A 113,654-nucleotide genomic window follows, 5' to 3' on the forward strand; every position below is an offset into this window, starting at 1 on the left:
CCGGCGCCAGTCGAGGAAGGGGGAGTACCCCACGACGCCGGTCCGGCCGTCGACGTCCCCGGCGAGGGTGACGCCGAGGCCGTGCACCGCGCCGTACGCCGGCCCGCGCCCTCCGCCCGGCCGTTCCGGTCCGGCGTCCGCGCAGAGCCGGGAGACGAGCCGGGCGAGGTCGGGCACCGCGGTGTCCACGTCGCGCGAGCGGAGTTCGGCGCGGCCGGTGGCCAGCGGGCGCGCGGTCAGGTCGGTGAGGACGCCGATCAGCTCGTCCCCGGTGATCTTCACGCCGACGAAGCGGGCGCGGTCCGCGCGGATCGCGAGGGGGACCGCGGGGCGGCCCGAGCCGCGCGCCCCGGCGGCGGCCGGGCCGCCGAGTTCGGTGAGCCAGCCGTCGGCGAGGAGCGGGGTGGCGACCTTCGTGACGGCTCCCGGGGACAGGCCGGTCCTGCGGCCGATCTCGGCGCGGGGGAGCGGGCCGTGGACGAGCAGGGTGCGGAAGACCAGGGCCGCGGCGGGCGGCCGAGCGGCGAGGGTCATGGGGCGGAGGATACATTTCCTGGGGCAACAAAAGGAAGTTTCCCGCAGGGCTCAAGCCGTGACTCGGGGCGCTCCGGGAGGCCCCGGCCCCGGTGGCGGGGCCGGCGGATCGCCGCGGGGGTTCGGAGGAAAACCCGGGTGCAGGGCCGCCCCGGCTGGTCGTGCAGTTCCCCGGGCCCCCGGAGGGGGTCTGTCGCGGTGTGCGGCGACCCGGGCGCCGGTTGCGGCTGGGCGTCGCAGCTCTACCGCACCCCTGGCGGGTGTCCGGGTGCGCCGGGGGCGGGGATATGTTGACGGTGGAAGGAAAGGCTCGTTAGATTCGCCGCCGGCCCATGGAAAGGACACCCTCGCATGCCCACCACCTCGGCACGGATCGTCGCTCTGCGCGCTGCCGGTACGAGTCTCGTCGTGGAGATGACGGAGCCGGTGCCCCGCGTGCTGCACTGGGGAGCCGACCTCGGCGACCTGTCCGACGCGGACCTGGCCGCGCTGAGCCTGACCGGCGAGGCCGCCGTGCTGAACAGTTCGATCGACTGCGGGCGGCGCTTCACCGTGTGGCCGACCGAGGCCGAGGGGTGGTCCGGCACCCCGGCACACCACGGCCACCTGGTCGGCGGGGCGAGCGCGCCGCGGCTGGCCACGTCCGCCGTGGAACACCGCCAGGACCCGCGCGGCGGCGGCGAGTTGAGGATCGAGTTGGCGGACGCCGGCGCGGGCCTGGACGTCGCCGTCACCTACCGGATGGAGCCCTCGGGGGTGCTGGGCGTCCACGCCGACCTGACCCGCCGCGCCGGTGAGGGCGCCGACCCGGCGCCGTACGACCTCGCGCAGGCGGTGACGCTGCTGCCGGTGCCGCGCCGGGCCGGCGAGGTGCTGGACTTCACCGGCAAGTGGAGCCGCGAGCGCTCCCCGCAGCGCCGCCCGCTGGCGCACGGCACCTACGCGCGGGAGGTCAGGCGGGGCAAGCCCGGGCTCGACTCGCCGTACCTGCTCGCGGTCGGCACGCCGGGCTTCGGGTTCCGGTCCGGGGAGGTGTGGGCGGTGCACGTGGCGTGGAGCGGCGACCAGCGCTTCCTGGTGGAGCAACTGCCCGAGGGCGCCGGGGTGCACGCCGCGGCGCTCGGCGGGGGCGAGCTGCTGCGGGCGGGCGAGGTGCGGCTCGCACCGGGCGAGGGCTACCGCACGCCGGTGAGCTGGTACGCCTGGTCCGCCGACGGGCTGGACGGCCTGGCCGACCGCTTCCACACCCTGCTGCGGGCGCGCCCCCAGCACCCGGCCGGGCCCCGCCCGCTGGTCCTCAACAGCTGGGAGGCGGTCTACTTCGACCACGATCTCGACCGGCTGCTGCGGCTGGTGGACAAGGCCGCGGACGTCGGCGTCGAGCGGTTCGTGCTCGACGACGGGTGGTTCCTCGGGCGCCGTTCGGACAACGCCGGGCTCGGCGACTGGCAGGTGGACCCGGAGGTGTGGCCGCGCGGGCTGTCTCCGCTGGCGGACCATGTCCGGGCGCGGGGCATGCAGTTCGGGCTCTGGTTCGAGCCGGAGATGGTCAACCCCGACTCCGAGCTGGCCCGTTCGCACCCGGACTGGGTGCTGGGCCCCGCGGCGGGGCGCGGTCCGTCCTCCCGCAACCAGTACGTCCTGGACGTCACCAACCCCGACGCGTGGGCGTACCTGCTCGACAGCATCGACGCGCTGGTCACCGAGTACGGCATCGCGTACCTGAAGTGGGACCACAACCGGGACCTGCACGAGGCCGTGCACGGCCCCGCCGACCGCCCGGTGGCGCACGCCCAGGTGGTCGCGCTCTACCGGCTGCTGGACACGCTGAAGGAGCGGCATCCGGGGCTGGAGATCGAGAGCTGCTCCAGCGGCGGCGGGCGGGTGGACCTGGGCATCCTCGCGCGCACCGACCGGGTGTGGGCCTCGGACTGCAACGACCCGGTGGAGCGCCAGTCGATCCAGCGCTGGACCGGGCAGTTGCTGCCGCCCGAGCTGGTCGGCGCGCACTTCGGTCCGTCGCCCGCGCACACCACCCACCGGGAGACCTCCGTGTCCTTCCGGCTGGCCACCGCGCTGTTCGGGCACGCGGGCATCGAGCAGGACCTGACCACCTGCACGGACGAGGAGTTGGCGCGGATCACCGCGTGGACGGCGATGTACCGGGAGCTGCGCCCGCTGCTGCACGGCGGGCGCACGGTCCGGGCGGACCTGACCGGACCGGACGACCCGCAGCGGGAGGCGCGGTTGCTGCACGGCGTGGTGGCGCTCGACGGTTCGGCGGCGCTGTACTGCTGGGCGCGCACCGCGACGTCCACCGAGGCGCAGTTCGGCCGGGTCCAACTGCCCGGCCTTGCCGCGAAGGAGCGGTACGACGTCCGTGTGCGGACCGAACTCGGCCTGCCGTCGATGCACCAGACCGGGGGGCCGGCGTGGTTGACCGCGGCGCTGGAGGGCTGGGTCCGGCTGCCGGGTGCGGTGCTCACGAGGGCCGGGCTGCCGATGCCGAGCCTCAACCCGGGTCAGGCACTGCTGATCGAGGTGCGCCGGGCGGCGTGAGCAGCCGCGGCGGGCCGGCCCGCGCCGCGTCGTGGCGGCCCGCCACGCGGACCGGGTCCACGGACGGCACGGCAGTTGGACGACCCCCGTACGGTCGTGCAACTGCCGTGCTCGCGCGGGGCGTCGGCGTCCGGGGTGTTGCGGCCCCCTGAGCTGCAACATCCCGGAAGCGGCTTTGACCCTACCCCGGAGCCGAGCCGTTCACGCATGTGTCGACACCGCGCACGTCACGACAGTACCGTGACGTGCGGAGCGCCGCTGCAATTGCATCGGGAATTGCAGCGGCACATGCGCACGGGGCCGTATCGGCAACTGCCGTGGCTCCTGGTGCGTGAGCGTAACCGAACGCCGCCCGACCGACGTAGGAGTGATGCCAGGTGCAGCAGTTCGAGAACGGTGTGCAGGCCAGTTCGATTTCCGGGGTCCGCTGGGTCAAGAGCGGGCGGAGCAATTCCAGCGGCAATTGCGTCGAGGTGGCCGCGCTGCCCGACGGCAGCGTGGCGGTGCGCAACTCGCGCCACCCGGACGGACCCGCGCTCGTCTACACCCGCGCGGAGATCACGGCGTTCGTCGAGGGCGCCAGGGACGGCGACTTCGACGCCTACACCGGCTGACCGCGCGCGGCCGAACACCCCGTCAGGGAAAGGCACTTCCCGCTGCCGACGGCCTGGGACGCGAGGCGGCGCACGCGCCGTAGCGCATTCCGGGCCGTCGGCGCACACGTACAGCCGTTCGCGGTGATGCGGTGCAATACTGGTCCCGGCCCGTACCTGTGTTGGGAGCCCGCATGCCTGCCGCGCCGCAGCTCGTATCGCCCATACAGCTTCTCGAACGCCGCCCCTCCATGGGGGCCAAGGCGATGGCCCGCGTGCTCGGGAACTACCTGCGGGCGCTGCGGGAGAACAGGTCGATCAGCCCGGTCGACGCGGGCCGGCACATCCGTGCGCACGCCTCGAAGATCAGCCGCATGGAGACCGCGCACGTCAACCTCAAGTGCCGTGACGTCGATGAGCTGTTGGCGCTCTACGGGGTCGATCCGGACGAGCGCGACCAGATCGTCGCCATGGTGGAGCGCTCGGCCCGGCCGGACTGGTGGCAGCCGTACGGCGAGGTGGTGCCGGACTGGCTGCAGCAGCTCATCGGCCTGGAGCGCGACGCGCACGTGATCCGCACCTACGAGACGCAGTTCGTGCCCGGCCTGCTCCAGACGCCCGCCTACGCGCAGTCCGTCGTGCGCATCGGCCACCGGCTGGCGTCCGAGAGCGAGGTGGAGCAGCGGGTCGAGCTGCGGCTGGAGCGCCAGCGGCGGATGAACGAGCCGGGCGCACCCGTGCTCTGGGCCCTCATCGACGAGGGGGTGCTGCACCGCCCGGTCGGCGGCGCCCAGGTGATGCGCGACCAACTCGCCTACCTGCTCGAAGTGCTGCGGCAGCCGGGAGTCCGGCTCCAGATCGCCTCCTACGAGGCGAGCGCCGCCGCCACCCCGGGCGCGGCCGTGACCTACCTGCGGTTCGCGCAGGGCTTCCTGCCGGACATGGTCTACCTGGAGCACATGACCAGCGCGATGTACCTCGACCGGCTGGAGGACCTGGACCGCTACCGCGCGGCGCTCGACACATGGTCTACCTGGAGCACATGACCAGCGCGATGTACCTCGACCGGCTGGAGGACCTGGACCGCTACCGCGCGGCGCTCGACGAGTTGAGCGCGGTCGCGGCCACGCCGGCGGAGAGCAGGGTCCTGCTGGAGGACGCGCTGCGCCGCTACGAGTGACGCGCGGGGACGGTACGCACGGTGGGCGCCGCGACCGCGGCGCCCACCGGCGGAACGGACGAGGTCAGCCCACGCGGCCGACGCCGCCGTACTCGATCCACTCGTAACTGGGCTGGACCAGGGCGAGTTCGCTGTCGGCGCGCCAGGTGGACACCTCGACGAGGCCGGGCTCCAGGAGTTCGGTGCCGTCCAGGTAGGTCAGCAGATCGCTCTGCTCGCGCACCTCGCCCCAGTTGCCGCCGGTGGACTGGTCCATGAACTCGCTCACGCCGCGCCGCACGTCGGGGTCCTCGCTGACCAACTGGCAGACCACCAGGCAGCTTCCGGCCGGCAGCCGGTCGCGGACCCGGTGCACCATGCCCGCGGGGTCCTCGGTGCCCTTCACACAGTGCAGCACCGACACGAACAGCGCGGCCACCGGCTGGTCCATGTCGATCAGCCGGTGCACCTCCGGGCTCTCCCAGATGCTCTCGGTGTCCCGGAAGTCGGCCTGGATGACGGCGGTGTTCTCGTTCTGCTCCAGCAGGACCCGGCCGTGCGCGAGCACGATCGGGTCGTTGTCCACGTAGACGACGCGGGCGTCGGGGTGGATGCGCTGGGCGATCTCGTGCACGTTGTCCTGGGTGGGGAGGCCGGAGCCGTGGTCGACGAACTGCTTTATGCCGTACTCCTCGGCGAGCACCCGCACCACCCGGCGCAGGAACTGGCGGTTGTTCAGCGCCAGGACCTTCATGCTGGGCACCTGCTCCAGCAGTTGCTCGGTGGCACTGCGGTCGGCGGGGTAGTTGTCCTTGCCGTCCAGAAGGTAGTCGTACATGCGGGCGACGCTGGGCACCGTCACATCGATGGAAGTGCTCGACGACGCATCTCCGGCTGGCATATGACCCCTCACCACATTGCTCTGCTCACGCAACTCCGGTTCACCGAAGGACCTTCGGAACCATCCGCCATCCTAGGTAGTGGCGATCCGCCGGTCGAGTGGAGTGCCGAGGTCGTTACGCGGCGCAGCCCTTCGCATCGCCCGCGGACGTGCTGGCCGGCACCGACAGCGTCAGCGCGAGCCCGTCGCCGGTCGTACGGGCCCCGGTGAGGGCGACCCCCGTGGGGAGTTCAGGCGCCTTCACGGTGCGCGGCGCGAGTTTCGCGGCGAGCCCGGAACTTCCCTGACCGCGCGTCACCTGCGCCACCGGGATGGTCCGGCCGAGCACGTCGACGTCGGTGGGGGTGACGGTGACCGAGTCCTTGCCGGTGCGGATGGAGGTGTGCACGGTCACCGGGAGCGGGATGCCCGCGAGGGTTCCGGTCAGCACCAGGCCGCCGTGGCCGTCGGACTCCGGACGCAGACCGGCGCCCTTGCGGTCGAGGCGCTTGCCGAGTTCGTCGAAGGAGACGGTGGCCGTGGCGGTGCCGCCGCTCATGGTGCCCTTGGTGGTCACCTCGTGCAGGTCGGCGGCGACGGTCAGGGCCATGCCGTCGCGCTCCACGTCCTCGGCGCGGATGTGCACGGTGCCGACCTGCCCGGTCAGCAGCCGCAGTCCGGCCATGCTCCCGGACAGGTCCGCCGACACCGAACCGGTCGGTGCGAGCCGGCAGCTCGCCGCGCGGGCGATGCGCTCGCGCGCGGTGTGGGCGAGGACCAGGTTCGCGGTGGCGGCGAGCACGGCCAGCCCGACGACGACGGAGCCGGCCACCACCACGGCGCGGCGGCCGGGGACCAACCGCCGCGGCGTCCGCGCGGGCGCTCCGGTTTCCGGGGGTGCCGCGGGCGCGCCGGGGCCGGCGGGGGTGCCAGGTGCTCCGGGGTGACCGGGCATGGCAGGTGCCTCGGATTCCTCGGGTGCCCCGGGCGCGGCGGTGCCCCTGGCCCCCTCGGGTGCGGTGGGCTCCTCGGGTGCCCCGGGCGCGGCGGGCGCCCCGGGCCCCTCGGGCGCGGCGGGGGCCCCGGGCTCCTTGGGCGCGGCGGGTGCGTCGGATATGCGGGTGTCCGTACGCCGGTCCTGGGGCTTGTCGCTGGGCGTCATGCGTCGGTGGTTCCGATCCGGGGGAGTCGGGCGAGTTGGGCCAGTGCCTCGGGCAGCAGTCCGGCCGCGGTGGGCTCGGCGGTGCCGGCGGCGCGCCGGCCGCGCTGGGTGCGCAGCACCGCGCGCGCGGCGGACAGGGCGGCGCCCGCGAGCACGGCCGCGCACAGGTCGCGGTCGGGGGTCTCCGGCGGCAGCCGCCGCTCGACGAGCGCGGCGAGCCGGGCCTCGCAGCGGACGAACTCCTTCACCAGCCGGGCCATCACCAGGGACTCGGTGCCTTCGAGGGAGTGGGTGAGCGCGGTCAGGCTGGTGGCGCCGAAGGCGCCCGCGGCCGCCAGCAGCGCCGCGCACACCGCGTCGAACGGCGGTTCCGTGTCCGGGCGTGCCGTCAGCTCCGCCTCGACCCGGGCGAACAGCTCCGCCCCGTCGGGCAGCAGCAGTGCCTCCTTGCTGTCGAAGTACCGGAAGAAGGTGCGCTCGGAGACGTTCGCGCCCGCGGCGATGTCGGCGATCGTGGTGCCCGCGAACCCGTGGGCGGCGAAGAGCCGGGCGGCGCTCTCGCGCAGCTCGTGCCGGGTCTGCTCCTTCTTGCGCTCCCGCAGTCCGGGGCCGGATACGGCGTCGGGGGGTGTGGCTGGCATGGGGACCAGCCTAGCCAACGTGTCTGTCATGTCAATTGGCAGTTCTGCCACTTCCTGCTCTAGGCTCGGGCTCACCGCGCAGTCGTGTCGGTCCTGACACTTTTTCCGGAGGCGCCGTGTCTTCCCGCTCCCCGTCCGAACCCCCGCAATCCGAACCCCCGGCGCCCCCGGGCCCCGGCCACAACGGCACGGACAGCGCCCAGGGCCCGAACGGCCAGGCAGGTCCGAGCGGCCAGGCAAGCCCGAGCGGCCAGGCAGGCCCGAACGGCCGGCCGGGCTCGAACGGCCAGCTCGGCGGCCTCGGCCGCATCGGCGCCTTCTGCGCATGCCACCCGGTCCGGGTCGTCGCCGTCTGGCTGGTCCTGCTCGTTCTCGCGCTCGGCGGCCGGCACGTCGTCGGCCCCACGTTCAGCGACAAGGTCAGCCTGCCCGGCAGCTCGTCGGACCGCGGCGCCGACCTGCTCAGGACCTCCGACCCGGCGGCGGGCGCGACCACCGGCAAGGTGGTGCTGCACGTCGGCTCCGGCACCGTCGCCTCGCACCGGCAGGCCGTGGACGAGAGCGTCGACCGCCTCGCGGCGATGCCGCACGCCACCTCGGTCTCCGGGCAGACCACCAGCTCCGACGGCCGGACCGCCTACCGCACCGTCTCCTTCGACGTGCAGCTCAAGACCCTCGGCCACGGCTACACCGACACCCTGGACGAGGCGGTGGCGCCCGCCCGTGCCGACGGCGTGCGGGTCGCGTTCGGCGGGGACTTCGACCAGGTCACCCGCGCGCCCGCGAACGACTCCGCCAGCGAGGCGGTCGGCGTCGTCGCGGCGCTGCTGATCCTGCTGCTCGCGTTCGGCAGCGTGCTGGCCGCGCTGCTGCCGCTGCTGACCGCCGTGGTCGGTGTCGGCGTCGGTGTCGGCGTGGTCAGCGTCGTGGCGGGCGCCGTCACCTTCGCCACCGCCGCGCCCACCCTGGCCGTGATGATCGGGCTCGGTGTCGGCATCGACTACGCCCTCTTCCTGACCACGCGGTTCCGCCAGGACCTGATCGACGGCCGCGACCCGCGCCAGGCCGTCGCCCGGACCACCGACTCCAGCGGCCACGCGGTGCTGGTCGCCGCCCTCACCGTGGCGGTGGCCCTGCTCAGCCTGTACGCCTGCGGCCTCACCTTCATCGGCAAGCTCGGGCTCGCCGCGACCCTCGCGGTGGTGGTCACCGCCTGCGCCTCGCTGACGCTGGTGCCCGCCGCGCTCGCGCTGGTCGGCCGCGGCATCGACCGGGTCGCGGTGCGCCGCCGCCCCGTCGCGGAGACCACCGGCGCGTCCGACGGCTGGCACCGCTACGCCCGCACCGTCGCCCGCCACCCCGTACGGTTCCTCGCCGCAGGCGTCACGGTGCTCGTGGTCTGCGCGGTGCCGATGTTCTCGATGCGGCTGGGGCACGTGGACGACGGCGCCGACCCGAAGGGCTCCACGAGCCGGACCGCCTACGACTGGATCGCCGACGCCCACGGCCCGGGCTTCGGCCCCGGCGCCAACGGCCCGTTCACCGTCGTCGTCGACCTCGCCGGCGCCACCGCCTCTCCGGACACCGTCGCCGACGACCTGACCCGCGCCCTCCGGGACACACCCGACGTGGCGGCGGCGGGGGAGGTGCGGCCCAGCTCCGACGGGAAGATCCTGGTCACCAGCGTCCAACCGGCGAGCGCGCCCCAGTCCGCCGCCACCGGTGCGCTGTTCGACGCGCTCGGCCGCCACACCCTGCCCGACGCGCTGCGCGGCACCGGCGCCCGCGCCCACCTCACCGGAACCCCCGCCGCCCAACTCGACTTCCGCGACAAGGTGGCAGAGCGGCTGCCGGTCATCATCGGCATCGTGCTGGTCTGCGCCTTCGTGCTGCTGATGGCGGTCTTCCGCAGCCTGGTCATCCCGCTGAAGGCGGTCGTGCTCAACCTGCTGACCACCGGGGCCTCGTACGGTGTCCTGGTCGCCGTCTTCCAATGGGGCTGGGGCGGGGGCCTGTTCGGCCTGCCCGAGGCGGTGCCCATCGAGTCCTACGTGCCGATGATGATGTTCGCCATCGTCTTCGGACTGTCCATGGACTACGAGATCTTCCTGCTGTCCCGGATCTCCGAGGCGTGGCGCCGCACCGGCGACAACACCGCCTCCGTCGGCACCGGACTCGCCGCCACCGGGCGGGTCGTCTCCGGCGCCGCCCTGATCATGACGGCGGTCTTCCTCTCCTTCACCGCCTCGCCCACCGTCGTGGTCAAGATGCTCGCGCTCGGCCTGGCGGTGAGCGTCGTGCTGGACGCCACGCTGGTACGGCTGGTGCTGGTGCCCTCCACGATGTTCCTGATCGGCCGCGCCAATTGGTGGCTGCCGCGCCGGCTGGACAGGGTGCTGCCGCACCTGCGGGCGTGACGCCCCGGCCCCGCCCGCCCGCTGTTCAGCGCGACGCCGGGACGCCCGACGCGGCGGGACCGCGGCCGTCCTCGCCGGCCCACGCCTCGCCCGCCGTTCCGCGACCCGCCGTGAACAGCCCGGTGGCCCGCACCCCGTCGCCGTTGACGACCACTGCCGGCCGCTCCCCGCCTTCCGGGCCGCACGCTCCGGCGTGCCAGACGCCGACGTGGTCGAGCAGCACCCCGTCGCTGTTGACGACGAGCGCGGAGCCCGTCCCGCGGCCGCCGCCGACCCGCAGGCAGACGTCCTGGACCGAGGCCGGATCGCGCGGGTCGGCGCGGCCACCCCGCCGCGCCCCGATCTCCAGCAGCACCGGGGAGTCGGCCGGGTGCCCGTCGATCAGCAGCCCCGCGATCCGCACCCCGCGCGCGTCCGCGACCGTCATCGCGACCACGCCCGGGCGCGGGCGGAGCATCGCGTGGCCGAGCCCGAGCACCACGGTGCCGGACCACTTGACCCGGACGGTGTCCGCGAGGTCGTAGACGCCCGGAGTCAGCAGGAGGTGCCGTCCCTGCGAGAGCGCCTTGTTGATCGCGCGCGCCGAGTCCTCCGGCCGGGCCACGAAGAAGCGGTCGATCGGCACCGACGAGTCCGGCGTGCCGCCGACGCTCCCGCCCGCGCCCGCGCCCGCTGCGGTGTGCCGCAGCCCCGGCAGGAACACGCGGTAGTGGCCGCCCTCGCCGACGTAGAGGAACGGCCTCCCGCGGCTGGGCGGGCCGTCCGCCCGCGCGGGGAGCGGCGGTTGCGGGAGGACCCGCGCGGGCCGTTCCGCCGTCTCCCCGGCACCGGCGGCGGGGCCGACCCGTACCGGCTCCACCGTGATCATCGGGCCCGCCGGCGCGTCGGCGATCCGCCCGCCGCCGCGGAGCCCGCTCCCGCCCGGGGCGAGCAGCAGTCGGCCGCGCACGTGCATCCGGTGCACCGGCGCGGTGGGTGACGCGTCCCGCCAACCGCCGTCCACGGGCGCGGTGGTGGGGCCGCCCGCCGTGCGCGGGGCGTCCGCCGGCGCGCCGCCGGCCGCGTGCCGGCTCGGCCGTCCCGTGATCCGCACGGCCCCGTCGACGGTGACGTCGCCGGGGTGCGCGCCGAGGCCCGCGACGGAGGTACGGGGGCCGAGCCGGAGGTCCACGGCGTAGTGGCCGGGCTTGAAGAGGAAGGTGCGCAGGCCGGCGGGGTCGGACCCCTCGGCCGGCGGCGCGGCCGCGGCGGCGTCCAGTGCCTCCTGGACCCGGCCGATCGGCGTGTCCGGACCGAACACGCGGACGTTCGGGCCGAAGTCCGGCTCGGCGGACGGCCGGTAGGCGTACGCGGGTCGCCGGCCGCCGCGGTCGCGCGCGGAGGAGGCGGCCGGTGCGGTGCCGGGCGGGGCGGGCGCGACAGCACCCGCCGCGGATACGGCGGGCGCGGCGGGTGGGGGTGCGGCGACCGGCGCGGCGGCGGCGAACGTGCGGCGGCGCAGCGCCTCCGCGACCAGCGTGGCGGTTCCACCCCCGAGCCCTTGGACGGCTCCGGGCGCGTCACTCCCTGCGGCGCTGCGTGAAGGCATACGACCTACCCCTGTCCTACGGCCGGCGGCTGCGGTGCGCCCGGGCGGTGCGCGCGAGGCGTTCGGGGGCGCGGTGCGCGAGCGGCGAACGCTGCTGAGAGCGCTCTCTTGGACCGTACCCTGCGGGCATGTGGCGTGCCGTGTCAAGGCGTGAAGAGAGCGCTCTCCGTGATCTGTCGGAACCGAGGGTCACTGAGGCGGGTGGGGCGGAGGAGGTCACGGGGTGGTGACGGCTCGGGCGAAGCGGGGGTGCGGGGGTGCCGCGCGGGTGGCGGTTCCGGTGGTCCGCGAGGGGGCGGGCCGGGGGCGCGCGGCGATCGGGGCTGCGGACGGGCGCGCGGGGTGGCCGGCGGCCGGTGGTCGCGGTGGCGCGGGGTGGCCGGGGCCGGGGGCGGAGGCGGTTGGCGTCAGGGGGCCTGGTCGGGGCTGGGGTGGTGGGGAGCGTAGTGCGGGGCCCGCGCGTCCCAGGTCATCTGCTTCAGCTCCATCCGCGCGGCGGGGGCGGTGCCGGGGAGGGTGGCCCAGTACGGGTGCGCGCTGATCCGGACGGACAGCCGGACCAGGCGGCGGCGCAGCACGGTGGTGCGCGCGCCCGCGCCCGCGCTCGCCGCCAGTTCGCGGTAGGTCGTGTACCAGTCGTGCTGCGCCTGGACGAGGTCGTCGGGGAAGAAGTGGGGCATGGCTGGATTCTGGCACATGTTCGAACGGGTGTGCGATAAGGGGGCGGGTGTCGGGGTGGGGCCTTCGGGTGGGCGTCGCTTTGGGGCGGTGCCTCGCCCGGGGGCGCGTGGGCGGCGGAGGCCGGGCGGGGTCGGCGGACGCGGTGCGCGGTGGCCGCGGGGTGCCCGCGGGTGGCTGCGCGGATCGGGGAGGACGGGACCGCGCGGGCCGGTGGTGGTAGCACGGGGCGTGGCGGTCGGGCGGGGCGGAGCCCGCGGCCGCCGGTCACCGGTGGACGGGAAGGGTGCGATGGACGTGGCGCTGCGGGCGGTGCAGGACGGCGACCTGCCCGTCTTCTTCGTACAGACGGCGGACCCCGAGGCGGTGTGGATGGCGGCGTTCACCTCGGAGGACCCGGCGGTCGTCGGGCGCACCGTGGTCGGTGCCGGGGGTGACGTCCTGGGCCACGTCGCGGTGTTCGGGCCGCCGGAGGAGCGCGAGGTCACGTACTGGATCGGCCGGGAGCACTGGGGCCAGGGGGTGGCCACCGCCGCGTTGCGCGCGCTGCTCACCGAGGTTCCCGAGCGGCCGCTGCACGCGCGCGCGGCCATCGACAACGCCGGGTCGATCCGGGTACTGGAGAAGTGCGGGTTCGCCGTCGCCGGCACCGAGCGGGGGTACGCGCACGCGCGGGGCGAGGTGCTCGGGGAGGTCGTCCTCGTCCTGCCCGCGCCCGCCCTGTACGGCTGACCCGCGGCGCCGCCACCGCGAACGCGGGCCGGGCCCGGACGGCCGCGCGCCCACGGGTACGGAGCGGCCGTCACACCACTCCCACCGCACCACTCTCCCCGCGCCGCGCTCACCGAGCGGCGTGATGTCGTGGCGCGCGGGCCGGCGCTCCGGCCGGCGCTCCGGCCCTGGCGTTCAGCCGATCTTCCGGACGGCCGTGTCGTCGGCGTCGACCCGGCGCCCGTCCGCCGCGTGGACCTCGAGCGGGCGCAGGGGGCGCCCCTCGTGGCGGTCGAGGAGTGTGGAGTGGGGCTCGCCGGGCGCGAACAGGTTCTGCTCGCCCCACTGCCGCAGCGCCACGATGACGGGGAAGAGCGCCCGGCCCTTCGGCGTCAGGACGTACTCCCGGTAGGCGCTGCCGTCCGACGCCGGCGCGGTGTCGAGCACGCCGGTGGCGACCAGCGCGCGCAGGCGGGCGCTGAGGATGTTCTTCGCCACGCCCAGGCTGCGCTGGAACTCCCCGAAGCGGCGGCTCCCGTCGAAGGCGTCGCGCACGATCAGCAGCGACCACCAGTCGCCGATGGCGTCGACCGAGCGCGCCACGGGGCAGTCGCTGTCGTCGAAGCGGGTCCGCTCCACCATCGCGCACTCCTCTCCCGTGCTCCCGTATTCGGTTGCAACATGCTACCAGAACGGTCTACCGTCCATCGGGTAGCAAGATGCAACCGGATGTGAGGGGTCGGCGTGGAAACGGACGAGGGCGTGACGACGGCCGAGGGCGCGGGGCCCGCCGCGGGGGAGGCCGGGCGCGGGCTGTCCCGGGGGCTCGCCCTGCTCTTCGCGGTGGCCTGCGGGACGGCGGTGGCCGACGTGTACTACGCGCAGCCCCTCCTGGTGACGCTCGGCCGCGACTTCTCGCTCGGGACCGCCACGGTCGGCGCGGTGGTGACCCTGACCCAGGTCGGGTACGGGCTCGGACTGTTCCTGCTCGTGCCGTTGGGCGACCTGCTCGACCGACGGCGCCTGGTCGTGGCCCAACTCCTGCTGCTGGCCGTCGCGTCGGCGGTGGTGGCGACCGCGGCCGACGCGGCGGTGCTGTTCGCCGGGCTCGCCGCCGTGGGGCTGCTGGCGGTGGTGACGCAGACGCTGGTGGCGTTCGCCGCCTCCCTCGCCGCGCCCGGGGAACGCGGGCGCGTCGTCGGGCTGGTGACCAGCGGCGTGGTCACCGGCATCCTCTGTGCCCGTACGGTGTCGGGGCTGCTGGCCGATGCGGCCGGGTGGCGCTCGGTCTACCTCTGCTCGGCGGTCCTCACCGGCGCGCTCGCGCTGGCCCTGCACCGCCTGCTGCCGACCGGCCGCGGTGCCGCTCCGGCGGGCGGGGGCTACGGCCGGCTGCTGCGGTCGACCGCCGTCCTGTTCGCGCGGGAGCGCCTGCTGCGGGTACGGGCCCTGCTCGCCCTGCTGATCTTCGCCGCCTTCAGCGTCCTGTGGAGCAGCGTGGCACTGCCGCTCAGCGCGCCCCCCTACGCGCTGTCCCACACCGGGATCGGGGCGTTCGGGCTGGCCGGGGCCGCGGGCGCCCTCGCCGCCACCGCGGCCGGCCGGCTCAACGACCGCGGCCACTCCGGCCGCACCACGGGCGCCGGGCTGGTCCTGCTCAGCGCCTCCTGGCTGCCCCTGGCCCTCACCCGGCAGTCGCTGTGGGCGCTGGCGGCCGGCGTGGTCCTGCTCGACCTCGCGGTGCAGACGGTCCACGTCACCAACCAGACGCTGATCCACGCGCTGCACCCGGCCGCCGGCAGCCGGCTGATCGGCGGCTACATGGTCTTCTACTCGATCGGCAGCGCCTCCGGAGCCCTCGCGGCGACCTCCCTCTACGCGGCGGCGGGATGGCGGGCGGTGTGCGCCCTGGGCGCGGCGGTCAGCCTGCTCGCGCTCCTGCTGTGGGCCGCCACGCGCGGCAGCGACCCGATCCCGTCCGCCCCGGCCCCGTCCGCTCCGGTCGGTGAGTGAACGGCGCGCCGGAAGCGGTACGGTGCCCAGGTGGTGGTACGCGGGCGACGGCATGACGAGCAGGGTGGGTACGGCGTGACGGGTGCGGGTCCTGCCGGGTGGCCGCGGTGAGCGGGCCCGACCTGGCGCGGTTCTGGTCGCTGCTGCGGGACGTTCCGGTGTCCGACGACGCGGAGTTCCTCTACGGCGCGGACGCGGCGGGCCGGTTGCGGACGGAGAACCTGCGCCGCTACCTGGAGTTGATCGCCCGGAACCGCCCCCGCGTGATGCTGGTCGGCGAGGCGCCCGGCCACCGGGGCCACACGATCAGCGGCATCTCGTTCACGAGTGTCCGCCAACTCACGGCCCGGCCGGGGCTGATCACCGGTGACCCGGAGGGCGACGGCTTCCGGGTGCCGCCGGAGCCCGCGTTCGGGTGGGAGGCGTCCTCGGGGGTGGTGTGGGGCGCGATGGCCTCGTGGCGCGGACCGCTGCCGCTGTTCTGGCCGATCTTTCCGCACCACCCGCACGAGCCGGGGCGCCCCGCCTCCAACCGCACCCCGCGCGCGGCCGAGGTGGCCGCAGGCGCTCCTGTCGCGCTCGCCCTCGGCGAGGCGTTCGAGATCGGCACCTTCGTCGCGGTGGGCCGCAAGGCGGAGGCGGCCCTGGCGCGCCACGGCGTGCCCGCTGTCCCCGTCCGCCACCCCGCTCAGGGCGGCGCCCGTGTCTTCACCCGCCAACTGGCCGAGCTGAACGCGGAGTCGACCACCGCGCCGTAGAGGTCCCGCGGCCCGCACACCGCCCGTACCCCGACCGGCGTCGGCAGGGCGCCGGTCGGGGACAGGTGTGGTCACGCTCTGGCGCGTTGGGTGACCGTGATCGCCAGCAGGACGGCCAGTGCGGTGAACGGCGTGACGGGGGAGGGGTGTTCGCCCATGAGGAGGACGGACCACAGCAACGTGGCCAGCGGCTGGGCGAGTTGGAGTTGGCTGGCGCGGGCGACGCCGATGGCGGCCATGCCGCGGTACCAGACGACGAAGCCGCAGAACTGGGAGACGACGGCGACGTAGAGCATGCCCGCGACCGCGCGGCCGGTCAGGTGGACCGGTTCGGACGGCAGCGCGAGGGCGGTGACGACCGCGGTGGCGGGCAGTGCGGCGACCACGCCCCAGGCGATGACCTGCCACCCGGGCATGTGCCGTGCGAGCCGGCCGCCTTCCGCGTACCCGGCGGAGCAGACGAGCAGCGCGCCGAACAGGTAGAGGTCGGCGACCGTCGGCCGGCCGTGGCTCTGCTCCAGGGTGAAGCCGATGACGGCGGCGGCCCCGGCGACCGCGCCGTACCAGAACGGCCGCGACGGGCGCTCGCCGTTGCGCGCGACCGAGGCGATCGCGGTGGCCAGCGGCAACAGGCCGATGACGACGGCGGAATGGGCGGTCGAGGAGGTCCGCAGCGCGAGCGTGGTCAGCAGCGGGAAGCCGATCACGCAGCCGCCGGCCACGACGAGCAGCCCCGGCCAGTGGCGGCGTCCGGGGACCGGCACCCGGCCGGCGACCAGGCAGGTGCCGGCGACCAGCGCGGCGAGCACGCCGCGCAGTCCGGTGGACGTCCAGGGGCCGAAGCCGTCGAGCGCCCAGACCGTCGCGGGGAAGCTGAAGGAGAAGCTGAGCACGCCGGTCGCGGCGAGAACGGTCCCGTGGTTCGCTGTTATCCACCGGACCGGAGTAGCGCTATCTTGTGCTGACATGAACGAGGGTAGCAGTGTGGACCAGTTGCTCGGCCTCCTGCGGGCCGAGGTGGCGCGCTGCCCGGAGGGCGGCAGGCTCCCCTCCAGCCGGGCCCTCATGGAGCGCTACCGGGTCAGTCCGGTGACCGTCTCCCGTGCCATCGCCGTGCTCGTCACCGAGGGCGAGGTGACCTCCCGCCCCGGCGCCGGCGTCTTCCGCGCCCGGCCGCGGGCGCCGCGCCGGGCCCACGGCGACCTGTCCTGGCAGGAGGTCGCGCTCTGCGCCGACCCGCCGTCCGCTCCTGTTCCCACCCCCGCCGCGGTCCCGGCCTCGGCGGCCGGAACCCCGTTCCCCCCGCGAGCCGCGGTCCCGGCGTCCGCCCCGCGCGCCGCCGACGCCTCGGGTGTCCTCGCCACCCTCGCCGTGCCCCCGCCCGGCGTGATCGACCTGGTGGGCGGCTACCTGCACTCCTCCCTGCAACCCGAGCGCGCGCTCGCCGGGGCGCTGGCCCGGGCCGGCCGCCGTCCGGGCACCTGGGACCGGCCCCCGGTCGAGGGGCTCGCGGACCTCCGGGCGTGGTTCGCCCGCGACATCGCCGGACCGGACTCCGCCCTCGGCGGCGCCGACGTCCTGATCGCCGCCGGCGGCCAGAGCGCCCTCGACACCGCGCTGCGCTCCCTCGCCGCGCCGGGCGCGGCCGTCCTCGTCGAGTCACCCGCCTACCCGGGCACGCTCGCCGTCGCCCGCGCCGCGGGGCTGCGCCCGGTTCCGGTCCCGGTGGACGGGGACGGGGTGCGCACCGACCTGCTCGCCCAGGCGTTCCGGGCCACCGGCGCGCGGGTGTTCGTCTGCCAGCCGCTCTTCCACAACCCCACCGGGGCCACGCTGTCCGCCGAGCGCCGGCCGGAGGTGCTGCGGATCGCGCGCACGGCGGGGGCGTTCGTGGTGGAGGACGACTTCGCGCGGCGGCTGGCGCACGCCGACGCGCCGCCGCTGCCCGCACCGTTGGCCGCCTGCGACCCGGACGGCGTGGTGGTGCACGTGCGTTCGCTGACCAAGGCCACCTCGCCCTCCCTGCGGGTCGCCGCTCTCGCCGCCCGCGGCCCGGTGGCCGAACGGCTGCGCGCCACCCAGGTGGTGGACAGCTTCTTCGTGCCGCGCCCCCTCCAGGAGACCGCCCTGGAACTGGTCGGCTCGCCCGCCTGGCGGCGCCATCTGCGGACGCTGGGCGGCGCCCTGCACGAGCGCAGGCTCGCGGTGGCCGAGGCGCTGCGCCGCGAACTGCCCGAGCTGCGGGTGCGGGTTCCGCACGGCGGCTACCACCTGTGGCTGCGGCTGCCCGACGGCTGCGACGAGACCGCGTTGGCCGCCGCGGCGCTGCACGCGGGGGTGGCCGTCACGCCGGGGCGCCCCTACTTCGCGGCCGAGGCGCCGGCGCCCCATCTGCGACTGAGCTACATCAGCGCGGTGAGCGCGGACCAACTACGCGAAGGGGTGAGCCGGTTGGGACGCGCGTACGCCGACGCCCGCCCGGCGCGCACCGGCGGCGCGGGCACCGGCTGAGGCGGGGGCGCGGGCACCCGCGGACACGGCGGGGGCGGGAACCGGCCGCGAACACGGCCGCGCCCGGGCGGCGGAGCCGACGCGGGTCGGCTCGCCGTCCGGGCGCGTACGCCTCGACGACGCGGTCAGGGCGTGTTGTTGGCGAGCGCGAGCAGCCGGGCGCTGCTTCCGCTGAACCGGTCGCGGTCCACCGCGCCGGAGACGCCGCTCACCGCGCCGGCGTCGGTGTACTGCCAGAACGTCCAGAACGGGAAGCCGCTCGGGATCGTGGGGCTGGCGGCGGTGGTCCAGTGCGCCACCCACAGCGGGCTCTTGGCGGACATGCCGCTCCAGCCGCCGGTGCAGGTGTTCCACCAGCTCGCGCTGGTGTAGATGACCACGTCACGGCTGGTCTTGGCCTTGTAGGTGTTGTAGAAGTCGAGGATCCAGGACTGCATCGCCGCCGCGGTCTTGCCGTAGCAGCCGCCCTCCAGGTCCAGCATGCCCGGGAGCGTCAGGTTGTCCGCCGACCAGGCGCCGCCGTGCGCGGCGAAGTAGGTGGCCTGCGCCGCGCCGCTGGACAGGTCCGGGTGCGCGAAGTGGTAGGCGCCCCGGATCACCTTGGCGTTGTAGGCGTTGAGGTAGTTGGCGCTGAAGTTGGGGTCCGTGTAGGTGGTCCCCTCGGTCGCCTTGATGTAGGCGAACTGGATGCCCGCGGCCTTCACCGACGACCAGTTGATCGACCCCTGGTAGTGCGAGACGTCGATCCCCGCCGGGTAGGTCACGTTCGGGGACGCCAGGCCCTTGGCGTCGAACTGGAGGTGCTTCGCGTCGGGTGTGAAGTCCTTGCTGTCCTGGACGTAGCCGACGCCCATGTAGCCGTGGCCGAGCGGGATGGTGCTGCCGGACGGCGCGGACGCGGGCGCGGGGGCGGCGTTGGCCGCCCCGGTCGTCGACATGGTCGCGGCCAACGCCAGTCCGGCGGTGAGGACGGCGGCCGTCGTCAGCCTCCGCCGTACGGCCCGGGCGTTGCGGTTTCGCGAGAACAAGGCTTCCTCCATGCACGTTTGAGGTGGGGGCGCGTGCGGGTGCGGGGTGTGCTCGTGCTCGTCCGATGAGCGGGTCTACTCGCGTAGCCCTTGCCTCACAAGTGGGGGTGGTGTGGTGAAGAGCGGGGGGAGTTGGTGCGGGTGAGGTGCTCGTGGTGAACGCGCCATGAGTGACGCATGAACGACCCCGCCGAGTAAAGGGGTTCGGGAAATCCTCTGTGGTCCAGTCCACTGGGCCGCGCCTGGAACTGCGGCGATGAGGTGCCCCCGCCGGTAACTTTCAGTGGCCTGAAAGTCACCTCGCACGCCTGTCTGTCGCACGATCGGGTGATGGCAACGTGCCCGTAACCGGCGGTACTTGAGCCGGAGCGGTCCGGACCGGGCAGGCGCGTGCCGGATGCGGAAAGGTTTCCGCCGGCGGCCGGCGGCGCCGTTCAGGACGGCATGCGCAGGGCGTCGGCGGCGGCGGGGGAGAGCCGCTCCTTCGACAGTCCGGACAGCGGGACCCAGCGGGCGGCGCCGGTGGAGCCGCCCTGCTCGGTCACGGTCGGCGTGCCCGCGGCGACCCGGGCGAGGTAGAACAGCCCCACCAGGTGCCAACTGACGCCGAGGCGCTGGGCGACGTACGACCGGGCACCGAGCAGCCGGGCGTCGAGCAGGTCGAGGCCGGTCTCCTCGCGCAGTTCGCGGGCCAGGGCGTCGGCCGGCTGCTCGCCGGGGTCGATGCCGCCGCCGGGCAGGTGCCACAGTCCGGGCTCGAACACCGGGGAGGCGGCGGAGAGCCGGGTGAGCAGCAGGCTCCCGCCGGCGCGCGCGACGGCGTACGCCGACACGCGGGTGCGTACGGTGTCCTCCGGCATGGTCGTCCCCTCCGCCTCGTGATCGCCCTGGGGCAGCCCACCCATTCGATCATGAACCCGGCCGTGCCGGGTCGGCGGGCCCGCAGGCGGGCGCGGGGGGTCGCGGGAGGGCGGGCAGGAAGCGGGCCAGGGGCGGCTCGGTGGCCAGGACGGCACCCGCGGTGATCGTGAAGGTCAGCGCGACGCAGATCGCGACCAGCCACGACAGCAGCGTGAAGACGGAGCCGAGCGGACCGTAGGTCGCGAGGCTGCGGTCGAGCGCCGGCGGCATGTAGAGGCGGGCCGTCACCGACAGCGCCGTCATCGCGGCGGCGGTGAGCGCCGCGCCCGGCAGGAGCGGCAGCCACGGCAGGCGCGCGCCGAGCAGCAGGTGCTGGGACCACCACCACACCGCGAGGTCCGCGGCGAAGATCAGCGGCACCCCCAGCCACGGCCCGGCGCCCAGGCCGTCGCGCAGCGGCCCCTGGAGGACGAGTACCGCCACCCACGCCACGATCCAGGCGAGCCAGCGCCACGCCACCAGCCGGGCCGCCGCCCGCGGCAGCAGCCAGGCCCGCTCGCAGACCCGGGCCATCGCCCGGCTGCTCGCGGTGGCGGTCAGCAGCGTCACCACCGCTCCGATCGCGCCGGTGGTCTGCCGCTCGGTGTCGGTGTCGCCGCCCTGCGGGTCGTAGAGCTCCTCGAGCTGGTGCTTGGCCTTGCCGTCGAGCCCGAAGAGGTCCTGCGCGGAGTCCAGGAGGTGCGTGCGGACGCTCTGCGGGGCGAAGGCGGCCACCACGAACATGAACGGCACCGCGGTCAGGAAGAGCTGTGCCGCCAGACGGGTGGCCGCGTCGAGCAGGTTCACCGACAGCAGGCGCGCGGTCAGCTCGGTCAGGACCGGGAACCGCCGTTCGGCGGCCCGACGCGCGGCCAGGACCCGCGCCCGCCCCGCCGCCCAGGGCCCGCGCCGTGCCCGGGTGCCGCGCCCGCCCCGCCGCGGGCGGTCGGCCCCGCGGTCCGGCTCGCCGGGAGGCGGGGCCGCCGTGGCCATGGCTACCTCCGGCACGTGGGGGACGCGGTGAGGGCAGTATCCGACGGACACGGCCCGTGCGCCGGTCGGCGCGGGACGGAGGGGCGCCGGGCGCCGCGGGCTCCGGGCCGGCCCGACGGGCGGCTGCGGGGACCCGGGGACGGCGTGTCCGTTCACTAAGGTATCTTTAGTGCCGCCGGGGCGACCGGGCCGGTGGACGGCGGGACTCCGCGCCGACCGCACGGGTCCGCGGCGCCGCCGGGAACCGAGGACCAACACGTGGAACACGCAGGAGGAGACGCGATGACGAAGCTCGGGATCATTGTGGCGAGCACCAGGCCGGGGCGGCTGGGCCTGCCGATCGCCCAGTGGTTCGAAGGGGAGGCGCGTGCGCACGGCGGCTTCGACGAGGTCGACCTGATCGACCTCGCCGAGGTGGCGCTGCCCTTCATGGACGAGCCGGAGCACCCGCGGCTGGCCCGGTACACCCACCAGCACACCCGCGACTGGAGCGCCCGGATCGCCGGCGCGGACGCGCTGGTGTTCGTGATGCCGGAGTACAACTACGGCTACAACGCCGAACTGAAGAACGCCATCGACTACCTGCACAACGAGTGGCTCTACAAGCCGGTCGGCTTCGTCAGCTACGGCGGGGTGTCGGCGGGCACCCGCGCGGTGCAGATGGTCAAGCAGGTCGTCACGACCCTGAAGATGACCCCGGTCTTCGACGGCGTGAGCATCCCGTTCGTCCGGCAGTTCATCGACGAGGAGTCGAAGGTGCGCCCGAACGAGACGATGGTCGCGTCCGCCAAGGCGATGCTGGACGAACTGGTCCGGGTCGAGGCGGCGCTGCGCCCGCTGCGCCCCGTTCTGGCAGAATCGCGGCAGGACGCGTAGCACCGCACCGACGCCGCCGCGCGCGGGCGTCCGCCCGCCGCGGCGCGCACTACGGAGACGGGGGTTCCTGATGCCGGCCCAGGACGCAGCCGCGATCGAGATCCACCGTGTGTGCGCACGGTTCCACGCCGCGATCGAGCTGATCGGGGGGCGGTGGACCGGCGCGATCCTGCGCGCGGTGTTCACCGGCCAGCACCGCTTCGCGCACATCCGGGCGGCCGTTCCGGGGCTGAGCGACACCATGCTCGCCCAGCGGCTGCGCACTCTGGAGGAGAGCGGCCTGCTCGAACGCCGCGCGGGCGCGGGCGGCCAGAGCGCGGCGGAGTACCACCTCACCGACAAGGGGCGGGAGCTGGACCCGGTGCTGGAGGCGGTCATCGCCTGGTCACACCGCTGGATCCCGCTCCCGCCCGATCCGGCCGCGCCCCTCGCACCGTCCGATCCGCCCGCGCCGTCCGATGCGCGCCCGTCGTCCGTGCCGCCTGGACCGCCCGTACCGCCCGTACCGCCCGCGTTCTGAGGACCACGCGGTGGCCTCGGCCCCCCGTCGTCCGCTCGCCCACCCCCACGCGGCGCTTTGCTACGGTTGAGGTGTTCGCCCCGACGAGCGCACCGTACCGGGACCCTGCAAAGACGGTGCACCCCCGTAGTCAGCAACCCGCGGAGGTGCCGTCATGGCATGGGTCCTGATCGTTGTCGCCGGCCTGCTCGAAGTGGTCTGGTCGGTCGGCATGAAGTACACCGACGGCTTCACCCGGCTCTGGCCCAGTCTGATGACGGGTGCCGGCATCGCGGCCAGCATGCTGCTGCTCTCGCTCGCGGCCAGGTCGCTGCCGATCGGCACCGCGTACGGCGTGTGGGTCGGGATCGGCGCGGCGGGCGCCGCGGTGGTGGGCATGCTGGTGCTCGGCGAACCCGTCTCGGCCGCCCGGATCTTCTTCGTCTGCCTGCTCGTCGCCGCCGTGGTGGGCCTGAAGGCGACGGCGGGCCACTGACCGGCGACGAAGGGCCCGGACGCGAAGTGCTCGCGTCCGGGCCCTCGCCGCGCGACGGGCGCCGCGGGCCTACGGCGTCACGACGGCGTAACCGCCGCCGGCGTCACGCCGGCGGCACCGCGGACGGCGCGCCCGCTGCTGACGGTGCGTCAGTGCGCGCGGCCGGTACCGCGGCGGCGCACCACGAAGGTGACCGCTCCGCCGAGCGCGACCAGCACCACGGCGAGCGTGGCGAGCAGGCCGCTGTTGCCGCCGCCACCGGTGTGCGCGAGCGATCCGCTCGCGGACGGGGACGGGGAGCCGGTGTCACCGGCGGTCGGCGCGCCGGCGCTGGTGCTCGCGGAGGTCGTGGCGCTCGCCGTGTCGCTCGGTGTGGCGGAGCCGGTGTCCGTCGGGGTGCCGGACGGCGTGTCGGTCGGGGTGTCCGACGGGGTGTCGGCCGGCGAGGTGCTGTCCGAGGGGGACGGCGACGACGGCGCGGTGGTGGGCGGGGTGGCGGTGCAGTCCTTGCCGCCGACCGGGCCGTTCCACGAGGCGAGTAGGTTGGAGCCGATCACCGAGCCGTTCGGGCCGTGCGGCGCCGGGCCGTGGCCGGCGCCGGACTTGCCGTCGTACTCGGTGCTGCCCTTGTACAGGTCGATCTGCGCGAAGCAGCCCGTGGCGGGCGCGGTCACGGTGAGCTTGCCCTGCTGGTGGCGCTGCACGGTCACCGTCGAGAAGTCGGTGAGCACCTGCTGGCCGGAGGACGCGAAGTCCGGGCCCTGCGCCAGGTAGGCGGCGAGCGAGACCGTGCAGGTCCCGCTCTCGGCGGTGACGCCGATGGTGATCTTCCCGTCGTCCGACGGCTTGATCGAGGCCAGGCCCTGGCCCGGGGTCCACGACTTGCCGCCGACCGTGAAGGCGCACGTGCCGCCCGGGGCGGGCGTGCCGCCCGGGCCCTTGTGCTGCGCCGTGTACGTCGAGTGCCCGCCGCTCTGCGCGGACGCCGTTCCGGCGCCCACCGCCGTGGCCGTGGCCGCGACCGCCGTCGCGGCCACGGCTATCTGCCATGTTCTGGTGCGTCTTGCCATGAAAACGGCACCCCTCCTCCGTGTTTCTGCGACCCGTGGTCGCACACGGAGGAGATCTGCTCCGGCGTGCGCCGCACCCTGATGTGCGCGGGTGTCGTGCGCCGGGGGAGCGAAGTGCGCCGGGCTGCCCCGGACCCGGGATCAGGAGGCATCGTTGCCGTGCGACCGGAGGTATGTCAAGCCTGGTCATAAGGGCGAACACACCGCCGTCCCAGCGCTTTTCGCCCGTTCCCGGACCACCTCCGACACCTCCGGCACCAGCGGGCGCACCCGCCCCGCGGCGCTCTGCCGTCCTGCCGCCGCCCCCGCCGGACCACACGGTCCGGCGGGGGTGGCGGGGGTGGCGGGGGTGGCGGGGGCGGTGACCGCCGGTCAGCTCGCCGCCCGGTAGGCCGTGCCCGAGGAGTTGGGCACGGTGCCGTCGTACAGGCCGGTGGGACTGGTCTCGGTGGACAGGGTGAACCAGGCGTAGCGCTCGACGAACGAGAGGCTGTCGAGCATGGCGGTGGAGGACGTGACGAAGTCCGTCTGCTGCTGGGCGGTCGGGTAGCGCGGCGTGCTGCCGGAGAAGTCGGTCAGGGCGTATTCGGTGAGCCAGATCGGCTTGTGGTAGCGGTCGTACACCGCCTGGAGGTAGCCGCGCAGCTCGTCCGCGGCCGCCGGTGAGAAGTCGCCGCCGTACCAGTGCAGCGGGATGAAGTCGACGCGGTAGCCGCGTGCCGCCGCACCCGACATGAACTGGTCGAGCCAGCCGCCGGGGGTGTCGCCGCCGTACGCCACCGCCGGGGCGCCGAGCCGCAGCCCGGTCGCCTCCAACTGCGGCCACAGGTCGAGCGCCTGGTCGGGCGACATCGACGCCTGGCCGGCCAGGTCGGGCTCGTTGAAGCCGAGCAGTTCGGTGCCCTGCCGGGACGCCTGCGCGAGGTCGGTGGCGTTGACGTTCGCGGCGCCCCAGATCATCGGCACGAACTCGGTGCCGGCCGGGCCGGTGACGTCGCCCGGGGTGGTGCTCCAGTCGTAGTACCAGCCGGCCCCGACGTCGGCGAGCGCCTGCGAGGCACCGTCGACCGGGGTGACGCTCACGCCCTTGCGGGCCTCCGCGCCGGAGGCGGGGGTGCGGCCGAGCACGGTGAGCACGGCCAGTACGGCCAGTACGGCCAGCACGACGATCACGGGCAGCAGGCGCGCGGGGACGCGCCCGTGGGTCCTCGGACTCGACGTGGTCACGGCGCCGCCTCTCAGTGGAAGGTGACGGTGAAGCCGCTGCACGCCGTGCAGTCGCGCATCACCTTGTTGCCGGGCACGGTGTCGGCCTTCGACCAGGAGTACGCCCACGGGCAGTGCCCGCCGATGGCGTCGCTGTACGCCGTCTGCGCGTCGCGGTCGGGGTTGACGCACAGGCGGAGGCCGGTGCCGGCGTCCGTGGTCAGGTCGTCCGGGGGGCAGTACGGCAGCAGGTCGTCGGGGCAGCCCTCCTGCGCGCACGCACCGCCGTCCGGCGGCGGGGCGACGCCGTCGGGGCTGATGGTGACCGGTACCGAGAAGGCGTTGACGTAGCTGACGTCGTACCAGGGGGCGAGGCTGTCGGAGGGGTCGAAGTTGAACTCGGCGAGGCTGACCGGCTGTTCACCGGTGGTGCAACCCCCCGCCGACGCGCCGCAGTCGCCGAGCACGCAGTGGAACGTGCTGCCGTCGTCGCCCGAACACCCCTCGCGCGCGAAGAACGTGCCCCGCCAGTGGCCGGCGGCGGAGTCCTCCGGGATGGTGACGGTGGCGGACTGCCCGGTGTCGAGCACGGGCAGCCCGGTGAGCGCGGTGGAACCGTCGGCGTTGACGCTGCTGCCGATCCAGACGCGCTGTCCGGTGGAGTTGACGAAGGTGACGGTGTGGTCGGTGGCTGCGGGCGCCATGGCCGCAGGTGCCGCGGCCGCGGGCGCCGCGGCGGGGAGTGCTGTGACGGGGAGCGCCGTGACGGCGGCGGCGGGGCCGCCGGCCGCCGCGGTGGCCGCGAGCACGCAGCCGATCAGGAGTAACAGCGCGGACAGGGCGGAACGCAACCTCATACGGACCTCCGTGGGGGGAAGTGGGGGCGGGGTGCCGGGAGGACATCGTTGCCATGCTCATGCCCGCACGGGCGCCGGGTGATGCCAGGCCCCGTGATCCGGGGGCCGACAGGGGTGTTCCCGGGCGGGTCCGGGAGGGCGGCGGGGGAGGAGTGGCGGGAGGGCCGCGGGGAGCCGTATGTACTCAAGCAGGTTGATAAGCTAGGTTGAGCATATGGACGACGGTCAGGACCCGGGCGAGGTCGCCGCGCTGCTGCTGGCGGGCGTCAGCGTGCTGCTGAGGCGGGTGCGCCAGATGCCCGCCCCCGGCGGGTTGACGATGCCCGAGCGCGGTGCGCTGTCCCACCTGGAGCGCTCGGGGCCCACCACGTCCTCGGCGCTCGCGCGGGAGGTGCAGATCACGGCGCAGGCGATGGGGACGACGATGGGCGCCCTGCGCGCCCGCGGCCTGGTCGAACGCCGCCCCGACCCGGACGACGGCAGGCGCGGGGTGCTGACGGTCACCGACGCCGGTCGGCGGGCGTTGCAGGACAAGCGCGACGCGCGGACCGAGGTCGTCGCCCGTGCCCTGGCCGGCGGCGCGTTCACCGCCGTGGAGCTGGAACGGCTCGCCGCGGCCGCGCCCCTGCTCGAACGGCTCGCCCGGACCATCTGACGCCGGCTGTCGAAGCCGGCCGATCCGCACAGGAGTGACAGCCCATGGCACCGACAACGCACCACCGCGGTCCCGCGGCCGGCGGCAACGGCCGCCGGGGAGGCGCCGTTCCGGCCCCCGCCGGCCGCCCGGCCGCCCAGCGCCCCGTTGGCCCGAGCCGCGTCGGCCCGAGCTGTGTCGGCCCGAGTTGCGTCGACCCGAGCCCCGTTGACCCGAGCCGCGTCGGCGTCGGCTTCGTCGGCGCCGGCCCGGCCGTCGCGCATCGCGCCGGCTCCCGCGCGGCGGGCGTGCGGACGGGGGCGGCTCGCGCGGCAGCCGCCGTCCACCTCGTCGACCCGCGCCCGGACACCGGGTCCCGCGGCACCGCGTTGCGTGCCGACGTGATCGGAGTCGCGCGATGACGCTGCTCGGCCGGCTCCTGCGCGACCGCCGGGCGGGTGACGCCCACCTGGCGTGGCACCTGCCCAACCTGACCGGCCCCGAGGCACTGACGCTCACCAGCCGGGCCTTCGCCGAGGGCGAGTCCCTGCCGCTGGAGCAGTGCGAGAAGAGGATCGGCGGCAAGAACGTCTCCCCGCACCTGACATGGACCGCGCCGCCGGCCGGCACCGCGCAACTGCTGCTGGTCGTCGAGGACATCGACGTCCCCCTGGCCAAGCCGGCGGTGCACTGCGTCGCCCTCGTGGACCCGGCGGTGGAGGAGTTGGCCCCCGGCGCGCTCAACGTTCGCCGACCGACCGCGGGCGTCACGCCGTTGCGCGGCACCGTCGGGCGCGGCTACCGCGGCCCCGGGCCCATCAAGGGCCACGGGCCGCACCGTTACGTCTTCCAGCTCTTCGCGCTCTCCGCGCCCGTGGGCGGCGCCCCCGACGCGGAGGCGCCACGGCGGGAGCGGCCCCGCGCGCTGCTCCCCGGGATCGACGCCGAAGTCCTCGGCCGCGGCCGGCTGAACGGCGTCTACGAGCGCTGACGGTGCCCCGCCGGGGCCCGGCGCCGCGCTCCTCTCCGGCGCCGGGCCTCGGGCACCCGGGGCCGTCACGCCCTCCGGGCCGTCACGTCCCCTGTCCCTGCGCCCTTCTGTCCCTGAGCCCTTCGCGCTTTCCGCGCCTTCGGTCCCCAGGGCCTTCGGGACCGCCGGGCGCGGCTCCGGTGCCCCTGCGCAGGTCCCGTCGCCGGGGTCCGCGCCGGTGGGCGCGGGTGCGCACCGGCGCGTGCCGTGCGCCGCCCCCACGGCGTGCGTTGCAGAATGGCGGTGATCAGCAACGCCATCACCGCACGTCCAGGAGGACGCAGATGTCCAAACCGCCGCTGCCCGACGACGCCGCCGCCATGCTGGCCAAGGCGAACCCCGCCGTGATCACCACGCTGCGCCCGGACGGCCAGCCGGTGTCCACCGCGACCTGGTACCTGTGGGAGGACGGCCGGGTCCTGATCAACATGGACGAGGGCCGCAAGCGGGTCGAGCACCTGCGCAACGACTCCCGGGTGACGCTCACCGTGCTGGACAAGGACGACTGGTACACGCACGTCAGCCTGGTCGGACGGATCGGCGAGATCCTCCCCGACGAGGGACTCGCCGACATCGACCGGCTGGCCCGGCAGTACACCGGCAAGGAGTACGCCCGCCGCGACCGCGACCGGGTCAGTGCCTGGATCGAGATCGAACGCTGGCACGGCTGGGGCGCGCACAAGGACAGCAGCCAGGTCGGCTGACCCGCGCCCCCGGGCCGCGCCTGTTCGTGGTCAAGGACCGCCCGGCGCGGCGGCCGCCTTCGACGGCGCGAACACGCACCGCGTGCCGGCCCCGGCGGTGCGGGTGGTCGAGCAGGTGGGCGCGGGCGGCGCCTTCGCGGCCGGGTTCTCCGCCGGGCTGCACCGCGGCGCCCGCTCACCCGCGCCCTGCGGCTGGACCACCTCACCGCGGGCGCCGGGCTCGCGGTGACCTCCGACCACGGGCCGCTGCCGCCCCCTCGGTGGATCGCGGAGCGGTTGGCCGCGACCGAGGAGGAGCGGCGCTGCCCGGCCCCGCCATATCCCGGGGCGCCCCGGCTCCCGGGGGTCCGCGGTGAGCGCCCGCGCCGGTGACCGGGGGCGCCGGTCCAGGCGGGCGCGCCGGCCCGGCGCACCCCCTGAGCGCCGGCGGCCCCGACGCGGCCCCGACGCGGCCCCGACGAGGACCCGCCGGGCGACCCGGGCCCCGCGACCCCGGCCCCCCTGACCCGTCCGTCCGCGCATCCGCGAGGCGTGCCCCGGTTGACGCACCCGCTGCCGCCGCTCCGGACCTGACGCGGGCCGCACGAGGGCGACTTCCGGCCCCGGCCGACCGGCCGCCGCCGCACACAGGCGGTGCCGTCCGAGTGCCCCGCCACGGCGGAACCACACACGTCGCCCGTGCCTACCGGACCTTCACGTCCATGTCTCGCTGAGTACGCCGAGTGGTGCTCTCCTGGTGACGTGGACCACATCACCTTCCTCGTGGCGATGGTCATCGTGACCGCGCTCGCCTTCGACTTCACCAACGGCTTCCACGACACCGCGAACGCCATGGCGACGTCGATCGCGACGGGCGCGCTGCGCCCGAAGGTCGCGGTCGCGATCAGCGGAGTGCTCAACCTGGTGGGCGCGTTCGTCTCGACCGAGGTGGCGCGGACCATCTCCGGCGGCATCGTGAACGACGCGCTCGTCACCCCGGGCATGATCTTCGCGGGGCTGGTCGGGGCGATCGTGTGGAACCTCGTCACGTGGCTGCTGGGGCTGCCCTCCAGCTCCTCGCACGCGCTGTTCGGCGGGCTGATCGGAGCGGTGTGGGTGGGCGCGGGCCGACACGGCGTCGACTTCGACCAGGTCGTCGAGAAGATCCTGATACCCGCGGTCGTCTCGCCGCTGGTGGCGGGCCTGGCGGCGCTCGCCGCGACGTACTTCGCGTACCGGATCACCCGGCGGGCCCGCGCGGACACCGTGTCCAAGGGGTTCAGGGCCGGGCAGATCGCGTCCGCGTCGCTGGTCTCGCTCGCCCACGGCACCAATGACGCCCAGAAGACGATGGGCGTCATCACGCTCGCGCTGATCTCCTGCGGCGCCCTCGACAAGGGAGCGGGCCCGCCGGTGTGGGTGATCCTCACCGCGGGCCTGTCCATCGCGGCCGGTACCTACATCGGCGGCTGGCGGATCATCCGCACCATGGGCAAGGGCCTGGTGGACATCGAGTCGCCGCAGGGATTCGCCGCTGAGTCCGCCTCGACCGCGGTGATCCTGACCTCCGCCAACCTCGGTTTCGCGCTGTCCACCACCCAGGTCTGCTCCGGCGGCATCCTCGGCGCGGGCGTCGGCCGCAGGCTCGCCGAGGTGCGCTGGGGCACCGCGGGCCAGATGGCGCTGGCGTGGCTGGTGACGCTGCCCGCGGCCGCGGCCGTCGGCGCGGTGGCGGCGAGCGCGGTGGTGCACGGCGGCACGCTCGGCACCGTGCTGATCGCGCTGGCGGCCGTCGTGGTGGCCGGGGTGATCGTGCTGCTGTCCCGCCGCAACCCGGTCGACGCGGGGAACGTCAACGACGCCCGCGCGGCCGAGGTCCGGACCGCCGCGAGCGCGCGGGCCGGGGTGTGAGCGGCCCGGCCCGGCCGGAGCGGGCACCCGGACGGTCACCACAGCGGCAACCCGCGCGCGTACGGGGACGGGCGGGCACTGACGGAGCGCGCCGGCAACGGGCGGGCGGCAGGAGGGAGGCGTCATGGACGTGAAGTGGGGATCGCTGGCGGAGGTGGCCGTGGTGAGCCTGGGCGCCACCGTCGGCGTCGTGGTGGTCTTCGCCCTCGGCGTGTGGGCGCTGGCCGCCCGCGACGAGCACCGGGGGAGCGGTGGCGAGGGCGGCGCGCGGACCGTCGCCGCCGGCGCCTGCTTCGCGGTGTGCGCCTGCGCGGTCCTGTACGGCCTGTACCTGATCATCCCGCAGTTCCACTAAGGGCTGTCCGGCGGATCGTGCCGGTCGGGCTCGCGGTGTCCGGTGCCGTGCATCGCAAGGCGGAGAGACGTCCTCGTACCGGTCGTACGGGGGTGATTCGGCACCGCAGGGAGGTGCGGTGCCGGGCGCCGTGAGCCCGGCAGGATCCGCCGGACAGGCCCTCGGCCCCCGGGTGCGGTCCGGGCGCGCAGGCCGGCGCGGCGACGCGCCGGGGCCCGGTCGGAGCGGAGCCGCCGCCCCGGAACCTCCCGCCCCGGACGATCTCCCGCCCCGGCTCCGCGCGTCGCCGCGACGCGCGGAGCCGGGGCGGGAGCGCCGGCCCCTACCGCGCGACCTCGACCACCGTGCCGGTGGCGCGGGCCCGCTCCGCGGCCCACACCACGCGGTGCCCGGCGAGGCTGGTCGCCGCGTCGGACCGCAGCAGTGCCCCGTCCCCGGTCGCGACGGCCGCGAGGAAGGCGTCGGTCAGCGCCTCGTCGCCGCCGCCGTGCCCGTCGGCTGCCGACGCGCCCGCCTCGGAGCCGACCTCGACCGTCTCGTCCGTGCCGGTGAGGAAGTCCACCCGGCGGATCGACCGGCCGTCGCCGTCGAGGAAGCCGCGGGTGCCCATCAGCCGGGTCCTGCGGTGCTCCATCGGGGTGAACGCGCTCATCGTGAACGAGCAGGTCGCCCCGTCGTCGAACTCCATCGAGACCACCTGGTGGTCCACCACGTCGTTGTCGCAGGCGTACACGCAGCGCCCGTACGGCCCGGTGCGCAGCGCCGCCAGGACACCGGCCTCGGTGTGGTCGTCGGTGACCGCGGACAGCGGCCAGAACCGGCTGTCGGCGTTGTCGAGGCAGTCCAGGTACAGCCGCTTCGCGGAGTACGCGCAGGTGGACTCGATCGGGCAGTCGACGCACCGCGCGGCGGCGTCCTTCGGCGCGTCCTCGGCGCGGAAGTGGGACAGGCTGCCGAAGGAGCCGACCCGCCGGGGCGCCCGGCCGAAGAGGTAGAGCAGCCAGTCGATGTCGTGGCAGGACTTGGTGAGCAGCATCGGCGCGGAGGTGCCGGAGTTGCGCCAGTTGCCGCGGACGAAGGAGTGCGCCTGGTGCCACCAGCCGACCGGCTCCAGGTGCTGCACGCTGACCAGCCGGCCGATCGTCCCGTCGTCCAACAGGCGCTTGAGCGCCCGGGTGTAGGGCGTGTAGCGCAGCACGTGGCAGACGGCGAGCGTGATCTTGTTGCGCTCGGCCGCCTCCGTGATCGCCTCGGCCTCGGACTCCTCGGTCGCCATCGGCTTCTCCAGGAGTATGTGGTAGCCCTGGTCGGCCAGCGCGACGGTGGGAGCGGTGTGCAGCCGGTCCTGCGTGGCGACGATCGCGGCGTCGGCGAGCCGGCCGGCCGCGACGACCTCGGTCCAGTCGGCGTACACGCGGTCGTCCGGAACGCCGAACTCGCGGGCCGCGGCGGCGCGTCGAGCGGGATCGGGCTCGGCCACCGCCACCACCCGACCCTCGCCGGTGTCATGGGCACGGCGCGCGTACGACTGACCGCGCAGCCCGGCGCCGACGAGAACTAGAGTCACCGGAGGCATGGGGTCCTTTCCCGTACTTACGAAGGAGTCCCTCATTATTAGCAGTGTGGCAACCGATCTCAAGGGGGAGCGGTGACCGAGATCGCGCCGGGCGGCGACCTCTCCCAGCTCCGGCGGCTCAACTCGCTCGCCCTGATCAGCGTGGTGCGCGAGGAGCCCGGGCTGACGCTGACCGAAATCTCCCGCCGGACCGGGCTGTCCCGGGCCTCCACCGAGGACGTGGTCCGCGGGCTGCTGGAACGCGGCTGGCTGGCCGACGTGCCGGCCGCCGCCGGCGCGGTGGGCCGCCCCGCCCGCCGGTACCGGTTCCGGGCGGACGCCGGCCGGGTGCTCGGCGTGGACATCGGCGGCCACAAGATCCTCGCCCTGGTCGCCGACCTGGACGGCACGGTGCTGCACAGCGCCCGGGTCGCCGTCGCCCAGGCGATGGGCCGCAAGGACCGGCTGGCGGCGCTGGACCGCGCGGTGGCCGACGCGCTGGCCGGCGCCGGGGCGTCCGCCGGCGACATCTGGGCGGCGGGCGCGGCCACCACCGGGCTGGTCGACGGCGCGGGCCGGGTGATGCTCTCCGAGGCGCTGCCGGAGTGGACCGGCGTGGACGTGGCCGCGCACCTGCGCCGCCGGGTCGGCGGGGCCGTCCTGGTCGAGAACGACAGCAAGCTCGCGGCGCTCGCCGAGTCCTGGCGCGGGGCCGCCCGCTACGCCAAGGACGTGGTGCTGATCCTGGCGGGCCTGCGCACCGGCGCGGGCCTGATCATCGACGGCAAGCTGCACCGGGGCTTCGGCAACGCCGCCGGCGAGATCGGCGCGCTGCCCGCGTCCGGCTGGATCAGGGCGCAGGAGCACCTGAAGTCCTGGCCGCCGACCGGCCGCGCGGACGCGGCGGGCCAGGGCGGGGCGGGGCGGGAAGTGCCAGGTCAGGGGGTGGGGTCGCCGGGCGCCGAGGGCGCGGACGCCGTCGGTCGCGCCGCCGCCGACCAGGACGCCGCCGCCGAGGCGGTCTTCGAGGCCGCGCGCGCCGGCGACCGCAAGGCGGCGGCGGTGGTGCGCCGCTACGTCCGCGACGTGGCCGTGGGGGCCGCCGCCCTGGTGCTCACCCTGGACCCCGAGCTGGTCGTCATCGGCGGCGGGTTCTCGCGCTCCGCCGACCTGATCGTAGAACCGCTGCGGCGCGAGCTGGACCGCTGGTGCATCCGCACGCCCGAGGTGCGGGTGTCGGAGTTCGGCGACGAGGGGGTGGCGCTGGGCGCGCTGCGTCTGGCGCTCGACCACGTGGACGGCGAGCTGCGCGAGAGCGTGGATCTCGGCGGGCCCGAGTTCGTCGCCCGGCAGCTCGCCGCCGCGGGCGGGGCCAGGGCCGGTGCGAGCCGCTGACCTGGTAGAACGGGGGGTGACGCGGGCGTGGGCACACGGTCGTGGCACCCCCCGCGGCGCCCCCCGCGCGGCGGGTTCCGGGAGGGCGGGAACGGGACGGCAACAACTTCGTAACCGCCGTGGGTATTGACTTAATTTCCCTGGACTCCATGATTAGGCGAACTCGATGCCCTTGCTGGCCGGTCGGCGCGGAGGGCTTGTGGACTGTCTGGGAGGACATGGGATGCGTAACTCGGTGCGGTGGACCGCGGTGGCCCTGGGGGTGGTCCTGGCCGCATCCGCCTGCTCGTCGGGCGGCAGCGACGCGGCTTCCTCCGACGGCAAGGTCACCTTGTCGTACGGGGTGTGGGACGCGACCCAGAAGTCCGCGATGGAGGAACTGGGCAAGGCGTTCACCAAGACCCACCCGAACATCTCGATCAAGGTCGAGCTGACACCGTGGGCGGACTACTGGACCAAGCTGAAGGCCGCCGCGACCGGCGGGTCGGCGCCCGACGTGTTCTGGATGAACGGTCCGAACTTCCAGCTCTACGCCTCCAACGGTGTGATCCGCCCGCTGGACGACGACATCGCCAAGGACAAGGTCCCGCTGTCGGCCTACCCGAAGCAGTTGGTGGACCTCTACACCTACAAGGGCAAGCACTACGGCCTGCCGAAGGACATGGACACCGTCGGCGTCTGGTACAACAAGGCGCTCTTCGACGCCGCCAAGGTGCCCTACCCGAAGGCCGGCTGGACCTGGAGCGACTTCCAGGCCGCGGCCGCGAAACTCACCGACGCGAGCAAGGGCCAGTACGGCGCCGACGCGGAGCTGACCAGCTTCCAGGAGTACCAGTACGACACCATCGCCCAGGCCGGCGGCTACGTGATCTCCGCCGACGGCAAGAAGTCCGGCTACGACGACCCGAAGACGATCGAGGGCCTGCGCTTCTGGACCGACCTGATCAAGAAGAAGGAGTCGCCGGACCTCAAGACGATGACGGACACCGCGCCGCTCCAGCTCTTCGAGGCCGGCAAGATCGGCATGTACTGGGGCGGTTCGTGGGACGCCACCGAGTTCGGCGGCAACAGCTACACCAAGGCCAACGTGGACGTCGCGCCGCTGCCCAAGGGCGAGAAGCAGGCGACGATCATCCACGGCGTCGCCAACGTGGTCTCGTCGAAGACCAAGCACGCCGACCAGGCGTGGGAGTTCGTGAAGTTCCTCGGCTCCAAGCAGGCCGCGGACATCTTCGGCGCCAAGGGCACCATGCCCGCCTACAACGGCACCCAGGCGGCCTGGATCGCCGCCCACCCGCAGTTCGACCTCCAGACGTTCGTGGACGAGCTGTCCTACGCCGTGCCCTTCCCCGTCTCCAAGGACACCGCGGCCTGGAACGAGGAGGAGCTGACCTACATGACCAAGGCGTGGAACGGCGACGAGTCGCTCGACAAGGCGGCGAAGGACCTCGCCGCGGCGATGAACGCCTCGCTCGCCAAGGAGTGACATGACGATCACGTCCACCCCGGGCGGGACCCGGACCGAGCAGCCGCCCGCCACCGGCGGCCGCCCGGGCCGGGCCCGCCGCCCGCGCCGCGACCGGGTCGTCGAGGCGCTGTGGGGCTACGCCTTCATCGCCCCGATCGGCCTGGGCCTCGCGGTGTTCTACCTGTGGCCCGTCCTGCAGACCGCGTACTTCTCCTTCACCGCCTGGGGCGCCTTCGGCGGCCACACCTGGACCGGCCTGGACAACTACCACCGGATGCTGCACGACCACGAGTTCGGCCAGGCCATGGTCAACACGCTGGCGTACACCGCGCTCGGGCTGGTCTCCATCCCGCTGGCGATCGTCTTCGCCGCCCTGCTCAACCGGCCCGGCCTGCGCGGCGTCGGCGTGTACCGCACGCTGTTCTTCCTGCCGGTGGTCACCATGCCGGTGGCGATCGCGATGGTCTGGCGGTGGCTCTACAACGGCAACTACGGCCTGATCAACTACCTGCTGTCGCTGGTCGGCATCGACGGGCCGAACTGGATCGCCGACCCGCGCGTCGCGCTGTACGCGCTGGTCGCCGTCGGTGTGTGGAGCAGCATCGGGTACAACCTGGTGATCTTCCTCGCCGGCATGCAGGCCATCCCGAAGGAGTACTACGAGGCCGCGCAGATCGACGGCGCCGGCCCCGTACGGCAGTTCTTCTCCGTGACGATCCCGCTGCTGTCGCCCACCGCGTTCTTCGTGTCGGTGATCTCGGTGATCGGGTCGCTCCAACTGTTCGACCTGGTCTACGTGATGGCCGGCTCCGGCGACGCCGCCCGCGCCAACCCCGCCTTCCCGCGCCTGGAGACCGTCGTGCAGCTCTTCTACGACCGGGCGTTCGTCACCAACGACCGCGGCTACGCGGCCGCGATCGTCATGGTGCTGCTGCTGGTCATCATCGCCCTGACGGCCTTCCAGTTCCGCATGCAGAAGAGGTGGGTGCACTATGGCTGAGGCCCGTTCCCGGCGCACGGGATCGCACTTCGGCGTCCACACCGTGCTGATCGCCGCCTCGCTGGTGATGGTCGCGCCGTTCGTGTGGGAGGCGATCACCTCGCTGAAGTCGCTCACCGACGCCACCCACGTGCCGCCGTCGCCGCTGCCCGGCAGCCAGTGGTCGAACTACCGCAAGGTCTTCCAACTGCTGCCGTTCGGGCACCAGTTCCTCAACACGCTGCTGATGGCGCTGGGCCGCACCCTCGGCCAGGTGGTGCTGTGCCCGATGGCCGCCTACGCCTTCGCGCGGCTGCGCTTCCCCGGGCGCGGGGTGCTGTTCGGGCTGTTCCTGTCGGTGCTGATGGTGCCGCCGCAGCTCTTCATCATCCCGCAGTACCAGATCATGTCCGACCTCGGCTGGCTCAACAGCCTCCAGGCGCTGATCCTGCCCGGCATGTTCAGCGCGTTCGGCGTCTTCCTGCTGCGGCAGTCCTTCCTGGCGCTGCCCAAGGAGCTGGAGGAGGCCGCGCGGCTGGACGGCGCCGGACCGCTGCGGATCTACTGGTCGGTGATGCTGCCGCTGGTCCGGCCCGGGCTGGTCGCGCTCGGCGTGCTCGCGCTGCTGTGGAGCTGGAACGACCTGTTCTGGCCGCTGGTGGTCAACACCGACCCCGACAAGATGACCCTGTCGGCCGGACTCGCCTCCCTCCAGGGGCAGTTCCAGACCGACTACCCCGTGCTGATGGCGGGCTCGCTGCTCGCCTCGCTACCGGTCATCGTCGTCTTCGCCTTCCTGCAACGGCAGTTCGTGCAGGGAATCGCACACACCGGAGTCAAGGGCTGACCGGCCCTCTCCACCCCCCACCCCCACCGTGAAAGGGGCACACGTGTTCACCTCCCGCCGATCGACCTCCCCCCACCCGTCGATCTCCCCCCACGCGGCGACGTCCACCCGCCCGGCGACCGGCTCCGGCCGGACCGCCGGGCGGGCGCGTGCCGCCGTCCTCGCCGCGGCGGCCACCGCGCTCGCGCTGACCGCGCTGGGCGCGGCCGGCGCCCCGGCAGACGCCGCGGCCGGCGTCCAGCACGTCGCCGTACCCGCCTACTTCGACCCCTCGACGACCGCCGGCGCGAGCTACTGGAGCCAGCTCGAGAAGGCCGGCCCCGGCGTCGGGATCGCCGTCGCCAACCCCTCCAACGGCCCCGGCACCGCCGCCAACAGCGCCTACGCCACGGCGGTGAAGGCCGCCAAGGCCGACGGCACCAAGGTGCTCGGCTACGTGGACACCGGGTACTTCGGCACCACCGGCCGCACCACCCGCAACGGCCAGACCAGCGTCGCCGCCTGGACCGCCCAGATCAACGCCGACGTCGCCAACTGGTACTCCTGGTACGGCTCCTCGGGCCTGGCCGGGATCTTCTTCGACGACGCGCTGAACGACTGCGGCACCGGCAACGCGCACGTCAACCTCTACTCCGGCATCAACACCACCACCAAGCAGGCGCACCCCGGCGCCGTCACCGTCGACAACCCCGGCGCACCCGCCGACCAGTGCTACTCCTCGGCCGCCGACATCCTGGTCATGTACGAGGGCACCTACGCCGGCTACACCGGCTGGACCCCGCCGGCCTGGGAGCAGAACTCCACCGATCCCGGCAAGTTCTGGCACCTCGTCTACGACACCCCCACCCAGGCCGACCTGGTCAACACCGTCGCCCTGAGCAAGCAGCGCAACGCCGGCTACCTCTACGCCACCCCCGACGACCTGCCCAACCCCTGGGACACCCTGCCCACCGGCAGCTACTGGTCCCAGGAGCTGAGCGGCACCGCGGCCACCGGCTGACCCGACCCCACCTGACCCGGAGACGACGCGGGGCCGCCCGGCACACAGCCGGGCGGCCCCGCCCACGTCCTGCCGGGCTCAGCTCCCGAGCACCACCCGCAGCCCCGGCTGGAGCAACTCCCCGTGCGCGCGCACCATGTCGTCGCAGAGCTGCCAGATCCGCTCCACCGGCAGCGCCGCCGCCGTCGCCGGATCGGCCATCGCCGCCTGCCGCACGTGCCGCGGGTCGTCCTCGACCGCGGCCTTCACCACCAGGTCGTTCATGCTCAGGTACGACCGGTTCAGCGCGGCGCACTGCGGCGGCAGCGCACCGACCCGGGTCGGCTGCACCCCCAGCCCGTCGACCAGGCACGGCACCTCGACGGTGCCGTGCGCGGGCAGGTTGTCGATCAGGCCGCGGTTGGTCACGTTGCCGTAGACCGTGCGGGGCGTGCCCGTCACGATGCTGTGCACGATCTGCGGGGCGTACTCCATCGTGCCGGCCACCGGCAGCGGAGTGCCGGCCGCGAGCGCGTCACGGGTCCTCTCGTACTGCGCCACGTTGTCGGCCACGATGTCGAGGTAGGTGCCGATCGGCAGCCGCAGCCGCTCCACCTCGCTCGCATGGCCCAGGTACCACGGCACGTACTCCGAGGAGTGCTCGCTGGTCTCGGTCGGGTAGTAGCCCAGCCGCCGGTACATGTCCACGCGCACCCGGCGGCGGAGCTGCGGGTCCCGCTCGACCAGCGCGTCCAGCCGCGGGTACACGCTCTCGCCCTGGTGCTCGAACCGCAGCACCCACGCCTGGTGGTTGACGCCCGCCGCGTGGTAGCTGACCTCCTCCAGCGGCACCTGGAGCAGCTCGCACAGGTCGTGCATCGTCCAGTACACCGAGTGGCACAGGCCGACCACCCGGGTCAGCCCGGTCGCCTCGGCGAGGTACTGGACGTTCATCGCCATCGGGTTGGTGTAGTTCAGCAGCCACGCGTCCGGGCACACCTCGGCGATGTCCTGCCCGAGCGCCCGCAGCAGCGGGAAGGTGCGCAGCGCGCGGAAGATGCCGCCGACGCCCAGGGTGTCGCCGATGGTCTGCCGCACGCCGTAGCGGGCCGGCACCTCGAAGTCCGTGCGGGTCGACTCGCCCATGCCGACCTGCACGATGTTCACCACGAAGTCCGCGCCCTCCAGGGCCTCGCGCCGCCCGGCGTGCGCGGTGATGCGCGGCGCCGCGCCCAGGTGCGAGGCGATGTGCCGGGCGGCGCCCTCGGCGGTCGCCAGCCGTTCCGCGTCGATGTCGTGCAGCGCGATGTGCACGCCCTTCAGCTCCTCGAACGCGAACAGGTCGGCCAGCAGCCCCTGCGTGAACACGACGCTCCCGGCGCCGATGAACGCGATCTTGGTAGTGGTGGTGGTCACGTGCTCTCTCCGTGGTTGTGCCCCGAGCCCGGGGCGGTGGTGCGGGACGCGGCCAGTGCCTCGTCCCAGGTGGGCTGCGCGCCGGTGCCGCCGTGCGCGCGGGTGGACAGCGCGCCGCAGGCCGCGGCGAGGGCGAGCGCGCCGGTCAGCGGCAGGCCGGCCAGCACCCCCGCGACCAGGCCCGCGTCGAAGCTGTCGCCGGCGCCCACGGTGTCCAGGGGGTCGACCGGTACCGCGGGCGCGCGCACCGCGGCCGAGCCGTCGTGCGCGAGCGCCCCGGCGGCGCCGTCCTTGACGACCACGGTCGGGCCGTGCGCGGCCAGCGCCGCGGCGGCGCGCTCCAGGTCGCCGGCGCCGGACAGCGCCCGTGCCTCCTGGGCGTTGGGCAGCAGGTAGTCGGTGACCGGAAGGACGGCCGCCAGTCCCGCCGGGTCCCAGCGGCCCTCCGGGTCGTCGTTGGTGTCCAGCGAGGTGGTCGCGCCGCGCCGCCGGGCGGTGCGGAACAGCTCCGGCAGCGCCGCGGCGAGCTTCGGCATGAGGAAGTAGGACGCGGCGTGCACATGGCGGCAGTCCGCGAGCAGCGCGGCCGGCACGTCGTCGCCGGTGGTGGCGGCCAGGGTGCCGGGAGCGGTGAGGATGGCCCGGTCGCCGTTCTCGCCGCCCGCGGCCGCGGCCCGGTTCAGGACCGCGGTCAGCGGGGACGGCAGCTCGGGGTCGATCCGCAGCGCGCCGGTGTCCACCCCCCGGGCGGCGAGCGCGCCGCGGACGTACGCGCCGGTGTCGTCGGCGCCGATCCGCCCGGCGAAGGCGACCCTCAGGCCGAGCCGGGCCGCGCCGCAGGCCATGATGGCCGCCGAACCGCCCAGCGTGAGCAGCCCGGTGGGAACCAACTGCTCGCGCTGCCCGAAGGCGAGCGGCCCGGTCAGCGGGCCGACGACGACGTCCGGGTTGACGTCCCCGATCACGAGCAGGTCGAACGTGGGTGGCATCGGATCAGCCCTTCAGGCCGCTGGAGGTGATGGACTGGATGAACTGCTTCTGCGCCCCCAGGAAGGCGAGCAGCACCGGCAGGACCGTGATGACGTTCCCGGCCATGACCGCCGACCACTTGGTGTGGTGCTGCCCCTGGAAGGTGGTCAGGCCGAGCTGGAGCGTGTAGTGCGCGTCGTGGTTGATCGCGATCAGCGGCCAGGTCAGGTCGTTCCAGGTGCTGAGGAAGGTCAGCACCGCGACCGTGCTCAGGGCCGGCCGGGACAGCGGCAGCACCACCGACCACAGCACCCGCAGCCGGTTGCAGCCGTCGATCCAGGCCGCCTCCTCCAGTTCCCGTGGCAGCGACAGGAAGAACTGCCGCAGCAGGAAGACCGCGAACGGCGTCACCAGCGAGGGCACGATCAGCGCGCCGAGCGAGTCGATCAGCCCGAGCCGCTTCATCACCAGGAACGTCGGGATCATCGTGAGCTGGAACGGGATCGCCATCGTGGCCAGCATCGTGGCCAGCAGCACCCGCGAGCCGGCGAACCGCATCCGCGCGAAGGCGTACCCGCCGAGCGCGCCGAAGACCAGGTTCGAGACGACGGCGGTCACCGACACGATCAGCGAGTTGGCGAACCAGCGCGGGAACATCGCGTTGCCCAGCACGTAGCGGTAGCCGCTGAAGTCGAGGTGCGAGGGCCACAGCGCCGGCGGGAAGCGGTTGATCTCGGCGTCGCTCATCACCGAGCTGAGCAGCAGCCACACCAGGGGTATCGCGAACAGCAGCGCCAGCGGGGCGAGCGCGAGGTGCCAGGGGCTGAAGGGCAGCAGCCGGCGGGCGCGGCCGCCGGGCGGCGCGGCGGGCGGCGCGGTCGCGTCCGGTACGGCGCGGGCGGGCGCCGAGGTGGCGGTCATCGGGTGGCTCCTTCCAGGCGGTCCGGGCCGCGGCGGCGCAGCAGCCGGGTTCCCGCCCCGATCACGAGCAGGGCCACCGCCAGGACGTACGCGGCCGCGGCCCCGTAGCCGGCGGTGAAGTTCTGAAATGCCATCTGCCATATGAAGTAGACGATCACCGTGGTGGAGCCCAGCGGGCCGCCCTTGGTGGTGACGTACACCAGGTCGAAGACCTGCAACGACTGGATCACCTGCCACACCAGCAGGAAGACGTTCACCGGGGTGAGCGTCGGCAGCACCACGTGCCGCAGCAGGTGCCGCCGTCCGGCGCCGTCCAGCCGGGCCGCCTCGATCAGCGACGGCGGCACGTCCTGCAACGCGGCGAGGTAGACCACCAGGCAGAACCCGGTGCCGCTCCACAGCGAGATCGCCACCAGGACGTACAGCGCCTGCCCGGGGTCGGTCAGGAAGCCCTGCGCGGGCAGGTGCAGCTTGTGCAGCACCGAGTTGGCCGCCCCGAACTCCGGGTCGAGGATGAAGGAGAAGAGCACGCCCTGCGCGGCCGCCGAGATGACGAACGGCACGAAGAACAGCGTCCGGTACAGGCCGACCAGCTTGATCCGGTGGTTCAGCGCCAGGGCCAGCAGCAGGCCCAGCACCATGCTGAGCGGCACGTACAGCACGGTGTAGATCAGCGTGTTGCGCACCGCCTGGCGGAAGTTCGGGTCCTGGGTGAGCGCGTGGTAGTTCTGCAGGCCGACCCAGCGGCTGGGCGTGACCAGGTCGTCGGCCTGGAACGACAGCAGCAGTGACCAGATCACGGGCAGGATGCTCAGACCGATGATGACCAGCACCGAGGGCAGGATGAACGCCCACGCGGTGGTCGTCTCCGCGCGGCGCCGGCGCCGGCGGGCGCGCCGCAGCTCGGCGTCGGTCGGCGCGCCGGCGGGCAGCGTGAGCGGGGTGGGAAGGCGAGGCATGGGTCCTCCTCAGCGCGGGATGAGCAGGGCGGCGTTGGACTGTCGGGCGCAGTCGTGCATCGCCTTCGCCGGGGTGGCGCGGCCGAGCAGCACGCTGACGATCGCCTGGCCGAGCGCTGCGGAGATCTGCGGGTAGGCGGCGTGGTTGGGGCGGACCCGGGCGGTGTCGAGCGCCGTGGTGAAGACGGTCAGGCCGTGCGTCTTCCTGGTCTGCGCGGTCCACTGGGGCAGCGCCTGCGTGGACCGGCTGAGCGGCAGGCTGCCGGCCTTGACGTCCCACTGCACGTCCTGCGCGGGCTGGTTCAGCCAGGTCACGAAGGTGCGGGCGGCGGCCACCCGCGCCGGACCGTTGTCGAACAGCGTCCAGGTGTCGGGGCCGGAGATGGTCATCGGGCGCCCGCTGTAGCTGGGCAGCGGCACGACCTCGTAGTCGACCTTCGCCTGGATGACGTCCGGCAACTGCCAGGGCCCGGTGACGGACATCGCCATCCGGCCGGAGAGGAACACCTGGTACATCTGCTCGCTGCCGGGCTTGGGGTCGATGTAGACGCTCTTGTCCTTCGCCAGCTCCGCGACCGTCTCCAGCGCCTTGACCCCGCTGTCGGCGAAGCCGATGCCGTTCCCGCCCTTGTTGACGACGTCGCCGCCGAGGTCCCAGACCATCGGCCACAGCCGCCAGACCGTGTCCTCGTCACCGACTCCCGGCCAGCCGGTGCCGAACACGCCGGCGCCCTTGTCGGTGAGCGCCCTCGCGGTCTCCACGAAGTCCTTCCAGGTCCAGCCGGCCTTCGGGATCGGCACCCCGGCGGCGGCGAAGATCCTGCGGTTGCAGACCACGGCGAGCGCGTCGAGCACGGCCGGTGCGGCGCGCACCTTGCCGTTGACGGTGACGGCGGCCCGGGCCGGGGCCCAGAAGCGGCTCCAGGGCGTGGGGGCGTGCCGCACGGTCTCGGTCAGGTCCACCACCTGCGGGCTGCGCGCGACACTGGCCAGGTCGGAACCGAAGATGTACGCCATGTCCGGGTACGAACCGGATGCCAGCGCCGCGGTGACCTTCTGGAGCATCGAGTCCGCCAGCACACCGCCGCCGGGGTCCACCCGGATCCCGGGGTGGAGGCTGTTGAACTGCTGCACCAGCGCCTCGATCGCGGCCTTGCCCACGTCGGTCTGGCCGTGCCACAGCTCGATGGTCACCGTGCCGTCCTTGCCGACCCCGTCGCCCTCGCCGTCTCCGCAGGCGGCCAGCAGCGGCGCGGCGCCGGCCGAGGCGGCCACCGCGGCGCCGCCGCGCAGCAGGGCTCGGCGCGAGGGGCGCTCGCGCGGGGGCGGCGGCTTTGGTCCGTTCATCGGGACCTCCTGGGGGACGGGCAGGGCAGGGGCATCGGACACCACCGGATCGCTGGATGGACGGGAAGGGGCAAAAGGCGTGTACGGGGCGGCATGCGGGCGTGACGGGGTACGGGAGGGCCGCGGGGCGGCGGGCGGAGGAAGGTCGCAGGGGTGGGGGAGGGGGAGGGCCGCAGGGTGAGGGAGGGGCGTCGGCGGGCGGGGCGGGGGCCGGTCGCCCTGGGCGCCACGGGCCGCACGGGTGGAGGGGTCCGTGCGCGGCGGAGCGGGCGGGCGGCGCGGGTGCGGCGGCCGGGAGTTCCCGCCCCCGCGCCGCCCGCCGCGCGGTCAGCAGGTCTGGCGGACGTAGCCCTTGCTGCCGGCGGGGGAGACGTCGAGGTCGCGGCGGACGATGCTCAGCTCGTCGCCCCAGCCCGCGCACGCCTTCGCCAGGCCCTTCGCGGTGTACTCGACGACGACCACGTGGTCGCCGAACGCGGCCGTGTAGTCGTCGCACTCGTCGTAGGTGCCGCACTCCTCCGCCACCGCGAAGTCCAGTCCGGTCCTGGTCCGGTCATCGGCGAGCTGCGGGGTGTTCTTCTGCGCGATGGCCAGGCCGTCGGCGTGGGCGTGGGCCGACAGCAGGGTGATCATCGACTCCGCCTCCGCCGAGGTGAGCAGTTTCCCGGACCGACTGTAGCTGTCGTAGTTGTCGGGTTCGACCGCCTGGTACCCCTTGGACGCGCACCCGTCGATCCAGCCGTCGACCTTCTCGGCGATCCGCTGCCGCTTGTCCGCGGTGCTGGTGTCGAGCAGCGCCTCGCCCCAGTCCTCGTCGTAGACGACCTCGCCGTCGGCGTCGTGGAGCAGCAGGTCGGAGTCCCAGTCGTCCTCGGCGCCGGGCTGGACCTGGAACGCGTTGACGTAGCAGATGTTGTACAGCCCGGCGGCGGGCGGGTCGGTGCGGTCGCGGCTGACCACGCCCACCCCGGCGGGCGGCGGGTACGCGCCGCCGATCTGGTAGTCGAAGCCGGCGTGGGCGGGCGGCAGGGCCACCGCGTCGGTCGCCGCTCCGGCCGGGTGCATCGCGAGTGACGGGACGAGCGCGGCGGCCAGTAACGCCGGAAGCGCGGTCAGACGGAGAGCGGAACCGCGGTCGATGCGCATCATCGAGCTCCTGATGAGGGAGGGCACGTCCCCGCCTCGGACGCGCGCGGCGGTCCTGGCGACTTTGTCCGGACTTACGGCCCGGGTGCGGGCCGGGTCACCGGCTAGGCGTACCTCTGGCGCCGGTCCTCGTATCCGGCGCTTGCCCGGGAGTTAATCGCGCAGATTCCCCCGTGTCAACCGCGCGTTTCTGATCAGTTGACCCATGAATGAGTCAAAAATGCGCACGCTGTCGCGGAGTTCGCGCACGCCTGTGCCTGGCTTCGGGGGAAGCGCCCGCCTCGGGAGCGCTTCGGTATGTCGGTGAATGGACCCTTTCGTCCGGTGATTGGGCCGACCAGGCGGCAGCGGGTGACGCGCCGCCCCCCGGCGCCGTTGGTAGGGGTGGAGGCGCGGGCGGAGCCGCACCCACCAGCCCCGCGCGACCGTTCCGCGCGGTCCACCGTCGTGAGGGAGCCCTGCCTTGACCGACCTGCCCGCCGCGCTCCCCGCGTCCCTGGCCGACCCCGTGCCCGGCCCGGGGGCGGCCGCCGCCGGCCCCTCCCGCACCCGGCCGCGCCCGACCGCGTCCCTCCCCGCGGTCCGCCGCTCCTGGTTCGGCGTCGGCTTCGGCACCGGGCTGGGGGCGGTGCTCGCCTGGATGCTGGTGCGCACCGTGCTGCGGATGAGCGAGCTGCTGACGCTGCTGCTGCTCGCGGTCTTCATCGCGGTGAGCCTGGAGCCGGTCGTGGCCTGGCTGTGCCGGCGCGGGCTGCGCCGGGGCCCGGCGGTGGCGGCGGTGGCGGCCGGTCTGGCCGGGGTGCTCGCCGCGTTCGTCGCCCTGGTGATCCCGCCGGTCAGCGCCGCGATCACCGCGCTCACCGACGACGTGCCGCGCTGGCGCAGCCAGTTGCACGACCACCGCACCACCCTGGGGCGGCTGGAGGAGCACTACCACGTCATCGAGAAGGTCCGCCGGCAACTGGGCTCCGGCGGCGGGGCGTCGGAGGTCGCCGGCGGCGTGCTGGGCGCCGGGCAGCTCGTCATCAGCGCGGTCGCCTCCACCGCGATCGTGGTCACGGTGACGCTCTACGTCATGGTGGCCCTGCCCGCCATCAAGCGCTTCTGCTACCGCTTCGTGCCCGGCACCCGCCGGGCCAGGGCGGAGTCGGTGAGCGAGGAGATCCTCAGCCGGGTCGGCCGCTACATGCTCGGCAACGTGGTCACCTCGGCGATCGCCGGAGCCGCCACCCTCGTCTGGTGCGAGGCCACCGGTGTGCCCTACCCCGCCGCCCTCGGCTTCCTCGTCGCCCTCATGGACATGGTGCCGGTGGTGGGGTCCACCGTCGGCGGGGTCGCGGTCAGCCTGGTCGCCGTGTCGGTGTCCGTGCCCGTGGCGCTCGCCACCGCCGCCTTCGCGGTCACCTTCCGCGTCGCCGAGGACTACCTGATCATGCCGCGCGCGATGAAGTTCGCGGTGGACGTTCACCCGGTCGTCACGGTGGTCGCGGTCCTGGTCGGCGGGAGCCTGCTCGGCATCGTCGGCGGTCTGGTCGCGATCCCGGCGGCGGTCGCGCTGGGCATCGTCCTCGACGAGTACGTCTTCCCGCGCACCGACCGCGCCTGACCCGCCGGCCCGCCTGACCTGCCCGGTCCCTGACCCGCCGGCCCGCCTGACCCGCCCGGTCCGGGCGCCCGGTCCAGCCCGTCCTGGCCCCGCGGGCCCCGCCCGGGCTCAGGACATGCCCGCGCTCAGGACACGCCCGGCCGGTCGAGGTCGTCGAGCATCCGCCGCTGGTGCCGGTGGCCGACCGTCTCGTACCCGACGACGGTGACGAACGGCGCGAGCATCACCACCAGCAGGCACAGCGACAGTCCGGCGCCGGCCGCCGCCAGCAGCACCGCGGCGGCCAGGACCACCATCGTCAGGGCGATCAGCAGCAGGTGGAAGCGGTCGCGGGAGGACAGCAGCAGGGTGTGCAGCAGGTAGATCACCAGCACGTACAGCCCGACCGGGAGCGCCAGCGCCAGCACCACCGAGGTCCGGCCCAGCTCCGCGTGGTGCTCCAGGTACAGGCCGGCGACGTGCAGCCCGGCGCCCGCGCCGGCGATCCCGACGAAGGCCGGGATGTGCCCGTACCCGAAGAGGTAGCCGCGGCTGCGGCGGCGCGCGAGGATCTCGCCGAAGGGCGTGGTGAAGTAGATCCACCACATGCCGAAGGTCAGGCCGATGCCGGCCACCACGACCGCCACCGCGGTGCCGGTCCAGTGCGTGCCGTCCGCGCCGCCCAGCAGGCCGCCCGAGGACGCCACGGTGCCGACGACGCCCTCCCCGAGCGTGATGATCGCGAACAGGCTGTACCGCTCCGCGACGTGGTGCGGGTGCCACGGCGTGCCCCCCGCGCCGCCCTGGCCGAGCACCGGCAGCATCAGCTCCAGCGCCGCGAGCACCACGAAGGCCACGAGGACCACCGTGCGCGGCAGAGGGGCGAAGCCGATCACGGTCCAGGCCGCCTGGGCGATCACCGTCCACCGGATCATGGCCATGCCGACGTCGTGGAAGGACGGCGAGTCCCGGGCCGCGCGCCACCACTGGAGCACCATGGCGACGCGCATCACCACGTAACCGGCGACGATCGCGCGCAGTTCGAGGCGGCCGCCGTCCTCCACGGAGTGGAACATCGCCGGCAGGCCCAGCGCGAACACCACCACGCCGATCATCTGCACCATCGTCAGCAGGCGGTAGAGCCAGTCGTCCGTCCCGAACGCGGACGCGAACCAGCTGAAGCTGATCCACGCGATGCTGATCGAGACCATCGCCAGCAGGAACGCGCCGACGGCCCGCCCCGTGTGCCCGGCGGCGAGCATCTCGGCGAACTGCGAGGCCGCGGTGCCGACGGCGACGACGAAGGTCAGGTCGAGCAGGAGCTCCAGCGGGGTGGAGACCCGCCCGCGCTCCTCGGGGTCGCGGCCGGACATCGGGACCCGCTGGTGCGCCACCCTGCCGGTTCCGGGCGTGCTGCCGGGTTCTGAGACGGTCATGCCCAGCATGATGCCGGACCCGGCCCCGCTTCCCACGTCAGGCCGTGACCCGGCGGCCGGCCGCGCGGGGGTCCGGGGCCGGCCCCCGCGCGCGGTCAGTCCTCGCCCGCGCTCATCCCTCGCCCGCGGGCGGACCGGACCGGGCCGCGTCCGCCGCGAGGAGCCGGCCGAGCAACTCCGCGAGGTGGGCCAGGTCCTCGGCCGGCAGGTCGGCCACGGCCGCGGGCGGCCGCAGCAGGACGGCGTCGGTGGTGGCGATCGCCTGGTGCCCGGCCTGGGTGAGCGTGACGAGCTTGCGGCGCCGGTCGTCGGGGTGCGGACGGCGCTCGACGAGGCCGTGCTCCTCCAACTTGTCCACGATCAGGGTCGCGTAGGGGGCGTCGACCCCGTTGGCCTCGGCGATCTCGCGCAGGGTGCGCGGGCCCCCGCGGAGCTGGAAGAGGACCTTGCCGCGGCCCCCGCCGAGGCGGAAGCCGAGCGTCTCGGCGAGTTCGCCGTGCCGGTTGTGGGCCTCGACGAAGTGCCGCATGAGGGCCCAGACCTGCCGGACGGGATCGCCCTCCGGCGTCGGCGCGGGACCCGGTCCCGGTGAGCCTGCCATCGGTGGCCTCCCCGCGCTCAGGATCGCGGCGGCCGGGGCCGCCCCGCCGCCGGACGGCCGGCCCGCGGCCGCGTCGCGCTCACCACGCCACCGTCCTGCCGAGGTAGTCGACGTAGTGCAGGCCGGGCGCGCCGTGCAGGGAGTCGAGCGTCTTGACCACGTTGGGGATGCTCTCGTCCACGCTCAGCAGGCCGTTCGGCCCGCCGACCCCGACGCGCACCCAGCCGGGGGCCATGAGCACGAGGGTCCGGGCCTCGCCGGCGTGCCGCGCCGCGTAGCTGCGCATGAAGGTGTTGAGCGCGGCCTTGCTGCCGCGGTACACCTCGTGGCCGCCGCGCTCGTTGTTGGCCACGCTGCCCTGGCCGGAGGACATCACGCCGATGGTGCCCGCGGGTTCGACCAGGTCCTGGAGCGCCTCGACGGTCCGCAGCGGGCCCAGCGCGTTGGTGACCATGACCCGGTTGAACTCGTCGGTCGAGGTCTCGGCGACCGTTCCCTCCGGCTGGTTGGTGACGCCGGCGTTCACGAAGAGCACGTCGAACCGGCGGTCGGCGAGCCGCTCGCGCAGGGCCGCGATCCGGGCGGGCTCGGTGATGTCCACGGTCTCGATCTCCAGGAGCCCCGCGGCCTCCTCGGCGAGGTCGTGCAGTTCGGTGCGCTCCGGGCCGCGCACGGTCGCCACGACCTGCCGGCCGTCGGCGACCCACTCCCGGGCCAGGGCGAGGCCGAGGCCCCGGGAGGCGCCGATCAGCAGGATCCGCTCGCCGGGGTGCGAGGACCGCTCGGAGCGGGGGCCGGTGGAGGTCCCGGGCGTGGCCGGGGTGCAGTTATTAGTTGTAGTCATAGCAACTATTGTGTGACCTATAACTAATGGCGTCAAGCGTGGAGGCCCGTCCCGGGGGCGCCCCGGGACGGGCCTCGGTGGTGCGGGTGCGCGGACCGGCCGGGTCCGCGGCGGGTCAGCTGGTCTGGAGCGTCAGACCGTAGTGGGACAGGATCGGGTTGACCGGCTGGAACCAGGTCTCGCCGCCGGAGGTGCAGTCGCCGTAGCCGCCGGAGGTCACGCCCTGGGCCTGGTCGCCGCTGATGAACGAGCCGCCGGAGTCGCCGGGCTCGGCGCACACGTTGGTCTCGGTGAGTCCGTAGACGCTGCCCGCGCTGTAGTTGACGGTCTCGTTGGTGCTTAGGACCGTGCCGCAGTGCCAGTGCGTGGTGGAACCCGAGCGGCACACCGAGGAGCCGACCGGCGCCACCGCCGAGCCGTGCACCAGGACGTCGGAGACGGTGCCCCAGCCGAGGACCACGTTCACCGTCCACCAGCCGCTGCCGACGTTGACCCAGGAGTAGTCGTTGCCCGGGAAGGTCCCGGCCTGGAAGTTGCCGACGTAGGAGCCGTCCCAGCCGTAGACGGCCGCGCCCTGCTGCGAGCAGTGGCCCGCGGTCACGAACCCGCCGATCACCGAGAACCCGATCGAGCAGCGGATGCCGTGGCTGGTGTACGGGTCACCGCCGACGGTGCCCGCTGACAGCGTTGTCGGAGCCGCGGCGGTCGTCGTCCGCACCACGACCGCGCCCTTGGCGGCGCCCTGCTCGGCCTTGGCGACGAAGGCGCGCACCGCCGCGTCGTCCGCCCGGTCGGCCCGCACGTCGAGGACCACCTGGTTGGACTGGAGGTCCACGCCCCAACTGCTCACCCCGGCCGGGGCCTTCTGCTTCCTCGCCAGCGCGTCGACGGCCGACTTCGCCGCGTCGAGCTGGCTCGCGGTACGGCCGACCAGCCGGGCGGTCGCACCGGTCCTCGTCACCGCCGAGGCCGCGTGCGCGTCGGTGACGCCCACCACGAGCTTGCCGCTGCCCTGGTCGAACCACGAGCCGCCGTACGAACTCCCCGCGGCCTTGCGGGCCTTCGGGGTGAGCGTGGTGGCCGCGGCCTGCTGCCGCAGCCGCTGGTGGGCCTGGGGCGGGGTGAGGCCGAGGTCGTGGACCATCGCCGACACCACGGCGTCGGAGGCGTCCGCGCCGGCGGACGCGGGGGCGGCGTCCGCCGACATGGCGCCGGCCCCGGTGAGGGCGGTCGCGACGAGCGCGGCGGAAAGACACGCGATCATGCCGATTCTGCGTTTCATGACACTTCTTCTTCCGTCCGGGGGGAGTGAGACCGAAGGACGCGAGAGAGCGCTCTCTCGCGGAGGTGCGGAGTCATCGTAGGACCAAAAGAATGCCATGTACAGGTCAAAAGTTGGTGGAGTCGATGCGCGGTGTCCGAGGGGCGGACGGGCGCCCGGTTCCGGCCGGTGGGTCGGAACCAGGCGCCCGGGCGCGGGTCGGCGCGCCCGCTCAGAGCGTGGCGAGGTCGATGGCGTCGGCCATCGCCCGGTACCCGGCTCCGTTGGGGTGCAGGTGGTCGCCGGAGTCGTACTGCGGGAGCATCGCCTCCGGGTCGGCCGGGTCGCGCACGGCCGCGTCGAAGTCGACCCAGGCGTCGAAGGCGCCGCCGTTGTCGCGGATGAAGGAGTTGATCCGGTCGCGCGCCGCGGCCCGCGCGGGGTCGGTGCAGCCGCAGCCCCCCGCCGGGGTGAGGGTGCCGACCACGACGCGGAGCCCGTAGGCGTGGGCGGTGGCGGCGATCTGCTCCAGCCCGGCGATCACGTCGTCCGCCGAGGCGTCGGAGTCGACGTCGTTGATGCCCTCCAGGACGACCACGGTGCGCACGCCGGCCTGGGCGAAGACGTCGCGGTCCAGCCGGGCGGTGGCCTTGACGCCCGCGGTGCCGGTGTTCGGCAGGCCGTTGAACGCGTCGGTGAGCACCCGGTTGCCGCTGATCCCCTCGTCCGCGACGGCCGGCGCGGTGGGGCCGTCCTTCGCGAGCAGCCGCTGCGCGAGGTAGTTCGGCCAGCGCTGGTTGCCGTTCACCGTGGACGCGTAGCCGTCGGTGATCGAGTCGCCGAGGGCGACGACGGTGCTGTGCGAGGGGCCGGTGACCTCGATGCCCGACAGCACCGTCCAGAAGCCGAAGAGGTTGTTCACGGGGAAGTCGGCGCCGTCGGCGGCGTGGTCGGTGCCGCCGTCGGCGGTGGAGTACATGTCCTGGAGGCCCTGGCTGTGCATCGGGGCGAACTGGACGGTGCCCGGCAGATAGACGCTGACCAGCAGGTCGCTGTCCGCGGGCACGGAGAAGGGCAGCGGATCGCTGTACGCCTGCCCGCCGGCGGGCATGGTGGCCTGCCGTTTCCCGCCGAAGGTGAGCGTGACGGGCGCGGCGGCCGGCACCGCTCCGGACGCGCGCACCGCGATGGTGGCGTGGCCCACCGTCAGCGGGGCGGGCCCGAAGGAGTTGTCGAGCCTGATCCGCACCCGGTTGCCGCCCACGCTGGTGTGCTCCACCATCCGCAGCGTGCGGTCGGTCCACACGTACGGTGCCAGGCCGTCGTCGACCGCGGTGGACCAGGTGGCGGTCCACCCGGCCGGCTCCGGGCGCAGGCCGAGGGCGAACACGTGGAGTTCGGGCGCCGGGCCGCCGCCCGTCCCGGTGACCGTCGGGAGCGTCACCGAGGCCGGCCGCCGGCGCGCGTCCAGCGGTACGGACACCGCGTACAGCTTGACGTCGAGCGCCGTCGGGCCCGCGGGGGTGTCGCGGCGGGCGGTGCGCACCGCCAGCTCGTCGCTCGGCCCGCTGTACCAGTCGGGCGCGGTGAGCCGGTAGCTCTGGCTGCTGCCGTCGGTATAGGTGACCGTGCCGGACCCGGCGGCGTCGGCGCCGGTGCCGGTGACCAGGAACGTCAACGCCGAGCCGGAGCCGTGCAGCGCGATCCGCTGGCCGTCGGCGATGACGTTGTCCGGCTGTCCGGGGGTGGCCCGGGGCATCGTGAGCCGGGTTCCGTCGACCGTGACCGCGGCACCGGGGCCCCAGCCCGCGGCCGCCAGGTCCTCGGCGACGAAGCTGTTGCCCAGGCCGTCGAGGTCGGCCGCGGTGGGCACGGCGGCCGTGCTGATGCCGGCGTTGTCGTACGCGGCGGCGAGGTTCGCGTCGGGCGGGGCGGGCGGGCCGGCCGCGGCTGCCGGGGGCGCCATGACGGCGACCAGTGCGGCGGCGGGGAGGACGACAGCGGACAGGATCCTTTTCAACTCACGCTCCTGACGGGTGTTCCGGTGGGGGCCGAGGTGCGAGGAGGTGCGGTTCGGAGGGGTGGGGGGAGGAGGCGGGCGGGCCGCGCCCGCCGGGGTCTCGGGCCGACGGGCGGATCCGGGCTGACGGGCGGATCCGGGCCGCCGGCTGCGCCCGGCCCGCCCGAGGGACGGGGCCTTCCGGCGGCCGGAGAGGCCGGGCACTGAACAGGCTCGGGCAGCCCGAGGCGTTGCGGCGCCCGACGCGCCCGGGCCGCCCGGCGAACCGGGCCGATGGACGCGTCAGGACCCCCGGCGGGCCCGGTGCGCCCGGCTCACTCGACGGCGATGTCGAAGACGTGCAGCCGGGTGCCGGCCTGGTCGCCGGCGGCGGTCGAGGGCAGCGTGACGTAGGCGAGGGTCTTCCCGGCGGCCAGCGGGACCTTCGTCGCGTAGACGCTGACCTCGGTGGCGGCCGGGTAGCCGCTGCCCGCGGGCCGGTTCCAGGACGGTGCGGTGGCGACCAGGTCGTCGCCGGGCAGCGGGGAGCTCGGCGTCCAGTTGGTGAGGGTGAGGGTGTACGGCGCAGTGCTGCCGTCGGTGTAGGTGAGGGTGCCGGTGCCCGAGCCGCTGCCGTTGTTCGCCGAGCCGAGGAACCACAGCTGCGCACCGCTGCCGCCCACCGCGATGTTCTGTCCGGCGGCGACCACGTTGTCCGGGCTGCCCGGGGCGGCCGACGGCCAGCTGAGGACCGGCGGGTCCTGCGGGACGGTCTGGCCCGGCACCAGGCCGACCCCGGCTAGCGCCTGGGCGGAGTAGCTGTAGCCCGAGCCGTCGAAGTCGGCGGACTGCGGCGCGGAGTCGTCGCTGACCGCGGTGTTGTCGTACGCCGCCGCGAGCGATCCGAACAGCAGCGGCAGGTCGAGGGAGCCGCCCTGGAGCGGGAGGTCCCCGTCCGAGGTGTGCACCGTGCCGGTCAGGTCGATCGCCGCCGACCTCGCGCCGTTCCCGACGGCGACGGTCAGCGGCTCGGTGGCCGACGCGCCCGGCGCGAGCACCACCGTGGCCGTGGCGGGGGTGACGTCCACCCCGTCCGGCGGGTCGGCCCCGACGTCCACCGACACCCGGCGGTCACCGGTGTTGTGGAGCGTGAGCACGGCCGGGTAACTGCTCCCGGTCCGCGCGAGCTTCGCGGTGGAGGTGAGCGTCGCCGACACCAGGGGGCCGACCGTGACCTGGAGCCCGCCGTCCGTGCGGTAGCCGCCGTCGGCGGACGCCGAGGCGGTCAGCCGCCACAGCCGGTCCTGCGCGCCGGCCGGCGGCGTCACCAGCCACGACGTGCTCAGGCGGGTGCCGGGCCGCACGCTGCGGAACTGCGCGGCCGTCCGCGGCACGGCCGTCCACCCGGCCGGCACGCCGAGGCCGAGCCGGACGTGGTCGAGGGTCTGGTCGCCCCCGGCGGTGAGCGTGGTGGTCACCACGTTGCCGTGGGCGGGGTCGAGCGTGGCGGGGGCGTGCGCGGAGACCGCGCGGGTGCCGGTGGAGCGGCGCAGCGTGTAGTGGCCGGTCAGCGGCAGGTCGCGCGAGGAGTCGCCGACCGACAGCCGGTAGGTGCCCGGGTCGGTCTTCCAGGCGCCGGTCGCGTCGTCCCAGATCCGCAGGTCGGACGGGGAGAGGCTGAAGGTCACCCGCTGGGACTGGCCCGGGCGCAGGGTGACGCGCTGGAAGCCCTTGAGCTGCTCGGGCGGTTCACCGGACGTCGCCGGGTCCCCGACGTAGAGCTGGGCGACCTCGGAGCCGGTCCGGGTGCCGGTGTTGCGCACTGTGGCCGAGACGCGGACCGGACCGGCCGCCTCGGCCGTCCCCGGCGAGACGCTCAGGCCGCTGAAGGAGAACGTCGAGTAACTCAGGCCGAATCCGAAGGGGAAGAGCGGTGTCAGGTGGTGGGCGTCGTACCAGCGGTAGCCGACGTCCAGGCCCTCGCTGTAGTGGTAGTCGGTGGTGTTGGTCGCCACGTCCACGGTGCCGGGGTAGCGGGCGGGGTCGGCGGTGGGCAGTTGGGACATGCTGGCCGGCCAGGTCTGCGGGAGCTTGCCGGACGGGTTGACGTCGCCGAACAGCACGGACGCCAGCGCGGTGCCGTTCTGCTGCCCGCCGTACCAGGACTCCAGCACCCCGTCGACCGAGTCCAGCCACGGCATGAGCACCGGGGCGCCGGTGTCCAGGACGACGACGGTGTGCGGGTTCGCGGCGGCCACCGCCTCGACCAGGTCGTCCTGCGCGCCGGGCAGCGTGAGGTTCTGCCGGTCCCCGTCCTCGCTCTCGTCGTCGCTGACCACGACGACCGCGACGCTGTCCTGTCGGGCGGCGGCCGCCGCGGCGGCGATCGCGGCGGTGTCCGGGACCTGCCAGCCGAGCGTGACGGAGCCGTTGGACGGCGGGCTGGTGGGCGTCCCCGCCACGGGGCCGCTCGGGCCGTTGACCGGCTGGTAGTTCTCCACTGTGATCGGCGTCCTCTCCCCGCCCACGAGGTGGACCGCGGAGACGCCGGGGCCGTACTGCGCCCAGTCCTGGAAGACCGGCCGGCCGCCGAGGCTCATCCTGACCCCGCCGGTGTCGGCCATCGAGAAGGTGTAGGTCCCGGTGACCGGTGCGGTCAGGTAGCCGGTCCACCGCACCGAGAAGCCGGCCGGGTTGACGCCGGGCCCCGGCGCGGAGGTGTAGTGGTCGTCGATGTCCGGCTCGACGCGGGTGAGCGCGGGCGTGCCGGACAGGTCGAGGTTGTTGTAGTAGCTGGCGGTCAGGCCCTGCTCGCCGCCGGCGGTGGTGAAGCGCGCCGAGGGGACGGTCGGCAGCTTGTCGGTCACCCCCGGGACGCGCACCCCGGAGCGCTCCAGGGCGGTCTGCCCGCCGGCGCCGTCGGCGGTGTACGCGTCCAGTTCGGCGATCGACCACCAGCTGCTCGCCGATCCGGTCTGCACCACCTTGACGTACCGCGCCTGGCGGGCGGCGAAGGCCGCGGTGACGACCTGGCCGGTGCCGGTGCCCTCGGCGACGGGGGAACCCCAGTCCTTGCCGTCGGAGGACAGGTAGACCTGGTACCCGCGGGCGTAGTCGGTCGCGTTGCCCGCGTCCATCGTGATCCGGTCTATCGGGTGCGAGCCTCCGGTGTCGGCGGTGACCCACTGGCCGTCGGCCATCGGCTGCCCACTGGACCAGCGGGTGCCGAGGTCGCCGTCGAACATGTTGTCCGGCTGGTCGGACGCGCTGGCCGAGGAGGAGGCGGCCCCCGCCCAGGACCCGACGCTGTCCACCCGCACCCCCGCGCCCGCCCGCGCGGCGATGCCGTCCGCCACGGTGACCACCGACGAGGGGTCGGCCGGCACGTGCGAGCTGCCGCCACCTCCGGTGACCGGCGCGTCCTTCGCCGCGGCGCCGATCACGGCGATCGACGGGGTGCCGGACGCCTTGAGCGGCAGCAGACCGCCCTCGTTCTTCATCAGCACGGTGCCTTCGGCGGCGATGTCCCGTGCGGTGGCGACGTGTTCGGGGGTGGTGGCGGTGGCGCCGGGCGAGCCCGCGGTGGAGTCGAACAGGCCGAAGGCGAACTCCTCGGTCAGCAGCCGCGCCACCTTGTCGTTCAGCACCGCCGTGCTCACCTGGCCGGAGCGCACGGCGTCCGACAGCGCCTGCCCGAAGTTCCCCGGGGCGGGCATGTTCAGGTCCAGCTCGGCGTCGGCGGCCCGCACGGTGCTGCGCGCCCCGTCCCAGTCGGTGACCACGAACCCGTCGAAGCCCCAGTCCTGCTTGGCGGTGTCCTTCAGCAAGGTCGCGTTCTCGTTCGCGTGCACGCCGTTGACCAGGCTCGTCGCGGCCATGATCGAGGCCGCGCCGCCCTCCTGCACGGCCTGCTCGAACGCCGGGTAGTAGATCTCGCGCAGGGTGCGCTCGTCCACGATCGCGTTGCCGTTGTTGCGGTTCTGCTCGGTGTCGTTGGCGACCAGGTGCTTGACGTCGGCCATCACGCCCTGGGACTGGACGCCCTTCACGTACTGCGTGGTCATGGCCCCGGCCAGGTAGGGGTCCTCGCCGGCCATCTCGAACACCCGCCCGCCACGCGGGTCCCGCTCCAGGTTGGCGTCGGGCCCCAGGTCGACGCTCACGCCCTTGGTCTTCGCCTCGGCGCCGACCACCTGCCCGTACGACAGTTCCGCCGCCGGGTCCCAGCTCGCCGCCGCGGCCACCGGCGCCGGCATCGCGGTGGTGCCGCCCATCACCACGCCGGCGCCGCCGTCGTTGAGATTCAGCGCCGGGATGCACAGCCGCGGGATGGCGGCCACCACGCCCGCATAGCCGGGCAGTTGGCTGCCATGGGTCATGGACAGCTTCTCGTCGGTCGTCATCCGCGCGAGTACCTGGGCGGCGCGCTGCGCGGGGGTTGCGGTCGAGCCGACCCAGGGGCAGGCGGAGTCCGCGGTGGCGGGCCCGCCTGCCGCGGCCGGGACCTGCCCGGCCGTCACGGTCAGCAGCAGCGCGGCCGCCACCCCCGCGGCCCCGGCGGGCCACCGTCCTCGCGTCCGTGTCCGTGTCCGGCCCGGCCGGTGGTCGTGGGAACGGGGCATGCCTGGTCCTCCCGGGAGTTCCTCGCACGACGCCTGCCGAACGTCGGACTGTAACGTTTCAAGCCGGTCGCCGCACAACTTAGGGTCGTGTACAACGGCCGTCAAGACACCTGCCAGGACGGCTTGGACCCGGTGGGTTGAAACGTCTTTGAAACCTGGACGCTCCGCCGCATCCCCGACCACGCCCTCCCGCCCGTGCCGCCCTGCGGCCCCGGTGGCGAACCGGCGGCAGGGCTGTTTGGGTGGAGGTATCGGGCGCACGAAGGGGAGTGCGGCACATGAACGGGAACGGACCGGTCGACGAGCGGCACGAGCGGCACGTCCGGGAGATGCGCGAGAAGGCGCGGGCGCTGGAGGCGGAAGCGGAGCGCAGCGACGACCCGGAGGAGCGCCGCCGGCTCCGGCGGCAGGCGCGGCAGGCGGAGTTCGACTGCGAGCAGGAGAGCATGATGGCCGCGGGGGACATCTACCCGACGCCGTGACGCCGGCGCGTCACCGCGGGCGGAGCGGCGCGACCAGGACGCCACCGCGGCCGGCGCGTCCCGGTGTTCCCGGCGCCCCCGGCGGGACAGGGCTCAGGGGAGCTTCTTCGCGGCCTCGCGTCGGGCGCGCTTGCCCAGCGGCGCCTGCGACAGGTCCTCCGCCTGGGAGCGGAGCTTCGCGAAACCGTACCCGCGGGCGTCGAGCCAGGCGCGGGCGGCGGACTCGGCGCGGGCGGTCGCCGGGACGATGTCCTCCTCGGCCTCGCCGGAGTCGCTGAAGCGGAAGGTGAAGGCGGGACGCGCGGCGATGTCGTAGCTGAGGTGCCCCTCGGGGGTGAAGGCCGCGCGCAGCACGTCGTGCTCGGGCGCGGCCGCCAGCAGTTCCGCGCGCTGCTGGGTGCTCAGTTGGTCGAAGACACCGCGGACCGTGATCCGGAAGGTACGAGTGGTCATCGCGCGACCGTAACCGCGGGCGCCGCGGACCGCCACGGGATTTCCGTCCGGCGGTACGGTGCTGGTGGCCGCCCGCGCCGGGCGCCGCAGTCGGCGAGAAAGGCACGGGCACCGATGACGCTCACCCTCGACCTGCACCCGCTGTTCCGCAGCGACCGCGACATCGACCGGGCGGTGCGGGAGATCATCTTCCGGGCCGCGGCGACGAAGGCGGACCGGGTGGAGATCATCTCGGGCAAGGGCTCGGGGAAGCTCCGGACCCGGGTGCTGGCCACGTTGCGGCAGCCGCACCTCAAGCGGCTCTACCGCAGCTTCGAGGCCGACCCGTCCAACCAGGGGCGGATCGTCGTCCACTTCGGGTGAGCGCGGGGGAAGGCACCGGCGTGCCGGCGACACGGGCGTGCCGGCGACACGGGCGTGCCGGCGACACTGGCCGCGCGGGGCGCACGGGGCGCTCCCCGAGGCGCGGCTTTCCGGCACCCGGGTCGTCCACCCGGTCCGGCGGTCCGGTCGCCCTTCCCTCAGACCGGCGGACGCTCCAGCTCCTCGTAGGTCGGCGGGGCGGCGCCCGGCCGGGAGCAGGTGATCCCCGCGGCCCGCACCGCGTACCGCAGCGCCTCGACCACCTCCGCGGGCAGCGCGCCGGCGCCGGTCGCCTCGCGCAGCCGCGCGCGGGTCGCGGCGGTCGCGGACGTGCCGCCGCCGCTGAGCAGGTCCCGCCGCAGCAGCGCGCTGACCAGCGCGGACATGAACGAGTCACCCGCCCCCACGGTGTCCACGACGCGGATCGGCGGCGCCGGCACGTCCAGGTGCCCCTGCCGCCACCAGGCGCGGGCGCCGCGCGGCCCCCGGGTGAGCACCACCAGGGCCGGACCGAGCCGTGCCCAGCGGGCGGCCGCGGTGTCGGGGTCCTCGTCCGGGTAGAGCCAGGCCAGGTCCTCGTCACTGGCCTTCACCACGTCGCTCAGCGCCACCAGGTGCTCCACCCGGGCGCGTTCGTGTGCGCGGTCGCCCAGCAGCGCCGGGCGGATGTTCGGGTCGTAGGAGACGGTGGCGCGCGGCCTGGTCTCCTCGGTGGCCGCCAGCACCAGGTCGGCACCCGGCGGCAGCGCGGTGGCGACCGAGCCGATGTGCAGGTGGGCGGGCGGCCCGGAGCGCAGCGCCTCGACGGTCGCCGGGGCGAGGTCCCAGACCAGGTCGAACTCGTAGCCGACGGTGCCGTCCGGCCGCACCCGGGCGGTGGCCGACGAGGTCGGCACGTCGCCGACGGACCCCGGTAGCAGCTCGGTCCCGCCGCGCTCCAGCCACGCGCGCAGCGCGTTCCCGGTTCGGTCACGACCGATCCGGGTGGCCAGTCGTACCGGGTGGCCGAGCCGGCCGAGCCCGAGCGCGACGTTCGCCGGGCTGCCACCGGGGTGCTCGCCGTGCACCCCTGCCGGACCGGTCAGGATGTCGGTCAACGCCTCACCGATCACCAGCGCCGGCACCGGGGGAGGCGGCAGCGGCGGCACGGGGGGTGAAGCGGGCAGGGGTGCAGTCATGGGCCTTCCTCTTCCGGGCGGCACGGCGACACGGTGGCGGGTGGGGCGGACGGGTGGGGTGGGCGGCTGCCGCTACGGCAGGACCTGGATCTTCCGTCCCACGCCCGCCTGGAAACGCTGGAGGGCCGCCGCGTAGTCCACCAGGGGAAGCCGGTCGCTGATGAAGACCTCGGGATCGAGCACCCCGCCCGCGAACAGCTCGGCGGCCCGCTCGTAGCTGTGCAGCACCGCCATGGAGCCGGTGATGGTGATCTCCTGATTGTAGATCTTGTACGGCTCGATGGTGGCGCGGGCGGCGTAGTCGGCGACGCCGAACTGGAGGAAGGTGCCGCCCTTGCCGACCCGGCCCAGCGCGTCCTGGATGGCGGCGGCGTTGCCGGTGGCGTCGATGACGACGTCCCAGCCGCGCGGCTGGTCCAGCTCGTCGGCGCTGGTGGCCGTGGCCGAGCAGCCCAGTTGCCGGGCGGTGGTCAGCCGCTCCTCGTTGAGGTCCACCATGTCCACGCTCGCCGCGCCGGTCCGCTTGGCCAGCTCCATCATCATCAGGCCCATCGTGCCGGAGCCGTAGATGAGGACGTGGGTGGCAAGCTGGGAGCGCAGGATGTCGTAGCCGCGCACCGCGCAGGACAGCGGCTCGATCAGCGCGGCGTCGCGGGTGGCGATGTGCTCGGGGAGCTTGACGCAGTTCGCGGCCGGGGCGGCGGCGTACTCCGCGGCCCCGCCCGGGACGGTGACGCCGATGGCGTTCCACCGCTCGCACAGGTTGTTGCGGCCGATCCGGCAGTAGTGGCACTCGTGGCAGTACAGCGACGGGTCCACCGCGACCCGGTCGCCGGCGTTCAGGCCGCGCACCTGCGAGCCGACCGCGACGATCTCACCGGCGAACTCGTGGCCCGGCACGATCGGCAGCGTCGGCGCGAACTCCCCCTGGAGGATGTGCAGGTCGGTGCCGCACAGGCCGCAGGCGGAGACCTGGACGACCACCTCCGAGGGCCCGGGGGTCGGGTCGTCGACGGTCTCGATGCCGACCTGGCCGGGGGAGCTGATGACGGCGGCTTTCACTTGACGGCTCCAAGGGAGAGGCCCTGGACGAGCTTGTCCTGGGCGGCGAACCCGGCGGCGAGCACCGGCAGGGAGATGCAGACCGCGGCGGCGCACACCTTCGCCAGGAACAGGCCCTGGCTGGTGACGAAGCTGGTCAGGAAGACGGGCGCGGTGTTGGCGGTGACGCCGGTGAGCACCCGTGCGAACAGCAGCTCGTTCCAGCTGAAGATGAACGAGATCAGCGCGGTCGCCGCGATGCCGGGCGCGACGATCGGTGCGACGATCCTGGCGAGGATGGTGGGCAGTCCGGCACCGTCGATGGACGCGGCCTCGATGATCGCGCCGGGCACGTCGGACAGGAACGACCGCATCATCCACACCGCGATCGGCAGGTTCATCGAGGTGTAGAGGATGACCAGCAGCCAGATGTTGTCGAGCATGCCGATGTTCTTCGCGATCAGGTACACCGGCAGGAGGCCGGCCACGACCGGCAGCATCTTGGTGGACAGGAAGAAGAACATCGCGTCGGACCACTTGCGGACCGGTTTGATGGACAGCGCGTAGGCCGCCGGGGTGGCCAGCAGCAGCACCAGCAGGGTGGAGACGATGCTCGCCGTCAGCGAGTTGATCAGCGGCGGCCAGGGGCTGACACCGGTGCCCGAGCCGAAGAACTCGCGGTAGCCGTGCAGGGTCAGCGGGGCGTCGATCTTCGGCGGGTTGGTGCCGGCGTCCTGCTCGCTGTGGAAGGAGGTCAGCACCATCCACGCGAAGGGCAGGAAGAAGATGATCCCGCACAGCCAGGCGCCCGCGCCCAGCAGGCGGCGGGAGCGCCGCTCCCTGCGCTCGCGCGGCGCGATGCCGGCGACCGGCGTGACGGGGGTGGCGTCGAGGGTGGTGGCGGCCATCAGTGGGTCTCCTCCCTGAGCAGCGACGAGACCGAGCGCAGCGCGAACGTCGCCACGATGATGGACAGGATCACCACGATCACGCCCTCGGCCGACGCCTGCCCGTAGTCGTGGGCCTCGTAGAAGGTGCTGTAGACGGCGTAGGGGAGGTTCGCGGTGCCCAGGCCGCCGGAGGTCAGCGTGAAGACCGCGTCGAAGTTCTGCACCACGTAGACCGTGCCGAGCAGCGCGGCCAGTTCCAGGTAGCGGCGCAGGTGCGGGAAGGTCAGGTAGCGGAAGATGTCCCAGTTGCCGGCGCCGTCCACCCGGGCCGCCTCGACCACGTCGGTGGGGCGGCTCTGGAGGCCGGCGAGCAGGATCAGCATCATGAACGGGGTCCACTGCCAGATCAGGGACGCCTCGACGGCGAGTTTCGGCGAGGTGGACAGCCAGTCCGGCTGGGGTGCGTTGTCGCTGCCGAACACGCTCCAGATCCAGGTGAGCGAGCCGTTGATGAACCCGTAGGTGGCGTTGTACAGGGCGTGCTTCCACAGCAGTGCGGAGGCGACCGGTACCACCAGGAACGGGGTGATCAGCAGGGTGCGCACCGCGCCGCGGCCGGGGAACTTGCGGTCCATCAGCAGCGCGAGGCCGAGCCCGAGGACCAGGCTGACCAGCACCACCGTGACGGTCAGCACGACCGTGGTGGTCAGCGCCGACCGGAGCTGCGGGTCGGTGAACTCCTCCTTGTAGTTGTCGAAGCCGGTGAACCCCTTGTCACTGGGGTCCAGGGCGTTCCAGCGCATGAACGAGATCACCAGGGTGCCGACGAACGGCAGCTGGGTGACGACGATCATGAAGACGAGCGCGGGCAGCAGGGGCGCCCGCCGGGCCCAGGCACCGCGCTGGCGGCGCGGTGCCCGGCTCGCGGCGGACCCCGAAACGGCCGGCGGCGCGTGGCGTTGTCCGATGATCGAGGGAGTGCTCATCGTGTCGGCTTCCCGCTCACTTGCCGGCGTACTTGTCGGCGACCTTCTCGGCCAGCTTCTGGCTTGCCTTCAGCGCGCTGTCCACGCTGGTACGGCCGGCGACGGCCGAGGAGAGCTGCTGGGAGACCTGGGTGCCCAGGTCGGTGAACTCCGGTATGCCGACGAACTGGATGCCGGGCGCGGGCCGCGGCTGCACGCCGGGGTTGGCCGGGTCGACGGACTTGAGCGCGTTGAGCGTCGGGGTGGCGAAGGCGCTGGAGGCCTTGACGTAGGCGGGGTTGCTGTAGGTGGAGGCGCGCTTGCCGGCCGGCACCCTCGACCAGCCGAGCTGCTTGCCGACCAGGTTCTCGTATCCCTTGCCGGACGCCCAGGAGATGAACTTCCACGCGTCGGACTGGTGGCTGCTGGCCTTCTGCACGCCCCAGGCCCACGTGTACAGCCAGCCCGCGTTCTTGGTCTGCTCGACCGGCGCCGGCACGTAGCCGATCTTGCCCGCGACCGGGGAGCCGGAGCCCTCCAGCGAGCCGGCCGCGGAGGTGGCGTCGTACCACATGGCGACCTTGCTCTGCTCCAGGTCGTTGAGGCACTCGGTGAACCCGGACTGCGCCGCGCCGGCCTCGCCGTGCTCGCGCACCAGGTTCACGTAGAACTTCACCGCCTTGGTGAAGGCGGGGCTGTCCACCTGCGCGTTCCAGTCCTTGTCGAACCAGGTGCCGCCCATGGTGTTCACCACGGTGGTCAGCGGCGCGATCATCTCGCCCCAACCGGGCTGGCCGCGCAGGCAGATGCCCTTCATGTCCTTCTGCGCGCCGTCGGCCTTGGCGGCGAGGTCCGCGACCTGGCTCCAGGTCGGGTTCGCGGGCATCGTCAGGCCCTTCGCGGCGAAGACGTCCTTGCGGTACATCAGGAACGACGACTCGCCGTAGAACGGCTCGGCGTAAAGCTGCCCGTTGTAGGTCAGGGACTGCTGCATCGCGGGCAGGATGTCGCTCTGGTCGAAGGTCGCGTCGGCCTTCGCCTCGGAGGTCAGCGGGGACAGCCAGTTGTTCTTCGCGAAGATCGGCGCCTCGTAGTTGCTGATGGTCGCGACGTCGTACTGGCCGGCCTGGCTGGAGAAGTCCTGGGTGATCTTGTCGCGGACGTCGTCCTCGGGCAGCACCGTGAAGTTCACCTTGATGCCGGTGGACTTGGTGAAGTTCGCGGCCGTCAGCTTCTGCAGGTCGACCATCTGCGGGTTGTTCACCATCAGCACGTTGATCGAGTGCTTGCCGGAGCCGCCGCCGGCCCCGCCCGCCCCCGAGCAGGCCGCCGCGAGCAGCATGCCCGACACCGCCAGCGCCAACGGGGGGAGGGTGCGGCGGCGCAGTCTGCGGGTGGCGGTCGAGCCGGTAGACGATGTCATGATTCGTCCCTTTCATGACTGGAGTCGGGGTGTGCGGGATCATCCGGCCGGCCGATGGCGGCACGGCGGAAGGCGAAACCGGGGGTGTGGCGGAAGTCGGAGGGGTGGGGGGAGGCGGATGCGGATCGGGCGGGCGGGGAAGGAGCGGGCGGGCGGTGGGGTCGGCGGCCGGTGGGGGGAGAGGCGGCGGGCGGGCGCCGCGGCGGGTCAGGCCCTGAAGACGCGCGGGCCGAGCAGGGTGTAGCGGTGGGCTTCGGTACTGGACAGGCCGGTGTCGGTCACGATCGCCTCGAAGTCGGAGACCTCGGCGAAGCGGCAGAAGCTGCTCGCGCCGAACTTGCTGTGGTGGCCCATGAACACCCGCCGGCGCGAGACCTCCAGCGCCTTGGCCTTGACGTCGGCGACGACCGGATCGGGTGTGGTCAGGCCGAGTTCGCGGGAGATGCCGTTGGAACCGACGAACGCCAGGTCGATGACGAAGCCGGACAGCATGGCGCAGGCCCAGGACCCCACGGTGGCCAGGGTCCTGGCCCGGACCCGGCCGCCGAGCAGCAGCACCGTGGTGTCGGCGGACTCCGCGACCGCGGCGGCGGTGGACAGCGACGCGGTGACCACCGTCAGCGGCCGGTCGCGCGGCAGCAACGAGGCGACGAGTTGCGGGGTGTAGCCCTCGTCCACGAACACCGTCTCCGCCTCGCCGAGCAGCTTGACCGCCTCCGCGGCGATCCTGCGCTTGTCGGCGACGTGCAGGTTGACCCGCTCGGCGAGGGCGGTCTCGAAGCCCGCGCCCTCGACGGGGTACGCCCCGCCGTAGGTGCGGCGGACCAGCCCGCGGCGCTCCAGGACGCCCAGGTCGCGCCGGATCGTCTCCGGTGCGACCGCCAGGTCCGAGGCCACCGCGGTCACTTCCACCTGGCCGTGGTGGCGGGCCAGGGTCAGGATGCGGTGCTGGCGCTCCTCGGCCCTCATCGTCCACCTCGCCCTTCGCTCCGGTCCGGGCGCGGCCTGCCCGGTATCGCCCGTAGGAGATTTATACCGCCGCCCCTTTGCCCGTCCATGGCCCACAACGGACAACAAACGGTCCGGTTCCGCCCGTTTGAGCGTGCCGTTGCCGCAGGTCGGTGGGCTCCGGCCGAGCCAGCCGGACCGAAGGGCACCCAAAGCCGCGGCTGCCGGGCCCGGTTCGGGCGATTGCCCGATAGCGGGCGGATACATCTTTCCGGCCGCGTCCAGGGTGTCTTCCGGCCGCTTCCGGGCCGCCGCGCGGGGAGTTCGACGCGTTGGCGGGCCCGGTCGCGGCGGACGCCGCCCGGTCTCCGACGGGCCGTCCGCCGCCGGATCGCGGGACACAAGGGACGTCGGGGGGCATGCCGGGCGGGTGGCCCGTGGCCGTGTGCCCGTTTCCCGGCGGTGTGCCCGAACCGGGCCGGCATGCCCGTTTCCCGCCCGCACGGCCGGTCCGGACCGCGGACGGCCCGGCGCGGCGGGTCCGCACCGTACCCGGTCCGGACCCGCCGCGCAGGCCGCCCGGCGTCAGCCAGCCCGGTCGGGCTCCCGCACCAGCACGACCACCGCCCGCGCCTCGACCTTGAAGGTGTCGCCGGCCGCGCACCGCACCGGGTGGCCGCCGTCCGTCGCCGAGCGCTCCGCGGTGTCCACCACCACGCTCCAGGAGTGCCCGAACTCGCCCGGTGGCAGTCGGAACGCCACGTGCTCCCAGTGCGCGTTGAACAGCAGCAGGAACGAGTCGTCGGTGATCGCCTGCCCGTGCGCGTCCGGCTCGGAGATGGCGTCGCCGTTCAGGTGGACCGCGATCGCGTGCGCGTCGGTGCGGGCCCAGTCGCCGTCGGCCATCTCCCGGCCGTCCGGGCGCAGCCAGGTCAGATCGCCCGGACCGCCGTCCGGACCGGAGCCGCCGCGGAAGAACCGCCGCCTGCGGAACACCGGGTGGCCGCGCCGCAGCGCGATCAGCCGCCGGGTGAAGTCCAGCAGGTCGCGCTGGTCGGCGTCCAACTCCCAGTTCACCCAGGACAGTTCGTTGTCCTGGCAGTAGGCGTTGTTGTTGCCGTGCTGGGTGCGGCCCATCTCGTCGCCGTGCAGCAGCATGGGCACGCCCTGCGAGACCAGCAGCGTGGTCAGCAGGTTGCGCTGCTGCCGGGCACGCAGCGCCAGCACCCCCCGGTCGCCGGTCCCGCCCTCGGCGCCGCAGTTCCAGGACCGGTTGTGGCTCTCCCCGTCCCGGTTGTCCTCGCCGTTGGCCTCGTTGTGCTTGTCGTTGTACGACACCAGGTCACGCAGCGTGAAACCGTCGTGGGCGGTCACGAAGTCCACCCCCGCGCGCGGCCTGCGGTGCTCTCCGGCGTACAGGTCGGAGGAGCCGGTCAGCCGGGAGGCGAACTCCGGCAGCACGCCGTCGCCCGCCCGCCAGAAGTCGCGGACCGAGTCCCGGTAGCGGCCGTTCCACTCGCTCCACAGCGGCGGGAAGTTGCCGACCTGGTAGCCGCCCTCGCCGACGTCCCACGGCTCGGCGATCAGCTTCACCCGCGAGACCACCGGGTCTTGCTGGACCAGGTCGAAGAACGCGGAGAGCCGGTCCACCTCGTGGAACTGCCGGGCGAGCGTGGCCGCGAGGTCGAACCGGAACCCGTCGACGTGCATCTCGGTCACCCAGTAGCGCAGGCTGTCCATGATGAGCTGGAGCACGTGCGGGCTGCGCATCAGCAGGCTGTTGCCGGTGCCGGTGGTGTCGAAGTACGACGCCGGGTCGTCGTCGACCAGCCGGTAGTAGGAGGCGTTGTCGATGCCCCGGAAGGACAGCGTCGGGCCCAGGTGGTTGCCCTCGGCGGTGTGGTTGTAGACCACGTCGAGGATCACCTCGATCCCGGCCGCGTGCAGCGACTTGACCATCGACTTGAACTCGGCGACCTGCCCGCCGCTGCCGCCCGCGGCGGAGTAGCCGTTGTGCGGTGCGAAGAACCCGATGGTGTTGTAGCCCCAGTAGTTGCTCAGCCCCCGGCCGAGCAGGTGGCCGTCCTGGACGTACTGGTGCACCGGCATCAGTTCCACGGCGGTGACGCCCAGGTCCGTCAGGTGCCCGATCACCGCCGGATGCCCCAGACCTGCGTAGGTGCCGCGGATCTCCTCGGGCAGGTCCGGGTGCGCCATGGTCAGGCCGCGCACGTGGGCCTCGTACATCACCGACTCGTGGTACGGCCGCTTCGGCAGCCGGTCGTGGCCCCAGTCGAAGTACGGATCGGCGACCACCGACAGCATCGCGTGCGGCAGGCTGTCGGCCGGGTCGGGGGAGCCGGGGTCGCCGTCTCGGTAGCCGAGCAGCGACGGGTGCCCGTCCGCCTGCCCCTCGACCGCCTTGGCGTACGGATCGAGCAGCAGCTTGGCGGGATTGCAGCGGTGCCCGCGCGCGGGGTCGTAGGGGCCGTGCACCCGGAAGCCGTAGCGCTGCCCGGGGCCGACACCGGGCAGGTAGGCGTGCCGGATGACGCCGTCCACCTCGGTCAGGGTCACCCGCGTCTCGGTGCGTGCCTCGTCGAGCAGACACAGCTCGACCTTCTCGGCGACCTCGGAGAAGAGGGCGAAATTGGTCCCGGTGCCGTCGAACGTGGCGCCGAGGGGGAAGGGTTGGCCACTCCATTTGTGCATTTCCGGAACCTTACCGCCGGTACCGGGTCGCACACCTGACCTGGCGGCCCGACGCGCGGACCGGGGCCTGTCCGGTGCCGGCCATCCCCGCGGGATCATCCGTCCGGGCGAGTCCGCGCCCTGGTCAGGACGGGTGCGCTGCCTCGGCGGGCGCCGCCGCCGGACGGCGGCCGAGGATTCTCCGAACGATTTCCGCCGAGTGTGCATGGGTGCGATGCGGTGGGGCATGCGGAAGTCAGCCCTTGCAGGGGACTCGCAAGGGAGGGTCCGGACGGCGACGTGCCAAGCCGAGCTGTCCGACCCGAGACCGGCGGCGCACCCCCCCGCGCTTCCGGTCCGCGCCCGGCTGCCGCTTCACCCCCCCCGAACGGCGGCCGGGCGCCCGACACCGTCCCAGTGCCGACGGACACGACGCCGCCTCCCCTCCTGGCGTCCGTGCCCGCGAACGCGGCGGGGCCGGGGACCGTCTGCCACCGGTCCCCGGCCCCGCCGCGCGGCCTTCGCGCTCAGCCGACCGCGTCGGTCAGCTCCGCGAACTCCGCGTCGGTCAGCTCCAGTCCGGCCGCCGCGATGTTGTCCTCCAGGTGCGCCACCGAGGACGTGCCCGGGATCGGCAGCATCACCGGGGAGCGGCGCAGCAACCAGGCGAGCGCCAGTTGGGACGCCGACGCGCCGTGCCGCTCGGCCAGTTCGGCGAGCGGACCGCCGGGCTTGGCCAGCTCACCGGTGGCCAGCGGGAACCACGGGATGAAGGCGATCCCCTCCGCCTCGGCGCGCTCCAGCAGCTTCTCCGCGGACCGGTTGGCCAGGTTGTACAGGTTCTGCACCGACGCGATGGCGGTGACCGACCGGGCCGCCTCCAACTGGTCCACATCGACCTCGGAGAGCCCGATGTGCGCGATCTTGCCCTCGTCCTGGAGCAGCTTCAGCTCGCCGACCTGCTCCTCCAGCGGGACCTTCGGGTCGATCCGGTGCAACTGGAAGAGGGGGATGCGCTCCAGGCCCAGGTGCCGCAGGCTCATCTCGGCCTGCTGCCGCAGGTACTCCGGGCGGCCGACCGGCCGCCAGTCGTTCGGCCCGGACCGGGTCAGCCCCGCCTTCGTGGCGATCACCAGGTCCGCGGGATAGGGGTGCAGCGCCTTGCGGATCAACGGCTCGGCGACCACCGGCCCGTACGAGTCCGCGGTGTCGATGAAGTCGACCCCCAGCTCGACGGCCCGCCGCAGGACGCGCACCGCCTCGTCGGGGTCCTTCGGGTCACCCCACACCCCGGGCCCGGTCAACTGCATCGAGCCGAACCCCAGGCGGGTGACCGGAAGCCGCCCGGACAGGGAGAACGTCCCGGACGCCTTCGCGGGCTGGGTCTGCGTGCTCACGATCACATGCTCCTTCCGCGGACGTCCCGGCCCGGAAGCCGGCCGGGGCACACCGCTTGGACGGTTCGTGCGGACGGGTTCGCCCGGCCGCACACCATGGACAACCGCGTACCCGGCACCCCGTATTCCGGGCGCCCGGCACTCCGGACCCGGGAGTTCCGCGGCCCGCCGGTCCGTCTGGTTCCATGGTGCCGCGCCTCCCGCGGGAACCCGCGGACGTGCGGCCGCCCGCCGTGGCGGACGCACGCACGGCGAAACGGGGTACACGCAACGCACGGACACGACGACACGACGTACGCCACGTACGCGACGTGGGCACACACCGAGGGAGACTGCCCCATGCGTTACACCCGACTGGGCGCGACCGGACTTCAGGTGTCGGCGATCAGCCTCGGCTGCATGAGCTTCGGCGAACCCGACCGCGGCACCCACGACTGGACCCTCGGGGAGGACGCCGCCCGGGACATGATCAAGCGGGCCCTCGACGCCGGGGTGAACTTCTTCGACACCGCCAACGTATACTCCGCCGGCAGCAGCGAGGAGATCACCGGCCGCGCGCTGCGCGACTTCGCCGACCGCGACGAGGTGGTCATCGCCACCAAGGTGCACGGCCGGACCCGGCCCGGGCCCAACGGGGGCGGCCTGTCCCGCAAGGCGATCACCGCCGAGATCGAGCACAGCCTGCGCCGGCTCGGCACCGACCACGTGGACCTCTACCAGATCCACCGCTGGGACCACGACACCCCGATCGAGGAGACGATGGAGGCGCTGCACGACGTGGTGAAGGCCGGCAAGGCCCGCTACATCGGCGCCTCCTCGATGTACGCCTGGCAGTTCGCCAAGGCGCAGTACACCGCGGACCTGCACGGCTGGACCCGGTTCTGCTCCATGCAGAACCACTACAACCTGCTCTACCGCGAGGAGGAGCGCGAGATGCTGCCGCTCTGCGCGGACCAGGGCGTCGGCGTGATCCCGTGGAGCCCGCTGGCCCGCGGCCGGCTGACCCGGCCGTGGGACGAGACCACCGCCCGTGCCGAGACCGACGACTTCGGCCGCAAGCTCTACCGGCCCACCGACCGTGCGGTGGCGGAGCGCGTCACCGAGGTCGCGCAGGCCCGCGGCATCCCCGCCGCCCAGGTCGCCCTGGCCTGGATGCACCGCAACCCGGTGGTCACCGCGCCCATCGTGGGCGTCACCAGGTCCCACCACCTCGACGACGCCGTGGCCTCGGTCGACGTCGAGCTGACCGACGAGGAGGTCGCCCGGCTCGAAGAGCCCTACACCCCCCACTCGGTCGTCGGCTTCCACTGACGCCGCCGCTCCGGCGCCGCCCCCTCCTCCCGGTCACCGCCGTGCCAGGACGACCAGAGAGCGGCGTAGGTGCCGCCGGCGGCCACCAGGGCGTCGTGGGTGCCGAGTTCGGTCAGGCAGCCGCCCTCCATGACCGCGACGCGGTCCGCGTCGTGCGCGGTGTGCAGGCGGTGGGCGACGGCGATCACGGTCCGGCCGCGCAGGACGCTCGCCAGCGCGCGCTCGGTGTGCCGGGCGGTGGTCGGGTCGAGCAGCGCGGTCGCCTCGTCGAGGACGAGGGTGTGCGGGTCGGCCAGCACCACGCGGGCCAGGGCGAGTTGCTGGGCCTGCGCGCCGTCCGTCCGGTGGCCGCCGTCGCCGACCGCGGTGTCCAGGCCGTCCGGGAGGTCCCCGACCCAGTCCGCGCCCACGGCCGCCAGCGCCGCGAGCAGTTCGGCGTCCTGCGCGGCGGGCGCGGCGATCAGCAGGTTGTCGCGGACCGTCCCCAGGAAGACGTGGTGCTCCTGCGTGACCAGCACCACGTGGCGCCGCAACTGCTCCGGGTCCAGCGCGGCGACCGGGACCCCGCCCACGGTCACCGAGCCCGCGTGCGGCGCGTCGATGCCCGCCAGCAGCCGGCTCAGCGTGGTCTTGCCGGCGCCCGAGGGACCCACCAGCGCGATCCGCTCACCAGGCCGCACCGTCAGGTCGACGCCCCGCACCACCTCGGCGCCGCCCTCGTAGGAGTAACGGGCCCCGACCACGTCGATCCGGTCGTCCACGGGGGAGGCGGCGGCCACCGCCGCACCGGGCACGGCCGAGCCCAGCCCCTCGACCCGGGCGAAGGACGCGCTGCTGCTCTGGAGCTGCTCGACCCACATCATGATCGAGTCCAGCGGCTCGGAGACCTGCCGCAGGTACAGCGCCGCGCTCACCACCGCGCCCAGGCCGACCACGCCGTGCGCGCGCAGCACCCCGCCGACCACCAGCACCGCGACCACCGGGACCAGGTAGGACACCTCCACGACCGGGAAGAACACGCTGCGCAGGTCGAGCGTGCGGGTCCTGGCCCGGCGGGAGAGTTCGATCGCGTCCCGGGTCCGCGCGACGCGCCGCTCCTGGAGCCCGAACGCCTCGACGGTCCGCGCGCCCGTCACGGTGGCGGCCAGGACCTCGGTGACCGCCGAGTTGGCCGCGCCCTCCGCGAGGTACGCGGCGCGGGCCCGGCGCAGATACCAGCGCAGCGCCCACCGGATGCCGAACAGCCCGAGCAGCCCGCAGCAGCCGAGCAGCGGCTGGAGGAAGAAGACCGCGCCGAGGATGAACAGCGCCTGGACCAGGGCGATCAGCACCTCGGGCGCCGCGTCGCGGAGCGTGGTGCCGACCATGGCCACGTCGGTGGTGCCGCGTGCGGTCAGGTCCCCGCTGCCGGCGCGCTCCACCACGGAGGCGGGCAGTGCCAGCGCCCGGTCCACGAACTGCTCGCGCACCCGCGCGAGGGTGCGCTCGCCGAATCGGTGGCCCAGGTAGCGGGCGTGGCGCGCCAGCAGGAACTGCACGACCGAGAAGGCCAGGATGGTCAGCGCCAGCCGGTCCACGTCGCCCACCGCGGCGCCGCGCTGCACGTCGTCCACGATCCGGCCGACCAGCCACGGTCCGACGAGTCCGGCCGCCGCCGACAGCGCGTTCAGGACGAGCACGGCGGCGAACGCCCGGCCGTCGGCCCGGACCAGCCGCGCGGCCGCGCGCGCGACGGCCGGCGGCTCGGCGACCGGCAGGTGTCTCCCGGTCATCGGCCCTCCTCCCCGTACGCCCCGCCGCTGCGGGGGTCCCGCGCTTCCCGGGCGGCCCGTCCGTCCGCCCGCCGGTCGGCGGCCCGGGGACCGGTGTCCCCGGGGCCGACCGCCGCGCCCGCCCCGCCGCCGTCCGCGGGGGGTGGGGTAAACGGGCTGGTGCCGGGGCCGCCGGGACCGGTGCGCTCCGTGCCCGAGTCGTGTGCCGCGCTGTCGTCGGCTTCGGTACGGGCCGCGTGCGGGGCACCGTCGTCCACGCCGCCCGTGTCGGCGTCCGTCGCGCCCGCGCCGCCCTCCATCGCGCCCGCGCCTCTCGCGCCTCCGTCCGTCGAGCCCGTACCGGCGGCGTCCGCCGCTCCCGCCCCCGGGGAGGGCGTTGCCCGGCCGGTCGCGCCCGCGGAGACCGTGGCCTGGTCCGGTACGCCGGGACCGCGACCGGCCACGGGCGGTCCCTGCGTCCGCGTGGCGGCGCCCTCGCGCGGGCCCGGCACGTTCGTGTCGGGCACGTCGGGCACGTTGAGTGCGTCGGGCGGGGACGTGAGATCGTCCTCGGCCGCGCTGCGGTCCACCAGCGCCCGGTAGCCGGCCTCGCGGCGCAGCAGCTCGCGGTGGGTCCCCGACGCGGCGACCTTGCCGTCCACGAGGTAGTGCACGGTGTCGGCCTGGTCGAGCAGCACCGGTGAGGTGCCGGTGACCAGGGTGGTGCGGCCGGCGCGGGCCGCCCGCAGCCCGGCGGCGACGGCCGCCTCGGTGTGGGCGTCGAGCGCGGAGGTCGGCTCGACCGCCATCAGCACCTCCGGCTCGGCCAGCAGCGCCCGGACCAGGCGGACGCGTTGGCGCTGGCCGCCGGAGAGGTTGCGGGCCTGCGCGTCCATGGGGGTGTCGAGCCCGTCGGGCAGCCCGGCCACGACGTCCCGCGCCGCGGCGGCCCCGAGCGCCGAGGCGATCGACGCGTCGTCGCGGGGCCGGCGGCCGGTGACCATGTCGCGCAGCGACCCGGCGAAGAGGTCCGCCTCGTTGTCGGCGATGAGGACCCGTTCCCGGACCTGTGCGTCCGCGACGTCCTCCAGTCGCACCGCGCCCCAGGTCACGGCACCGCGCCGGAAGCCGCCGAGCCGGTCGACGACGTCGGCGGAGTCGGCGGGCCGGGCGCCGACCAGCGCGGTGAGCCGGCCCGGTGCCACCTCCACTCCGGAGGCGGGGTCGCGCAGCGCGGAGGGGGTGGCCGGCGCGTCCGCCGTGGCGTGCCGCCGGTCGCCGCGGTCGGGGTCCAGGGACAGGAACCCGACCACCCGCTTCGCGGCCACCAGCCCGCGCGTGACGTCGTAGCCGCACTCGATGAAGAACGCGACCGGCATCACCAGCACCGCCACGTAGCCGTAGACCCCGACGAACTCGCCGACCGAGATGGTGCCCCGCGCGGCCATGCGCGCCGCGAGCCAGGTGACGAGGGCGAGGAAGAGCATCGGGAGCCCGACGCCGAGCGCCTGCACCCAGCTCGTCACGGCCCCGACCCGGTAGCCCTGTGCGGTCAGCGCGCGGGAGTCCCGGCGGAAGGCGTCGGCGAACAGCCGCTTCCCGCCGAGCCCGTTGAGCACCCGCAGCCCGCCCGCCAGGTCGCCGATCCGGGCGGTCAGGCCGCCCTGCTGCTCGCGGTAGACCGCCTCCGCCCCGCGCAGCCGCCCCAGCAGCGGGCCGACCAGCACCGCGATGACCGGCACCCCGAGGAGCACCACCAGCCCCAGCGGCACCGAGACCGACAGCAGCAGCACCGCCACCACGAGGTAGGCGACCACCGAGCCGAACCCCGGACCGGTCATCGTCAGCGACTGGCTGATCTGCTGGACGTCGGTGACGCCGATCGTGACCACCTCGCCGGCGCCGGCGAGCCGTGGCAGCGACGCGCCCAGCCGGGTGGCCTGCCCGACCACCGACTTGACCGTGCGGAACGTCGCGTCCATCCGCAGCCGCGTCATCGTGCGGTGCCGCATGATGCTGACCCAGGCGTTCAGCGTGCCCAGGACGAGCAGGGCGCCGCTCCACGCGAGCAGCGCGCCGGTCCGGCCCGGTTCCAGTCCGTCGTCGATCGCGCGGGACAGGACGTACGGCGTGAGGGTCATGAGCACCATCCACACGCTGCCGAGCACCGCGCCGGCCGCCGTGCGACCGGGCTGGCGTGCCAGCAGCCACCACAGGTAGCGGCCGGCGCCGCGGCAATCGGGTGTCCCGGGGTCCTCGTACGCGTCGATCACGGCCGCCCCCCGCGGGCGCCGAGCGGGCGCGGGCCGTTGCACGGGGGCCGAGGGCTCGGGTGGGCGCCGGGACATCGGCTCGAACGGCCTTCGTGACCCGGACCGCCCCGGCGGCCGCCGCGGTTCGCGCGGTACGGCGGGGGTGGAGGAGTCGGCCGGGGTGGAGGGGTCGGCTGGGGTGGGCGCATGCCCGCCACCCTCGCAGAGCACCGACCCGCCGGGCCAACGCATATCCGCGCCCCGCATCCAGGGTCCGCGCGCCCCTGGCGGGGCCGGCGCGTCGCGGAGGTGTCGCAGGCACGTCCCGGCGCCGTAACAAGCCGCCATCCGGTGCGGATCGCGGTGTGTCCGGCAACGGGCGGGGCATACGGCCGACATGGGAATCATCGGCTGGATCATTCTGGGACTGCTCGCAGGAGCGATCGCCAAGCTGCTTCTGCCCGGGCGCGACCCGGGTGGCGTGCTGGGCACGACCGTCATCGGTGTCGTCGGGGCCTTCCTCGGCGGCTGGCTGTCGGCCAAACTGCTCGGCCACCCGGTGCCGCACCACTTCTTCGACGGCTCGACCTGGATCGCCGCGATCGGCGGCTCCCTGGTGCTGCTGGTCGCCTACCGGCTGCTGTTCGGGGACTCCCGGAGCCGACGCTGAGAGGCGGCACGGCCCCCCACCCCCCGAACGGCCGCGGTGCGGGGGCCGTGCACCGCCCGGCCGAGCACAATGACCGGAGCGGTATCCACGGTCCCCGGAGCGGCACCAGGAGCGGAAGATGAGCGCAACCGCCGACATCGGCGTGACCGGGCTCGCGGTCATGGGCAGCAACCTCGCCCGCAACTTCGCCCGCCACGGCTTCACCGTGGCACTGCACAACCGCACCACCGCCAAGACCACCGCCCTCGTCGACGAGCACGGCGACGAGGGCGACTTCGTGGCCGCGCACACCCCCGAGGAGTTCGTGGCCGCGCTGAAGCGCCCGCGCCGGCTGGTCGTCATGGTCAAGGCCGGAGACCCCACGGACGCGGTGATCCGGGAGTTCGCCCCGCTGCTCGAGGACGGCGACGTCATCATCGACGGCGGCAACGCGCACTTCGAGGACACCCGGCGCCGCGAGCGGGAACTGCGCGACCAGGGCATCCACTTCGTCGGCACCGGCATCTCCGGCGGCGAGGAGGGGGCGCTGAACGGCCCGTCCATCATGCCCGGCGGCTCCGAGCACTCCTACGAGTCACTCGGCCCGCTGCTGGAGCGGATCGCCGCGAAGGCGAAGGACGGCACGCCCTGCACCACCCACATCGGCCCCGACGGCGCCGGCCACTTCGTGAAGATGGTGCACAACGGCATCGAGTACGCCGACATGCAGCTCATCGCCGAGGCGTACGACCTGCTGCGCGCCGTGGGCGGTTACACCCCCGAGCAGATCAGCGGCATCTTCCGCACCTGGAACACCGGCCGGCTCGACTCGTACCTGATCGAGATCACCGCCGAGGTGCTGGCGCACACCGACGCCGCGACCGGCCGCCCCTTCGTGGACGTCGTCGCCGACGAGGCCGAGCAGAAGGGCACCGGACGCTGGACCGTGCAGACCGCGCTGGACCTCGGAGTGCCCGTCTCGGGAATCGCCGAGGCGGTCTTCGCGCGGTCGCTGTCCGGCCACGCCGACCTGCGCGCCGCCTCCCGCGATCTGCCCGGCCCGCACGCCGACGCGCTGTCCGGCCGGGCGGCGGCCGACTTCGCCGACCGGGTCGAGCAGGCCCTGTACGCCTCGAAGATCGTCTCCTACACCCAGGGCTTCCACCAGATCCAGGCCGGCAGCGACGCCTACGACTGGGACATCGACCTGGGCCGGATCGCGGCGATCTGGCGCGGCGGCTGCATCATCAGGGCCGCGTTCCTCGACCGGATCACCGCCGCCTACGACGGCAGCCCCGACCTGCCGAGCCTGCTGTCCGACCCGCGGTTCGCCGAGGAGATCGGCGCGGCCCAGGACGACTGGCGGGCCGTCGTGGCCGCGGCGGTGGCCGGCGGGGTGCCCGTGCCCGGCTTCTCCGCGGCCCTCGCCTACTACGACGCGCTGCGCGCCGAACGGCTGCCGGCCGCGCTCACCCAGGGCCAGCGCGACTTCTTCGGCGCGCACACCTACCGGCGCGGCGACCGTGAGGGCGTCTTCCACACGCTGTGGGGCGGCAGCCGGGACGAGGTCGACGCGGGGTGACCCGCGTACGGCACCGGAACGGGGGAACGTGGTCAGTACAGGGGCACCGGGCGTGCCCCGCGCGAAAGGCAGGTGGGGAATGATCGAACCCGCGGATCTGCGCGAGTGGCGCGACCACGACGTGGTCGACGAGGAGAGCCACAAGATCGGCGGTCTGGAAGCGGTCTACGTGGACACCGCCACCGACCAGCCGTCGGTGGTGACGGTCCGGATCGGGCTGCCGACCCGGCACCGTCTGGTCTTCGTGCCCGTCCTGCACGCGGTGGTCGGCCCCGGCTACGTACGGGTCCCGTACGCCAGGACACTGGTGAAGTCGGCCCCCTCGATCGGCACGGACGACGTCCTGCCGGCCGAGGACGAGGAGGCGATCTTCCAGCACTACGGGCTCCCGTACGAGCCGGTGGCCAAGGGCACCAGGCTCCTGGCCCGCCGCTGAGCGTCCGCAGCCCCGCCGCCGCCCGCCCACCGCCCCGAAAGGACACGGATCGTGACCCTGTTCCTCCTGCTGATCATCGTGGCGATCGTCCTCGGGCTGATCGGCGCGGTCGCCGGCGGCCTCGGCTTCCTCCTCGCCATCGGCATCGTGGTGTTCGTCGCCGACCTGGCGTGGGGGGTGTGGCGACTGCGCCGCAGGCGGCCGCGGACGGTCCGCTGAGGCGGCCGGCGACGGCATGGGCGCGATCACCGACTGGCTCACCCACTCCTCCGGCCCGGCCGTCTACGCGGTCGTGGGCGCCCTCGTGTTCTGCGAGGACGCCCTCTTCTTCGGCTTCGTGCTCCCCGGCGAGACGGCGGTGGTGCTCGGCGGGGTCGTGGCCAACCAGGGCGGCGTGTCGGTGTTCTGGCTGTGCGTGGTGGTGGTGCTGGCGGCGGTGGCCGGCGACAGCGTCGGCTACGAGGTGGGCCGGCGGTTCGGCCCGCGCATCCTGGACAGCAGGGCGCTGCGCGGCCACCACGAACGCATCGACCACGCCCAGGAGCTGATCCGCAGGCGCGGCCCGGCCGCGGTCTTCCTCGGCCGTTTCATCGCCTTCTTCCGCGCCCTGATGCCGGCGCTCGCCGGGATCTCCCGCATGCCCTACCGGGTCTTCCTGGTCTTCAACGCCGCCGGCGGGCTGGTGTGGGGGATCGGCTTCACCCTGCTCGGCTACTACGCCGGCGACGCGTACAAGCGGGTCGAGCGCACCGCGGGCACGGCGGTGGCGATCGTCGTCGCGGTGGTCGTGGTCGGGGCCCTCGTCTACTGGCACCTCAGGCGCCGCCGGCGCGAGGCGGGGCAGGAGCAGGGCCCGCGGACGCCCGGCCCCTCGCAGCACTCCGAGCACGGACGGCCCTCCGGGCAGGACCGCGAACCGGGGAGCGGTGACGACTCCGCCCGGGACGCCGGCCGTTGATCCGACGATCGGTTGATCGGTCCGGGCGTTTTCGAACAGGGCGCACAGAATGTGCGGATACGGCAACAATCCGCGGCGGCGGTGGTTCGGAGCGGCGCGGGGCGAGTACGCCCTAGGTATGCGTGCCGCGTCATCGACACCGCGGGGAGGCGGGGGACACCCGGCGGAGCCGCGGACGGGGCAGCGCGTCCTGCACCGCGCGAGTGAAAGGCCGGCCATGACCGTCAAGGGCATCGACGTCGCTTCCTACCAGTCCAGTACCTTCAGCACCTCCGGCCTCGGATTCGTGATGGTCAAGGCCACCGAGGGCACCGGGTACCTCAACCCCAAGCACGCCGCGCAGGTCGCGCACGCCCGGGACGCGGGCCTCACCGTCGGCCACTACCACTTCGCCCGGCCCGGCAGCATGTCCGCGCAGGTCACGTATTTCCTCAAGCACGCCGGCCTGAAGACGAGCGACATCCTCGCCCTGGACTGGGAGGACACCGGGGTGTCGGGGGCGGACAAGGACGCCTTCATCAAGGCGCTCCAGAAGGAGTCGCCCGCCCACCGGGTGCTGCTCTACTGCAACGTCGACTTCTGGCTGCACCGCGACACCACCTCCTTCTGCGGGGACGGGCTGTGGATCGCCGACCCCGAGTCGGACGCCGGCCACCCGCGGGTGGAGCACGCCTGGACGCTCCACCAGTACAGCGTCTCCGGCGGCGTGGACCGCAACGTCGCCAACTTCGCCAGCAGCGACGCGCTCACCGCATGGGCGGCGAAGGGGAGTTCCGGCGCCGTGCCGAAGTACGAGCCGTTCCCCGGCGCCTCCTGGTTCACCGTCGGCCGCAAGTCGCCTGTCGTCGCCGCGATGCACGCGCGCCTGGTCGCGGTCGGCTGCAACCGCTACAAGAGCACCGCGAACAAGGACGTGATCGGCTCCGGCGACATCGCCTCCTACGAGGCGTGGCAGCGCAAGTACAGCGACGCGCACGACAAGGACTGGTCCGGCGCCGCGCTGAAGTGGCCTCCCGGCAAGGAGACTTGGAACGCCCTGCACGTGCCGAACGTCTGACCGCGGCCGACCGGCCCGGTGCGCGCGTCACCCGCGCGGGTGGCCGTACCCGACACGGCCGGGCGGGTGACGCGCGCCCGGCCGGCCGTTATCCGCGGCGTCGGGCGGGAAGAGCGCCACCATGGAGCCCATCGAGGCGCTGGACCGGATCGCGTTCCTGCTGGAGCGCGCCCTCGCGCCCTCCTACCGCGTACGGGCGTTCCGCAACGCCGCCGACGTCGTCGCCGCGCTTCCGCCCGCGGAAGTCGAGCAGCGCGCGCGTACCGGGCGGCTCACCGACCTCAAGGGGATCGGCGCGACCACCGCCGCCGTGGTCGCGGAGGCATGCGCGGGCCGTACCCCCTCCTACCTCGCCGACCTCGAACGCACCCAGCCCCCGCCACCCCCCGACGCCGCCGGCCGGTCGCTGCGGGCGGCGCTGCGCGGCGACTGCCACGTGCACTCCGACTGGTCCGACGGCGGCAGCCCCATCGAGGCGATGGCCCGCACCGCCCGCGACCTCGGCCACTCCTGGATGGTGCTCACCGACCACAGCCCCCGCCTCAAGGTCGCCCACGGGCTGACCGCCGAGCGGCTCGCCCGCCAACTCGACGTCGTCGCGGAACTCAACGAACGCCTCGCACCCTTCCGGGTGCTCACCGGCATCGAGTGCGACATCCTCTCCGACGGCGGCCTCGACCAGACCGACGACCTCCTCGACCGGCTGGACGTCGTCGTCGCCTCCGCCCACTCCGAACTGCGCATGCCGGCTGCGGACTTCACCCGCCGCCTGGTCACCGCGGTGCGCAACCCCCTCGTCGACGTGCTCGGCCACTGCACCAACCGGCTGATCGGCGAGGCCAAGCAGCGGCCCGAGTCCACCTTCGACGCCGAGGCCGTCCTCACCGCCTGCGCCGAGGCCGGCACCGCCGTCGAGATCAACAGCAGCCCCCACCGCCTCGACCCCCCGACCCGCCTCCTCACCCTCGCCCGCGACCTCGGCACCCTCTTCTCCATCGACAGCGACGCCCACGCCCCCGGCCAACTCGACTGGCAACTCCACGGATGCGCCCGCGCCGAAGCCGCCTCCATCCCCTCACCCCGCATCCTCACCACCTGGACCGCCCCCCAACTCCTCACCTGGACCACCACCCGCACCCCACCCCCAGAAAGCCCCGCCCCCTGACCCCGGCCCAGCCCTAACCCCGCCGCCACGAACCCCACCCCCCACGCCCCCACGCCCCCACGCGCTCCCGTGCCAACGAACCCCTGTGCCACCAACGAACCCCCGCCGCCACCACTCCCGCCGCCGCCACCCCCCGTGCCTAGGACCCCGGAGAGACGTGAGCGGGGGCGAAGGGGGCGGGGTTCGAGACGTTCGTATATTTGTGGCGCGGACACCGGGGCAAGGTGACGGAGGACCCGCAGGCGCCGTAAATATGCAGTCTCGAACCCCGTCGCCGGAGCCCCCGCGACCGACCCGACCCGCCCGGACCCGCCCGGACCCGACCCGGCACGGCACGTTACGGCGGCACGAGACCCGGCACGGCACGGCACGGCACGACCTCAGCCCCGCACCGCCGCAACCTCCGCGATCCCCGCCCGCACAAGCTCCGCGTTGTCCGCCGCCGCACCCCCGTCCGGCAGGACCACCGTGTCCTCCAACCCGATCCGCACGTCAAGCCCCCGCCGCGCCGCAAGCCGCAGCACCGGCCACGCCCCACCCTCCTCCCCGTGCAGCAGCACCGCCCCCCGCCCCACCCGGTCCAACCCACCCGCCGCCGCCAACTCCTCCAGAAGCGCCACCCCACTGTCCACCGCCGTCGCCGGATCCCGGTCCACCACCTCCGCCAGCACCCGCACCACCCGCCCCACCTGCGGCCACTCCCGCAACCTGGCGGCCCCGTCCGTCCCGGAGAACACCCCCGCCTCCACCCCGATCCCGACCGACAACAGCGCGTCGGCCACGATCTCCGCCCCCTCCTCGTGCCAGTTGACCGACGCGTGGTCCGGCAGCACCGACCACGACCGCACCAGCGCGGCCCGCCGCTGCGGATCGGGTTCGGTCCACGCCCCGGTGGTGACCCCGACGGGCACTCCGGGCGCGGACGCCCGCACCGCCGCGACCGCGGCGTCCACGCTCACCGCCGCCATGGTCTCCGCCCCCTTCCCGTCCCTGGGATGGAGGTGGATCGAGCGCGCGCCGGCGAGGACGGACGCGGCCGCGGCGTCGCCGAGTTCCCACGCCGCCACCGGCACCGCCTCGCACACGGACCGGTCCCTGCCGCCGTTCAGACATACCTGGAGCATGGCAAGATCATCCCAGTCCGCCCCGCGTCCCCCGCTGAGCCGGCGCCGTCCGGTCCGACCGTGTCGGGCGACTCGTCCGCAGTCAACTGCCCCCGGTCCGGGACCCGTCCGACGGACGGCGGTCGCGCGGCCTCCGCCGCCCCGCACCGGGTGGGGCGGCCCGGACCGCCATGGAAACGCCTCCCGCGGGCACACGACCGGCACACGACGCGGGGAACGCCCGCGAAGCAGGGCGGAAGGAGCAGCGTGGCAGGGAGCAGGGACGCGGCCGGGCGCGCCGGGCGGGCGGCCAGGAAGGCCGAGCGCGCCGGGAAGGCCGTGGCAGACCGGGGGGACGAGGGCCCCGGGGGGCCCGCCGCAGTCGAGGCGGCCGGACGGCCCGAGCCGCCCGCGGCGGAGCCCCCCGACCCGGAGCACGACCCGGAGCACGGCCCGGCGCCCGACCCGGCCCCGGACACCAGGCCCCTGCGCCGGGCCCGCGCCGTGTGGCGGTTCGGCCGCACCCTGGTCCGCGCGGTGGCCGCCGCGTGGGAGAAGGACGTCACCGAGCGGGCCGCGGCCCTGACGTACTACGCGGTGCTCGCGCTCTTCCCCGCGCTGCTGATGACGGTGTCCCTGCTCGGCATGGCCGGAGGCCCCTCCGAGAGCAGCCTGTCCGCGGGGGTCACCGCGATGCTTCCGTCCGAGTCGCGCCCGGTGGTGGTGTCGGCGCTCCAGGACATGGCCCACGACCACCGGGCGACGCTGTCGCTCGCCATAGGAAGCGGCCTGGGCGCGATGTGGTCGGCGTCGAGCTACGCGGCGGTCTTCCGGCGCGCCCTGCACGCCATGTACGGCGTGGACGGGCGCCGGCCGGCCTGGCGCACCGGCCCGCGGGTGGTGCTGACCTCGCTGACGCTGCTGGTGCTGCTGGTGGCGAGTGCGGTCTGCCTGGTGGTCACCGGAGCGATCGCGCACCGCACCGGCTCGGTCCTGCACATGAGCGGGCCCGCGCAGGCGGCGTGGCGCGGGCTGCGCTGGCCGCTGCTGCTGGTGACGGCCTCGGCGCTGGTCCTCGTGCTCTTCCGGACCGGTCCGCGCGGCACCCGCACGGTCCGCGCGATGGCGCCCGGCGGAGCGCTCGCGGTGGTGCTGTGGTTGGCGGCCTCGGCCGGGTTCGCCGCGTACACCGCGCGCATGGGGACGTACAACCGGCTCTACGGCCCGCTGGCCAGCACCGTCATCTTCCTGGTCTGGCTGTGGTTCTCCAACCTGGCGCTGATGATCGGTGCCCACTTCAACGTCGAGCACGCGCGCGCCGTCGCGGAGCGCGCGGCCGCCGCGAAGCGGGGCGGGGGAGCGGGCACCGACGCCGCGGACGGCGGCCTGGACGAGGAGGACCGCCGGGACCGTGCGGCGGGCCGGGACGCCGCGGTCGGCGCGGCGGACCCGGCGGCCCTGGAGGGCGCCGCGGACGCGCTGCCCGCCGCGGGCCTGGCCTCGCCCGCGGGAGCGCCGCAGGTCAGGCTCCGCGGAACCCGCCGGTGGGCGCGCGGGTGATAGATCCCGGCGCCCGTGAGGAAGGAATGTGCACGTGATCGTCGACTGCGCCATCTACCGTGACGGCCGCCGCACCGGCTCCCCGGACGACCTGTCCGACGCCCTGGACCAGGCCCGCAGCCAGGGCGACTCCTTCGTGTGGATCGGCGTGCACGACCCGACCGAGGCCGAGTTCGCCGGCATCGCCTCGGAGTTCGGGCTGCACCCGCTCGCGGTCGAGGACGTGCTCAAGGCCCACCAGCGGCCCAAGCTGGAGACCTACCCGGGCGCGCTGTTCGCCGTGCTGCGCCCGCTGCGCTACCACGACGACACCGGCACGGTCAGCGCCAGCGAGCTGATGGTCTTCATCGGCGACGCGTTCGTGGTGACCATCCGCCACGGCGCCACCTCCACCGCGGCGCAGGCACGCGCCCGGCTGGAGGAGCGGCCGGAGGTGCTCCGGCGCGGCCCGGTCGTGGTGCTCCACGCGATCTGCGACAGCGTCGTGGACGACTACCTGGAGGTCGCGGCGGACCTCCAGGTGGACCTGGAGGAGCTGGAGGAGAAGGTGTTCGCGCCCGTCGGCGGCGACTCGGCGCGCACCGCCGCGACCATCTACGCCTTCAAGCGGCAGGTGCTGGAGTTCCGTCGCGCCAGCGGCCCGCTCGCCGAGCCGATGGCGCGGATGGCCGCCGGCGGCATGCCGTACACGGACCGGCACACCCAGCCGTTCTTCCGCGACGTCGCCGACCACCTCACCCGGGTCTCCGACGCGGGGGAGGGGCTGGACCGGCTGCTGTCCGACATCCTCGCCGCCCACCTCACCCAGGTCGGGGTCCGGCAGAACGACGACATGCGCAAGATCTCCGCCTGGGCGGCCATGGCCGCGGTGCCCACGATGATCGCCGGCATCTACGGGATGAACTTCGACCACATGCCGGAGCTGCGCCAGGTCTGGGGCTACCCGGCGGTGCTGGCCCTGATGGCGGTGGCGGTCCTGTGGCTGTACCGGCTCTTCAAGCACCGCGGCTGGCTGTGACGGCGGACGGGACCGGGACGAGGACCGGGACGGGCCGACGCCGGGGACGACGGCGGGGGCGGGGGCGGGGGCGGCGGGCACCCGCCGACCGCACCGCCCCCGGCTGACGACCCCTCAGCCCTGCTGCCCCGGTGTCTGGTTCCTGCGCCGCGGCGCCCTCCCCGGCGGCTGCGGCGGCGCCTCGCGGTGGACGGTCTCCGGCAGGTCCCGCACCACCGCGTGCTCCGTGGTGAGCGTGAACGGCTTCTCGTAGTGCAGGATCTCGATCGGCTTGCCCGCGGCCAGGACGTACGTCGCGGCGGTCCGCTTCACCTCCACCCGCAGCCGCCGGCCGCGGAAGTCCAGCCGGAAGGCGACCCGGCTCAGCGCGTCCGGCAGCCGCGGGGCGAACCGGATCGAGTCGCCGTCGAACAGCCGCATCCCGCCGAACCCGGCCACCAGAGCCGTCCAGGTGCCGGCCAGCGCCGCGATGTGCAGCCCGTCCCGGGCGTTGTTCTCCAGGTCCTCCAGGTCCATCATCGCCGTCTCGCCCAGGTAGTCGTAGGCGAGCTGCAGGTGACCGACCTCCGCCGCCACCACCGACTGGCAGTACGCCGACAGCGAGGAGTCTCGTACGGTCAGCGGCTCGTAGTAGGCGAAGCCGCGCGCCTTCTCCTCGGCGGTGAAGGCGTCGCCGCGCAGGTACATCGCCAGCACCAGGTCCGCCTGCTTGACGACCTGCTTGCGGTACAGGTCGAAGTACGGGTAGTGCAGCAGCAGCGGGTAGTGCTCGGGGCTGGTCTGCTCGAAGTCCCAGCGCTGGTGGCGGGTGAAGCCCGCGGACTGCTCGTGCACCCGCAGGTCCTCGTCGAAGGGCACCGTCATCGCCGAGGCCGCGTCGCGCCAGGCGGCGGTCTCCTCGTCGGTGATGCCCAGCGCGTCGGCGTGCCGCGGGTGGCGTTCGGCGGCGTCGGCGGCGGCCACCAGGTTCGCCTGCGCCATCAGGTTGGTGTAGACGTTGTCGTCGCAGACCGCGCTGTACTCGTCGGGTCCGGTCACGCCGTCGATGTGGAAGGCGCCCGCGTGGTCGTGGTGCCCCAGCGAGCGCCACAACCGGGCGGTCTCGGCGAGGAGTTCGAGTCCGGTCTCGGCCTCGAACGCGTCGTCGCCGGTGGTCGCGACGTAGCGCACCACGGCGTCGGCGATGTCGGCGTTCACGTGGAAGGCGGCGGTGCCGGCCGGCCAGTAGCTGGACGCCTCGTCGCCGTTGATGGTGCGCCAGGGGAACGTGGCACCGGCCAGCCCCAGTTGGGCGGCCCGCTCACGCGCGGCAGGCAGCGTGTTGTGCCGCCACCGCAGCACCTCGGCGGCGGCCTGTGGCGCGGTGAACGTCAGCAGCGGCAGCACGAACGTCTCCGCGTCCCAGAACGTGTGGCCGTCGTACCCGGAGCCGGTCAGGCCCTTCGCGGGGATCGCCCGCTGCTCGGCGCGGGCGGCGGTCTGCAGCACGTGGAAGAGCGCGAAGCGTACCGCCTGCTGGATCTCGGTGTCGCCGTCGACCTCGACGTCGGCCCGCTCCCAGAAGTCGTCCAGGTAGGACCGCTGCTGGTCGAGCAGCCCCTGCCAGCCGGTGTCGCGCGCGCCCACCAGCGCCGCGTCGGCCTGGTCGCGCAGCGCGGGCAGCGAGCGCGTGGCCGACCAGCCGTAGGCGACGAACTTCTCCAGCCGCAGCCGCTGCCCCTTGTCCAGCACGCAGGTGACGGTCAGCCGGCTCACGTCCTCCCCGGACTCTGAAGAGATCTGTGTGGTCGCCTTCGGCCCGTCCACCCGGTGGTCGGCGGCCGCCGCGACCCGCAGCTCGCTGCGGGTGGTGGAGTGGATCAGGCCCAGCCGGGTGCCGTCGGCGAAGTGGTCCTCGGCGACCAGCGGCGACTCCAGCGCCGCCGCCACCCGCGGGTCGCCGGTGGCGCGGGGGATCTCCTCGTTCGCCGCCAGCTCCGACTGCACCACCACCCGCACCTGCTCGTCCAGCGGCTCCACCTCGTAGGCGATCGCCGCCACCGCGCGCTGCCGGAAGGAGACCATCCGGGTGGAGCGGACCCGTACCGCCCGGCCGGCCGGCGACACCCACACGCACTCGCGTCTCAGCACCCCGGCGCGCATGTCCAGCTCGCGCTCGTGGGTGCGGATCGTGCCGTAGCGCAGGTCGAACGGCTCGTCGTCCACCAGCAGCCGGATCAGCTTGCCGTTGGTGACGTTGATGACCGTCTGGCCGGACTCCGGGTAGCCGTAGCCGGCCTCCGCGTAGGGCAGCGGGTGCAGTTCGTGCAGGCCGTTGAGGTACGAGCCGGGCAGGCCGTTCGGCTCGCCCTCGTCCAGGTTGCCGCGCCAGCCGATGTGCCCGTTGGACAGCGCGAAGACCGACTCGCTCTGCGGCAGCAGGTCGAGGTTCAGCTCGCACTCGCGCAGCGACCAGGGGGCGACCTCGTAGGCGGGATCGGTGATCACACGCTCCTCCCGATCAGGTCCGCCAGGTCCTTGACGACGGTGTCGGCGCCGTGCCGGCGCAGCTCGTCGGCCTGCCCGACCCGGTCCACGCCGACGACGTAGCCGAAGCTGCCCTCGCGCCCGGCGTCCATCCCGACCAGCGCGTCCTCGAAGACCGCCGCCTGCCCGGGGTCGAAGCCGAGCTGCTTCGCCGCCTCCAGGTAGGTGTCCGGCTTGGGCTTGCCGCGCAGCCCCTGCTCCTTGGCGGTCACACCGTCCACCCGCACGTCCATCAGGTGCTCGATGCCCGCGGAGACCAGCACGTCCCGGGTGTTCGCGCTGGAGGAGACCACCGCGGTGCGCAGCCCGGCCGCGCGCACCGCCGTCACGTAGCGGACCGAGCCCTCGTACGCCGTCACGCCGTCGGTGCGGATCTTCTCCAGCACCAGCTCGTTCTTGCGGTTGCCCAGGCCGTGCACGGTCGGCGCCGAGGGCGGGTCGTCGTCGTCGCCCTCCGGCAGCTCGATGTCGCGGGAGGCGAGGAAGGTGCGCACGCCGTCGGCGCGGGGGCGGCCGTCCACGAAGTTGTCGTAGTCGTCGGTGCTGTCGAAGGGGCGGAAGCCGTCGCCCTCCCGGTCGTGCAGGAAGTCGTCGAACATCTGCTTCCAGGCCGCGGCATGCACCAGCGCCGTCGGCGTCAGCACACCGTCGAGGTCGAAGAGGCAGGCACGTACTCTGCTCGGAAGGCCGATCTGCGTCATGCGCACCATGTGCCCCCATCCGGCGGCGGGCATACCCGCCCGGGGCGAAGTCCCCCCGGCTCGCCGAACGCCCGGGGGCACGCCCGCGGCCGGTCAGGCGCCGAGCCGGTTGATCTCCGGGCTGTGCAGGACGTGCGGCCCCTCGCCGTCGAGCCGCGCCACCGCCAGCATCGCCCGGCCGAGGGCCTGCGTGGTCGTCACGTGCGAGGGCGCGACCCGCCGCAGCACCGGGTACAGCCACGACGTCGCCGCGTACATCGCGCGGTACCAGCCGGTGCGGGACCGCTCGCCGTGCAGCGGCTGGATCCAGCCCGGGCGGAACATGTACGCGCGCATGTCCATCGCCAGCAGCGCGTTCTCGGTGCGCCCCTTCACCCGAGCCCATCCCGAGCGCCCCTGCTCGGTGCTGTCGGTGCCCTCGCCGGAGACGTAGGTGAAGGTCAGCGCGGGGTTCCCGGCCGCCGTCGTACGGGCGGCGGCGAGCGTGCAGTCGTAGGTGATCCGGGTGTAGTCCTGCGGGCTGTGCCCCGCCGAGGACACGCCGAGGCAGTAGAAGCAGGCGTCCGCGCCCGACAGTTGCGCGGCGACCGCCGAGAAGTCGGTGAAGTCGTTGTGGAAGACCTGCCGCAGCTTGGGGTCGTCGGCCTCCAGCGGGCTGCGCGCCACGGCCACCACCTCGGTCACGTCCGGGTCGCGCAGGCACTCCCGCAGCACACCCTGCCCGACCATCCCCGAGGCACCGAAGAGGATCACCTTCATCGCCGGCCGTCGCCGCCTTCCGTCCGTCCCGCACCCTGCTGTCGCTGACGCGCCGTCACCGGGTTCCCGGCCGCCGCACCGCCACAGTCTGCCCCACCCGGAGCGCGGGTCGGCCGCCCGGGCGGGACGTCGGCACGCGGCCGGGCCCGTTCCGGGGGCGGCGGCAGCCCCGGCGGCCGGGGGGCCGGTCAGGAACGGGCGCCGGCGCGGGCGGAGACGTCGAGCGACAGCGCGGTGGAGTGGGCGGCGAACCCCAACTCCCGGTAGAGGTGTTCCGCCTCGGGCGTGGCGTGCAGGTCCACCCGCGTCACGCCGCGCGCGGCGAACCAGTCGAGCAGCGCCTCGGTCGTCGCCCGGGCGTACCCGCGGCCGCGGTGGGCCGGGTCGGTGCAGACGTTGAAGACGAAGCCGAAGAGGCCGGCCGGCGAGGAGGGCGAGGGCAGCCGCCGCTCCACGGTGCCGACCGCGCACGAGGCGAGTCCCACCCCGCCCGCCGCGTCCACCACGAACACCCCGGTCGTCGGATCCGGTCCCGCCAGTTCGGCGGCGAGCAGCCGCCGGGCCTCGCCCTCCCACGGTCCGGGCGCGTCCGTGCCGGTCATCGCCGCGAACATCACCCGCCGCAGGCGGACCACCTCGGCCGCGTCCTCGGGCCGGCCCGCCCGCACCGGGCCCGCAGGGGTCGACTCTGTCGTGTACGCGCCCGCGAGGGACGCCGGGTCACCGGTCATCCCCCGAATGTACGGCGTGCCCGCGAGGGCCCCTCGTCCACCGGCATGGCGCGGACCCTGCTGGCCGGTCGTCCCGCTGCCTTGCCGCCTAGGGCGTCGGCGGGCGAGGCCCCCGGGCTTCGGGTGCGCCCCTGCGGCGGCTCCTCGCACCGGGGGAGCGGCCGACCTGGGGCCGACCGGGTCCGACCCGGGTCCGACCCGAGCCCCGCACCGGGCGCGCGCCGGGAACGTGGCAGGTCCGGTTCGGCCCGTGCCGGCCGGGGCGGAGTGGCGTGGCGGTGCACCCGTCTGCGGTGAATGCGGGGCGAGGCACCGGCCTGCGGTGAACGCGGGGCGGTGCTTCCGTCTGCGGTGGACGGCCCCCACCCGCCCCCGCCCGCGCCCGACGGGGTTCGCCGAGCGGGGCGGGGGCCGCCGGGGACCGGGCAGGGGCGCCGGGCCGCGGGCGGGGGAGGGGAACTCAGTCGCGGCGGTCCTCAACGCCGTACCCCAGGGCCTGCACGACCGCCTGGACGTTCGGGTAGGTCTCGTCCGGAGGAAGGGCGGAAACCCGCTCGACCAGCGCGTCCGGTGCCTGGTGGCGGTGGAGCGCGCCGAGCAGGGCGCTGCGGCGGGCCGGGTAGACGCTGCGGTCGAGGTGCCTGGCCAGGTCGCTGCGGACGTAGACCCCCTGCGGCGTCATGCCGGCCGGCGCGGCGCCGCCGCGGGCGGGCGCCGAGAGGACTTGGTCCTGGTCGGAGGGCTGGGGCTCGGCGAGTTCCTCGCCGGCCTGCACCGCCCGGTTCGCCCGGAGCGCGTCCTGGAGCTCCCTCTTCAGTTCGTCGTCACGGGCGAAGCCGGTCTTGTTCGTTCCCTGGTCCGTCATGCGGCGATGGCCTCCCTTTGTCGTTCGCCGGGCGGCGCGGTACTGCTCCGGGCGCCCCCGGCCGGGGCTGGGCTGTCTCGGGTACCCGCCCGTCCCGTCCCGAAACCACCCCTGCCTCTGCCGCCCCATCCGCCCCCCGGCCGGCGGGGCCGCAGGCCACTCGGCCCCGCCCGGGACAGGGTCCGGGCGGGGCCGAGGGCGTCAGCCGGCGGCTGCCGTGGCGGCGCCCCGCGGGGGCGCGGTGCCAGGCCGCGACGGGGGCCGTACGTCAGCTGTGCTTCCAGGTCACCGTGAAGTTCTCGCTGCTCGACAGGGCCGAGGTGGTGGCCTTCGTGGTGCTGCCGGACGCCATGTTGATCTGGTCCGGCGAGAAGCTGCCGATCGGCGAGCCGTTCGCGGTGGCGTTGGTGAAGGACGCCGTGCCGAAGTTCGCCAGCGGCAGGACGCCGGTCGAGCTGGAGGGCGCCTCGGCGATGATCTCGGCGGAGGCGTTCGACAGGCCGCTCTGCGTCTTCGTGGTGGTCTTCGTCCACCCCTGGGTGGTGTCGGAGAGGGTGAGCGTGTACTTCGTCCCGCTGACGCTGACCGTCGAGGTGAAGTGGTCGCCGGCCTTCACCGTGTTGCTGTAGTTCACCGGGTAGGCCGGGTACATCTCGTACCAGGCGTAGTACTCGGCCTGGCCGCCGTAGCAGTCGCCCTCGCTGCCGGTCTGCTCCACCGAGTTGCTGCCGTCGCCGTCCAGGCCGATCCAGAACGACGCGTACGCCGTCGAGCTGGAGCAGCTCACCGCCGGCTGCACCCAGCTCGACGAGACGCTGGTGAAGGTCCGTCCGGTGGCCGCGTAGCCGGCCCAGTTGGAGCTGGTGCTGTGCTCGATGCGCCCGTCGGGGCCGATGACGCGGTGGCTTCCGACCGGCGCCTGGAAGACGGTGGGGGCGGCGCTGGCCACGGCCGGGGCGGTGGCGAGGGCGGACAGGACCGCCGCGCCGACGGCGGTTGCGGCGGTGAAGCGCTTCGTTGCCGACATGCTGCTCCTTCTCGCGGATCTCGCGGTGCAGACGTGTAACCGGCGGCGGTCAGTGGGGTCAGCGTGCCGCCAGTGATTGACAGTGTGCAGACAATCACCGCCTGTGTGGCACCCGGGAGTGCCAACGATCGGCAAAGACCGCGCCAAGTGACCCGGAGAAAAGGGGTGTTCGCCCACCTGTCCGGTCAAACCGCTGCGGTGGAACGACAAAAAGGCGGTACACAAGCGGACTTCCGTCCTCCGCTCGTGTACCGCCGTGTCTCGTGCCCCGAGTGCCCGAGTGCCCGAGTGCCCGAGTGCCCGAGTGCCCGAGTGCCCGTGCCTCCGTTCCGCGCGGGCCGCCCTCCCGTGTGGGTCAGGCCATGTCGTCCAGCGGCCGCAACTCGTCGGCGTACGACACCGACGTGCGCCGCAGGATGCCGGTGCGGCTGACGGCGTACTGGCCCATCCGCCACAGCGGCGGCGAGTACGCGTGGATCGACACGCTCCCGGCGTCCCGGCCGGTGAGCCGGTGGATGTGGTCGGGGCCGAAGCAGTAGACCTGGCCGGCCGGGACCGGGGTGGCCAGGCTCGGCACGCCCACCGCGAGGTTGTGCTCGACCAGGGTGCCCTGGGTCACCGCGACGGCACCGGAGGATATGTCGTGGTCGTGCCAGCCGGTGTCGTTGCTCGGCGTCCAGCACAGCACCCACACGTCCACGTGCGCGTCGCGGTGCAGCGACACGTAGTGCCGCTGGTCGTCGGAGAAGAGGACGTGGCGCCGCCAGAGCGAGGGGTCGGCGGCGATGGAGCAGGCGAGGTCGAGCAGTTCGCGCTTGTCCAGGTCGCGGCCGGGCAGCGTGTCGAGGGTGAGCGACGGCGACACGTCGAGCCAGGGTTCGGCGCGCTGCACCGGAGCGGTGTCGTGGTCCTCGGGCGACGGCAGGGACGACGGCGGAGCGGTCACGGGCTGATCCCTTCGAGTAGGTGGCGCGGGTTGGCGACGCGGACGGCGAACTGTGCCGCCGCGCCCAGACGGGGGTCGGCCGCGGTCGCGTACGGGCGGTCGCTGCCGAGCACGAGCGCGTCGATGCCGAGCACGCGGACCACGGCGTCCAGCGCCTGGCGGCCGTAGGAGGAGGTGTCCACGAACACGCCCGGGTCCAGCCGCAGCGGGCCGCCGCCGCGCATGGTCGCGCGCTCGTGGTGCACCGGGGCGAGGCCGGCCGCGGCGGCGAAGCAGATCCGCAGCCGCGGGAGCAGGGCGCGCCCGGCGGTGTGCCAGGCCCACCAAGCGGACTGGAGTTGGCCGGTGTACCCGACCACGGCCGGCCACCAGGCGGGCAGCGGCTCGGCGGACGGGGGCTCGGGACCCGGGTGGACCAGCACGGGCTTGCCCGCCGCCTCGGCCACCGCGAGCAGGGGGGCGAGCCGCTCCAGCGCGTACGGCGTGGCCATCGCGCAGGCCGGCACCTGGAGGCCGACCAGGCCGCCCGATCCGCCACGCGCGGCGGCTGTCGGCGAACCGCCCCGCGAGCCGTCCCGCGAGCCGTCCCGCGAGCCGTCCCGCGAACCGCTCCGCGGAGCGTCGTCGAGCAGTGCGGCCAGCGCCTTCGGGTCGGGGTCGATCAGCCGGGCCGACGCCCAGCCGGTGAACGGCTCGGGCAGCGCGCGGACGCCCGCGTGCCAGGCGTCCAGCAGCGGGACGGCTTCGTCGGGCGGCAGCGCTTCGATCCCGAGCGGGCTGGACAGGGACACCGCGACGCGGCGCAGGTCCGGGTCCAGGCCCGCCCGCAGTGCCGGATCGTGGTCCTCGGGCCGCACCTCGTACGGGGGTTCGCCGGCGAGGTGCAGCGTCCAGCCGTCCAGGCGGGGCGGGCGGTTGCGCGAGCGCAGCAGTTCCACGAACGCGGCGGGCCACAGGTGCTGGTGGACGTCGGTGGGGCCGGCGGGCGCCTCGGGAGCGGGGGAGGCGGGTGTGTCGTCGGTGGCGTGACCGTAGCCGGACAATACCCTCCTCACGTGGCCTGATGCGCTTCAGTTAAGCGCTTCAGTGAAGCGCTTAACCACCTCGTGCGTCAAGTGCGCCCCCTAGACTGGCCCCGTGCCGCAACGACCACCGAGGGTCACCCAGCGCGATCTCGCCGAGGAGACCGGGCTCTCCACCGCCACGGTGTCCTACGCGCTGCGCGGGATGCAGGTGCCCCCGGAGACGCAGCAGCGGGTGCGGGAGGCGGCCGAGCGGCTCGGCTACCAGGCCGACCCGATCGCGCGCGCCCTCGCCTCCGGCCGTACCGGCTATATCGGGGTGCTCTGCCGTTCCCTCACCGACGTATGGCAGCAGGCCACGGCCGCGGCGCTCGGCCGGCGGTTGCTCGGCGACGGCCGGCACGCCCTGATCGTGGACGCCTCCAACGACCCCGCGCTGGAGGCGACCCTCGCCTCCCAACTCGCCGACCAGCGGGTGGACGCGCTCATCGTGCTGCCGGTGGACCCCGCCGCCGCGCACTGGGCGGAGGTCGCCGAACGGACCGTGCTCGTCTCCATCGGTGACGGTCTGCCGGGCGCCGCCGCCCACGCCGAGGTCGTCTTCGACAACGAGGCCGGCATCACCGACGCCCTGCACGGCCTGGCCGCCGTCGGCCACCGCCGGATCGCGGTGCTGACGCCCGGCGGGCTGACCACCCCGGACCGCCCCGCCGAGACGGTGGCCGAGCAGGTGGCCCGCCGGCTCGGCCTGCACGTGTCACTGCACCGCTCGCCCCACGACCTCGACGGCGCCGCCGCGATCGCCCGGGCGGTGCTCACCGGCCAGGACCCGCCGACCGCGTTCCTGTGCATGGCCGACTCGATGGCGTACGGGGTCTACGCGGGCGCACGCGAGCTCGGCATGGAGGTGCCGGGCGACATCTCCGTGGTGGGCTACGACGACCATCCGCTGTCGCGCCTGCTGACGCCGCCGCTGTCCACCTACCGCTGGCCGGTGGAACTCCTGGTGGACCTGGTGGTGGAGCGCGCCGTCAAGGCGATCACGTCGGGAAAGCGCAGCCGGCGCCGGGTGCTGCCGCCGGCCGCCCAGCCACGCGGCTCGGTCGCCCCGCCCCGGACGCGACCGGAGTGAGGCCGCCGAATCGTCGGCCCCTCGCCGTGCGCTGACGGAGCGTCAGGCAATCGGAGTGCTGGTGCTGGTGCTGGTGCCGGCACCGGTGCTTCGCCTTCGCCGCAGAGGCGGGGCCGACCCTGCGTGCGGCCGACCGGGCCCGCCGGACCGGCCGCACGTCTCACCGGTCCGGCCCGCGAACCCGCACGCCTCACCGGTCCGTCAGCCGGCCGGCCCGCGTACCCGCACGGCGACCGCTTGCCGCACCCGGCCGGCCCTCCGTCCTCGCGCTCACCCGCCCGTCACGGTGACCGTCGCCGTGCCCGTGATCCCGCCGGCCGTGACGCTGATCCGGGCGGTCCCGGGGTGACGCCCGGTCACCTCGCCGGTGGACGCGTCCACGGTGGCCACGCGCGGGTCCGAACTGGTCCAGCGGCGTGACATCGGGTCCTGGACCGGCACCTGGAGCGCCGTCAGGTCGTTACCCGCGACGGAGGTGCCGGTCGCGGTCAGCCGCTCCTTCCGGCCGGGGGCCAGCGACGGCGACGGCGCGGCCACCGCCACCGAGGCGAGCAGCGGCTGCACCGCGAACTGGACGGTGTTGTCGGGCAGGACGTGGAACAGGCCGTAGTGGAAGAACCCGCCCTGGTCGGGCGTCGCGTACGGCGGGGTGCCCAGGTCGGCGACCACGAAGTTCGGGACGCCCCCGGGGGCGTCCGTGCCGTCCGGTTCGCGCAGGTCCTCGGAGAAGCCGCGCGCGTGCCCGAACATCATGAGCACGTGCACCCCTGGGTGCGTGCGCTGGTACCGCTGCACCAGCGCCTCGTACATCCGCGCCTCCCACCGGTCGGTGAACTGGCTGTCGGCGCGCGGGTGCGGGTCGTAGGCGGGAGTGTGCGTGACGACGACGGCGACCTTTCTGGTGTTCTCGGTGAGCTGACGTGCCAGCCACTGGTACTGCGACCCGCCCACGTCGGAGACCTGGAAGGCGTCGGACGCGGTGATGCCGATGTGCCCGCTGTCGGTCACGATCATCCGCGCCGCGCCGGCGTCGTACGCGTAGTGCGTCGCGCCGAAGACGGAGGTGAAGTCGCCGTTCTCCGGATCGGCGCCCTGGGTGATCTCGTGGTTGCCGACCGCGTCCCGGTACGGCACGCCGAGGCCGTCCAGCAGCGTCCTCAGGTTCGTGAGGTCGCCGGTCGTCCCGTTGTCGGACATGTCGCCGAGTGCCTGCACCTGCTGGGGGCGGGCGGCGGCGGGCAGCGCGCCGAACACGCCGGGCAGAGACGTGAGGGCCACCGTGCCGGTCGCGCCGGGCGTCGCCGCCGTGGTGTGGGCGTCGTCGAACGCGGCGACGGTGGTGCCGCCGGGCCGGAAGGAGGAGACGTCGGTGAACTGGAGCCAGGACGGGTTCTTCGGGATCGCCGTGTACGTCGCCTGCTTCGGCGGGCGCGGTGAGTACAGCGCCTCCAGGTCGGCGAGGTGGACGTCCCCGGTGAGGTCCGGGCCCGGCTTGATGGTCACCAGGCCCAGGTAGTTGACACGCAGCGGGTACTGGAGGCCCTGCGGGAGCTTCGCCACCACGTACTGCCAGCCGTCGAAGGTGATGCCGGTCGGGTAGAAGCTGGTCGGCTGGTTGCTCGCCTGCCAGATGCCGACGTTGAGGGTCACGATGCCCGGGGCGAGCCCGTCGCCGGGCCGCGAGGCGAGGTCGGCGTTGCCCTTCACCCACACGCCGAGCCCGATCGGCGCCTGGTCGCCGTTCAGCAGCGGGATCTGCTCGCCTGCCGGGTCGTTGAGGTAGACGCTCAGGTCGTAGGTGCCGGTCTTGGCCGGGTAGGTGTAGTGGACGTCCATCGAGCCGGAGTCGCCGGGCCGGGCGGTGGTGGAGGGGTCCAGGGAGATGTCGCCGTTGGTGGTGGAGTGCGGGCCGGGGCTCGGTACCCTGCGTGGGTAGACGTTCATGTAGTCGCTGGTCACCGACCACTTGGACAGATCGGTGAGCGGGTCCACCGGGACCGTGGTGGAGCCGACCGCCAGTGAGGCGGTCGCCTCGGCCCCGCCGGCGGTGGCCGTCACGGTGACCATCCCGGTGCCGGTGGCCGCCGCCGTGAAGGTGCCGTCGGCACCGACTCCGCCCAGGCCGGGCCTGTCCACGGACCAGGTGACGGCCGACGGCGGCAGACTGACCGGTCCACCGCCGCTCGCGGTCGCCGTGGCGGTCAGCTCCTGCGTCGCGCCGTTGTCCAGGTCGGCCTGCGCCGGTGTCACCGACAGCGCGTGCACGCCGCCGACCACCGTCAGCGGGACGGTCGAGGAGGCGTGGCCGGCCCGGACGCGCAGGGTGCCGCGGCCGGGCCGGTCGGCGAAGGCCAGGGTGGTGCCGTGCACGGTGGCCAGGCCCGGCGGGCTGACGCTCAAGGTCACCTGGTCCGCCGCCGGGTTGTCCGCGCGGTCGAGTGCGTAGGCCGGCACGTCGACCGAGGTGCCGGCCAGCGCGGTCAGCGGGGCGCCTTCGTTCACCACGGCGCGGGTCGCGGGGCCGGCCGCCTCCTCCCGGCTGTAGAGGAACAGGCCGTTCGCGACCGGGCGTTCGTGCCCGTCCGAGGGGGTGTTCAGCACCGACGCCCGGGCCTGCCCGGGCAGCCGGCCGACCATCTGCGCCGAACCGCCTCCGTCGAAGAGGATCGCGTCCCAGGCGCCGTGCTGCGTCATCCAGCCGGCCAGCTCCGGGCGGGTCAGGCCCTGCGCGACGCCCTCGGCCTGGTGGCCGTCGAAGGTGGCGAAGATCGCGTGCCGGCCGTCCTTGGTCACACCGACGGCCGTCACCGGGTTGTCGATGTTGTTGTCGCCGGGACCCTGGAGCGGCACCGCGCGCTCGCCGTCCTTCACCAGGATCGCGCCGCCGCTGAGCGCCTGGACCACGTCGGAGTCCGGTCCGAGGGTGTCGGCGGTGGTGATCCGGTCGCCCGCATGCACGTGTGCGCTCAGCCAGTCGCCGTAGGACCCCGAGCCGACCAGATCCTCCTGGTCGTCGGCGAGTTGGGGGAGGCCGGTGACGCCGGCGCGCACCGCGTCGACGGTCAGTGTGGTGCCGTCGGCGTCCAGGTGGCCGGTGACGGCGGTGGAGGCCGCGACGGACGTCGGCCCCAGGTCGGAGGTGACCCGCAGCAGCGCGCCCGCGCCGAGGTCGTCCACCGCGTTGACGCCGGTGAGCGGGGTGGACGCCGCGCTGGTCCGGTCCGTCAGGGTGCCGCTGTAGGTCTCGGTGCCGATGCCGATGGTCCCGTCGCGGCGGACCCAGAGGTCGGCGGGCCGGCTGGGCTCGGGGCTCTTCAGCAGCCGCCCGTCGCGTACCACCATCCCCTCGGGCCGCCCGCTGGTGTTGATCTCGAAGAAGTCACCGTTGATCCCCGCCACCGCGCCGGTGCGCTGCGCCATCGAGGAGGGCACCTCGTCGGCCGGGTCGGTGAGGCGGTCGTGCGACTCCACCACGCCCAGGCGCACGTCGCGGTCGGTCAGCGACACGTCGAGGACCTGCGCGCGCTGCGCACCGCCGACGGTCTGGAGGGTGTCGGAGTAGTGGTCGACACCGCGGGTCAGGGCGCGCGGCGCGGTCGTCCTCTCGTCGACGACCAGCGGCCACTGGTCCGGGGTCGGCGGCAGCCAGGACGACGCGGAGGCGTCCGCGCGGGTGCCGGCCGCGGCCGTCGCGGGCGTGCCGCCGGCCGCGAGCAGCGTGGCACACACGGCGGCGGCCACGAGCGCGGCCGGTGTGCGGGCCGCGCGCCCGCGGCGGCGGGAGCGGTTCGGGAACTGGGCCATGGGTCCTCCGGCCGGGCCCGAGGCGGGCACGCCGGACCGGGGCGGCCCGGCCGTCCCGGCCGTCGCGGCCCCTCGTACGGGAACGGTGCGGTGGTGCGCCATGCAGGGGGGACGGTCCCGACCGCTTCCGGCCGCCGTCGGACGGGCACGGGTGAGCAGCAGGAGCCGGGGCGCGCCACACGTGGCGAACCCGGGCACATTATGGCCCGCCGCCCGCAAGAATTGTCGGTGCACGGCCAACTGCGGCGCGGGCGCCGCCGTCGAACACCGTCGGCGCACACGGTCCTTCCGGCGGGAGCCCGCCGCCGCGCCCGGCGCGTCGCGCGACGGCCCCCGTGGGCGGGGAGCACCCCGGGCCCCGCCGGGGCGCGGACGGGGTCGGGCCGGTGCACTGGGTGGCACGCCGCCCCGCGCCTTCGGCCAGGCGGCCCGGGGCCTCGCGGAGCGAGGTCTTCCGGCAAGCGCGAGGAGTCGCATCCCTCCCGAGCGCCGCCCGGGAGGCGCCGTCCCGAGTGGTCCACCGGTCTCCGGGCACACCATGCCCCCGAACGTCCGGGGTCGCCCGATCGCCGGGGCCGCGGCGGCCGTTGACGGGATCGCGGCGCCCCACGGGAACCGGCTGGATGACTGTCCGTGCAGTCCATGCGGTGCTTCGTCGCTCTGTGTCATGCCTCAACGATGGCGCAGAGCCGGCCCCTCGCGCGGGAGATCACCCGTTCGGCTGTGGACGCAGCCTGCTCCGCCGTACCCGGATGCCTCCTCGGTGCCGCCCCGTCCCCCGTCCCGACCCCGATCCCGACGCGCCCCCAGATCCCGATCCCGTGAAGGTTTCACCCCGTCAGACGGCGTCGCCGCAGCTCCGCAACAGCGCCTTTGGCGTAGGCCATTGGCGGTGGCCGGTGCCCCTTCCGGGGCGCGGAGGCGGAGGCGTACCGTCCGTATGTGTCATGAACGCGGCATCCCGGTTTTCCCCCACGCACCGGAAGAGGCACCCATGGACGCACCCCGCAGCCTGCCCGTCCGACGCCGTACGGTCCTGGCCGCCGCGGGCGCCGCGGTGGCCGCCGCCTCGGCCGGCGCCGCGCGTGCCTCGGCCGCCGCACGGCAGCCCGTCGCAGCCCCCGCCGCGCTGACCGCCCGTCAGACGGCGGGCCAGCGGGTCATCTACTCCTACCCCGGCCTCACCGTGCCCAGTACCCTCCTGACCAGGATCAGCGCGGGCCAGGCGGCCGGCGTCATCTTCTTCGGCGAGAACATCTCCAGCGAGAGCCAGATCACCGCGGTCGTCAAGCAACTGGTCCAGGCGAACGCGGCGAGCCCGGTCAAGGCCCCACTGCTGCTGATGACCGATCAGGAAGGCGGCGAGGTGCGCCGGCTGCCCGGCGCGCCGGCGCTGTCGGAGAAGCAGGTGGGCGAGGCCGCGCAGCCGCAGACCGCCGCCACCCAGGCCGGCACCGGAGCCGGCCAGAACCTCGCCGGGGTCGGGATGAACGTCAACCTCGCCCCCGTGCTCGACGTCTATTACACGGCCGGCAACTTCGTCGACAAGTACCAGCGGTCCTACAGCAACAACGCGAGCACCGTGTCCAGCCTCGGCAAGGCGTTCATCACCGCCCAGCAGGGCGCCGGGGTCGCCGCCACCGCCAAGCACTTCCCCGGCCTCGGCGCGGCCACCGCCTCGCAGGACACCGACGCCGGCCCGGTCACGCTCACCCAGAGCCTGTCCAAGCTGCGCACGGTGGATGAGCTGCCCTACCAGGCGGCGATCGCCGCGGGCGTCCGACTCGTCATGGTCTCCTGGGCCGTCTACCCCGCGCTCGACGCGTCCGCGCCGGCGGGCCTGTCCGCCACCGTCGTGCAGCAGGAGTTGCGCGGCCGGCTCGGCTACACCGGCGTGACCGTCACCGACGCCCTGGAGGCGGGCGCGATCAGCTCCTCCTACAGCACCGCGCAGCGCGCCGTCCTCGCCGCGGGCGCCGGCATGGACCTGCTGCTGTGCTCCGCCCGCGACGTCTCCCAGGGCGACGCCGCCGCGCAGGCCCTCGCCGACGCGTACACCGGCGGCGGGCTCCCCGCCGCGGGCTTCGACGCGGCGGTGCAGCGGGTGACCGCGCTGCGCACGTCCCTGTCCTGACCTCGACGGGGCGGGGGCGGGCGTTCCTGGCCTGGCCCCCGCGCCGCGCCTGGCCCCCGCGCCGCGCCTGGCTCCCTCTCCGAGCGGCGTCAGCCGGCATCAGCGCCCGCGGGGAACCTCACCGGGAGCCGCCGGAACCCCCGCCCTCCTCGTGCTCCTTGGGCGCGTCGGGCTGCCCCTCGGGCTCCTGGACGCCGTGCCGCAGACCGCGCCACGCCACGACAGCCGCCGCGGCCATGATCCCGGCCATCACGTAGAACACCGTCCTGGTGGCGTACGCGAAGTCCAGGCGGACGAAGTGCGGGACGGTCGAGGTGCTTCCGCTGGACTGGTGGGCCTGCGAGAGGCGGTGCGCCTCGGAGCCGGCCCGCGCGGCCGGCACCCCCTGGCCCACCAGGGAGTCGCGCAGGTGGGACTCGAAGCGGGCGACAGAGATGGTGCCCAGTACCGCCAGGCCCAGGCTCGCGGAGTAGTTCCGCACCGTCTGGGTGATGCCGGTGGCCTCGCCGTAGGACAGCCGCGAGGCCCGGTTGACCGCGTCGGTGCTCGCCGGGGTGAGCATCAGGCCCATCCCGGCCCCGGCGATCACGATGGACCACTGCTGGTCGCCGAAGTCGAGGTCGGTGACCTTGCCGGCCAGCAGGTAGAAGCCCACCGCGCAGATCACGCAGCCCAGCAGCACCGGGCGCTTGGCGCCGCCGCGGTCCAGCATCCGGCCGCCGAACTGCGAGGCGATCACGAAGCCGATGAAGAAGCAGAGCAGATACACCCCCGCTCCCGAGGCGGACTTGCCGAGCGAGATCTGCGCGTACTCGCTGGCGAAGAAGAAGAACGGGACGAACACCAGCATCGCGATGCCGAGCACCAGGTTCTCCACCGCGAAGGGCCGGTTGGTGAAGATCCGCACCTGGATCAGCGGTGAGGGGGTGCGCAGCTCCAGCCGGGCGAAGACCGCCAGCAGCGCCACGCCGGCCGCGATGCACACCCAGATGCCCGGGTTGGACCAGTGCCAGATCTGGGACTGCTGGAAACCGAAGACGCTCAGCCCGATGCCCGCCACGATCAGCGCCAGCCCCCGGTAGTCCATCGGGGCGGGCCGGTGCTCGGTGACCGGCCTGGACAGGGCGATCAGCGCCAGCGCGATCACCGCGACCGGGATGTTCACCCAGAAGATGGCCCGCCAGGTCCACTCGGTCAGCCAGCCGCCGAGGATCGGGCCCACCGCGGTCAGCCCGCCCGCGACGCCGAAGAACAGCGCCAGCGCCTTCCCGCGCTCGCGCAGCGCGAACGTCTGCACCACGATGCCCAGCGCCGCCGGGAACATCATCGCGCCGCCGACGCCCTGCACCGCCCGGAACACCACGATCCAGGTCTGCGCCGCGCCGCCCTTCGGGGTCAGCCCGCACAGCAGCGACGACGCCGCGAAGACCAGCACACCCATGACGACCACCCGCCGGTGGCCGAGGGTGTCGGCGAGCCGGCCGCCGTACGCGAAGAACGCCGCGAGCGAGAGCAGGTACGCGTTGACCGCCCACTGCACGCCGGTGCTGGTCAGTCCCAGCTCGTTCTGGATCTCCGGGACCGCGATCGACACGATGGTCTGGTCGATGAAGGTCATCGCCACCGCGAAGATCATCGCCGCCAGCACGAGGTTCTTCGAACGCCCGCCGGTGGGGGACGTGACCGCCATCTGCTCTCCTCGCCCGCGCGTCGGGGATCTCGGCTCCACCATCCGCCAGCGCGTCGGGACCCGCCAGCGACGGGAGACCGGACGGGATCACCAGAAAGGGGACACGGCGCCACCGCACCGGTCGCCCCGTGTGTCGGGGCGCCTCGCGGAGATGTCAGGATGGGGCCCATGGACAACAAGGACAACGTCTACTTCGACATCTCCATCGACGGTGCGCCCGCCGGGCGGATCGTCTTCCGCCTGTTCGACGACGTCGTGCCGAAGACCGCCCGCAACTTCCGTGAGCTGGCCACCGGCCAGCACGGCTTCGGTTACGCGGGTTCCGCCTTCCACCGCGTCATCCCCGAGTTCATGCTCCAGGGCGGTGACTTCACCAGCGGCGACGGCCGCGGCGGCAAGAGCATCTACGGCAACAAGTTCGAGGACGAGAACTTCCAGCTCCGCCACGACCGCCCGTACCTGCTCTCCATGGCGAACGCGGGCCCGAACACCAACGGCTCGCAGTTCTTCGTGACCACCGTGGTGACCTCGTGGCTGGACGGCAAGCACGTCGTGTTCGGCGAGGTCGTCGAGGGCCAGGACCTGGTGAAGACGATCGAGGGCAAGGGCTCGCGCAGCGGTTCCCCGACGTCGAAGGTCGTCATCACCGAGTCCGGTACGGTCCCGGCCGCCGCCTGACGCGTACGCGCGCACCGGCACCGGCCACCGCCTGATCCGGCACCACGGCGCCCCCGCGGCGGAGACATCCGCGGCGGGGGCGCCGTGCTCATACGTCGCCCGGCCGGACGCCCCACCTCACGCCCGGGACCCGCCCGGGTTCACCAGTCGGGCTCGGCGCGCAGGGCCGTGACCAGCTCGCGGGGCAGCCCGTGCGTGTCGTGCAGGTAGGCGTAGTCCTCCTCGCCGAGCGGCCCGGCGAAGCGCGGCTGGGACAGCACCCGCCGCCCCCGTTCGAGCTGCGAGGCGAAACGCCGCTCCTCGTCGAGCAGCACCTCGCGCACCCGGGCACCGAGCGTCGGCCCCTGCGTCCGGCCCTGCGGCAGGCCCGGCTCCGGCGGCCCCGACGTGAGCAGGCCGAAGTGGCGCAACGAGACCTCGACCGGCTCCGGCGGGAGGTCGGCGAGCGTACGGTCCTGGTCGTCGCGCCACAGCAGCGTCAGCACCCGGCGCACCAGCCGGCGCAGGACGTACCCGTGCCCGGTGGCGGCCGGCCGTACCCCGTCGGCCACCAGCACGGCGGCCGACCGCAGGTGGTCGGCGACGATCCGATGTGTGGTCCGGTCGCCCTCCCACAGCCCCGGCAGCACCTCGCGCCAGGCACCGAACACGTCGGAGTCGTAGACCGACGGCCTGCCCTGGAGGATCGTCACCAGCCGTTCCAGGCCCATGCCGGTGTCCACGCTGCCGCGCGGCAGCGGCCGCAGGGTGCCGTCGGCGAGGCGCAGCCAGCGCATCGAGACGTGGTTCCACACCTCGACCCAGCGTGGATCGGTGCCGGGGGTGCCGGTCGGATCGCCGCCGCCGGTCCACACGAAGATCTCCGAGTCGGGCCCGCACGGGCCGGTGGGGCCGTTGGTCCACCAGTTGTCCGGGCCCAGTCGCTCGACCGGTACGCCCAGCTCGCCCCAGGCGCTCTCGGTGCCCTCGTCCGGCCCGAGCCCGTCACCCGGGTGGCCGGTGTCGCCCCCGAAGACGGTGGCGTGCAGCCGGGACGGCGGGATGCCGTAACCGTCGACCAGCAGTTCGTGGGCCCAGGTGATGCTGCGGGCACTGTCGTAGTCGCCCAGCGACCAGGAGCCGAGCATCTGGAAGGCGGTGAGGTGGGTGGGGTCGCCGACCTCGTCCAGGTCGGTGGTGCGCAGGCAGCGCTGCACGTCGGCCAGGCGCACCCCGGACGGGTGCGGGCGGCCGGTCAGGTAGGGGGTGAGCGGGTGCATGCCGGAGGTGGTGAAGAGCACGGGGTCGCCGGGCGGACGGACCAGCGAGGCGCCGGGCAGCACGTGGTGGCCGCGGTCGCGGAAGAAGTCGAGGAAGGTGCGGACGGTCTGCTCGCTGTCCATGGCGGTGGGCCTTTCCGGAACGGGGCGAGCGGAAGGCGGCCGCCGGAGGGCCGTGGACGACGAGGAGCGCGCGCCGCGCGCACCGGCGGACCGTTTCCGGTCGCCGGGGGAGGGGTGGGGTCAGGCGGCGGCAACCGGCGAGCTGGTCGCTCGCGCGGTCGCGGGGGTGGTGAGCGGCGTGACCTCCATGCCTCGACGGTAACAGCCCCGGCTCGGCGGGCGCCCCGGATTTTCGGCGGCCCGGCCCGGTGCCTGTCCTGTCCGGCACGCTGCCCGGCCCGGCTCGGGTCGTCCTGGTGCTGCCCGGCTCTCCCGGCTCCCGGCTCCCGGCTCTTTCCGCGACGATCGGGCGGGCCCTCCGGTCGGCGGGCGGCCGGGTGAACGGGCCCCGAGCAGGGCGTTCGGACGGGAAGCGCGCGGTGCCCGGCGGTACGTTGGAAGCATGGAATCGAGCGGCGCCGACCGGCAGCCGGTCGGTCGGCGCCCGCTGAGGTCACCACCGATCCAGTTCGGCCTCGCGCTGGCGGCACTCGCCCTGCTCCTGATCATCGACATCTCCGGTGGCCGCGCGATCCGGATCAGCGGCGTGTTCGTCGCCGTGCCGGCGCTCTCCGCGGTGTTCCTCGGGCCGGTCCAGGTGCTCGTGATGGTGGTCCTCACGCTCGGCGCGGTCGGCTGGGCCGCCGAGGACAACGGCTCGAACCTGACCGCCACCAACTTTCCCGTGATCATGGCGACCGGGGTCCTGGTCGGCGCCGCCTCGGTGCTCGCGGCCCGGACCCGTCGGCGCCGCGAGCGGCAGCTCGCCCAGGCCAGGAAGGTCGCGGAGGTCACCCAGCAGGCCCTGCTGCGCCCGCTGCCGGACCGGCTCGGACCGGTGACGATCTCCTCGATGTACCTCGCGGCCGACGAGGAGGCGGCGATCGGCGGGGACCTGTACGCCGCGGGGGTCAGCGACCGCGGCGGCCCCCGTCTGCTCGTGGGCGACGTGCAGGGCAAGGGACTGGCCGCCGTCGAGGTCGCCGGGCTGCTGCTGGGGGTCTTCCGCCGGGCGGTACGCGCGGGCGTCGCGCTCCGGGCCCTGCCCGGCTACCTCGACCGGGGGCTGCGCGCGGACCTGGCGGACCTCTCGGGCAAGGGCGACCCGTGTGCGGTGCCGGGCGCGGCCCGGGCGACCTCGGGCGCCTCGGCCGACGGCAAGGACGGGGACGGCGGTGACGCCGTGGACGCCACGGATCCCGTGAACGACCCGAACGCCGCGGGCGACGGGCGGGGCGCGGGCGACGGGCGGGGCGGGGACGGCGGCGACGACTTCCTGGAACGGTTCGTCACCGCCGTGGTCGTCGACATCGACGCCGACGGCTCGGGGGTGCGCATCGCGAACTGCGGGCACCCGCCGCCGCTGCTCATCCGCGGCGACAGCGTGCTCCAGCTCTTCCCGCGGACACCCGAGCTGCCGCTCGGCCTCGGCGACCTCAGCCGGTCCGAGCAGCAGATCGACGCACATGACCTGGAGGTCGGCGACATCCTGCTCCTCTACACCGACGGCGTGATCGAGACGCGTGACGCCCGCGGCGGCTTCTACCCGCTCGCCGACCGCGTCGCCGGGTGGACCCGCGACACCCCGGCGGCGCTGCTGGCGGCCGTCCGCGCCGACCTGCTGCGCTACTCCGCGTCCGGCCTCGGCGACGACATCGCGATGGTCGCGCTCCAGAGAGTCGTGTAGTCCCTCAGGCATCGGCTCGGCACCTTCCGAGCCGATGCCGGGGGTCGTGGCGGCTCGCCGCACCCTTCCACGCCGGGTGAAGCCTGTGGGCAGGGTCCGGCGTGGCCCGTACCACCGCCGGCGGCAGCAGGCAGGGCGCGCGGGGCGGAGGTCAGACGAGGGCGGCGGTGAGCCACGCGTGGGCCGCTCCAGGGGTGGGGTGCGCGGGGCCGGTGACACGGGCGACCAGGTCCCAGTAGTGGTCGATGCGGGGGTCCGCGGCGAGGGTGGCGTGCAGTCCGCGGCGGAAGGCCCCGGTGTCCGCGACCCGCTGCGACGCGGCGTACGCGGCGACGAAGCAGTCCAGGGCGTCGCCCGGGCAGGGTGCGCGCCCGGCACGCAGGTGCGGCGCCGCCAGGTCGTACGCCTCCTCCAGCCCTTGGTAGAGCACGGCGTGCCGGTGGCCGGCGCCGGCGCGGTGCGCCGCCGGCTGCCCGCTGCCGGACCTGCCCGTGCAGTCGCCGGAGACGAAGGCGTGCAGCCGGGCGAACGCGAGCGCCTGCTCGGGTGTCGGGTCGTCCGGCGGATGCGGGACCGCCAGGTCCACGACGCGCGCCGTCACCGGCGCCGGCATCCGCGGGGGCAGCCACCGCCGCCAGAAGCGGGCCATCGCCGCCGTGCTGGGCGGAGCGTCCGTCGCGCACACCGCCCCGAGCAGCCGCAGCCGCTCGGCCCGCTCGCCGGGGTCGCAGTCGTGCAGCAGCCGCAGCGCCGTCTGCTGCCAGCGCAGCGCGGCCAGCCGTGAGCCGACCTCGCGCAGCCGCCCCGCGACCGCGTCCTCCAGCGCTCCGCCGGCCGGCAGCCCGTCAGGCCCGCAGCCGGTGTCGTCGTCCTCGCGCAGCACGCGGGCGACGTCCGCGACGCCCAGCCCGAGCGCCCGCAGCGACCGGATCGTGCGGAGCCGGTCCAGCGCCCCGGGGCCGTACCGGCGGTGGCCGCCGGTGCTGCGGTGCGCGGCGGGCAGCAGGCCCTGGTCGGAGTAGAACCGCACGGTCTTGACGGTGACGCCGGCGCGGCCGGCCAGCTCGCCGATGGTCCACAACTCGCCCGGTGGCATGGCTTGAACCTCCCTCAGGGGGAGTTCCTACGGTACCGGCGGGCGGGGGCGGCGGACCGTCGCCCCGGGGAGCGCGTACCCCGCGCACTCCGCGCGCACAGGACGTGAGGAGACAGCGGATGGCGGCGGACACGGCGTTCGTCCTGGTGCCGGGCTTGCACACCGGCGGATGGATCTGGCAGCAGGTGGCTGAGCGGCTGCGGGAGGCGGGCGCGGAGGCGTACGCGCTGACGCTGAGCGGCATGGGCGGGAGCCCCGAGCCCCCGGACCGGCTCCCGTTCGGGCCCTCGGACGACGGCTCGGGCAGGCCCGCGGGCGGGAACCCGGACTCGGACACGTCGGCGGGCGCGCACCCGGGCGGCTCGGCGGGCGCCCCCACGTGCGGCATCGCGGGCCCGGCTGCCGCTGCCGCTGCCGCTGCCGCGGCCGAGGACCCGGACCCGGACCTGGAGACGCACATCGCGGACGTGGTGCGCGCGGTCGAGGGGACGGACGCCTCCCGAGTCGTCCTGGTCGGGCACTGCTACGGCGTCCACCCGGTGGTCGCCGCGGCGGACCGGCGGCCCGACCGCGTCGCGCGGATCGTGCTGGTCGACACACCGATGCCGCAGGACGGGGACCCGCCGGCCGCGCTCGTCCCGCGGCAGGCCGTGCGCGCGGAGCTGCTGCGGCTGGCGGGCGCGGCGGACGGCGGCATGCCCGCCGGCGGGATGATCGCGCCGCCGTCGGACGCGGGCTGGCGGGAGTCCGGCAGCTTCCAGGGGCTCGACGAGGCCGCGGCCGAGCGGCTGCTCGCACGGGCGGTGCCGCAGCCGTGGGCGACGCTGGCGCGGCCGCTGCGGCTGACCGGTTCGGCGGGCGCGTCGGGCACCGTGCCGACCACGGGCGTGCTGTGCACCGCGAACGGGTCCAGCCTGGCGATGGTGGGGCAGGCGCTCGCGCTCGGCGACCCCCGGCTCGCCTATCTCGGCGCCCCGCACCTGAGCTACCTGGAGATGGACACCGGGCACTGGCCGATGCTGTCGGACCCGGACGCGACGGCCGAGGTGCTGCTACGTGCCGCGGCGGGCGAGGGGGCGGCCCCGCATAGGCGATCCGCGGCCCAACGGCCCACGCACCTGGGGCCGTTCGTGATCGACGTGCCGGCGCGGCCGCGCGAGCGGGTGGGCCGGGTGGACTTCCACCTGCCCGACGGGGAGAGGCAGCGCCCGGCTGTGGTGTTCGTGCACGGCGGCCCGGTGCCCGAGGGCGCGCGGCCGACCCCGCGGGACTGGCCCGGTCTGGCCGGCCACGCCCGGCTGGTCGCGCACCTCGGTGCGGCCGGCGTCGTGGTGGACCACCGGCTGCACGACCTGGGCGGATTCGAGGCGGCGGCGCGGGACGTGCGGGACGCCGTCGCGCTCGCGCGGGCGCATCCGCGGGTGGACGGCGAGCGGGTGGCGCTGTGGTTCCTGTCGGTGGGCGGGCTGCTCGCGGCGGACTGGCTCGCCGCGCCGGAGCCCTGGCTGCGGTGCGTCGCACTCACGTATCCGCTGCTGGCACCGCTGCCGGGCTGGGGCGTGGAGCCGCGCTTCCGGCCCGCGCGGGCGGTGCGGGGCGCGGGGCGGCTGCCGGTCGTGCTGACCCGCGTGGGCCGCGAGCGGGCCGAGTTCGCCGCGACCGTCGAGGAGTTCGTCGCGGCGGCGCGGGACGCCGGTGTGGATGTGACGGTCGTGGACGCGCCCTCGGCGGCGCACGGATTCGACACGCACGGCCCGTCCGACGAGTCCCGGCGGGCGGTGGGCGACGCCGCCCGCGCCGTGCTCTCCCACCTTGCCCGTCCCGCGTCGAACTGAAGGCGGCTCAGCGCGTGCCGGCCGGGTATCGGACGAGGCGGCCGCACCTGGGTAGGAGAACGCCCGAGTGGGCGCTGCGGACCGGAGGGAGAGGCATGTACCGCACGGCGGTGATGTGCGCGAAGGGCCATGTGTTCTGGCGGACCTGGGTGGTGGGCGCGTCGTTGACGACCATCCGGCTCGGGCCCCGGCGGATCGGGTGGTGCAGGGCGGGACGGCACGTGTCGGTGCTGCGCCGGGCGGACACCGGGCGGCTGACGGCGGAGCAGCGAGCCGCACTGTACGGCGACGGCTGAACCCGCCTGCGGTGCGGGGTGCCCGAACCCCGGCTTCCGCGCGGGGCGCCCGAACCCCGCCTCCGGTGCGGGGCGCCCCGCGGGCTCCGGTGCTGCTCCGTCCCGCGTGCGGGCAGGTCAGGTGAGGGCCGCGGTGACGGGGCGGTCGGGCAGCGGGCTGGAGTAGACCACGGTGGTGGTGACCGGGCCGAGGGCGGCTATCCGGCCGGTGGTGGCCTCCAGGTGGCGCATCGAGCGGGCGAGGACCTTGAGGACGAAGCAGTCCTCGCCGGTGACGTGGTGGGCCTCGATGATCTCGGGGGTGGTGGCGAGGACGGCGTGGAAGGGCTTGTAGTTGCCGGTCGGGTAGCGCAGGCGGACGAAGGCCAGGATGCCGAGCCCGAGGCGTTCCGGGTCGACCACGGCGGCGTAGCCGCGGATCACCCCGCTCTCCTCCAGACGCCGCACCCGCTCGGTGACGGCGCTGGCGGACATGGCGACCCTACGGGCCAACTCGGCGTAGCCGGCCCGGCCGTCGTGCTGGAGTGCCTCCAGGATGCGCAGGTCGGTCGGGTCGAGGAGAGGGTGATCAGCGGTCATGGCCGACTCCTACCACGCTTTCCCCGGTGGATGGGGGCGAAGACCGTGGATCGTCGGTTCCGGCGCGGGCGGGCTGTTCGTAGCCTTTCCCGCATGACACACACACCTTCGCAGGCCGCGGCCTTCTTCGAGACCCGCCTCGCCTTCCAGACGGACGTCTCCGACGTCCGCACGGCGCTCACCGGGGGCCGGCCCGGGTTCGTGCTGGTCGACTCGCGCGGAACCGCGGGCTGGGAGCAGGGGCACGTGCCCGGTGCGGTGCACCTGCCCACCGCGGACATCCCCGCCCGGGCCGCGGACCTCCTCGACCCGGCCGTCCCGGTCGTCACCTACTGCTGGGGCCCCGGCTGCGACGGTGCCGCCCGCGCGGCGCTCGCCCTGGCCCGACTCGGCTACCGGGTCCGGGAGATGATCGGCGGCATCGAGTACTGGATCCGCGAGGGCTTTCCCCTGGTGACGGCCGACGGCACCGAACAGCGCCCGGCCGACCCGCTCACCGCTCCGGTCGGAGCCGCCATCTGCGCCTGCTGAACGCGCCGGACCTCAGGACGGAACCGGTGGCGCCGGGGGGCGCAGGCCGAGCCACTGTTCGGCGTCCCAGGCGTGGAACCGCTCCACCTCGGTGAACCCCAGCTTCGCCGCGAGGCGCATCGAGGCGGTGTTCGCGCTCTGGGTGGCGAGCACGACCGGTTCGCCGGGCAGGGCGCCGTCGAACCAGTCGAGTGCCGCCGCGCACGCCTCGGCGGCGTATCCCGCGCCCCACGCCCGCGGCAGGAACAGGTAACCGAGGTCGGCCTTCCCCACGGCCGCCGGGCGGCGGTGCTCCGTCGCCCTCCTGAGCAGCACCTGGCCGATCATCGCCCCGTCGAGAGCGGCGACGAAACTGCCGGGCCACCGCTCCGGCACCTCGGGCAGTTCACGCTCCAACTCGTCACGCCGCCGGGGGCCGCCTAGATAGGCGTGCACCTCCGGCGAGGCCAGCAGGTCGACGAAGGTCGCGCGGTCCCGGGCCTCGGACGCCCGCAGGACCAGCCTCGCGGTCCTGATCGGCGCGGGCGGCCAGGCGACGGGGCTCAGGTCCGACATCCCGGCAGGCTACCAAGCGGTGTCCGTCGAGGAGTCGGGGTGCCGAGGAGGCGTGGGAGCGGGGCCGCCGGGTTCCGGGGCCACGGGGGCGGAGCCGTCCGGCACCGCGGACACGGGGCCCGGGGGCGGGGGGAGGAGTTCGCGCACCAGGAGGGTCGCCCCCGCCACCGCGCCGGGCATGAGGACCACCGCGACGAACGGCACCAGGAAGGTCACCGCCAGCGGCGTGCCGAAGCCCAGCGCCAACGGGAGGCGGTGCCGCAACAGCCGTGCGCGCGCGGTCAGGTCGAGGCCGCGCCGCTCGAACGCCACCGTGGACAGTTCGAGGGCGAGGAAGAACCCGGAGACGCAGAAGCCGACGACCGGCACCGCCGTCTGCCCGGCCACCGGTACGAACCCGGCGGCGAACAGCGCGATCCCGAAGACCACCGCCCACAGCAGCACCCGGGCGCCGTCGCGGACGGCGGTCCACACCTCACGCCACAGCGGACGCTCCGGAGCCTGCGGACAGTCGCCCTCGCTGCGTTCCACGCGCGCGGACAGCGCTTCGTAGAAGGGGTCGCCGACCAGCAGCGTCACCGCGGTGAAGGTGATGACCGACAGCAGCAGGCCGGCCCCGAACAGGAGCGCGGTGAGCAGCCCGCGGAACAGGCCCGGCCACGGTGACGCCCAGTGGTCCGCGAAGGGCGTCGCCCAGTCGACCAGGTCCCCGGCCCACAGTGCGAGCACGACCAGCGCGACGACGTATCCGACCAGCGTGATCAGCGCGGGGATCATGCCGAACCGCCAGTCGCGCCGGTGCCGCAGGACCCACCGCTGGCCGTCGGCGAGCAGCCGCACGCCCTTGATCACGTCACCCATGCGGGGGATCGTACGGTACCGGCGCGCCGGGTCGGCAGGGGCGAACCGCGCCGGGGCGGCCGGGCGGACGGGAGCCGGCCGCACGGTCCCGGCCGCAGTCCGGCCGAGGTTGCCGGACGCGTCCTGCGGCCGGACCGGACCTGCCGGTCACGCCGACGCGCCCGCCGCGCGGGCCGCGCCCACCGGACCTGCCGGTTACGCCGACGCGCCCGCCGCGTCGGACGCACCGGCCGCCTCGGCGGCCTCCACGCCCGCGGGAGCGATCACGGTGATGCCCGTCGGCGACCCCTCGCTCATCGCGGCCATTGCCGCGGGCGCCTCGGACAGCCCGATCACCGAGCGGACCAGCAACTCGGGCCGCAGCACCCCCGCGGACACCTGGCGCAGCATCTCCGGGTAGGCGTGCGCGGCCATGCCGTGACTGCCCAGCAGTTCCAACTCCAGGGCGAGCACCCGGCCCATCGGCACCTCGACGGCGCCGGCCGCGAGCAGCCCCACCTGCACATGGCGCCCGCGCGCCCGCAGACCCGCCACCGACGCCGCGCAGGTCACCGCCGAACCGAGCGCGTCCAGCGACACGTGCGCGCCACCGCCGGTCGCCTCCCGCACCGCCTCCGCGGTGGCTTCCGCGGTCGGCCCGGGCACCAGGCACGCCGCCGCGCCGAACTCCGCGGCCAGCCGCAGCGCCTGCGGCGAGGGGTCGACCGCCACCACCCGCGCCCCGCCCGCCACGGCGACCATCACCGCCGACAGCCCGACGCCGCCGCAGCCGTGCACGGCCACCCACTCGCCGGGCCGGACGCGGCCCTGCGCCACCACCGCCCGGTACGCGGTGGCGAACCGGCAGCCGAGAGAGGCGGCGGTGGCGCAGGGCAGGTCCGCCGGCAGTTCGACGAGGTTCACGTCGGCCCGCCGCACCACCACGAACTCCGCGTACGAACCCCAGTAGGTGAAGCCGGGCTGCTCCTGGCGCGCGCACACCTGCTGGTCGCCACGCGCACAGGACGCGCAGCGGCCGCAGGCGTGGACGAACGGAGCCGTCACCCGCGCGCCCGCCCGCACGCCCCGGACCGCGGCGCCGACCGCGACCACTTCGCCGGCGAACTCGTGGCCCGGCACGTGCGGAAGCGTCACCGAGTCGTCGTGGCCCCGCCACGCGTGCCAGTCGCTGCGGCACAGGCCGGTCGCGGCCACCCGCACCACCGCGCCGCCGGGCGGCGGTTCGGGGTCGGCGACCTCGCGGACGGCGGCGAGCCGCCCGAACTCCTCGAACACCACAGCCCGCACGGGCCCCACCGCCTTCTCCTCGCGCCCGCCGGCCGGCGGTCCGCCCGCAAGCCAGCATCCCAGCCGCTCTCCGCATCTGTCCGTCCGCATCTGCTCGTCCGCATCTGCTCGTCCGGACCTGTCCGTCCGGACCTGTCCGCACCTGTCCACCCGTGTCCACCGCGCACGACCGGCCGCACGCGCCACCGGACCCGCACGACCGGCCGCGACGGCCCCCCGCCCCAGCCCCGCGCACGCGGCCCCTCCCACGGCACCCCACGACCGGAACCGCCGACCGTCTCCGCTATCCCCCGCCGACCGCCCCCGCCGACCGGAACCGTATGACCGTAGGAAGGGACGAAAGGGGCGATACGCTCTCATGCGTGACGAACCCTCACCGAAGCCGACGTCCCCGGGCGCGCGACGGCCGTCCGCGCGGCCTCGCCGGGTGGTCACCGGCCCTGCTGACCCTCCTCATCGGCGTTCTCGCGGTACTCACGCCCGAGGACTTCGCGGTCAGCCGGCTGCTGCCCGCCGCGCCGGCGCTCGCGGCGTCCATGTGGTCGGTGGGCGGCACGATCCTGCTCGGCATCCTCACGATGGCCGCGATGTTCGCCATCCAGATCGCCTTCTCCGAGCCCGCGACCACCTTCACCGCGCTCGCGCTCGGCGGTGTCACCGCCGCGGCAGCGTACGCCGCCCATGTGCGGTTGCAGCGCGAGCGCACGCTGTCCCAGGTGCGGTCGGTGGCCGACGCCGCCCAGGCCGTGGTGCTGCGGCCGGTGCCGCACCGGCTCGGCGGAGTCGGCATCGAGACGCTCTACCTGGCCGCCGCCGAGGAGGCGAGGATCGGCGGGGACTTCTTCGAGGCGGTCGAGACCCCGCACGGGGTCCGGGTCCTGCTCGGTGACGTGCGCGGCAAGGGCCTGTCGGCGGTCGGGGTGGCCAGCGCCATCACCAACGGGTTCCGGGAGGCGGCGTACGACGAGCCCGACCTCGCCCGGCTCGCCCGCCGCCTGGACACGAGCATGCGGCGGTACTCCGACACCGTCACCTCCTCCGACGCAGGCGAGGGGTTCGCCACCGCGGTCCTCGCCGAGGTCCGGCCCGGCACCCGGCAGGTCGCGCTGGTCAACTGCGGACACCCGCCGCCGCTCCTGCTCAGCGGCGGCCCCGACGGTGCCTCCCCGGACCGCGCCGCCGCGGACGAGAACGGCCTGAGCGGCGTCGGCGCGAGCGGGGCGGGCCCGAGCAGTGTCGGTCCCCTCGCGCCGGCCGCGGTCCGCGCGCTCGACCCGTCGGCGCCGTCCCCGCCGCTGAACATGGCCGCGCTCATCGGCGGGGACTACACGGTCGACACCCTGCGCCTGTCGCACGGAGAACGGCTGCTGTTCTACACCGACGGCGTCATCGAGACCCGCGACCGGTCCGGCCGGTTCTTCCCCTTGGAGGAGTGGGTGGTACGGCAGACCGCCGTGCCCGCCCCGCGTCTGCTCGGCCTGCTGCACCGGCAGCTCCTGCGCTTCAGCGGGGGCGCCCTCGACGACGACATCGCCGCGCTGGTGGTCCACTGCGAGGCCGCGGGCGCGGGGCGGCCGGCCGCGGCGGCCTCGGGCGCCTCCCCGGTCCCCGACCCGTAAATCCGCGGGCGCCGCCGCCGGGCGCTGTGCGAGGATCGCCCCTTTGGCGTGAAGACGGCACAACTCGCGGACGGAGGACGGGCGATGACGGCGACGGGCTCGGCGGAGTCGACGGTGGCGGCGGATTC

General features: G+C 74.3%; 99 protein-coding genes, 1 pseudogene and 1 riboswitch (2 of these 101 only partly in view). Of the genes and pseudogenes, 45 read left to right on the top strand and 55 right to left on the bottom strand.

Annotation, left to right across the window (positions count from 1 at the left end; translation table 11 throughout):
• On the bottom strand, positions 1-534 hold the 5' portion of the coding sequence (locus RVR_RS34905) for an ROK family transcriptional regulator (protein ID WP_202237922.1). Its footprint begins 651 nt before the window's first position; only the first 534 of its 1,185 coding nucleotides appear in the window; the start codon lies at positions 532-534; the stop codon falls past the left edge of the window.
• A 351-nt stretch (positions 535-885) separates the two neighbouring features.
• Here RVR_RS34905 and RVR_RS34910 point away from each other — a divergent pair, with 351 nt between their 5' ends.
• The 4 genes from RVR_RS34910 (at position 886) to RVR_RS38780 (ending at position 4,866) form a co-directional block, all read left to right on the top strand.
• Complete coding sequence (locus tag RVR_RS34910) at positions 886-3,093, top strand: alpha-galactosidase (RefSeq protein WP_202237923.1); 2,208 nt, start codon at positions 886-888, stop codon at positions 3,091-3,093.
• Positions 3,094-3,470: 377 nt separating this feature from the next.
• Positions 3,471-3,707, top strand: a complete 237-nt coding sequence (locus RVR_RS34915) for a DUF397 domain-containing protein (RefSeq protein WP_202237924.1) — start codon at positions 3,471-3,473, stop codon at positions 3,705-3,707.
• 173 nt (positions 3,708-3,880) lie between these two features.
• Positions 3,881-4,732 carry a helix-turn-helix domain-containing protein gene (locus RVR_RS34920; RefSeq protein WP_202237925.1) on the top strand — a complete coding sequence of 284 codons (852 nt, stop codon included), beginning with the start codon at positions 3,881-3,883 and terminating at the stop codon, positions 4,730-4,732.
• Positions 4,711-4,866, top strand: coding sequence for a Scr1 family TA system antitoxin-like transcriptional regulator (locus tag RVR_RS38780; protein ID WP_202237926.1), 156 nt, complete (start codon positions 4,711-4,713; stop codon positions 4,864-4,866). The genes RVR_RS34920 and RVR_RS38780 overlap by 22 nt, the downstream gene beginning before the upstream one ends.
• A gap of 64 nt (positions 4,867-4,930) precedes the next feature.
• On the opposite strand, the gene RVR_RS34930 is transcribed toward RVR_RS38780, so the two are convergent.
• The 3 genes from RVR_RS34930 to RVR_RS34940 form a co-directional block, all read right to left on the bottom strand.
• Positions 4,931-5,746, bottom strand: coding sequence for an SAM-dependent methyltransferase (locus tag RVR_RS34930; protein WP_202237927.1), 816 nt, complete (start codon positions 5,744-5,746; stop codon positions 4,931-4,933).
• A gap of 115 nt (positions 5,747-5,861) precedes the next feature.
• The gene (locus RVR_RS34935) at positions 5,862-6,887 is read right to left on the bottom strand and encodes an LmeA family phospholipid-binding protein (RefSeq protein ID WP_202237928.1); all 1,026 of its coding nucleotides are present in this window, start codon (positions 6,885-6,887) and stop codon (positions 5,862-5,864) included.
• Positions 6,884-7,528, bottom strand: coding sequence for a TetR/AcrR family transcriptional regulator (locus tag RVR_RS34940; protein WP_202237929.1), 645 nt, complete (start codon positions 7,526-7,528; stop codon positions 6,884-6,886). The genes RVR_RS34935 and RVR_RS34940 overlap by 4 nt, the downstream gene beginning before the upstream one ends.
• Before the next feature lie 116 nt (positions 7,529-7,644).
• Between RVR_RS34940 and RVR_RS34945 the strand changes: the two genes are divergently transcribed.
• On the top strand, positions 7,645-9,945 hold the full coding sequence (locus RVR_RS34945; protein WP_202237930.1) for an MMPL family transporter: 2,301 nt from the start codon (positions 7,645-7,647) through the stop codon (positions 9,943-9,945).
• A 25-nt stretch (positions 9,946-9,970) separates the two neighbouring features.
• Here RVR_RS34945 and RVR_RS34950 read toward each other — a convergent pair whose 3' ends face one another.
• On the bottom strand, positions 9,971-11,533 hold the full coding sequence (locus RVR_RS34950) for a coagulation factor 5/8 type domain-containing protein (RefSeq protein ID WP_202237931.1): 1,563 nt from the start codon (positions 11,531-11,533) through the stop codon (positions 9,971-9,973).
• A 407-nt stretch (positions 11,534-11,940) separates the two neighbouring features.
• Entirely contained in the window at positions 11,941-12,213 is a 273-nt protein-coding gene (locus RVR_RS34955; protein WP_202237932.1) for a hypothetical protein, read from the bottom strand.
• Positions 12,214-12,502: 289 nt separating this feature from the next.
• Here RVR_RS34955 and RVR_RS34960 point away from each other — a divergent pair, with 289 nt between their 5' ends.
• Positions 12,503-12,943: a GNAT family N-acetyltransferase gene (locus RVR_RS34960; RefSeq protein WP_202237933.1), complete on the top strand. Its 441-nt coding sequence runs from the start codon at positions 12,503-12,505 to the stop codon at positions 12,941-12,943.
• A 174-nt stretch (positions 12,944-13,117) separates the two neighbouring features.
• Here the strand turns inward: RVR_RS34960 and RVR_RS34965 are convergent, their stop codons facing one another.
• Entirely contained in the window at positions 13,118-13,564 is a 447-nt protein-coding gene (locus tag RVR_RS34965) for a winged helix-turn-helix transcriptional regulator (RefSeq protein ID WP_202237934.1), read from the bottom strand.
• A gap of 120 nt (positions 13,565-13,684) precedes the next feature.
• Here RVR_RS34965 and RVR_RS34970 point away from each other — a divergent pair, with 120 nt between their 5' ends.
• A complete protein-coding gene (locus RVR_RS34970) occupies positions 13,685-14,935 on the top strand; it encodes an MFS transporter (RefSeq protein WP_237405466.1) in 1,251 nt (416 codons plus the stop codon).
• Positions 14,936-15,042: 107 nt separating this feature from the next.
• Positions 15,043-15,693, top strand: coding sequence for a uracil-DNA glycosylase (locus RVR_RS34975; protein WP_202237936.1), 651 nt, complete (start codon positions 15,043-15,045; stop codon positions 15,691-15,693).
• A 71-nt stretch (positions 15,694-15,764) separates the two neighbouring features.
• Here RVR_RS34975 and RVR_RS34980 read toward each other — a convergent pair whose 3' ends face one another.
• On the bottom strand, positions 15,765-16,586 hold the full coding sequence (locus tag RVR_RS34980; RefSeq protein ID WP_430393204.1) for a DMT family transporter: 822 nt from the start codon (positions 16,584-16,586) through the stop codon (positions 15,765-15,767).
• Between the two features lie 73 nt (positions 16,587-16,659).
• On the opposite strand from RVR_RS34980, the gene RVR_RS34985 reads away from it, so the two are divergent.
• On the top strand, positions 16,660-18,204 hold the full coding sequence (locus tag RVR_RS34985) for an aminotransferase-like domain-containing protein (RefSeq protein ID WP_202237939.1): 1,545 nt from the start codon (positions 16,660-16,662) through the stop codon (positions 18,202-18,204).
• Between the two features lie 125 nt (positions 18,205-18,329).
• Here RVR_RS34985 and RVR_RS34990 read toward each other — a convergent pair whose 3' ends face one another.
• The 3 genes from RVR_RS34990 to RVR_RS35000 form a co-directional block, all read right to left on the bottom strand.
• On the bottom strand, positions 18,330-19,232 hold the full coding sequence (locus RVR_RS34990) for a GH25 family lysozyme (protein WP_430393205.1): 903 nt from the start codon (positions 19,230-19,232) through the stop codon (positions 18,330-18,332).
• A 434-nt stretch (positions 19,233-19,666) separates the two neighbouring features.
• Positions 19,667-20,137 (bottom strand): NUDIX hydrolase, encoded by a 471-nt coding sequence (locus RVR_RS34995; RefSeq protein ID WP_237405155.1) that lies wholly within the window; start codon positions 20,135-20,137, stop codon positions 19,667-19,669.
• A 4-nt stretch (positions 20,138-20,141) separates the two neighbouring features.
• Positions 20,142-21,125, bottom strand: coding sequence for a YhjD/YihY/BrkB family envelope integrity protein (locus tag RVR_RS35000; RefSeq protein ID WP_237405156.1), 984 nt, complete (start codon positions 21,123-21,125; stop codon positions 20,142-20,144).
• A 282-nt stretch (positions 21,126-21,407) separates the two neighbouring features.
• Between RVR_RS35000 and RVR_RS35005 the strand changes: the two genes are divergently transcribed.
• The 3 genes from RVR_RS35005 (at position 21,408) to RVR_RS35015 (ending at position 22,996) form a co-directional block, all read left to right on the top strand.
• A complete protein-coding gene (locus tag RVR_RS35005) occupies positions 21,408-22,001 on the top strand; it encodes an NADPH-dependent FMN reductase (protein ID WP_202237942.1) in 594 nt (197 codons plus the stop codon).
• 70 nt (positions 22,002-22,071) lie between these two features.
• Positions 22,072-22,521: a winged helix-turn-helix transcriptional regulator gene (locus RVR_RS35010; RefSeq protein WP_202237944.1), complete on the top strand. Its 450-nt coding sequence runs from the start codon at positions 22,072-22,074 to the stop codon at positions 22,519-22,521.
• Between the two features lie 59 nt (positions 22,522-22,580).
• A riboswitch (guanidine-III (ykkC-III) riboswitch) is annotated at positions 22,581-22,644 on the top strand.
• A gap of 31 nt (positions 22,645-22,675) precedes the next feature.
• The gene (locus RVR_RS35015; protein WP_202237946.1) at positions 22,676-22,996 is read left to right on the top strand and encodes a DMT family transporter; all 321 of its coding nucleotides are present in this window, start codon (positions 22,676-22,678) and stop codon (positions 22,994-22,996) included.
• A 149-nt stretch (positions 22,997-23,145) separates the two neighbouring features.
• Here RVR_RS35015 and RVR_RS35020 read toward each other — a convergent pair whose 3' ends face one another.
• The 3 genes from RVR_RS35020 to RVR_RS38255 form a co-directional block, all read right to left on the bottom strand.
• On the bottom strand, positions 23,146-24,066 hold the full coding sequence (locus tag RVR_RS35020; protein WP_202237948.1) for a hypothetical protein: 921 nt from the start codon (positions 24,064-24,066) through the stop codon (positions 23,146-23,148).
• 372 nt (positions 24,067-24,438) lie between these two features.
• Positions 24,439-25,293, bottom strand: coding sequence for a glycoside hydrolase family protein (locus RVR_RS38250; RefSeq protein WP_272933126.1), 855 nt, complete (start codon positions 25,291-25,293; stop codon positions 24,439-24,441).
• Positions 25,294-25,304: 11 nt separating this feature from the next.
• The gene (locus RVR_RS38255; protein ID WP_237405157.1) at positions 25,305-26,129 is read right to left on the bottom strand and encodes a thaumatin family protein; all 825 of its coding nucleotides are present in this window, start codon (positions 26,127-26,129) and stop codon (positions 25,305-25,307) included.
• Between the two features lie 214 nt (positions 26,130-26,343).
• On the opposite strand from RVR_RS38255, the gene RVR_RS35030 reads away from it, so the two are divergent.
• From RVR_RS35030 to RVR_RS35055, 6 genes are all read left to right on the top strand, one after another.
• Positions 26,344-26,784 carry a MarR family winged helix-turn-helix transcriptional regulator gene (locus tag RVR_RS35030; protein WP_202237958.1) on the top strand — a complete coding sequence of 147 codons (441 nt, stop codon included), beginning with the start codon at positions 26,344-26,346 and terminating at the stop codon, positions 26,782-26,784.
• Positions 26,785-27,181: 397 nt separating this feature from the next.
• On the top strand, positions 27,182-27,754 hold the full coding sequence (locus RVR_RS35035; RefSeq protein WP_202237959.1) for a YbhB/YbcL family Raf kinase inhibitor-like protein: 573 nt from the start codon (positions 27,182-27,184) through the stop codon (positions 27,752-27,754).
• Positions 27,755-28,077: 323 nt separating this feature from the next.
• A complete protein-coding gene (locus tag RVR_RS35040) occupies positions 28,078-28,497 on the top strand; it encodes a PPOX class F420-dependent oxidoreductase (RefSeq protein ID WP_202237960.1) in 420 nt (139 codons plus the stop codon).
• Between the two features lie 82 nt (positions 28,498-28,579).
• On the top strand, positions 28,580-28,726 hold the full coding sequence (locus RVR_RS39015; protein WP_202237961.1) for a hypothetical protein: 147 nt from the start codon (positions 28,580-28,582) through the stop codon (positions 28,724-28,726).
• A 512-nt stretch (positions 28,727-29,238) separates the two neighbouring features.
• Positions 29,239-30,387, top strand: coding sequence for an inorganic phosphate transporter (locus RVR_RS35050; RefSeq protein WP_202237962.1), 1,149 nt, complete (start codon positions 29,239-29,241; stop codon positions 30,385-30,387).
• A gap of 124 nt (positions 30,388-30,511) precedes the next feature.
• Complete coding sequence (locus RVR_RS35055; protein ID WP_202237963.1) at positions 30,512-30,742, top strand: hypothetical protein; 231 nt, start codon at positions 30,512-30,514, stop codon at positions 30,740-30,742.
• 322 nt (positions 30,743-31,064) lie between these two features.
• On the opposite strand, the gene RVR_RS35060 is transcribed toward RVR_RS35055, so the two are convergent.
• Positions 31,065-32,318 (bottom strand): Gfo/Idh/MocA family protein, encoded by a 1,254-nt coding sequence (locus RVR_RS35060; RefSeq protein WP_202237964.1) that lies wholly within the window; start codon positions 32,316-32,318, stop codon positions 31,065-31,067.
• A gap of 72 nt (positions 32,319-32,390) precedes the next feature.
• On the opposite strand from RVR_RS35060, the gene RVR_RS35065 reads away from it, so the two are divergent.
• The 5 genes from RVR_RS35065 to RVR_RS35085 all read left to right on the top strand — a co-directional run bounded on the left by RVR_RS35065 (position 32,391) and on the right by RVR_RS35085 (position 37,986).
• Positions 32,391-33,692, top strand: coding sequence for an ROK family transcriptional regulator (locus RVR_RS35065; protein WP_237405158.1), 1,302 nt, complete (start codon positions 32,391-32,393; stop codon positions 33,690-33,692).
• 223 nt (positions 33,693-33,915) lie between these two features.
• Complete coding sequence (locus RVR_RS35070) at positions 33,916-35,178, top strand: ABC transporter substrate-binding protein (protein ID WP_202237965.1); 1,263 nt, start codon at positions 33,916-33,918, stop codon at positions 35,176-35,178.
• 1 nt (position 35,179) lies between these two features.
• A complete protein-coding gene (locus tag RVR_RS35075) occupies positions 35,180-36,160 on the top strand; it encodes a carbohydrate ABC transporter permease (RefSeq protein ID WP_202237967.1) in 981 nt (326 codons plus the stop codon).
• The gene (locus RVR_RS35080; RefSeq protein ID WP_202237969.1) at positions 36,153-36,986 is read left to right on the top strand and encodes a carbohydrate ABC transporter permease; all 834 of its coding nucleotides are present in this window, start codon (positions 36,153-36,155) and stop codon (positions 36,984-36,986) included. Before RVR_RS35075 ends, RVR_RS35080 begins: the two co-directional genes overlap by 8 nt.
• A gap of 43 nt (positions 36,987-37,029) precedes the next feature.
• Positions 37,030-37,986 (top strand): spherulation-specific family 4 protein, encoded by a 957-nt coding sequence (locus RVR_RS35085; RefSeq protein WP_202237971.1) that lies wholly within the window; start codon positions 37,030-37,032, stop codon positions 37,984-37,986.
• A gap of 78 nt (positions 37,987-38,064) precedes the next feature.
• On the opposite strand, the gene melA is transcribed toward RVR_RS35085, so the two are convergent.
• The 6 genes from melA to RVR_RS35115 all read right to left on the bottom strand — a co-directional run bounded on the left by melA (position 38,065) and on the right by RVR_RS35115 (position 44,726).
• Entirely contained in the window at positions 38,065-39,381 is a 1,317-nt protein-coding gene (gene melA, locus RVR_RS35090; protein WP_202237973.1) for an alpha-glucosidase/alpha-galactosidase, read from the bottom strand.
• The gene (locus RVR_RS35095) at positions 39,378-40,370 is read right to left on the bottom strand and encodes a carbohydrate kinase family protein (protein WP_202237975.1); all 993 of its coding nucleotides are present in this window, start codon (positions 40,368-40,370) and stop codon (positions 39,378-39,380) included. Before RVR_RS35095 ends, melA begins: the two co-directional genes overlap by 4 nt.
• A gap of 4 nt (positions 40,371-40,374) precedes the next feature.
• Positions 40,375-41,271: a carbohydrate ABC transporter permease gene (locus tag RVR_RS35100; RefSeq protein WP_202237977.1), complete on the bottom strand. Its 897-nt coding sequence runs from the start codon at positions 41,269-41,271 to the stop codon at positions 40,375-40,377.
• On the bottom strand, positions 41,268-42,230 hold the full coding sequence (locus RVR_RS35105) for a carbohydrate ABC transporter permease (protein WP_202237979.1): 963 nt from the start codon (positions 42,228-42,230) through the stop codon (positions 41,268-41,270). Before RVR_RS35105 ends, RVR_RS35100 begins: the two co-directional genes overlap by 4 nt.
• A gap of 9 nt (positions 42,231-42,239) precedes the next feature.
• Positions 42,240-43,577, bottom strand: coding sequence for an ABC transporter substrate-binding protein (locus RVR_RS35110; protein ID WP_202237981.1), 1,338 nt, complete (start codon positions 43,575-43,577; stop codon positions 42,240-42,242).
• Positions 43,578-43,904: 327 nt separating this feature from the next.
• Positions 43,905-44,726: an endo alpha-1,4 polygalactosaminidase gene (locus RVR_RS35115; protein ID WP_237405159.1), complete on the bottom strand. Its 822-nt coding sequence runs from the start codon at positions 44,724-44,726 to the stop codon at positions 43,905-43,907.
• Positions 44,727-45,186: 460 nt separating this feature from the next.
• Between RVR_RS35115 and RVR_RS35120 the strand changes: the two genes are divergently transcribed.
• Positions 45,187-46,329: an AI-2E family transporter gene (locus RVR_RS35120; RefSeq protein WP_237405160.1), complete on the top strand. Its 1,143-nt coding sequence runs from the start codon at positions 45,187-45,189 to the stop codon at positions 46,327-46,329.
• Positions 46,330-46,454: 125 nt separating this feature from the next.
• Here RVR_RS35120 and RVR_RS35125 read toward each other — a convergent pair whose 3' ends face one another.
• From RVR_RS35125 to RVR_RS35150, 6 genes are all read right to left on the bottom strand, one after another.
• Entirely contained in the window at positions 46,455-47,744 is a 1,290-nt protein-coding gene (locus RVR_RS35125; RefSeq protein WP_202237983.1) for a low temperature requirement protein A, read from the bottom strand.
• A gap of 112 nt (positions 47,745-47,856) precedes the next feature.
• Positions 47,857-48,345: a MarR family winged helix-turn-helix transcriptional regulator gene (locus RVR_RS35130; protein ID WP_202237995.1), complete on the bottom strand. Its 489-nt coding sequence runs from the start codon at positions 48,343-48,345 to the stop codon at positions 47,857-47,859.
• A gap of 79 nt (positions 48,346-48,424) precedes the next feature.
• Positions 48,425-49,189 carry an SDR family NAD(P)-dependent oxidoreductase gene (locus tag RVR_RS35135; RefSeq protein ID WP_202237997.1) on the bottom strand — a complete coding sequence of 255 codons (765 nt, stop codon included), beginning with the start codon at positions 49,187-49,189 and terminating at the stop codon, positions 48,425-48,427.
• A 115-nt stretch (positions 49,190-49,304) separates the two neighbouring features.
• Positions 49,305-50,471, bottom strand: coding sequence for a S1 family peptidase (locus tag RVR_RS35140; protein ID WP_237405161.1), 1,167 nt, complete (start codon positions 50,469-50,471; stop codon positions 49,305-49,307).
• Between the two features lie 211 nt (positions 50,472-50,682).
• Complete coding sequence (locus tag RVR_RS35145; protein WP_237405162.1) at positions 50,683-52,470, bottom strand: SGNH/GDSL hydrolase family protein; 1,788 nt, start codon at positions 52,468-52,470, stop codon at positions 50,683-50,685.
• Between the two features lie 314 nt (positions 52,471-52,784).
• Positions 52,785-57,071 (bottom strand): glycoside hydrolase family 3 C-terminal domain-containing protein, encoded by a 4,287-nt coding sequence (locus tag RVR_RS35150; RefSeq protein ID WP_202238009.1) that lies wholly within the window; start codon positions 57,069-57,071, stop codon positions 52,785-52,787.
• A 278-nt stretch (positions 57,072-57,349) separates the two neighbouring features.
• Here RVR_RS35150 and RVR_RS35155 point away from each other — a divergent pair, with 278 nt between their 5' ends.
• A complete protein-coding gene (locus RVR_RS35155; RefSeq protein WP_237405163.1) occupies positions 57,350-57,553 on the top strand; it encodes a DUF6381 family protein in 204 nt (67 codons plus the stop codon).
• Positions 57,554-57,646: 93 nt separating this feature from the next.
• On the opposite strand, the gene RVR_RS35160 is transcribed toward RVR_RS35155, so the two are convergent.
• Positions 57,647-58,006 carry a DUF6204 family protein gene (locus RVR_RS35160; RefSeq protein WP_202238011.1) on the bottom strand — a complete coding sequence of 120 codons (360 nt, stop codon included), beginning with the start codon at positions 58,004-58,006 and terminating at the stop codon, positions 57,647-57,649.
• 114 nt (positions 58,007-58,120) lie between these two features.
• Here RVR_RS35160 and RVR_RS35165 point away from each other — a divergent pair, with 114 nt between their 5' ends.
• On the top strand, positions 58,121-58,369 hold the full coding sequence (locus RVR_RS35165; RefSeq protein WP_202238013.1) for a Smr/MutS family protein: 249 nt from the start codon (positions 58,121-58,123) through the stop codon (positions 58,367-58,369).
• 158 nt (positions 58,370-58,527) lie between these two features.
• Here RVR_RS35165 and RVR_RS35170 read toward each other — a convergent pair whose 3' ends face one another.
• From RVR_RS35170 to RVR_RS35205, 8 genes are all read right to left on the bottom strand, one after another.
• Positions 58,528-59,547, bottom strand: a complete 1,020-nt coding sequence (locus tag RVR_RS35170; RefSeq protein WP_202238015.1) for a carbohydrate kinase family protein — start codon at positions 59,545-59,547, stop codon at positions 58,528-58,530.
• Positions 59,548-59,619: 72 nt separating this feature from the next.
• The gene (locus RVR_RS35175; RefSeq protein ID WP_202238017.1) at positions 59,620-60,609 is read right to left on the bottom strand and encodes a zinc-dependent alcohol dehydrogenase family protein; all 990 of its coding nucleotides are present in this window, start codon (positions 60,607-60,609) and stop codon (positions 59,620-59,622) included.
• Positions 60,606-61,496, bottom strand: coding sequence for a carbohydrate ABC transporter permease (locus tag RVR_RS35180; protein WP_202238019.1), 891 nt, complete (start codon positions 61,494-61,496; stop codon positions 60,606-60,608). The genes RVR_RS35175 and RVR_RS35180 overlap by 4 nt, the downstream gene beginning before the upstream one ends.
• Positions 61,496-62,464 carry a carbohydrate ABC transporter permease gene (locus tag RVR_RS35185; protein WP_202238021.1) on the bottom strand — a complete coding sequence of 323 codons (969 nt, stop codon included), beginning with the start codon at positions 62,462-62,464 and terminating at the stop codon, positions 61,496-61,498. The genes RVR_RS35180 and RVR_RS35185 overlap by 1 nt, the downstream gene beginning before the upstream one ends.
• A gap of 16 nt (positions 62,465-62,480) precedes the next feature.
• Positions 62,481-63,866: an ABC transporter substrate-binding protein gene (locus tag RVR_RS35190; RefSeq protein ID WP_202238023.1), complete on the bottom strand. Its 1,386-nt coding sequence runs from the start codon at positions 63,864-63,866 to the stop codon at positions 62,481-62,483.
• A gap of 207 nt (positions 63,867-64,073) precedes the next feature.
• Positions 64,074-64,835, bottom strand: a complete 762-nt coding sequence (locus RVR_RS35195; protein ID WP_202238024.1) for a DeoR/GlpR family DNA-binding transcription regulator — start codon at positions 64,833-64,835, stop codon at positions 64,074-64,076.
• 564 nt (positions 64,836-65,399) lie between these two features.
• Complete coding sequence (gene glgX, locus RVR_RS35200; protein WP_202238026.1) at positions 65,400-67,526, bottom strand: glycogen debranching protein GlgX; 2,127 nt, start codon at positions 67,524-67,526, stop codon at positions 65,400-65,402.
• Positions 67,527-68,032: 506 nt separating this feature from the next.
• The gene (locus tag RVR_RS35205; RefSeq protein WP_202238028.1) at positions 68,033-68,902 is read right to left on the bottom strand and encodes an aldo/keto reductase; all 870 of its coding nucleotides are present in this window, start codon (positions 68,900-68,902) and stop codon (positions 68,033-68,035) included.
• 339 nt (positions 68,903-69,241) lie between these two features.
• Between RVR_RS35205 and RVR_RS35210 the strand changes: the two genes are divergently transcribed.
• Positions 69,242-70,213: an aldo/keto reductase gene (locus RVR_RS35210; RefSeq protein WP_202238030.1), complete on the top strand. Its 972-nt coding sequence runs from the start codon at positions 69,242-69,244 to the stop codon at positions 70,211-70,213.
• On the opposite strand, the gene RVR_RS35215 is transcribed toward RVR_RS35210, so the two are convergent.
• Positions 70,180-71,985 carry an ABC transporter ATP-binding protein gene (locus RVR_RS35215; protein ID WP_202238032.1) on the bottom strand — a complete coding sequence of 602 codons (1,806 nt, stop codon included), beginning with the start codon at positions 71,983-71,985 and terminating at the stop codon, positions 70,180-70,182. The genes RVR_RS35210 and RVR_RS35215 overlap by 34 nt on opposite strands.
• Before the next feature lie 542 nt (positions 71,986-72,527).
• Positions 72,528-74,237 (bottom strand): annotated as a pseudogene (locus RVR_RS35220) (ABC transporter transmembrane domain-containing protein); the annotation flags it as partial.
• Positions 74,238-74,613: 376 nt separating this feature from the next.
• On the opposite strand from RVR_RS35220, the gene RVR_RS35225 reads away from it, so the two are divergent.
• The 7 genes from RVR_RS35225 to RVR_RS35255 all read left to right on the top strand — a co-directional run bounded on the left by RVR_RS35225 (position 74,614) and on the right by RVR_RS35255 (position 80,063).
• Entirely contained in the window at positions 74,614-74,886 is a 273-nt protein-coding gene (locus tag RVR_RS35225) for a GlsB/YeaQ/YmgE family stress response membrane protein (protein ID WP_202238034.1), read from the top strand.
• Positions 74,887-75,004: 118 nt separating this feature from the next.
• On the top strand, positions 75,005-76,447 hold the full coding sequence (gndA, locus tag RVR_RS35230; protein ID WP_202238036.1) for an NADP-dependent phosphogluconate dehydrogenase: 1,443 nt from the start codon (positions 75,005-75,007) through the stop codon (positions 76,445-76,447).
• Positions 76,448-76,526: 79 nt separating this feature from the next.
• The gene (locus RVR_RS35235; RefSeq protein ID WP_202238038.1) at positions 76,527-76,883 is read left to right on the top strand and encodes a PRC-barrel domain-containing protein; all 357 of its coding nucleotides are present in this window, start codon (positions 76,527-76,529) and stop codon (positions 76,881-76,883) included.
• Between the two features lie 51 nt (positions 76,884-76,934).
• Positions 76,935-77,102 carry a hypothetical protein gene (locus RVR_RS35240; protein ID WP_202238040.1) on the top strand — a complete coding sequence of 56 codons (168 nt, stop codon included), beginning with the start codon at positions 76,935-76,937 and terminating at the stop codon, positions 77,100-77,102.
• A 16-nt stretch (positions 77,103-77,118) separates the two neighbouring features.
• Positions 77,119-77,841, top strand: coding sequence for a DedA family protein (locus RVR_RS35245; RefSeq protein WP_202238042.1), 723 nt, complete (start codon positions 77,119-77,121; stop codon positions 77,839-77,841).
• Between the two features lie 217 nt (positions 77,842-78,058).
• On the top strand, positions 78,059-78,898 hold the full coding sequence (locus RVR_RS35250; RefSeq protein ID WP_202238044.1) for a GH25 family lysozyme: 840 nt from the start codon (positions 78,059-78,061) through the stop codon (positions 78,896-78,898).
• Between the two features lie 121 nt (positions 78,899-79,019).
• A complete protein-coding gene (locus tag RVR_RS35255; protein ID WP_202238046.1) occupies positions 79,020-80,063 on the top strand; it encodes a PHP domain-containing protein in 1,044 nt (347 codons plus the stop codon).
• Between the two features lie 380 nt (positions 80,064-80,443).
• On the opposite strand, the gene RVR_RS35260 is transcribed toward RVR_RS35255, so the two are convergent.
• Positions 80,444-81,187: a 3-keto-5-aminohexanoate cleavage protein gene (locus RVR_RS35260; RefSeq protein ID WP_202238057.1), complete on the bottom strand. Its 744-nt coding sequence runs from the start codon at positions 81,185-81,187 to the stop codon at positions 80,444-80,446.
• A 246-nt stretch (positions 81,188-81,433) separates the two neighbouring features.
• Here RVR_RS35260 and RVR_RS35265 point away from each other — a divergent pair, with 246 nt between their 5' ends.
• Both RVR_RS35265 and RVR_RS35270 read left to right on the top strand, forming a co-directional pair.
• Positions 81,434-82,726, top strand: coding sequence for a YihY/virulence factor BrkB family protein (locus RVR_RS35265; protein WP_237405164.1), 1,293 nt, complete (start codon positions 81,434-81,436; stop codon positions 82,724-82,726).
• 34 nt (positions 82,727-82,760) lie between these two features.
• On the top strand, positions 82,761-83,744 hold the full coding sequence (locus tag RVR_RS35270; RefSeq protein ID WP_202238059.1) for a magnesium and cobalt transport protein CorA: 984 nt from the start codon (positions 82,761-82,763) through the stop codon (positions 83,742-83,744).
• 114 nt (positions 83,745-83,858) lie between these two features.
• On the opposite strand, the gene RVR_RS35275 is transcribed toward RVR_RS35270, so the two are convergent.
• The 8 genes from RVR_RS35275 to RVR_RS35310 all read right to left on the bottom strand — a co-directional run bounded on the left by RVR_RS35275 (position 83,859) and on the right by RVR_RS35310 (position 92,342).
• Entirely contained in the window at positions 83,859-86,231 is a 2,373-nt protein-coding gene (locus RVR_RS35275) for a glycoside hydrolase family 65 protein (RefSeq protein WP_202238061.1), read from the bottom strand.
• Positions 86,228-86,971 carry an HAD family hydrolase gene (locus tag RVR_RS35280; protein ID WP_202238063.1) on the bottom strand — a complete coding sequence of 248 codons (744 nt, stop codon included), beginning with the start codon at positions 86,969-86,971 and terminating at the stop codon, positions 86,228-86,230. The genes RVR_RS35275 and RVR_RS35280 overlap by 4 nt, the downstream gene beginning before the upstream one ends.
• Before the next feature lie 93 nt (positions 86,972-87,064).
• Positions 87,065-87,730: an NAD(P)H-binding protein gene (locus tag RVR_RS35285; protein ID WP_202238065.1), complete on the bottom strand. Its 666-nt coding sequence runs from the start codon at positions 87,728-87,730 to the stop codon at positions 87,065-87,067.
• 188 nt (positions 87,731-87,918) lie between these two features.
• A complete protein-coding gene (locus tag RVR_RS35290; RefSeq protein WP_202238067.1) occupies positions 87,919-88,461 on the bottom strand; it encodes a GNAT family N-acetyltransferase in 543 nt (180 codons plus the stop codon).
• 460 nt (positions 88,462-88,921) lie between these two features.
• Positions 88,922-89,326 carry a DUF2795 domain-containing protein gene (locus RVR_RS38785; protein WP_202238069.1) on the bottom strand — a complete coding sequence of 135 codons (405 nt, stop codon included), beginning with the start codon at positions 89,324-89,326 and terminating at the stop codon, positions 88,922-88,924.
• Positions 89,327-89,594: 268 nt separating this feature from the next.
• Entirely contained in the window at positions 89,595-90,353 is a 759-nt protein-coding gene (locus RVR_RS35300) for a G1 family glutamic endopeptidase (protein ID WP_202238071.1), read from the bottom strand.
• 355 nt (positions 90,354-90,708) lie between these two features.
• Positions 90,709-91,299, bottom strand: a complete 591-nt coding sequence (locus RVR_RS35305; protein ID WP_202238073.1) for a cysteine dioxygenase — start codon at positions 91,297-91,299, stop codon at positions 90,709-90,711.
• The gene (locus RVR_RS35310; RefSeq protein WP_202238074.1) at positions 91,296-92,342 is read right to left on the bottom strand and encodes an amidohydrolase family protein; all 1,047 of its coding nucleotides are present in this window, start codon (positions 92,340-92,342) and stop codon (positions 91,296-91,298) included. Before RVR_RS35310 ends, RVR_RS35305 begins: the two co-directional genes overlap by 4 nt.
• A gap of 94 nt (positions 92,343-92,436) precedes the next feature.
• Between RVR_RS35310 and RVR_RS35315 the strand changes: the two genes are divergently transcribed.
• Entirely contained in the window at positions 92,437-93,453 is a 1,017-nt protein-coding gene (locus RVR_RS35315) for a LacI family DNA-binding transcriptional regulator (protein ID WP_202238076.1), read from the top strand.
• A 270-nt stretch (positions 93,454-93,723) separates the two neighbouring features.
• Here RVR_RS35315 and RVR_RS35320 read toward each other — a convergent pair whose 3' ends face one another.
• Positions 93,724-97,257, bottom strand: coding sequence for a phosphodiester glycosidase family protein (locus tag RVR_RS35320; RefSeq protein WP_202238085.1), 3,534 nt, complete (start codon positions 97,255-97,257; stop codon positions 93,724-93,726).
• 994 nt (positions 97,258-98,251) lie between these two features.
• Here RVR_RS35320 and RVR_RS35325 point away from each other — a divergent pair.
• A complete protein-coding gene (locus tag RVR_RS35325; protein WP_202238087.1) occupies positions 98,252-99,391 on the top strand; it encodes a glycoside hydrolase family 3 N-terminal domain-containing protein in 1,140 nt (379 codons plus the stop codon).
• A gap of 118 nt (positions 99,392-99,509) precedes the next feature.
• On the opposite strand, the gene RVR_RS35330 is transcribed toward RVR_RS35325, so the two are convergent.
• Complete coding sequence (locus RVR_RS35330; protein WP_237405165.1) at positions 99,510-101,081, bottom strand: MFS transporter; 1,572 nt, start codon at positions 101,079-101,081, stop codon at positions 99,510-99,512.
• A 168-nt stretch (positions 101,082-101,249) separates the two neighbouring features.
• Here RVR_RS35330 and RVR_RS35335 point away from each other — a divergent pair, with 168 nt between their 5' ends.
• Complete coding sequence (locus tag RVR_RS35335; protein ID WP_202238089.1) at positions 101,250-101,759, top strand: peptidylprolyl isomerase; 510 nt, start codon at positions 101,250-101,252, stop codon at positions 101,757-101,759.
• 140 nt (positions 101,760-101,899) lie between these two features.
• Here RVR_RS35335 and RVR_RS35340 read toward each other — a convergent pair whose 3' ends face one another.
• On the bottom strand, positions 101,900-103,141 hold the full coding sequence (locus tag RVR_RS35340) for an alanine--tRNA ligase-related protein (RefSeq protein WP_202238091.1): 1,242 nt from the start codon (positions 103,139-103,141) through the stop codon (positions 101,900-101,902).
• Positions 103,142-103,583: 442 nt separating this feature from the next.
• Between RVR_RS35340 and RVR_RS35345 the strand changes: the two genes are divergently transcribed.
• Complete coding sequence (locus tag RVR_RS35345; RefSeq protein ID WP_202238093.1) at positions 103,584-104,867, top strand: PP2C family protein-serine/threonine phosphatase; 1,284 nt, start codon at positions 103,584-103,586, stop codon at positions 104,865-104,867.
• 151 nt (positions 104,868-105,018) lie between these two features.
• On the opposite strand, the gene RVR_RS35350 is transcribed toward RVR_RS35345, so the two are convergent.
• On the bottom strand, positions 105,019-105,963 hold the full coding sequence (locus RVR_RS35350) for a MerR family transcriptional regulator (protein ID WP_202238095.1): 945 nt from the start codon (positions 105,961-105,963) through the stop codon (positions 105,019-105,021).
• 119 nt (positions 105,964-106,082) lie between these two features.
• Here RVR_RS35350 and RVR_RS35355 point away from each other — a divergent pair, with 119 nt between their 5' ends.
• Both RVR_RS35355 and RVR_RS35360 read left to right on the top strand, forming a co-directional pair.
• The gene (locus RVR_RS35355) at positions 106,083-107,798 is read left to right on the top strand and encodes an alpha/beta hydrolase (protein WP_202238097.1); all 1,716 of its coding nucleotides are present in this window, start codon (positions 106,083-106,085) and stop codon (positions 107,796-107,798) included.
• A 95-nt stretch (positions 107,799-107,893) separates the two neighbouring features.
• Positions 107,894-108,094, top strand: a complete 201-nt coding sequence (locus RVR_RS35360) for a hypothetical protein (protein WP_202238099.1) — start codon at positions 107,894-107,896, stop codon at positions 108,092-108,094.
• Between the two features lie 117 nt (positions 108,095-108,211).
• Here the strand turns inward: RVR_RS35360 and RVR_RS35365 are convergent, their stop codons facing one another.
• Positions 108,212-108,673, bottom strand: a complete 462-nt coding sequence (locus RVR_RS35365) for an Lrp/AsnC family transcriptional regulator (RefSeq protein ID WP_202238101.1) — start codon at positions 108,671-108,673, stop codon at positions 108,212-108,214.
• 93 nt (positions 108,674-108,766) lie between these two features.
• Here RVR_RS35365 and RVR_RS35370 point away from each other — a divergent pair, with 93 nt between their 5' ends.
• A complete protein-coding gene (locus RVR_RS35370; RefSeq protein WP_237405166.1) occupies positions 108,767-109,204 on the top strand; it encodes a rhodanese-like domain-containing protein in 438 nt (145 codons plus the stop codon).
• Positions 109,205-109,216: 12 nt separating this feature from the next.
• Here RVR_RS35370 and RVR_RS35375 read toward each other — a convergent pair whose 3' ends face one another.
• The 3 genes from RVR_RS35375 to RVR_RS35385 all read right to left on the bottom strand — a co-directional run bounded on the left by RVR_RS35375 (position 109,217) and on the right by RVR_RS35385 (position 111,907).
• On the bottom strand, positions 109,217-109,759 hold the full coding sequence (locus RVR_RS35375; protein ID WP_202238105.1) for a GNAT family N-acetyltransferase: 543 nt from the start codon (positions 109,757-109,759) through the stop codon (positions 109,217-109,219).
• Between the two features lie 9 nt (positions 109,760-109,768).
• Positions 109,769-110,620 (bottom strand): EI24 domain-containing protein, encoded by an 852-nt coding sequence (locus RVR_RS35380; RefSeq protein WP_202238107.1) that lies wholly within the window; start codon positions 110,618-110,620, stop codon positions 109,769-109,771.
• A 195-nt stretch (positions 110,621-110,815) separates the two neighbouring features.
• Positions 110,816-111,907 (bottom strand): zinc-dependent alcohol dehydrogenase family protein, encoded by a 1,092-nt coding sequence (locus RVR_RS35385; RefSeq protein WP_202239640.1) that lies wholly within the window; start codon positions 111,905-111,907, stop codon positions 110,816-110,818.
• Positions 111,908-112,269: 362 nt separating this feature from the next.
• Here RVR_RS35385 and RVR_RS35390 point away from each other — a divergent pair, with 362 nt between their 5' ends.
• Positions 112,270-113,526, top strand: coding sequence for a PP2C family protein-serine/threonine phosphatase (locus tag RVR_RS35390; protein WP_202238109.1), 1,257 nt, complete (start codon positions 112,270-112,272; stop codon positions 113,524-113,526).
• Positions 113,527-113,610: 84 nt separating this feature from the next.
• Positions 113,611-113,654: the start of an NUDIX hydrolase gene (locus tag RVR_RS35395; RefSeq protein WP_346731499.1), read on the top strand. The gene runs 559 nt beyond the window's last position; 44 of the gene's 603 nt are visible here — the first part of the coding sequence; it begins with the start codon at positions 113,611-113,613; its stop codon lies beyond the right edge, outside the window.

The organism is Streptomyces sp. SN-593 (assembly GCF_016756395.1).
Taxonomy (GTDB): domain Bacteria; phylum Actinomycetota; class Actinomycetes; order Streptomycetales; family Streptomycetaceae; genus Actinacidiphila; species Actinacidiphila reveromycinica.

Bases quoted from the DNA above. Each gene is read 5' to 3' on its own strand.
- RVR_RS35250 (WP_202238044.1), top strand. From the start codon at position 78,059: ATGACCGTCAAGGGCATCGACGTCGCTTCCTACCAGTCCAGTACCTTC.
- RVR_RS35235 (WP_202238038.1), top strand. From the start codon at position 76,527: ATGATCGAACCCGCGGATCTGCGCGAGTGGCGCGACCACGACGTGGTC.
- RVR_RS35000 (WP_237405156.1), bottom strand. From the start codon at position 21,125: ATGGCCACGGCGGCCCCGCCTCCCGGCGAGCCGGACCGCGGGGCCGAC.
- RVR_RS35160 (WP_202238011.1), bottom strand. From the start codon at position 58,006: ATGACCACTCGTACCTTCCGGATCACGGTCCGCGGTGTCTTCGACCAA.
- RVR_RS35355 (WP_202238097.1), top strand. From the start codon at position 106,083: ATGGCGGCGGACACGGCGTTCGTCCTGGTGCCGGGCTTGCACACCGGC.
- RVR_RS35130 (WP_202237995.1), bottom strand. From the start codon at position 48,345: ATGGCAGGCTCACCGGGACCGGGTCCCGCGCCGACGCCGGAGGGCGAT.
- RVR_RS35005 (WP_202237942.1), top strand. From the start codon at position 21,408: ATGACGAAGCTCGGGATCATTGTGGCGAGCACCAGGCCGGGGCGGCTG.
- RVR_RS35100 (WP_202237977.1), bottom strand. From the start codon at position 41,271: ATGACCGCCACCTCGGCGCCCGCCCGCGCCGTACCGGACGCGACCGCG.
- RVR_RS35110 (WP_202237981.1), bottom strand. From the start codon at position 43,577: ATGAACGGACCAAAGCCGCCGCCCCCGCGCGAGCGCCCCTCGCGCCGA.
- RVR_RS35115 (WP_237405159.1), bottom strand. From the start codon at position 44,726: ATGATGCGCATCGACCGCGGTTCCGCTCTCCGTCTGACCGCGCTTCCG.
- RVR_RS35340 (WP_202238091.1), bottom strand. From the start codon at position 103,141: ATGGACAGCGAGCAGACCGTCCGCACCTTCCTCGACTTCTTCCGCGAC.
- RVR_RS35150 (WP_202238009.1), bottom strand. From the start codon at position 57,071: ATGCCCCGTTCCCACGACCACCGGCCGGGCCGGACACGGACACGGACG.
- RVR_RS35320 (WP_202238085.1), bottom strand. From the start codon at position 97,257: ATGGCCCAGTTCCCGAACCGCTCCCGCCGCCGCGGGCGCGCGGCCCGC.
- RVR_RS35140 (WP_237405161.1), bottom strand. From the start codon at position 50,471: ATGAAACGCAGAATCGGCATGATCGCGTGTCTTTCCGCCGCGCTCGTC.
- RVR_RS34965 (WP_202237934.1), bottom strand. From the start codon at position 13,564: ATGGTGGAGCGGACCCGCTTCGACGACAGCGACTGCCCCGTGGCGCGC.
- RVR_RS35180 (WP_202238019.1), bottom strand. From the start codon at position 61,496: ATGGCCGCCACCACCCTCGACGCCACCCCCGTCACGCCGGTCGCCGGC.
- RVR_RS34940 (WP_202237929.1), bottom strand. From the start codon at position 7,528: ATGCCAGCCACACCCCCCGACGCCGTATCCGGCCCCGGACTGCGGGAG.
- RVR_RS34960 (WP_202237933.1), top strand. From the start codon at position 12,503: ATGGACGTGGCGCTGCGGGCGGTGCAGGACGGCGACCTGCCCGTCTTC.
- RVR_RS34995 (WP_237405155.1), bottom strand. From the start codon at position 20,137: ATGGGTGGGCTGCCCCAGGGCGATCACGAGGCGGAGGGGACGACCATG.
- RVR_RS35290 (WP_202238067.1), bottom strand. From the start codon at position 88,461: ATGACCGGTGACCCGGCGTCCCTCGCGGGCGCGTACACGACAGAGTCG.
- RVR_RS38780 (WP_202237926.1), top strand. From the start codon at position 4,711: ATGGTCTACCTGGAGCACATGACCAGCGCGATGTACCTCGACCGGCTG.
- RVR_RS35215 (WP_202238032.1), bottom strand. From the start codon at position 71,985: ATGACCGGGAGACACCTGCCGGTCGCCGAGCCGCCGGCCGTCGCGCGC.
- RVR_RS35325 (WP_202238087.1), top strand. From the start codon at position 98,252: ATGGACGCACCCCGCAGCCTGCCCGTCCGACGCCGTACGGTCCTGGCC.
- RVR_RS35280 (WP_202238063.1), bottom strand. From the start codon at position 86,971: ATGACGCAGATCGGCCTTCCGAGCAGAGTACGTGCCTGCCTCTTCGAC.
- RVR_RS35300 (WP_202238071.1), bottom strand. From the start codon at position 90,353: ATGTCGGCAACGAAGCGCTTCACCGCCGCAACCGCCGTCGGCGCGGCG.
- RVR_RS35210 (WP_202238030.1), top strand. From the start codon at position 69,242: ATGCGTTACACCCGACTGGGCGCGACCGGACTTCAGGTGTCGGCGATC.
- RVR_RS34935 (WP_202237928.1), bottom strand. From the start codon at position 6,887: ATGACGCCCAGCGACAAGCCCCAGGACCGGCGTACGGACACCCGCATA.
- RVR_RS35370 (WP_237405166.1), top strand. From the start codon at position 108,767: ATGACACACACACCTTCGCAGGCCGCGGCCTTCTTCGAGACCCGCCTC.
- RVR_RS35350 (WP_202238095.1), bottom strand. From the start codon at position 105,963: ATGCCACCGGGCGAGTTGTGGACCATCGGCGAGCTGGCCGGCCGCGCC.
- RVR_RS35015 (WP_202237946.1), top strand. From the start codon at position 22,676: ATGGCATGGGTCCTGATCGTTGTCGCCGGCCTGCTCGAAGTGGTCTGG.
- RVR_RS35170 (WP_202238015.1), bottom strand. From the start codon at position 59,547: ATGACTGCACCCCTGCCCGCTTCACCCCCCGTGCCGCCGCTGCCGCCT.
- RVR_RS34910 (WP_202237923.1), top strand. From the start codon at position 886: ATGCCCACCACCTCGGCACGGATCGTCGCTCTGCGCGCTGCCGGTACG.
- RVR_RS34985 (WP_202237939.1), top strand. From the start codon at position 16,660: ATGAACGAGGGTAGCAGTGTGGACCAGTTGCTCGGCCTCCTGCGGGCC.
- RVR_RS35255 (WP_202238046.1), top strand. From the start codon at position 79,020: ATGGAGCCCATCGAGGCGCTGGACCGGATCGCGTTCCTGCTGGAGCGC.
- RVR_RS35365 (WP_202238101.1), bottom strand. From the start codon at position 108,673: ATGACCGCTGATCACCCTCTCCTCGACCCGACCGACCTGCGCATCCTG.
- RVR_RS34955 (WP_202237932.1), bottom strand. From the start codon at position 12,213: ATGCCCCACTTCTTCCCCGACGACCTCGTCCAGGCGCAGCACGACTGG.
- RVR_RS34950 (WP_202237931.1), bottom strand. From the start codon at position 11,533: ATGCCTTCACGCAGCGCCGCAGGGAGTGACGCGCCCGGAGCCGTCCAA.
- RVR_RS35135 (WP_202237997.1), bottom strand. From the start codon at position 49,189: ATGACTACAACTAATAACTGCACCCCGGCCACGCCCGGGACCTCCACC.
- RVR_RS35105 (WP_202237979.1), bottom strand. From the start codon at position 42,230: ATGCCTCGCCTTCCCACCCCGCTCACGCTGCCCGCCGGCGCGCCGACC.
- RVR_RS35060 (WP_202237964.1), bottom strand. From the start codon at position 32,318: ATGCCTCCGGTGACTCTAGTTCTCGTCGGCGCCGGGCTGCGCGGTCAG.
- glgX (WP_202238026.1), bottom strand. From the start codon at position 67,526: ATGCACAAATGGAGTGGCCAACCCTTCCCCCTCGGCGCCACGTTCGAC.
- RVR_RS35285 (WP_202238065.1), bottom strand. From the start codon at position 87,730: ATGAAGGTGATCCTCTTCGGTGCCTCGGGGATGGTCGGGCAGGGTGTG.
- gndA (WP_202238036.1), top strand. From the start codon at position 75,005: ATGAGCGCAACCGCCGACATCGGCGTGACCGGGCTCGCGGTCATGGGC.
- RVR_RS35055 (WP_202237963.1), top strand. From the start codon at position 30,512: ATGGACGTGAAGTGGGGATCGCTGGCGGAGGTGGCCGTGGTGAGCCTG.
- RVR_RS35075 (WP_202237967.1), top strand. From the start codon at position 35,180: ATGACGATCACGTCCACCCCGGGCGGGACCCGGACCGAGCAGCCGCCC.
- RVR_RS35335 (WP_202238089.1), top strand. From the start codon at position 101,250: ATGGACAACAAGGACAACGTCTACTTCGACATCTCCATCGACGGTGCG.
- RVR_RS35380 (WP_202238107.1), bottom strand. From the start codon at position 110,620: ATGGGTGACGTGATCAAGGGCGTGCGGCTGCTCGCCGACGGCCAGCGG.
- RVR_RS35125 (WP_202237983.1), bottom strand. From the start codon at position 47,744: ATGACCGTCTCAGAACCCGGCAGCACGCCCGGAACCGGCAGGGTGGCG.
- RVR_RS35010 (WP_202237944.1), top strand. From the start codon at position 22,072: ATGCCGGCCCAGGACGCAGCCGCGATCGAGATCCACCGTGTGTGCGCA.
- RVR_RS35070 (WP_202237965.1), top strand. From the start codon at position 33,916: ATGCGTAACTCGGTGCGGTGGACCGCGGTGGCCCTGGGGGTGGTCCTG.
- RVR_RS35245 (WP_202238042.1), top strand. From the start codon at position 77,119: ATGGGCGCGATCACCGACTGGCTCACCCACTCCTCCGGCCCGGCCGTC.
- RVR_RS35030 (WP_202237958.1), top strand. From the start codon at position 26,344: ATGGACGACGGTCAGGACCCGGGCGAGGTCGCCGCGCTGCTGCTGGCG.
- RVR_RS35330 (WP_237405165.1), bottom strand. From the start codon at position 101,081: ATGGCGGTCACGTCCCCCACCGGCGGGCGTTCGAAGAACCTCGTGCTG.
- RVR_RS35375 (WP_202238105.1), bottom strand. From the start codon at position 109,759: ATGTCGGACCTGAGCCCCGTCGCCTGGCCGCCCGCGCCGATCAGGACC.
- RVR_RS38785 (WP_202238069.1), bottom strand. From the start codon at position 89,326: ATGACGGACCAGGGAACGAACAAGACCGGCTTCGCCCGTGACGACGAA.
- RVR_RS35360 (WP_202238099.1), top strand. From the start codon at position 107,894: ATGTACCGCACGGCGGTGATGTGCGCGAAGGGCCATGTGTTCTGGCGG.
- RVR_RS35080 (WP_202237969.1), top strand. From the start codon at position 36,153: ATGGCTGAGGCCCGTTCCCGGCGCACGGGATCGCACTTCGGCGTCCAC.
- RVR_RS38255 (WP_237405157.1), bottom strand. From the start codon at position 26,129: ATGAGGTTGCGTTCCGCCCTGTCCGCGCTGTTACTCCTGATCGGCTGC.
- RVR_RS35260 (WP_202238057.1), bottom strand. From the start codon at position 81,187: ATGCTCCAGGTATGTCTGAACGGCGGCAGGGACCGGTCCGTGTGCGAG.
- RVR_RS35020 (WP_202237948.1), bottom strand. From the start codon at position 24,066: ATGGCAAGACGCACCAGAACATGGCAGATAGCCGTGGCCGCGACGGCG.
- RVR_RS35040 (WP_202237960.1), top strand. From the start codon at position 28,078: ATGTCCAAACCGCCGCTGCCCGACGACGCCGCCGCCATGCTGGCCAAG.
- RVR_RS35035 (WP_202237959.1), top strand. From the start codon at position 27,182: ATGACGCTGCTCGGCCGGCTCCTGCGCGACCGCCGGGCGGGTGACGCC.
- RVR_RS35225 (WP_202238034.1), top strand. From the start codon at position 74,614: ATGGGAATCATCGGCTGGATCATTCTGGGACTGCTCGCAGGAGCGATC.
- RVR_RS35195 (WP_202238024.1), bottom strand. From the start codon at position 64,835: ATGAGGGCCGAGGAGCGCCAGCACCGCATCCTGACCCTGGCCCGCCAC.
- RVR_RS34920 (WP_202237925.1), top strand. From the start codon at position 3,881: ATGCCTGCCGCGCCGCAGCTCGTATCGCCCATACAGCTTCTCGAACGC.
- RVR_RS35165 (WP_202238013.1), top strand. From the start codon at position 58,121: ATGACGCTCACCCTCGACCTGCACCCGCTGTTCCGCAGCGACCGCGAC.
- RVR_RS35155 (WP_237405163.1), top strand. From the start codon at position 57,350: ATGAACGGGAACGGACCGGTCGACGAGCGGCACGAGCGGCACGTCCGG.
- RVR_RS35190 (WP_202238023.1), bottom strand. From the start codon at position 63,866: ATGACATCGTCTACCGGCTCGACCGCCACCCGCAGACTGCGCCGCCGC.
- RVR_RS34930 (WP_202237927.1), bottom strand. From the start codon at position 5,746: ATGCCAGCCGGAGATGCGTCGTCGAGCACTTCCATCGATGTGACGGTG.
- RVR_RS35345 (WP_202238093.1), top strand. From the start codon at position 103,584: ATGGAATCGAGCGGCGCCGACCGGCAGCCGGTCGGTCGGCGCCCGCTG.
- RVR_RS35095 (WP_202237975.1), bottom strand. From the start codon at position 40,370: ATGCCACCCACGTTCGACCTGCTCGTGATCGGGGACGTCAACCCGGAC.
- RVR_RS35185 (WP_202238021.1), bottom strand. From the start codon at position 62,464: ATGAGCACTCCCTCGATCATCGGACAACGCCACGCGCCGCCGGCCGTT.